This window comes from Geobacter sp. DSM 9736, assembly GCF_900187405.1.
Lineage (GTDB): Bacteria > Desulfobacterota > Desulfuromonadia > Geobacterales > Geobacteraceae > DSM-9736.
On record NZ_LT896716.1, the window covers coordinates 1,032,835 to 1,148,177 of the forward strand.

Genomic DNA, 115,343 nt, shown 5'->3' on the forward strand with positions numbered 1-115,343 from the left:
AACCGGCGACACCAGGCTGCTAGTGGATGCCGGACTTTCTGCTCGGGAAATCACTAGCCGGCTGGCACAGATCGGTGTCTGCGGAGAGGACCTGGATGCTATTCTCATAAGTCACGAGCACTCCGACCACACCCGTGGAGCCGGCACTCTGGCCAGGAAATACAAGGTGCCGCTATTCATCAGCTATCCCACCTGCAGAGAAAGCGAGCGGGTACTGGGGGGAAAAGCTCCAAGGGTAGAATTCGAATCGGGGTACACATTCGGCCTGAAGGATATTCAGGTCGATCCTTTTCCAATTACGCATGATGCGTGCGACCCGGTTGGCTTTCTCATCGAAAGCTCCGAAGGGAGAATCGGAATCGCAACCGACTTGGGGTGCGTTACCGCCCTCGTGAGAGAGAAACTGAAAAACTCACGGATGCTCGTTATCGAATCGAATCATGACGAAGAAATGCTCATAAAGGGTCCCTACCCGTGGCACCTCAAGCAGAGGATAAAGTCCCGTCATGGTCACCTTTCGAACATTGACTCCGTTACGTTGCTCGATGATCTCATTCATCCAGGGCTTGAAGCGGTATTTCTTGCCCACCTTTCGGAAGTAAACAATGATCCCGCTGTTGCCCTGGGAGTTGCCGAAGCTTTCCTCTCGGGCCAGAGCATATGTTCTCCCCGACTGGTCGTCGGGAATCAGTACCGGGTAAGTCAGGTAGTCACCGCATAGCCACCCCCGGGATGTTGCTTTGGTTGAAGCGATTCCGGCAGGATTATCCTTAACGAATGTATAGCAGGAGGTAATAATTCAGTGATCGAACGTTATAGCCGCGCAGAAATGGCCCGCATCTGGGAACCGGAGAACCGGTTTCGAAAATGGCTGGATATCGAGATTTATGCATGCGAGGCCCATGCAGAACTCGGCAATATCCCAAGCGATGCGGTGGAGCGGATAAAGGGTAAAGCCTCTTTCGACGTTGAGCGGATCGATGAGATAGAAAAGGTCGTAAAGCATGATGTAATCGCTTTTCTAACGTCAGTGTCCGACTACATCGGCGAAGATTCACGTTTCGTTCACCTCGGGCTCACTTCGTCTGATGTGCTCGACACCTCCTTCGCGATGCTGCTTGCCGAAGCGGCCGACATGATCATCGATGACATCAAGCGGCTTATGGAGGTCATCCGGAAGCGGGCCTTCGAACACAAGGTGACCCCTATGATCGGACGTTCCCATGGCATTCATGCCGAGCCGGTCACCTTCGGCCTGAAGATGGCGCTATGGCATGACGAGATGAAACGGAATCTTCGAAGAATGGAAGCAGCCCGTGAAACCATCGCCTACGGCAAGATCTCAGGTGCGGTCGGCACTTTCGCCAATATCGAGCCGTTTGTGGAAGAGTATGTCTGTAAAAAGGCCGGCCTGAAGCCGGCTCCCTGCTCTACTCAGGTAATTCAGCGCGACCGGCATGCCGAATTTTTTTCGACACTCGCTATTGTCGCATCTTCCATCGAAAAGTTTGCAGTGGAGATACGCCACCTGCAACGGACTGAAGTGCTGGAAGCCGAGGAGTTCTTCAGCAAGGGGCAGAAGGGATCGTCGGCAATGCCCCACAAGCGGAACCCGGTCCTTTCGGAGAACCTTACCGGTTTGGCGAGGCTTATCCGCGGCTATGCCGTATCGGCCATGGAAAATGTGGCTCTCTGGCACGAGAGGGATATCTCCCATTCCTCGGTCGAGCGGGTGATAGGACCGGATGCAACTATACTCATGGACTTCATGCTGAACAGGACCATCGGCCTGATCGAGAACCTGGTGGTTTATCCGGAGAACATGCTGAAGAACCTGAACTTGATGGGTGGATTGTTCAACTCCCAGCGGGTATTGCTCAAGCTGGCCACGGCAGGAGCTTCCCGAGAGCGTGCATATGAACTGGTCCAGCGTAACGCGATGAAGGTGTGGGAGCAGAAGAAGGATCTGATGGAAGAGCTGCTGGCCGATGCAGACGTACGTGCATTCCTCTCCGAACAGGATATCCGCGAGGCATTCGACCTCAACTACCATCTGAAGCACGTGGATACAATATTCACGAGGGTATTTGGTGGATAGCTTCATCGAGCTTTACCGGGTACAGCCCGGGGACAACCTCTACCTTTTCTGGCTCAAGGAGCTGCTGGTTGCGACACTCATCCTCTCGGCGTTCTGGATTGCCGCGCGAGTGTTGCGCAGGGTTGCTGCCACCTGGGGGGGAAGACTTACATCCTTCACTTCGACGGATCTGGACGACAGGATTCTGCAACGTGTCATCCCCCCGGCTTCGCTGCTCGTCATTCTTGCCGGGCTGCACTACTCACTAAGGTCTCTTCCGCTCCCAGTCGGGCTGTTGAAAATAGCTTCTGGAACTATTTTCGTCGCAGCCATGGTCATCCTGACCAATGTGGCTTATCGGGCTGCGGACGAGACCCTCAAATGGTATTCCGGGCGTCTTTCAGAAGCCGAGAGCGGTGATGTTACCCGCCAGGTGATCCCGCTGGTCGAGAAGCTGATAAGTATATTTCTTGTCGGCACAGCGCTGATCATCACTCTCAAGCATTTCAATTACGACATCCTTTCCCTGGTTACCGCTCTCGGCATCGGCTCCCTTGCAATAGGCATGGCTGCCAAGGACACTCTTGCCAACATGATTTCAGGGTTCACGATCATGCTGGACCGTCCTTTCCGTATCGGTGACCGGATCAAGCCGGGAAGCGACCTGATAGGGGACGTCGTGGATATCGGCCTGCGCAGCACGAAGCTCAAAACCCTTGACAACACTTACCTCATCATTCCCAACTCCACACTTTGCAACAGCAACGTTTTGAATCTCTCGCTCCCCAACGTGAGAGGGACGGGGAGGGTGAATGTCGGAGTCGCTTACGGAACCGATGTGGAGAAAGTGAAGAGCTTGCTCGTTGAAGCGGCCATGGAGTTGCCGGAGGTGCTGCATGACCCTGCCCCCGCAGCCTTTCTGACGGCCTTTGGGGATAATGCCCTCCAGATGGCGCTGACCTTCTGGGCGGAGGACCAGACCAAGGTATTTTCGATCACTGACATGATCAACACAAAAATCCTGAACCGTTTCCGCGACGAGGGAATTGTCATTCCCTATCCGACCAGAACGGTCATTATAGAAAAGGAACTATGATGGTTCGCCGAATAGAAGTAGCATTGCGCGAAGATGTTCTGGACCCACGTGGTGAACGTATCAAGCGCGAGATCGAACATTTTCTCCATTACCCGGTGGCCGGTGTCCGTACTGTTGAGGTGTACACGGTTGACGCGGAACTTACGGATGCCGAACTGGCACAGGCTGCTTCAGGTCCGTTTTCAGATCCGGTTATCCAGACATGGTCAATAGATGCTCCTGCCGCTTCTGATTTCGACTTTCTCGTGGAGGTCGGATTCCGTCCCGGGGTAACCGACAATGTCGGCCGTACCGCGCGGGAAGCAATCGAATACATTACCGGCAGGCCGTTTCAGCCAGGGGAGGGGGTCTACACCTCCGTCCAATATCTCTTGAAGGGAGCTCTCCTCCGCGAGGACGCGGATGCCATCGCGCGGAAACTCCTCTGCAACACCCTCATCCAGCGTTTCACCGTGATATCTGCGGCCGAATTCAAGGCTCAGGGAGGTATCCCTGCTTTCGTGCCGAAGGTGGTTGCGGGGACGGTTGAAGCGGCGACGGTCCGGGAGATCGACCTGGAGGTTTCAGATGACGAACTGATGAGGATCAGCAGGGAAGGCGTTCTAGCCCTGACCATCGACGAGATGAGGATCATCCAGGCTCACTACCGCGACCCCAAGGTCAGGGAAGAGCGGGCACGCCACGGGCTTGGGGGGAAACCTACGGACGTAGAACTCGAATGCCTCGCCCAAACGTGGTCGGAACACTGCAAGCACAAGATATTCGCCGGCACTGTCCACTACGAGGACGAGCAGGGCAACCGCCAGGAGATCCACTCCCTCTTCAAATCGTTCATTCAGCGGACCACAAAGGATGTTCGGGAGAAGCTGGGAGCCCGGGATTTCTGCCTTTCCGTTTTTAAAGACAACGCCGGCGTCATTAGGTTCAACGACAACTGGTCCCTCGTCTTCAAGGTTGAAACCCATAACTCCCCATCCGCCCTAGATCCCTATGGCGGCGCGCTCACCGGCATCGTGGGGGTCAACAGGGATCCTTTCGGAACCGGGAAAGGCGCGAAACTCATATTCAACACAGATGTCTTCTGCTTCGCCGATCCTTTTTACGACAAGCCGCTACCCAGCCGCCTTCTCCATCCACGCCGCATTTATGAGGGGGTCGTGGAAGGGGTGGAACATGGCGGCAACAAGAGCGGCATCCCTACCGTTAACGGGTCGATTGTCTTCGATGATCGCTTCGCGGGTAAACCTCTTGTTTTCTGCGGTACTGCCGGATTAATGCCTGCCGAGATCAATGGCGAACCCGGATTCGAAAAATCGATAGAGCCGGGGGATCTAATCGTGATGACCGGCGGGCGGATCGGGAAGGACGGCATCCATGGCGCTACTTTCTCATCGGAGGAATTGAACGAAAATTCTCCAGTCACCGCAGTCCAGATTGGTGATCCCATAACCCAGAAACGCATGTTCGACTTTCTCATCCGCGCCAGAGACAAAGGGCTGTACCGATTCATCACCGACAACGGCGCTGGGGGGCTCTCTTCTTCGGTGGGGGAGATGGCTGGGGAATGCGGCGGATGCCGGATGGACCTGGCGAAGGCTCCCCTGAAATATCCGGGGCTCGCTCCGTGGGAAATACTCATTTCGGAAGCTCAGGAGCGGATGAGCCTCGCGGTTCCGCCCGAGAAGATCGAAGAATTTCTCGCCATGGCACGCAACTTCGGCGTCGAGGCTACTGTCCTGGGGGAGTTCAGTGACAGCGGCATTTTTCATATCGTGTATGGCGACCGCACCGTAGCATATCTTCCGATGGAATTCATGCACGAGGGGCTTCCACCGATGCAGTTGCCGGCAAAATGGCAGCCGCCCCTGCATGAAGAGCCTGAAATAGAGGTGAAAAAGGATTATACGGCTGAACTGCTGGAACTTCTTTCATCCCTCAATATCTGTTCCAAGGAGTCGGTCGTCCGTCGTTACGACCACGAAGTCCAGGGTGGTTCCGTCGTGAAGCCGTTCACCGGAGTCGCCAATGATGGCCCTTCCGATGCCGCGGTGGTGCGCCCGATCCTTGATTCCTTTGAAGGAGTCGTTGTTGCCCATGGCATCTGTCCCCGCTATTCCGACATCGACACCTATCATATGACTGCCAATGCTGTTGACGAAGCGCTTCGAAATTATGTGGCGGTGGGCGGTTCTCTTGACATGGTGGCCGGTCTCGACAACTTCTGCTGGTGCGATCCGGTCCTTTCCGAAAAGACTCCTGACGGGGCATATAAGATGGCCCAACTGGTGCGTTCAAATCAAGCCCTCTACGATCTCTGCCTTGCGTACAACCTGCCACTCATCTCAGGCAAGGACTCGATGAAGAACGACTTTTACGACGGCTCAGTCAAGATATCGATTCCTCCGACCCTCCTGTTTTCCGTGATCGGAAAGATCGAGGATGCAAGGCGCGCCGTCACCATGGACGTCAAGCGTCCGGGTGATATTGTCTACATGCTCGGTACAACCGCAGCGGAACTCGGGGGCTCGGAATACCTGGCAAAATCAGGATTCGTTGGTAACAGAGTTCCTCTCGTCGATCCGGCATCTGCATACCGTCGCTACACCGCATATCATAGGGCGGTAATGGCAGGGGCAGTTGCCTCCTGCCACGACCTTTCCGACGGCGGGCTTGCGGTGGCTGCCGCGGAAAGCGCATTCGCCGGTGGGTTAGGGATGAAGATTGACCTCCGGCAGATCCCGTGGCGGGGGGACCGCCAGGAAATGGGGGACGCCCAGCTCCTTTTCAGCGAATCCGCCTCGCGGCTTCTTGTGACCGTCCATCCCGATTTCCGTAATGTTTTCGAAACATTCATGGCAGGCACTGATTTCGCGGCTATCGGCGAAGTTACGACGGAGCCTGTACTGGAAATACTCGGGATGTCCGGGGGCTCGGTTGTGAAGACAGAGCTTGCGCATCTTAAGGAGGCATGGCAGGATCCGCTTCGGGACTTATAGTGTTCGCACAATGGGGATTGCCAAGGATGTGCCGCAAAAAAAGGTGTCATCTTAAACCCAATCCTGACACAATAGGATGTCGCTTCGGTAACTGAGTCTTTGACGGATGTACTTTCCATCACACGTATTCCAACTAACAAGTACCTTTTGGAGCATAAAGAATGTCAAAACTACGAGCAATCGTGATCACCGGCAACGGCACGAACTGCGAGACCGAGGCGGCGCATGCCTGCCGGCTCGGCGGCTTCGATGAAGCGGTTATTGCACACATTGCCGAGCTACTTTCCGGTGACATCCGTCTCGACGATTTTCATTTTTTGAACCTTACCGGCGGATTTCTCGACGGGGATGATCTCGGTAGCGCCAAAGCGCAGGCCAACCGGCTCAAGCATGCCAGCGTAGCCAGCAATGCGGAGCCTCTGGTCGAGCAGTTCCTCCGGTTTATAAGGGATGGTAAGCCTATTCTCGGCGTATGCAACGGCTTTCAGCTGATGGTCAAGATGGGGCTTTTGCCGGCTTTCGACGGTAACCATCTCACACAGGTGGCAACTCTGACGTTCAATGACTGTGGCAGGTTTCAGGACCGCTGGACCTACCTCAAGAATGACCCGGCTTCCCCTTCGATTTTCACCCAAGGAATCGAACGCGGGATTTACCTCCCCGTTCGGCACGGCGAAGGGAAGTTCGTCGCAGGTCCTGAAGTCCTCGAGCGGATCGAGCGGGAAAACCTGGCGCCTCTTAAGTACGCCGATTCCGACTACCGCGAGACCATGGAATTCCCTCTCAACCCCAATGGTTCTGCCAATGCTATCGCCGGAATCTGTGACAAGAGCGGTCTCCTCATGGGACTTATGCCGCATCCGGAGGCCTTCGTCCACCGGATCAACCATCCGCGCTGGACAAGGGAAGAGTTGCCGGAGGAGGGGGATGGCCTTCTGCTGTTCAAGAACGCCGCCCGCTACGCTAGAGCAAACCTTCTGTAAAACATTCAGTGCCGGCCCAATGGGCCGCACAAGGAGTCTTTTCAAGAAATGAATCTATACAGGCCTGAAGAAGAGTGCGGTATTTTCGGAATATATAACCATCAAGAGGCAGCCAACCTGACCTATCTCGGGCTCTATGCTCTACAGCACCGAGGCCAGGAAAGTTGCGGCATAGTCTCTTCCGACGGCTCGCACCTCTACTCGCACAAGAGCATGGGGCTGGTCGCGGACGTATTCGGTAATCAGGAGGTATTCAAGTACCTTCCCGGCAGGTCCGCAATCGGACATGTTCGTTACTCGACCACCGGTGAATCGGTCATCAAGAACGTTCAGCCGATCCTTGTCAATTATTCGCGCGGCTCCATCGCGGTGGCGCACAACGGGAACATCGTCAACGCACAGATGATCAAGGATGAGCTGGAAGCATGGGGGTCGATCTTTCAGACCACCATGGATACCGAGATCATCGTACACCTTCTCGCAGCATCCAAAAGCAGCTCGCTGATCGAAGGGATCGTCGAGTCGCTTCAGCGGATAAAGGGGGCATATTGCCTTCTATTCCTCACCGAAAAGATGATGGTGGCTGCCCGCGATCCCTACGGCTTCCGTCCCTTGTGTCTGGGTAAACTGGGCGGCTCCTACGTGGTGGCATCGGAGACGTGCGCCCTGGATCTCATCGAGGCGGAGTATATTCGTGACGTGGAACCCGGGGAGGTCATCGTCATAGACGAGAAGGGAGTTACATCGTATTTCCCTTTGCGCAAGGTGCAGCCGTCGCCATGTATCTTCGAGTTCGTATACTTCGCCCGTCCCGACTCCTACGTCTTCGGCAAAAATGTCTACATGGTACGAAAGGAACTGGGACGCCAGCTTGCCAGGGAGCACAAGATAGATGCGGATATCGTCATACCGGTGCCCGATTCGGGCGTTCCGGCGGCACTCGGTTACGCGGAGGAGTCGGGACTTCGCTTTGAACTCGGCCTGATACGCAACCACTATGTAGGGAGGACCTTCATCGAGCCGCAGCAGTCCATCCGCCACTTCGGGGTCAAGATCAAGCTCAACCCAGTGCACGAGGCCCTCAACGGTAAGCGTGTGGTCGTTATCGATGACTCCATTGTCCGGGGCACCACTTCCCGAAAAATCGTAAAAATGGTCCGTAATGCCGGTGCCAGCGAGGTTCACGTCCGCATTTCCTCCCCACCAACCAGCTACCCCTGTTACTACGGCATCGACACTCCGAACCGGAAGGAGCTGATTTCCTCCTCCCATACGGTCGACGAGATCAGACGCTACATTACCGCCGATTCCCTCGGCTACCTTTCTGAGGAGGGGCTCCTGAACGCCGTAGGCGCCCCGTGCGACAACTATTGCCGTGCCTGTTTTTCCGGTGGTTACCCGGTTACATTCCCGAAGCTCGGCCCCGAGCCGCAGCTCGGACTTTTCGAAAAGGAGTGAACGATTAATGACGGAACGGGAAAGGCTGAAGGAAATCATCAAGGAGTTGTCGTACGAGAAGCGTAAGGTAACACTGGCATCCGGCAGGGAAAGCGATTTTTATTTCGACGGAAAGCAGACGACCCTCCACCCGGAAGGATCTTACCTGACCGGGAAGCTTTTTTTTGAGGCGGTTAAGGATGTAGAGGGACTGGAAGGTGTTGGTGGACTGACCCTCGGCGCCGACCCCATTGCCACAGCAACCTCGCTCGTAAGTTTCCTGGAAGGAAAGCCGGTTCCTGCCTTCATTATTCGAAAGGAGCCGAAAGGGCACGGCACGGGAGCCTGGCTTGAGGGGAGAAAAAATTTCAAGCCTGGGTCAAGGGTGGTCATCGTGGAGGATGTCGTCACTACCGGCGGTTCATCCATGAAGGCTATAAAGCGGGCGGAGGAAGAAGGGCTCAAGGTGCTGGGAGTGGTAACTCTCGTCGACCGGGAAGAAGGTGGTCGGGAGAATATCGAGCAGGAGGGTTACTGGCTCAAGGCCATATTCACTAAGTCAGATGTGCTTGCCTGAGTTTAAATCCAGAACGACAGCCTGATACACCAAGGGCGGCGACCGGTTTCGCCGCCTTTTCTTTTGGAGGGCGCGGAGCGGATGGATCTTTCATCTCTTGCCACCATAATAAACGCATATCAAGATCTCCTAGCTTCCGTGGATAAGTGGTTTGCAGTATGCACGGAGGCGGCGGCGGACGAGATCTCGTGCCGCAAGGGGTGCAGTGAGTGCTGTCGCGGCCTCTTCGACATAACGCTTCTCGATGCAGTCCTGCTGAAACAGGGCTTCGACCTGCTTCCCGACGAGGTGAGAAGAGTAGTGCTTGCGCGTTCGCAAGACCGGCTCAGGCATCTGCGATTCCTTTGGCCGGAGTTCTCACATCCCTATATCCTCAACTTGCGCCCCGAGGCGGATTGGGAGACCTTGATGCCCGATGATGATGAGACTCCCTGTCCCCTCCTCGGGGAGAACGGCTCGTGCCTGGTCTACAGCCATCGCCCAATGACCTGCCGGCTTCATGGCCTGCCTCTGGTGGATCTTTCCGGCGAGGTATTGCACGAAGAATGGTGCACCCTCAATTTTACCGGGTCCACCCCACTTTTGCGCCCGGAGCTAAGGGGCGACTTCAATCGCTTCTTTCAGAAGGAAGTCTCGCTGCTCCAGGTATTTGCCCAACAACTCATAAAGAAAAAGTTGAGCGAGCTGGACACCTTCATACCTACGGCGCTGATGATCGATTATGCAACCTTCGACTGGGAAGTGTGGGGCGCAAGCGCTCCCATAGTACCGAACGACCCCTGCTGAGGGGACAACCATGCACAGCTGCAAATTCTGGTATCATTGGTAAACAATGAATTCTTACCTTTTTCGTGGCGCTACTGTTGTCGATGGCTCCGGGAGTCCACCACAGGCACTTGACGTGGCCGTCCGGAGCGGTCGCATTACCGCAGTCGGTCCTTGTCTGAGGGAACCCGAAGCTGAGCGCATAGATGTCTCGGGTCTTGTCCTCGCTCCTGGATTTATTGATATTCACGGCCATTCTGATATTTCTGTTTTCCGCCACCATGGGGCGGAGAGCAAGCTTTTTCAGGGAGTGACGACGGAGGTAACGGGCAACTGCGGCTTGAGCGCTTTCCCGGTGGCTTCCACCCACGGGAAGGAATTGGCGGAATACCTGAAGGTACATGAATACATCCTCCCCGAAGAACCACTCCCTTTCTGCAGCTTCGATAATTATGCGAGATCAGTGGAAGGGGTGAAGCCGGGGATCAACCATGCTCCACTCGTGGGTCATGCGGCTCTGCGAATTGCAGTCATGGGGATGGAAGACCGGGCTCCCACAACAGGCGAACTAGCGGCTATGAGCGAATTGCTGCGTGTTGCCTTGGAGCAGGGGGCCTGGGGACTTTCAACAGGGCTCATTTACCCCCCGGGTAGCTACGCCGCAACTGAGGAGCTAATAGCGCTGGCGCGCATGGTGGCCAACTACGGAGGCCTCTGCACTAGCCATATCCGAAGTGAGGGAGATGGGCTGATGGCGGCGTTGGAGGAAGCAGCAGCCATTGCAGCCGAAAGTGGTGTTCGGATGCAGGTTTCCCATCTGAAGGCGCTCGGAAGGAACAACCGGGGCAGGGGACCGGAAGTTCTCTCCTTCCTTGCCTCAGCTCGGCAGCGGGGCATCGATATCGCCGCGGATCAGTATCCATATGATGCCTCCGCTACATCTCTCACTGCCGTGCTTCCAGCGTGGGCGCTTGCAGGAGGAGTCACCATGCTCCTGCAGCGGCTTGCGGACCAGCATCTGAGAGAACGACTACGGTCAGATATAGGGTTTGCAATTGCACAGCGGGAAGGTGCCGAAGGAATAGTCGTTACATGCAGGACGGAAATGAACAGACAACTCTCGGGCCTGTCTCTCGCTAGCATTGCACATTGCTGGCGCTGCTCTCCCGAAGATGCGGTGATGAGACTTCTCCTTGAGGAACAGGGGGAAGTGGGCGCCATCTTTTTCTGTATGGCTTCCGAGGATGTGGCTACGATTCTTTCCGACCCGCTGGTTGCGGTCGGTTCCGACGGACATGGCCTCACCGCCTCCGCTGCCGGTGACGCCACGCACCCCCGATCGTACGGCTGTTTTCCGAGGGTTATCGGCCGCTACGTTCGTGAAAAGAAACTGCTTGATCTTGCGACAGCAATCCGCAAAATGACGGCTCTTCCTGCCGGACGTATTGGATTACCCGACCGAGGGCTGATCAGGCCTGGCTACGTGGCCGACCTTACGATATTCGATCCTGAACGGATCACCGACGTTGCCGATTATGTCGATCCACACCGTTATTCTACGGGCATAGTTCATGTCTACATGGAAGGACGCCCGGTGATCGAGAATGGGAACCTGACCGGACCTCGGATTGGGCGGGTGCTGCGCCGCCAGCCTCAGGCAAAGGAGGAGACGGGATGATTTTTGAGGCCGGAAGTGGTGTCTGGTGGGGGCTGCTTGGACTTGCACCACTCCTCGTGTACCTGGTGCTGGTGTTCCGGGATGTGGATATCCTTGCTGCGACCGCTATCTGTGTGATACTCGGCGCGCTCCTCAGCCATCAGACGCTCATTTCGTTCGGCGAAACCCTTGCGAAGAGTATGGGGTCGTTTCTTGCCCTCGTGGGGCTGATCATTATGCTCGGCAGAGGCCTCGGAGAGGTCCTCGCGGCAACCGGGGTTTCGCACACCATAGTCCACCGCATAATCCATACTATTGGGGTCGATTCGGAAAAAAAGGCTATCCTGGGGATTATGGCCGCCTGCCTGGTCATGGTGGGCCTGCTGGGAACCATGGCAGGCGGAAACGCGATCATAGCTCCCATCGTCGTGCCTGTAGCGGCAGCGGTAGGTCTTTCCCGCAGCACCGTCGGGGTGATATTTCAGGCAGTGGGGGAAGAAGCCCTCATCCTCGGGCCCTTCACGCCTCCCGTAGTCACACTGCTCGGTCTGACTGGAATCGGCTACGGCGAAATGCTCCTCTACGTATGCGGCCCCGTTGCCCTTATAACGCTGCTGGTTACCTGGTTCATGGTCCTGCGGATACAGCGCAGGACGCGGTGTTCATCCCCCTATCAAACCGAAGAAGCTGTGCAGGTATTCGAGCCGACCCCTCAGAGCCGAAGGGCGACGGTTGTCTTCATAACCGCCTTTGCTCTGGCAGTTGTGTACGGCATTGCGGTTAAAGCGCCGACTGCATTCGTCGTGGTGATCATGCTCGGCCTTTCGCTGTCGACCGGTCTGACGGGGGGACTCAGTCTCACCTCCACCCTTGGCCATGTAGTCAGAGGTATGGCGGGCAATGTAGGGCTTTTTCTCCTCTTTCTTCTCCTCGACCCCTTCATAGTTTTCATCGAGAAATCGGGTGGGTTTGCCGCCCTTGCCGCACTGCTCAAGCCTTTCATGGAGATGGGGGGAAAGCCTGCCATCGTCATCACCGGAGGGTTTCTCGGGGCCTTCGGCATAAGCGGAGCCACCGTGGCAACCCTCAAGCTCCTCCATGAGATGTTCCTCCCGCTTCTATCCGGCCACGGCGTCTCGATGCTTGCCTGGTCCCTTGCGCTGGTCGTTGCCACGAGAGTCCACAACTTCGTCTTCCCCGGCGCAAACATGGCAAGTTCCCTCGGCTTCGCCCAATCCACGGACATGAAGGCCATGCTTCGAAACGGCTGGGTCGTCGGCTTCTGTCAGCTTTTGTTCCTCGTCATCTTCAGCTTTGTCGCGGCGTGACGGCATGAACCGCAGTCACGACCTTCTCAACGATCCGATACCGCAACTGCTCAAGACCCTTGCCATCCCCACCAGCATCGGACTCTTTTTCAACACCATGTTCAACGTGGTGGACACCTTTTTCGCAGGCTTTGTGTCAACCCAGGCCCTTGCCGCCCTTTCTCTCTCGTTTCCGATCTTTTTCCTGATTATTGCAGTGGGTGCTGGTATCTCCAGCGGCGCCACAGCTCTAATTGGTCATGCCGTGGGCGCAGGCGACGACACAGATGCCAGGAAGATGGCGGTCCAGGCTTTGTCATTCGGTCTGCTCCACGGGATACTCCTCACCCTTGTTGGCCGTCTGGTTTCGCCCGCACTTCTATCTCTACTCGGAGCGGCCGATTCATACATGGAGATGGCCCTGTCTTACATGGACATCATCTTTGCAGGGTCACTCTTTTTCATTGTCAACTACGTCCTCAACGCAATTCTCAATGCTACCGGCGATACCAGGAGCTTCCGGAACTTCCTCGTTGCCGGTTTTTTCCTTAATCTGGTCCTCGACCCATGGTTCCTTTTCGGCGGGATGGGGCTTCCTCCCCTCGGTTTGAGCGGGATCGCATGGGCAACGGTTATCGTTCAGTTGTGCGGAAACATCTATCTCTTCTCACGCGCCCGTCGTACCGGACTTCTGGATGACCTTGCTTGGCGGGCGATCTTCCCGGAGCGGCGCCCGTACATGTCGCTGGCGCGTCTCGGGTTTCCGGCAAGCCTGAACATGCTTACGGTGGCTATCGGGTTTTTCGTCATAACATGGTTCATCAGCCGGTTCGGAAAGGATGCCGTGGCGGCCTACGGCATAGGCACCCGCATAGAGCAGGTCGTTCTTCTGCCAGTCATGGGAATGAATATAGCGACGCTTGCTCTGGTTGCGCAGAACAGCGGCGCGCGACGAATGGATCGGGTAAGGGAGGCAGTGTTCACGGCCCTCAAGGTCGGAGTGGGACTGATGCTTGTCGGAACAGCGGCCGTTTATGTTGCCGCTGAACCGCTGGTCGGGCTCTTCACGCGTGACGAAGCGGTGGTGCGCAGGGGGATTGAACTGCTCCGAGTCGAATCGCTTGTATTCCCGGCATACGTCATCCTTTACACGAGCGTTTATGCTCTCCAAGGGCTTAAAAGGCCGGCATTCGCAGTGGGCATAGGATTTTACAGGCAGTTCTTCGGGCTGCTGCCCTTCTTTTATCTCTTCGCGAACCATTTCGGGTGGGGGCTGAAAGGGGTATGGTGGGGGATTTTCGTCGTGACCTGGAGCGCTGCCGGGATAGCTGTGTGGTACATCCGCCGAGTGCTTCGCGAAATCGGATCGGAAGATGTGTAACCTGGACGTGGGTCAGCGCACTGCTATCCCGTCGAAAACGGCCGTGCCGGCAGCGACGGTTGCAGACCCTGAAAACGTTGTGAATCCTGTACGGACGACGAAGGATGCGTCGTACCCTCCTTGTATTGTTACGGTGATGGTGCGTCCGAAGGAGATGTTTTCTGCCAGTTCCCCTTCCCGCACGAGAACGGTTTCACCGTCGCCGGCGGCAGCATATGCTTCTGAAAAGGTGGCATAGCAATTAAATCCTACGCGGTACGTGCAGGACGGGACGGAGACGGACCAGGAATGAACGGCTGCGGCTCCGGAGTTGGTGGCGGAATCGACCGCATATACAGCGAAAGTGTGGCTACCAGTTTCCAGGCCCGAATAGTGTAAGGGGCTCGTGCAGGCTTGCCACGGGCTGCCATCGAGAGAGCAGAAGAACTGTGCGGCTTCGGAGGCATTGAAGATGAAGTCGGCGTCGGGAGAAGATGAGACTGGCAGTGGTGCCCCGGTGATTGCAGTTACTGGCGCTACCGTATCGATAGTCCAAGAAGTCACCGGTGGATTTGCCTCCCGGTTCGCTAGCCCGTCAATGGCCTCCACGGCGAATGTGTGAGTGCCGTCGCTGAGCCCGGAAAAGGTGAATGGCGAGGTGCACGGTATCGTAGTAAGGCCGTCGAGCCTGCAGCTGAAGGATGCGCTTTCATTGGCGATGAAGGTGATAATGCCCGAAGTTTGATTGGATAATGCAGGAGGGGACGCGGTGATAGTCGTAATCGGAGGAACCGTATCGATGAGGATGTCGACGGACATGGACGTCGCTGTATCGCTGATGGCGGAAAGCTTGAATCCAGCTGAAGCTTCGTTATACAGCACGCTTGCGGGAGATGTCTCAGGGGTGACTGTCCGAATGAAGAGGGACCCGGGGAAGGGATCTGCTGCATCCCCCCGGTTTTGCTTCTTTTCCAGATTGTAGCTGTTATCAGCCTGAACCAAAGCTACACGGTAGTGGGAGGTGCAGCTGCTGCACCCCGGATACCACTCGCTCCGGTTGTTGGCTCTCGTCTCATCGATATGCCAGAGGAGCAGCCCTGAGCCGGGGAGTGCCTCATCGAATCCGATTTTCTGTCGGTTTTCCAGCAGGAAGTATTCGCCACTCCCTCCCTGGGCCGGAGTCCTGCCGAACTGCACGACCTCCCCGCCGGTTTCTACAGCTGTGAAAACTTTGTCAGTCTGTCCCTCGGGCAACCTTACCGGCGACGCCCAGCCAAGAACCATTTTGCTCCATGGATCAAGGTGACTGGGCCTGTCTCCGAGCCGTTCGACGCCTCCCCACGACCCGCTTCCCATGACGCTCCAGTTCCCGACTCCTTCCGATGAGCTGTCGGAATCATACAGGTCCATGAGACCGAGAGAGTGCCCGTACTCGTGGACGAACACTCCTATTGTGGTAATGGTTCCATCGAACATTTCGGGCATCATGATGTACTTGTCGACTATGACGAACCGGGCCGGGTCCGCAGCGCACCGGTCGTTGGTGGCGTAGGGACCGTTGCGTCCCAGTCCGTAGGACCTGGTTACCGAAAGGGACCAGCTGTGGGACCAGATATCATTGGGGTTTCCCGTCGCCTCCTGGGCAGGACCCTGATGGACTATTGCCACCACATCCACATAACAGTCACCGTTCTGATCATAAGAGGAGTAATCTATTGCCGTGTCCGACTGCTGCACCGCTTCGAAAACCAGATCGCCTGGAAGGGCATCGGGCGGGCCCCAACCGCTGGGCCTGCCGTAGTAATCGTGCGGATTTGCGGCGGTCGTCCACCCGGTAATCCCGACCGGGCCTGCCGAGACAGAAAGAGCACCGCCTGATGTTTCCTCATAATAATCCTTCATGCTCCATGTGCTGGTTCCGAACAGGAGGCTGGTAAAATCAGCTGGGGAATAGGTGGGGATGGTGTCGTTGAAATTGATGAGAATGACGGGGATGTTCTTCACGGAAGCTGCGCCTCCGGAAGTTTTGTCGACCTGCAATGCAGATGCTTGCTCTCCCGTCGGAGCAGGAGCCGGAGAAGTTTCCTCCATCAGTATCCTGCGTTTTGCGGGTCGGAGCCCTTTTCTGAGGTGCCCGGGAGGAGGCTCTTTTCCGACCTTGCGGCGTGAGCTCGTGAGATTCCCGTCTCTGTCGAGATCCGCGTAGGTCCAGCTTTCCAGGTCAGAATCGGAAACGATGGTGTATCCGTCTTCCGTCTCCCATCCTGCCATGGATTCGTCTCCCCACTGGCGCGCAAGAAAGGAAGTGGCATCGGACTGTCTGAGCCGATGGGTGAGCGGCGCAGCCGGTACGGCCAAGGCAGTGTCCGGCGCCATTACTGCCAGCGTCAGAAATAACGGAAGGAGTGACCGGTAGCGCTTCATCACTGTTCTCCGGAAAATTTTTCCGTACGATAATGAAGGGGAGGGGAAAAGGCAAGAAGTTTACATGAGAGGGAGTTGATTGTATTTTCTAGTCACATACCGCCTGGACCGAAGCAGAAATGCCGTCAATCAGGAGGTCTATCTCGCTCAGGCTGATCGAGAGTGGAGGGAAGACGACAATGACGTTGCCTAGCGGCCTCAGGAACAGACCGTGTTTACGCGCTTCGAGGCATACCTTGACGCCGATTCGCTCTTCCCATCCGAAGCCTTCCCGTGTTTCCTTGCTCCGCACGAGTTCAATGCCGGCGATCATCCCGTCTTGCCGTACGTCCCCCACATGCCGCAGCCGGTGCAGTTCGGCCAGGCGTGCTGATAGATAACTTATCTTCTCCGGGAGGCTTTCTAGGAGACGCTCTTTTTCAAAGATCACGAGGCTGGCAAGAGCGGCAGCGCATGCTATGGGGTTTCCAGTAAAGGTGTGGCCGTGGAAGAAAGTCTTCAGCTCACGGTACTCGCCGAGAAAGGCGTCATATACATCCTGAGTCGTGAGAGTGGCTGCCAGCGGCAGGTAACCGGCGGTGATTCCTTTGGAGAGCGCCATGATATCGGGAGTGACCTCCTCCTGCTGACAGGCGAACATGGTCCCCATGCGTCCAAACCCGACGGCAACTTCATCCGCGATCATAAGGATGTTGTACCGATCGCACAGCTCCCGGACCTTTCGCACGAACCCCCTCGGTTGAACGATCATTCCGCCGGCACCCTGGACTCTCGGCTCGATGATGAGTCCCGCAGTTTCTCCGGCATGGGCCGCCATAAGATCTTCCAGGCGCTGGAGGCATAGAAGCCCGCAGGAGGAGCTATCCCGGCACTCGGCGAGTTCGCAGCGATAGCAGTAGGGTGAGGGAGCCTGAATAGTAGTGAACAGGAGGGGACGGAACACTTCATGGAAAATGTCAATTCCGCCGACGCTGACTGCGCCGATGGTGTCGCCGTGGTAGGCGTTCCTGAATGAGATGAACCTGGTCTTTTCCTTTCGTCCCCGCTGCTGCCAGTACTGGAACGCCATCTTGATGCCGATCTCCACGGCAGTCGATCCGTTGTCGGAGTAGAAGACCTTTGCCAGACCTGACGGTGCAATGTCTATAAGCGCTTTTGCGAGAAGAGCGGCCTTGTCGTTCCCGAGCCCAAGGAGAGTGGAGTGTTCGATCCGGTCCACCTGGTTCTTGATGGCGTCGTTGATCTCACGCTTGCAGTGGCCGTGGACATTGGTCCAGATTGCGCCGACCCCGTCCAGGTAGCGGTTGCCGTCGCTGTCGATAAGAAACGAGCCTTCGCCGTGGGTGATTATGACAGGACTGGATTCCTCCCATTCACGCATCTGGGTGAATGGATGCCAGACAAACTTCCGGTCGTACTCCTGGAGCGTTGCGGTATCGATTTCCCGGCTCATTTTCATGCCCCTATCTGCCGAAGCAGTTGCCGTGCGGCAGGCTCCCGCTCGACCGACTGCACCACCGCCTCTACGAGTGCGTACGGATCGGGCTGGTCAACATGAGGAAATATTCCAAGCAGTGGCGCGCCGCAAAGAGAGGCCAGCAGATGGGGGGCGTACTCCTCCGCGACATCCGGGTGCTCCGGATAATTGTTGATAACAATTCCGCGGACATCTATTCCCAGCTGTCCGGCGGCAAAGGTGGTGAGAAAGGTATGGTTGATGGTGCCGAGGTTGGGGCGGGCGACAACGAGAAGAGGAAGGTCCAGCTGTTTCACAAGGTCTGCGATGAGAAGCCCGCCGGCCAGCGGCACCATGAGCCCCCCAGCACCTTCCACAATGATGAAGTCAAACCGCTCCGAGAGGCGGTTGAAGCAGTTGACGATGGTGGAAAGGTCGATGCGAGCACCTTCATGTTCGGCAGCAACGGAAGGCGCTATGGGAGCTTTGAACAAATAGGGGTAGGCGTCGGTGCACGATTCGTCGACCCCGGCACCCCAGAGAAGAAGCCGTGCGTCTTCAGAGACGAGCTTTCCCTCCACTTCAATACAGCCGCTCGTAACCGGCTTCATTACACCGACGCGGCAACCGCGGGAGCGCAGCATCCGAGCTATTGCAGCCGCCACTACTGTCTTGCCCACCCCCGTATCCGTTCCAGTGATGAAGATCCCCTTGGCGCTCATGTTTCCTCCCGTTATCCGGCTTATTCAGCCGCAGCACTCCGAAATAGTGAGTTCCAGGTCCTTCAACATCTGCCAGTCTTCATCCGCCGGTCGGCCGGTGGTGGTCAGGTAGTTTCCAATCATGGTGCCGTTAGCACCCGCAAAGAATATCCACGACTGCAGATCCCGCAGGTTCTTCTCCCTGCCGCCGCAAACGGTGATCCTCTTTGTCGGCAGAATGAGGCGGAACAGGGCGATCGTCTTGAGGCACTCCAGCGGAGCCAGGTTGGAAGCTCCGGCTAGTCTCGTTCCTTCTATGGGGTTGAGGAAATTTATCGGCACCGAATCGACACCAAGTTCAGCCAAAGTCATTGCAAGCTCCACGCGTTGAGCCGGAGACTCACCGAGGCCTATTATTCCTCCGCAACAGACCTTCATGCCTGCCCGTTTCGCGAGGACCACAGTATCCACATCTTCTTCATAATCATGGGTGGTGCACACCTGGGGGAAGAAGCTGCGGGCGGTTTCAAGGTTATGGTGATAGGTTTCTACACCTGCCCCCCTAAGAGCTACCGCCGTTTGCAAGTCGATGATACCGAGAGAACAGGATGGAGTGATGGCCGTTTCTGTCTTGATCCTGCGGACGGCCCGGCAGATCCTGTCCAGTTCCTCCCCCTTTTTGATGCCGCTGCCGCTGGTGATAATGCCGTAACAGGAGGAACCATTTCTCTGTGCCTCCACTGCGCATTTCACCATCTGCTCTTCATCAACCAGGGGATACACCGGGGCGTCAGTCGCATGGTGCGCCGATTGCGCACAGAAAGAGCAGTTTTCGGAACAGCGCCCGGACTTGGCGTTGATGATTGAACAGAGATGAATCTGGTCACCGACGAAATGCTGCTTTACCCGGCTTGCCGCCAGAAAAAGAGCAAAAACTTCGTTTCCGGAAGCGTTAACGAGAGTCAGCGCCTCCTCCTCCGTAATTTTTCCGCCGGCAATGATCCGGGTGGCGATTGTGTCTATTGTTGCAGTCATGATTTCCTCCGAACCTGGAAATATCATACGGCTGGGATGATTGTCAACCGAAGCGATCAGATTGGTTGACAATGGGTGCGAAAAACTGGAAGGGATGGGGTCTTCAGGGAGTATCAGCTGATGACGACGCGGCGACCCTCTACATGCAGACGGCCTTCAGCGAAAAGCCTGACGGATTCCGGGTAGATCCGGTGCTCCTCGACGAGAATCCGTGTGGAGAGTGACTCTTCCGTATCTTCCGGGAGGACGGGAACCGTTGCCTGCAGGATGATCGGGCCGGTATCGGTGCCTGCATCTACGAAGTGGGTGGTACATCCGGCCACCTTTACTCCGTAGTCCAAGGCTTGCCGCTGGGCGTGTATGCCGGGAAAGGCGGGGAGAAGCGCGGGGTGTATGTTCATAACTGCATGCTGAAAGGCGTCGAGAAAAACGGGTGTGAGTATACGCATGAAGCCGGCCAGCACGACGAGTTGGACGTCGTGCTCCCGAAGCGCCTCTACGAGAGCTGCATCGTATGATTCTCGCCCGGAATGGATACGGTGGTCCATGTGAAGTGCGGTAATGTTGTGTCGCCGCGCCCGCTCCAGGGCAAATGCACTCACGTTGTTGCTGATCACGCATGATATGCGTGCCGGCAGTACACCTTCCTCAATCCGGTCTATGATAGCCTGAAGGTTCGAACCATTCCCGGAGGCGAGGACTCCTATGGAGAGAGTTTTCCCCATGATCACACCAGTTCCACCGATTCCTTGCCCGCAGCACATTTGGCGATCTCCCCGATAACGAATGCCTGCTCGTTTAATCCGGAGAGTCGGATGAGGATCTCGTCAGCTTCACTTTCGGGAACCGAGAGCACCATGCCTATGCCGCAGTTGAAGGTGCGGAACATTTCCGGTTCAGCGACGTTACCGGCTTCCTGGAGGAGCCTGAAGATAGGGGGAATGTCCCAGCTTTTCCTGTGAATGACAGCCTTGCAGCCCTTGGGCAGCACACGCGGTACGTTTTCCAGCAATCCGCCGCCGGTGATGTGAGCCACGCCGTTAATGCGGAAGTCTCGACGCAGGTTGAGGATGCTTTTAACGTAGATCCTGGTGGGAGTCAGGAGTTCCTCGGCGACCGTCTTGCCGAGTTCTGGAATCTGAGCGTCGATGGCGAGCCCCATCTTCTCGAAAATGATCTTCCGGGCAAGTGAGTAGCCGTTGCTATGGAGCCCGCTCGACGCGATACCGATCAGCTTGTTTCCGACGGTGATGGTAGAACCGTCGATAATGTTGTCCCGCTCTACGACACCCACAGTGAAACCGGCAAGGTCATATTCTCCCTCGCCATAAAAACCGGGCATTTCTGCGGTTTCCCCGCCGATGAGTGCACATCCGGCCAGGACGCATCCTTCAGATATACCCTTCACCACGAGCGCCGCTTTCTCAGGGTGCAGCTTTCCGGTGGCGAGGTAATCAAGAAAGAAGAGGGGCTCAGCACCCTGGACGACGATATCGTTGACACACATCGCCACCAGGTCGATCCCGACCGTTTCGTGCCTGTCCGCCATGAAAGCGATCTTGAGCTTCGTGCCGACGCCATCGGTGCCGGAAACGAGCACGGGGTTTTTGTACTTGTTGGTATTGAGGGAAAAGAGGCCTCCGAATCCACCGATGTCGGCTATGACTTCCGGCCGAGATGTGGCCTTCACGAGAGGCTTGATCAGTTTTACGAATTTGTTGCCGGCGCTGATGTCTACACCGGCTTCTTTGTATGTGGTTCCGGATTTTATCAAGGTTTATCCTCCTGTACAGAACTGATGTTTTTAAACCATAGGCTCGCAAAAGTCAAACCCATTATCCCTAGGAAAAAAGAGTTTACAAGGGCTGAGCCTTTGCATATGATACCGGCGGAATGAAGGGGATGCTCTCGCAGATAACCATCTGTCCTATGTCCGAGGAAGATCTGAATGATGTCCTCCTCATAGAAGCGGCTTCATTCCCCCACCCGTGGAACAGAACACATTTCCTGGATGAACTTAAATCACCCCATAGCTTCCCTCTGGTCGCTTTTGACGCCGGCGGACGGGTCGCCGGTTACATCTGCGCCATGCAGGTGCTCGATGAGGGGCACATACTTGATGTTGCTGTTCGCCCCGACCTGCGGGGCTGCGGAATAGGACGGCTTTTGGTGGAAAAGGTTCTCGGCATGTGCCGCCAGTCAGGAGCGGATTACGTCTCTCTTGAAGTGCGTCCTTCCAATCTTGCAGCTGTCGAACTTTACCGGCGGATGGGCTTCATCGTCACGGGGCGGCGGCCGCGTTACTACCATGACGGTGAGGATGCCCTGTTGATGGAGTTCATCTTTGGAGATAATGAGGAAGAAGGCGATGCAGTTTAAATCGATGGTCATCTCAAACCATGAAGTTTCACCGGGATACTACCGTATGCGCCTCACTGCACCGCGGGAGATGCGGGAAGCCAGTCCCGGGCAGTTCGTGATGGTAAAGGTGCATGACGCCATCGATCCGCTGCTGAGGCGACCGTTCGGAATTTTCGATGTCGGAGTCATTCCCGCGGAATACGACGGGTGTGAACCTCAAACCTACCTTGAGATGCTCTACCGGGTTGTGGGGAAGGGTACCGCCATGATGTCGTCGCTTCATCACGGGGACCGCCTCGACCTGCTGGCTCCTTTGGGAGCTGGTTTTGTACAGGGAGATCCTGCAGAGGAAAAGGTCCTTGTCGGTGGAGGCATTGGTCTTGCCCCGCTCTACTATCTGGCAAAGGAGATGGTGCAGCATTCGCGGGTTCGTCTTTTTATAGGCGGACGGACACGGGAAGACATCCTCTGCGTCACCGAATTCGAACGCCTCGGCATAGAGACCTACGTTTCGACCGACGACGGCACTCTCGGTGCCAGCGGACTCGTCACTGATGTGATGGAGCGCCATCTGACGGAGAATCCCGGACCGAAGACCATCTTTGCGTGCGGTCCGATGCCGATGCTTAAGGCTGTCGCCCAAATCGCTGGTCGGCGCGGAATAGCGTGTCAGGTCTCCCTGGAAGCGTATATGGCGTGCGGCATGGGAGCCTGTCTCGGCTGTGTGGTAAAGGGGCGCGAACACGCGGAAGGGCATCCTGATTACCGGTGTGTCTGCAAGGATGGCCCGGTATTTGATTTTGAACAGCTCCTCTGGATCTGACCGGATAAAAAACAATAGCGGAGAAAGACATGACCAGACCGGACATGTCGGTGGAGATAGCCGGCATCAAGCTGCGTAACCCCGTACTGACCGCATCCGGAACATTCGGATACGGCGAGGAATTTGCGGAATACCTCGATCTTGAAGCAATCGGCGCGATCATCACGAAGGGGCTCTCCCTGAAGCCTCGCGCGGGCAACCCTACTCCGCGTATCGTAGAGACGCCAGGAGGCATGCTTAACGCCATAGGGCTGCAGAATGTGGGGCTTGATGCTTTCATCGAGAAGAAGACTCCATTTCTGCGCACTGTATCGACGCCAGTTATTGTGAACATGTTTGGCAACACCGTGGAGGAGTATGCGGAGCTTGCGGGGAAGCTGGACCGGGTACCGGAGGTCGCGGGGATCGAGGTGAATATCTCCTGCCCCAACGTGAAGCAGGGAGGGATCGTTTTCGGCACTGATCCGAAGGCTGCTGCAACTGTGGTGACTGCTGTCCGCAAGGAATCGACCAAACCGGTGATAGTGAAACTCTCCCCAAATGTGACGGATGTGGTGGAAATGGCCAACGCCTGCGCTGAAGCCGGGGCGGATGCGCTATCTCTCATCAATACCCTTACCGGTATGGCGATAGATCTTCGCAGCCGCCGGCCTGTTCTTGCCAATGTCACCGGTGGGCTCTCCGGTCCCGCCATCAAGCCCGTCGCTCTGCGAATGGTATGGCAGGTGGCGAAGGCTGTAAAGGTGCCTGTTATCGGGATAGGCGGGATCATGACTGCCGATGATGCTCTTGAATTCATCCTTGCAGGAGCTACTGCCGTCCAGGTCGGAACGGCTAACTTTCTAGATCCCTCAGCCGCGGCAACTATTGCATGCGGAATGGAGCACTATCTGACTGAGAACGGAATCGGGACAGTTAAAGAACTGATCGGGGCACTCCAGCTTTAAAGCAACGACTGAGCATATATACTGAAAAGGCGGGTTTCCCCCGCCTTTATTCATTTAGAGCGGGAATCTAATGGAACAGTGGCAGGAAGCGGTAAAGGAAAGTATTGTCGACGTGGAACGCCTTGCCGCGCGTTTCTCCGTCGATCCTGAACCGCTTCGCACTGTTGCCGCCACCTACCCGCTACGGATCACTCCTCACTATCTGAGCCTCATCGAGCAGGCGGGAGACCCGATCTGGCGCCAGTGTATCCCTGACGTGCAGGAGTTGGCCGACGATGGCCTGTTGGCGGACCCTCTCGACGAAGAGAATCTGAGTCCGGTGCCAGGCCTCATTCACAGGTACCCTGACCGTGTAGTGCTCCTTGCTTCGTTGAACTGCGCGGTCTACTGCCGCTTTTGCATGCGAAAGCGCCGTGTGGGGCTGGATGTCGAATGCGCCCGCTCGGTCGATGAGGCCATCACTTACATCGCAGAATGCGGACGTATCAGGGATGTGCTCATTTCAGGAGGGGACCCGCTTCTTCTGGACGATGAGCGGCTAGAGCAGATTCTTGCGCGGTTGCACGGGATTCCGCACGTCGAGATGATACGTATTGGAACGAGAGTGCCTGTTACCTTGCCGGAGAGAATAACAGAGGGGCTATGCCGGATGCTGAAGCGCTATCATCCGGTGTACATAAATACCCATTTCAATCACCCGCTGGAAATTACTCCGGTATCCGCTAAAGCCTGCGCAATGCTTGTCGATGCAGGCGTGCCCTTGGGAAACCAGACGGTACTGCTAAGGGGGGTTAACGACGATTGTCAGACAATGGTCCGGCTCATGCGCCGGCTTCTCGAGATCCGAGTTCGACCCTACTACCTGCATCAGATGGATCTAGTGAGGGGGACGGGGCATTTCCGCACCAGCGTCCGCAGGGGTCTGCAGATCATGGAGTCGATGCGTGGGCACATTTCGGGCCTAGCAATTCCTCACTACGTGATCGATTTGCCTGGAGGGAAAGGGAAGGTACCGCTGTTGCCGGGACAGGTAGACATGCGAGGAAACCTGCTCCAGCTGCGGACGTACCGTGGGGAGGTAGTCACTTATTCCGACCTCTCGGACCAGGAGTTATAGTTCTTCCGGTGTAAAGGCAACCACCTCGTCGATTGTTTGTTTATCGAGAAGCACCATTACGAGCCGATCAAGGCCGAGAGCGATCCCGGCGCTTGGAGGCATGAGATCCAATTCCTCCAGAAACCGCTCCGGCATAGGGGAGGGGGGTGCCCCACGGGATTCCTTTTCCGATGCTGCCTGTAGAAATCGTGCACGCTGTTCCTGGGCGTCTGTTAATTCCGAAAAACCGTTGGCAAGCTCGATTCCCGCTATGTACAGTTCAAACCGCTCCGCCAGTGTCGAGTCATCTGATTTCAGCCGAGCCAACGCTCCCCGCTCCGCAGGATAATCCAGAAGAAAAACAGGCTTATCGATTCCCAGTTGTGGCTCTATATGGGATATCATCAGCTCGTCGAACCGGTCTTCATCGAGAGCCTGTTCCATCGAAATATTAGTATGCCTCAGGAACGCCTCGCGCACTGACAACCGCTCCCAAGGCGAAGTGAGCGACACTAGCGTTTCTCCGATGTTGATGGTGTCGCCCGTCTTCAAGGATCCGGCGACTCTCCGTATAAGACCTTCGCAATCCTTCATCAAGTCCCGGTAGTCGCCCATCCCCCGGTACCACTCCAACATGGTAAATTCTGGCAGATGCCTGATTCCCCGTTCTCCGCCACGCCAGCAGCGGCAGACCTGGAATATCTTCTGATACCCGGCTGCCAGCAATCGCTTCATACAGAGTTCCGGTGAAGTGTGGAGGTACCATCCTTCACTGGTGACTGGGTCGATGTGAGATTCAGGCGCAGGTGCAGGAATGCGAAGGGGGGTCTCCACTTCGAGAAACCCCCCTTCTATGAAAAATCGCCGTATTTCCTGAATTACTTGCGCCCGCGCCGCAAGTGCCGGTGCCCGGCGGCGGAGGTGCCAGTTTTTCATCATCTATCCTTTGACGCGCGTCGAGTACTCGCCGGTGCGGGTATCGATGGTGATCAGTTCACCTTCCTCGATGAACGGGGGTACGCGGAGCACGTATCCTGTTTCAACCGTAGCCGGCTTGGAGTCGCTCCCTGAAGTGTCACCCTTGACCCAGGGGTCGGTCTGAACTACTCTCAGATTCACAAAATTCGGAAGGTTGATGCCGATAGCCTTCTCCTTGAACAGGAGCACATCTGCAGAAATATTGTCGACCAGGTAGTTTTTTGCATCTCCCATAGCATCTTCGCCGATGGAGATCTGCTCGTAATTCTGGTTGTCCATGAAGCAGTACATATTGTCCTCTTTATAGAGGAACTGCATGGTTCTTTCTTCCAGATGGGCAGGTTCGAAGGTCTCGCCGGATCGGTAGGTCCTGTCGAGTATGGTGCCGTTGATCATGTTACGCATCTTCGTGCGGTATAGAGCCTGACCCTTTCCGGGTTTTGCAAAATCGAAGGCGATAACGACGTAGGGGTCGCCGTCGAGAGTTATTTTCAATCCTTTTCTGAGATCCGCAACAGTGTACATGTGCTAACGTTCCTTTTTCTAGTTGATGGTGATAGACCTGCAGAGGCACTTACGATGCCACTGCCGGACTGCCCATGAGGCAATTTCAATGGTCAGAAAATTCCTGCATTCGATGGTAGTGAAAGAGCTGAAAGTCCTGGGCAGGCTTCCTATTTTACACGGTAGGTAATACGGCCCCTGGTGAGGTCATACGGAGAGAGTTCTACGGTCACTTTGTCTCCAGGAAGTATTTTGATGAAATACTTTCTCATTTTCCCGGAGATATGGGCAAGGACGACATGATCGTTTTCCAGCTTAACCCGGAACATTGCATTGGGCAACGGCTCTATCACCGTGCCTTCGACTTCAATTGCTTCTTCCTTACTCATGACGACCCCGACAGATATTTATATATTATTTTCCTCTAAAACTGGGTAACTTTACCGGGGTTTGTATAAAAATGCAAGCACGATTTGACTACCAATCACACTGTAGTCGCTATTCAAAAGGAGTTGAGCGCCAATCGGCAAGGGGAAGGGTGGGTGGATGGCTTTAGAATTACCTTTACAAGTACATGATATCCGTATTATTTTCAGCGAGGCAGCAATTGCGAGGACACAGAATCACATGGAAATCGTTAAAGCACTCTCCCTTAAAAATGGCCTGAATCTTCGCTTTATTAACCGGAGTCGGCGCTATTACGACGATTATTATAATGTACGCATCGAGGTGGAGTGCGATGTTCCGGTTTTCCTCGCCGAAGCTGCAGATGTGAAGCCAAGCACACTATCCGGCCCGAACCTCACCTACCGGCGGAATATCGAGAAGATGGGTGTACCCTCGGCCGAAGTCTCTTCGGTCATTTGCCTGCTGATTGACCAGTTTGAACAAAATGCTCTCTCCTATCTTGCGGCACCTTCCTTTCCAGTCAAATTCATACGCACAGAACTGGCGAAAATGGAAAAACATCTCGGTCGCAAAGGCAGTACCTGCCCGTTCTGATGACTCCCAAATCACTCCAGATAGAAAAAATGGCCTTTGGCGGTGCCGGATTTGGCCGCTACGATGGAAAGGCGTGCTTCATCCCCTATACAGCGCGTGGGGATGTCATTGAGTTTGACGTAGTCGCGGACAAAAAATCTTACCTGTCCGGAAAGTTGCGGGACATCGTTCTACCTTCCCCGCTGCGAGTCACGCCCCCTTGCCCGGTCTTTGGCGCATGTGGCGGTTGTCAGTGGCAGCACCTCCCATATTCGGAACAGCTGAATAGCAAGCAGGAGATATTCACGGAACTTCTTACCCGAATTGCGCGGTTGGAGCCTGAGGTGATAGAACCGATAGTCGGTTCTACGGAGCAGTTCGGATACCGGACAAGGATTCAGTTGAAGGTGCGTTATATTTCGGGGGTGCTTCACCTGGGCTTCTATCGTGCTGGCTCCCATTTTGTTGTCGATATACCTGAACACTGCCCGATAACCCGGCTACCAATCAACCGGCTCATCCCTCGATTGTATGGGCTTCTATCCACCCTTCCGGAGCCTGATAAAGTTCCTCAGGTGGATGCTGCTGCAGGAGAAGACGGCCGTGTCCTCCTCACCTTCCATTACATCGGCGGCCGTCTCGATGAAACAATTTCATTTCTGGAAAAGAATTCTCACGCGCTTCCGGAAGTAGAAGGAATTTGGCTCCAGAGTGGCAGAAAGGCTTCGCTGGTTCATGTTACGGGAGGAACTGCCCTTTCTTACTGTGTGCCAGATTCAGCGGGGCGTATTTTGCGTCTTATTTTCAGCCGTGGAGGTTTTTCCCAGGTAAACCTTCAGCAGAATGTAAAGCTGGTCGAGACTGTGCTCGAGTGGCTTCAGGACCGCCGTCTCGGACGCGTCCTCGATATATTCTGTGGGAACGGCAATTTTTCTCTCCCCCTTGCTTCAGCTGCGGATGCCATTCTAGGTATAGAAGGTTATCAACCGTCCATTGATGATGCCCGTGAGAACAGCCTAAAAAACGGAATTCAGAATGCGGAGTATGTCTGTGCAGATGCGGCAGAGGGGATAGGCAAGGTTATCGAGCGCGGAGAGTACTTCCACACAGTGATCCTTGATCCTCCCCGTGACGGAGCGAGGGATATCGTAGCAAAGCTTATAACGCTCAAGCCGCAGGTGATAATTTATGTATCCTGTGACCCCGCCACTCTTGCCAGAGACCTTTCACTGTTGCGAAAAGGCGGGTATGCGGTCGTGAAAAGCCGGCCGTTCGACATGTTTCCACAGACCTACCACATCGAAAGTATTTCCATGCTCACTGCTGTTTCCGACGAGGAGAAGGACTATGTTTAAATCTTTTTTCGGCAAAAATTTTAAGCATTACCTGGAAAAGGGCGATAAGTACCGGGAAGCTGAGCGGTACGCCGATGCAAGACACGCTTATCTGGATGCACTGGAGAAACTGGACGGCTGCGAGGATCGCGCTGCCGCCGAGGCGCAGATAAGGGTACGACTTTCCGAAACTGGAGACTTGCTGGGCCGCCTCAACCTTCAAGAAGCAGAATTCGCCTTGAAGCAGGGGGATCTTCATCGGGCCGGCGAGTCATTGTCTTTGGTCCTGGAGCTGGCGGAGGACAAGGAATTGCGTGACAAAGCCGCTGTGCTTATGATGCGAGTCGAACGGGTTCCTGCACGACAGGAGAGGCCAGAGAAGAATCATGTTCATCATGCCGGCTGTGCAGGGTGCGCGCCTGCCCCTGGACAAGCTGAATCCCAGGGCGGCGAAAATGAAGGTCTTGCTGCTGACGACAGGTTTCTGTTTCTTATCCAGACTCTTCCCGATCCGCTTCCGGGTCGTTATGCATCAATGGGCGAGAAATTTGCACGCGCGTATCTCGCTGCTCACGAAGGAAATACGGAACTCGGTATGCAGCTATACCGTGAACAGCTCGCAGAACAGGAAAACGACATCCTCCTCTATGAGATGGCGATCCTCGATTATCGCAACGGGCACCTGGACCAGGCCGAGCGGTTTCTGCTAAGAGCCTTGGACCTCAATGCACAGAATGAACTCTGCCACCTCGGGATCGTCCAACTGCTCATAGAGAAGGGACGTGCTGCCGAAGCTGTACCTCGCCTTCGACACATGATAGATCATGGGCTGTTCAGTGAACAGGCCATCATAATGCTGGGAGATGTTTATCAGTTGCTAGGAGATGAAGCGAAGGCAATGGAGACCCTGTCGACGGCTCTTGCTGTAAAGGGAATCGCAAAAGCCGCGGCGGAACGGCTAATTCCGCTGCTTGAGGGTCAGAATCGAAGGGAAGAAGCGGCATACTTAGCAAAGAACTTTTTGAAAGGGTGTTGCTGACACCAAGGTTAGGTAGATCGGCCACTAGAAAAAGGGGGTACGAATGAACAAATCCGAACTGATTGAAGCACTGGCAGCGAAGAAGGGGCTGTCGTTCAAGAAAGCCGAAGAGATTATCAATACCATCTTCGATACTATGAGCGATGCTTTGGTTGCCGGAAATCGCATCGAGATCAGGGGGTTCGGAAGTTTCGTCGTGAACGAGTATAAATCATACACCGGCAGGAACCCTAAGACAGGTGAATCCATAGAGGTCAAACCGAAAAAACTCCCTTTCTTCAAGGTAGGAAAGGAGTTGAAGGAGCGGGTTGCAAAGGAGTGACCGACCCCCCGCGCCCGTCATAGGGGGGAGACGCACCTATTAAAGTTATTTTATTGTGTTGATTACCGGTTTTGGTTATCATGCTGGCTGCACGAAGACGAAACGTCCATGAAACATCTTTTCACGATCATCACGTTATTTATTCTCATGGTGCAGGCAGTCTTCTCCCATGCCAATCCCACAGAGACCGGCAGCACCGGTCTAATAACTGTTCCGAGTGCAGATACCCTTTCTTCGGGAAATGTGTGCATAGGAGTCTGGGGAGATGTTAGCACCACAGACGGAAACCGTATCGGGACCGTTCCGGTTGGACTGACTTTAGGGCTCGGTACGTTCTGGGAATTGTATGGCAGTTATCCGAACCTGCTCTTGAATGGGGAGGAAACCGCCTCAGCAAAGGGCAGTGCCGGACTCGGGACCAAGCTACGCTTCTACGGCAAAAGTAATTCCCCTCTAAAAATCGCCGCGGATTTGTTTGGAGAGCGGACGGTATCCGATATCCCTCAACAGGACGGCCTCACAACTCTCGGTGCGAGGCTCATAGCCTCCCTGCGAGCTGATGTTTTGGGACTCCATTTATATGGAGGGTATCGCTTCCCAGACGCCCCCCCCGGGATGTCATACGATGACGAGATCCTTTACGGCGCCGGGCTTGAATACGCCATAACCTCACGCTCGAAGCTGGTTCTGGAGATTATCGGCAATACCAACCGTGATCCCTCCCGCGACAACCTCCTGGAAGGGACGGCGGGACTCCAATACTACCTTTCTCCACACCTTACGCTCAACCTCGCAGGAGGATACGGTTTCACCTCTTCAAGTCCGGAGTGGCGCGCCATTATCGGTTTAACTACCTGCCAGGGGATCGGGACTTATATCAGGCCTATACCTCAATTAACAAAGGGACCTGGCAGTAAGAAAGAACCGGAAGTAGTGAAGCCGGTTAAAATAATTCTTCTAACTCCACTCCTCATGAATGCTGCTACTCCTGCTGCCCCCGTGAGCAAACTTGAAGTACCCGTCGATGCAGATCAGGAAGAAATATATATCCGACCGACGGCCCAGGTTGTAATTCCTCCACTACCAGGAGCCACTCTTCCAGTTCAACCCCTTCATGCACCGTCTCCGCCGTCTCAGGAACCATCGCGAAAGGAAGCGCAGCCAACGGCTCCTGAGGAAAAGGGTGCAGATCAGGAAGCGGACGCTCCTCCCGGAGAGGGCGAGTCTCCCCTCTATAGCGTTGATGTGAAGGGGGACAAGCTGGATATTGCGATCGTCAAATCGCCCGCTCCAGCAGAGAAAATGAAGGTGTACCGTAAGTTTCGATTTCCTGATATTACCTCCGAACCAAATCAGCTGGAACTATCGGCGGAGGTGAAGAAATCTCTCTCTGAAGTGGCTGAGCTCCTGCGAAGCGATAAGCAATGGGCTGTAATCCGGGTCGACGCACATACAGACGGTGTAGGATCTGCCGCGTACAACATGGATCTGTCGATGAAGCGCGCCATCGCAATCGCGAGTTATCTCACCATTAACGAAGGACTTGATCACACCAAGATTTTCATCAAGGGGATGGGCAAAACCCGGTTGATCTCCGACAATGCCACCAGCACCGGGAGGAAGGCGAATCGCAGGTTCGAGATTCTGCTGCTTGCGCCACGTAAGGCATCATAGAATCCATCTGCTCCGCCCAAGATCCAATGAATGTCAGGTCTTTTATGGTATATGTTCACGATGAGGAGGACTTACTCTAATGAAACCAATGATACTGCTTCTTCTCCTCCTGTTAAATATCGGGTGTGCACGCTTGCAGGTCATTCCGGAGCCGGGGGATGGCGCCGTACTGAACCAGGCTGAAAATTCGCAGTCCATCACGAGGGACGGGATAACGATGACGGCGAAAAATGCCGACATAAACATGTTTTCCTACAACCTGGAGGGTACCGTATCCGCGTTCTCAGTGGTGATTGATAACGGTACTGAGGCCGAAGTCGCCTTTTCCGCAGACTCCTTCCTGCTGTTGGATAACGATAATCGCCAGTACTACCCGCTCACTCCCGAAAAGGTTAAGGAGATCCTTTCTCGTGATTCCTACTACCTCATTCCCTATCCATATGTTGGATTCTATTACCTCGAAGATTACGAGAGATCTTCCTTCTACAACAGGTTCAACAGCAGTCAGCCCTATTTCTACGAAATATACCCCCAGGATATCTATACGAGGGCGCTTCCTTCCGGTACAATCATACCGAAGGCGAAGGTGTCCGGTTTACTTTATTTCAGGATCGACCTTAACGAGAAAAAGTCGGTGAAGCTTCTTGCCTACAAGCCGGGGACACCCAAATCCGCACCCCCCGACTTTGTCTTTCCCTTCAGAGTCACCAAGTAAAGCAACCCCACAGCAGGAGTATCGGTGGCGCGGGATATAGCAAGATCCCATGCTCCGATGTCAGGAGATAACATGCATCATTCCTTCCCCTGGGAGGCGCTCGGGGGACTGGGACTGTTTATCCTCGGCATGAAGTTCATGTCTGAAGGGCTCCAGAAAATTGCCGGTGAGCGTATAAGGTGGTTACTGGAGAAGATTGCCGGCAACCGTCTCAGCGCAGCTCTCGTCGGAGGATGTCTCTCCTCGTTGCTCCAGTCCAGCAGTGCCGCTTCCATAATTGTGATAGGTTTCGTGAATGCCGGCCTGATATCTCTCTATCAGGCACTGGGCGTACTCCTTGGCACCGGGATCGGCGCCACCGTCGCAGTTCAGTTCATAGCCTTTAAAGTCTCCATCTACTCCCTGCCCGTTATTTTCGTCGGGGTGCTGCTTAAATTCTTCTGTCGGCGCCGGAGGTGGGTATACCTCGGCGACATGCTGCTTGGTGCCGGACTCGTGTTTCTAGGCCTCCAGACGATGGAAAGCGGTTTTGCACCACTTAGCCACAGCACGATGGTACATGCCCTGCACAACCACCTCTTTTCCTGGCGAGTCACCGCCGTAGCTCTGGGCGCGGCACTTACCTTCCTTACGCAGTCGAGCAGCGCCGCCATCGGGGTTATTATTGCCATGGCCGGAAGCGGCATGTTGAGCTTCACTGCCGGGGCCGCCATGGTCCTCGGCGACGTCATCGGCACATCTCTCATTGCCGCAATTGCCAGCATCAGCGGAAGTCTTGCCTCAAAGCGGACTGCTCTTGTTTTCTTCCTCATCAACCTTACGGCTGTTCTGCTGGTACTTCTCTTCTTCCCGGCGTTTCTCAAACTCGTCCATATCATTTCACCAGGAACCGCCGACCTGGCTGTTCCTGGTCAATTTTCGGATACCTCGCTCGTGCGGCCCAATATTGCACGTCATCTCGCAAATGTGCATACCGTCTTCAGCTGCATCTGTCTCCTGATCTTTCTCCCTCTGGTTGGATTCCTCGCCAGGTCGGCGAGGAGCATTCTTCCTGGAAGAGAGGGGGACATGGACATCGAGCCTCGTGCCAAGTACATCGACAGCCGTGTCATCAATACTCCCACAATAGCGCTTCTGCAGGTCAGAAACGAGCTGAAGCGGATGGGGGAGATAGCCCGGTCGATGTTCGGCGAGGTGGCCGAACAGTTCTTCAGGTACGACGCCAGGAGGACAACCCGACTGAGACAGAAGGAGGAACTCCTTGATATTCTGCAGCGGGAGATTGCGGGTTTCCTCGTGCTCCTGTCGCGCCAGCCTCTCAATTCGGCGACTTCGATGCAGATCCCGGTCATGCTCCAGATGGTCACGAGCCTCGAACACATCGGTGATCAGAACGAGACCATCGTCAGGTGCCTCATGAGGAAAAAGGAGGATCGGATCATCTTTTCGGGGGCCGCAATGTCAGAACTTCGCAATCTGTCGGCGCGAGTCTCGGAGATGGTCGACTTGGCCGTGGAATCCCTCGCAGGCAACCGGCGGGTCGACGAGGGGGCTGTTCAACAGCTCAAGGATTCCCTGACGGAACAGCATGAGAATATGAAAAGAAATCATCTGTCGCGGCTCACTGCCGGCAAATGCACCGTGCTCGCCGGAGTCCTTTACAGTGACATTGCAACGGCTTTCATGAAAATTGCAGAGTATGCAGACAGCATAATGGAGATCGACAGGAGGTTTATGGATGAGTCGTCCGCTGGCGGCAATTGATCTCGGCACCAATACTGCGCGTCTCCTTATCGGCAGGTGGACTGGAAGCGAGGTGGAGCAACTTGTACTGAAACGCAGGATTACAAGGCTTGGTGGCGGGTTCAGCAAAGAGAGGGGTATCTCGCCGGAAGCCCAGATGCGAACTGTCGCGGCCATGCGTGAGTTCGCATACGATATTGCAAATCAGGGAATCCGGCAAATACGGGCAGTAGCCACGAGCGCCGTGCGCGACGCCGCTAACAGAGATGCATTCTGCAACGCCGTGCTTAAAGAAACCGGAATAAATCTGGAGGTTATCGACGGTGAAGAAGAGGGGCTTCTCACCTTGCATGGGGTCTGTTCCGGACTGGACGACCAATCGGGTAGTCTTCTGGTGTTTGATGTGGGCGGAGGAAGTACCGAGTATACGGTGTCACGTGAGCAAAGGCCGCTCTTCTCGGCGAGCCTCCCGCTCGGCGTCGTCAGGCTAACGGAAGGAAAATCCACAGCCTCTGCAATGGAGGATAAGATCGAGCGGGAACTCTCGACGCTTTCACTCAGACTCTCCGACCATGGCCTGTCCCCTCTGCCGTCAGGAACCACCCTTGTCGGAACGGCAGGCACCGCCACTACACTGGCGGCCATCAGTCTCGGTATGACCGAGTACGATTACCGGCGGGTGAATAACCACATTCTTCCCATGGAAGAGGTGCGGCGGATACTTGCCATGCTCATGCCTTTGACTCCCGCCGAAAGACTCCGGGTGCCCGGGCTCGAACCGGGAAGGGAAGACCTCATCATTGCGGGCACATTGATCGCCCTAAAGACGATGGAGCTTTTTCGGTTCGACCGTCTAAAAATCAGTGATTTCGGTCTTCTGGAAGGGGTCATGAGGAGCATGCTGCGATAGCTACATCTAACCCCGGCCCTATGCCCGCTATTCTCGAAGGGCCTCGACCATTCCTCACCTGCGACGCCGGAAGCACCTGCTGCCCCCTTTTCGCCAGCTTTAGCACCTAAACTCCCGTTTTAAAGCAGTTGACTTGATATCCCCTTTTTTGTATATTCTCGGGGCCGCTCCAAGGGGGATTTCCCCTTATTTTTTTACCTGCGAAACCCTAACCATCAAGAAACCACAAGCCACAGGAATAACAATGAAAGAAATTCTTTCCGGCAACGAAGCCATAGCCCGCGGTGCATTCGAAGCGGGTGTGAGGGTTGCCAGTGCCTATCCGGGCACACCCTCCACTGAAATACTAGAGAATATCGTCAAGTATCGTGAGATAGACGCTTCTTGGGCGCCCAACGAAAAGGTCGCGCTGGAGGTTGCTATCGGAGCCTCCTTCGGCGGCGGTCGCGCCATCGCCTGCATGAAGCATGTAGGGGTCAACGTTGCTGCGGACCCGCTCTTCACCCTGTCCTATACCGGGGTTGGTGGCGGATTCGTTCTTGTTGTTGCCGACGACCCTGAAATGCATTCCTCCCAGGATGAACAGGACAGCCGCAACTACGCCAAGTTCGTAAAGATTCCCATGCTGGAACCGTCCAATTCCCAGGAGTGCAAGGATTTTACTAAGCTTGCCTTCGAGCTCTCAGAGCAGTTCGATACTCCTGTGATGGTTCGCAGTTGCACCAGGATTTCACATGGAAAGTCGATAGTCGAACTTGCTGAGCCGGTGACAGGACTTCCTGTTCCGAAGCTTGTAAAGAATCCCTCCAAACTCGTCATGCTCCCCGGAAATGCCAGGGTTCGGCATCCTCTTGTGGAAGAGCGGGTCATTCGGCTAGGTGAATATGGGTCTAGCGCCGAATTCAACAAAACCGAAATGAGAGATACTTCCGTGGGAGTGATTACCTCTGGTGCTTCCTACAACTACGTGCGGGAAGTTCTTCCCGATGCGTCCGTCCTCAAGCTGGGTATGGTCTATCCGCTTCCCATGGACCTGATCCGGAAGTTCGCATCGGCTGTTGATAAGCTGTATGTAGTTGAGGAGCTTGATCCGTTTATAGAGGAGCAGGTTCTTGCGGCAGGCATCCCGGTGACGGGCAAGGAGATCATTCCGATCTGCGGCGAACTGACCCCCGGCCGGCTTCGGAAATCTTTCGGTATCGCCGAGGCATCCCAGCCTGCAACCGATAAGCTGCCGGGACGTCCGCCCAACATGTGCCCCGGATGCCCCCATCGCGGCGTCTTCTACACCCTCAACCAACTCAAGGCATATGTTACCGGTGACATCGGCTGCTATACCCTCGGATTCATGCCACCCCTCAATGCAATGGACACATGCGTATGCATGGGAGCGAGCATCAGCAATGCCAGCGGCATTGTTCGGGTTCTCGACGACGAGGAGAAGAAGAAGGTCGTGGCAGTTATAGGGGACTCCACCTTCCTCCATACCGGGGTAAACAGCTTGATGGAGATGGCATACAACCGTTCTCCCGCCACCGTTGTAATTCTCGATAACCGCATCACCGCTATGACAGGCCGCCAGGACAACCCAGCTTCGGGATGGACGCTTATGGATCAGCCCGCAGACGTGGTGGATCTGGAGCAGCTTTGCCGCGCCCTCGGCATCAGGCACGTCAGAGTGGTGGACCCGTTCGATCTGGAACAGACGAAGGATGTCCTTCGCGAGGAGATGAATCGCCCGGAGCCCTCGGTAGTGATAACAAATCGTCCCTGCGTTCTCGTGAAGCGGGAAGGGGTTTACACGAAGGGGATACCTCTTTCCGTCGACGAGGAGATATGCTCCGGGTGCAAGGCTTGTCTTAGGATCGGATGTCCGGCCATTGAATGGCAACCGGGAGCCGAGGGGGCCAAAGGGAAGGCGCTAATAGATCCGCTCTTGTGCAACGGCTGTGACGTGTGCCGCCAGTTGTGCAAATTCGACGCTATCGGGAGGAAGAAATGAGCGGGACAGTGACCAACGTACTTCTTGTCGGGGTAGGGGGGCAGGGAATCCTGCTCGCTTCGGAAGTCCTATCCGAAGCCTGCATGCTTGCCGGGCATGACGTTAAGAAGAGTGAGATCCACGGCATGTCGCAGCGGGGAGGGAGCGTCGTTTCCCATGTCCGTTTCGGCAAGGAGGTATTTTCCCCCATCGTTCCCGAGGGTGAAGGAGACATTCTCTTCGGATTCGAACTGTTGGAGACCTACCGTTACCTGCCGCTTCTCAAGGCAGGGGGGACCGTCGTCGCCAACGATCTGCGCATTCTCCCCCCGTCGGTCCTACTGGGGCAGGAGCAGTATCCCGACGATCTGCCGGAAAGGATAAGGGACCGGTTCCCTGACTTCCTCCTGGTGGACGGCCAGCAGCTGGCGATGGAAGCGGGGAATGTCCGCGCAGCAAACACTGTCCTCCTCGGTGCGGTGTCCAAACGGCTCGACATAGAGGAAAAACATTGGCTCGCGGCTCTGGAGAAGATGGTTCCTGCGAAGGCGCTGTCGGTGAACCTCGCTGCTTTCAATGCAGGAAGGGCTCTCTAGTTCCTGCCGATCCGTTCCACCCTGTAATGAGCTGAAGCCGTAATAACTGGAGGATATGATGTTTTTCAACGAGGAGTTCGAGACCCTTCCACGCCAGGCTCTCGAAGCGCTGCAGCTCAAGCGACTTAAGTCTCTGGTGGAACGACTTTACGCGAATGTTCCCTTCTACCGCACCTCCCTCGACCGCGCGGGGGTCACCGCCGACTCCATCACATCTCTTCAGGATTTGCAGCGTCTACCCTTCACTACAAAGCAGGATATGCGCGACTCCTACCCCTATGCCCTTTTTGCAGCTCCCATGGAGGATATAGTCAGGATACATGCATCAAGCGGCACCACCGGAAAGCCCACCGTCGTCGGTTATACCCAGAGAGACATAGAAACTTGGACTGAGTTGATGGCGCGCTCCTTTGTGGCTGCCGGAGTTCACAAAGGAGACATAATCCACAACGCCTATGGGTACGGCCTCTTCACCGGCGGGCTCGGCGCCCACTATGGGGCAGAGCGGCTCGGAGCCTCAGTGATACCCATATCAGGCGGAAACACGAAGCGCCAGATCATGATCATGCAGGACTTCGGCTCGACGGTCCTCACCTGCACACCCTCCTACTCCCTCTTCATGGCCGAGGAAGCAAACGCCGAAGGGGTCGACTTCCGCGATCTAAAGCTGCGTGTCGGGATATTCGGGGCGGAACCATGGTCAGAGGCTATGCGGGGAGAGATCGAGTCAAAGCTGAACCTGGACGCCATCGACATCTACGGCCTATCAGAAATAATGGGCCCGGGTGTTGCCATCGAATGCATCGAGGCAAAACAGGGCCTGCACATCTGGGAAGATCACTTCATCCCGGAGATAATCGATCCGCAGACAGGGGTGCTGCTTCCCGAAGGGGAGAAGGGTGAGCTGGTCATCACGACCATAACGAAGCAGGGAATACCGCTGCTCCGTTACCGGACACGGGACATTACAAGCATCACCTACGAGCCCTGCGCATGCGGCCGTACTCATGCGCGGATAGCCAGAATGAGCGGCCGCTCCGATGACATGCTTATCGTTCGGGGAGTCAACGTTTTCCCATCCCAAATCGAATCTATCCTTGTCGGAATAGAGGGGGTGGAGCCCCACTACCTGCTGATAGTGGACCGGAAGGATAACCTCGACACCCTGGAAGTTCAGGTGGAGGTAGACGAGCGGCTCTTTTCCGACGAAGTAAAGGTACTTCAGGCACTGGCAAAGCAGATCGAGAAAGAGATAAAGGATATGCTTGGGGTGACCAGCAATGTGAAACTGGTTGAACCCAAAACAATACAACGGAGCGAAGGAAAGGCGAAACGAGTAATCGATAACCGCAGAATCTAGGAGTGGTTAGTACCATAGTCTCGCTGACGTCTTTTGAACCGCCATTTCCCGCGAGCTTCTGCCGCTCCCACGTCCCGCAGTCTGCAGGTGCGACGAACTTACTGTTTCTGAACAAACGATTTTTCCAACAACCGCTAAGGGGGCTACCCATGAAAGTCGAACAGATATCGATCTTCATCGAGAACAAGTCGGGAAGGCTTGCTGAGATTACTCGAATTCTTGGCAATGCCGACATCAATATCCGCGCCCTGTCTTTGGCAGATACCAGTGACTTCGGGATACTGCGGATGATAGTGAATGACGTGGAGAAAGCCAAGGCAGTTCTCAAGGAAAAAGGTTTTACCGTCAGCAAAACCGAGGTGGTTGCCGTGGAAGTGTCAGACCGCCCCGGTGGTTTGTCAGAGATTCTCCAGGCGCTCGACCAGAAAGAGATCAATGTGGAATACATGTATGCATTCGTCGAGCGTTGCGGAGGCAATGCCGTAATGATCTTCCGATTCGATGAAACCGACAAGGCCATTGCGGTTCTCAGGGAACAGAACTTCAACGTGCTCGAAGGGGAGCGGCTTTACAGCCTGTAACTAATCCGTATGGGAGGGGAGCAGTTATGATGAAAAGGGTTGCTGTAACACTTTTGCTGGCTCTGATGCCTTTCGTAGCAGGTATTAATCTTTCGGAAGCCGCAGGTGGAACCGTCAGAATCGGCGGTCTATTCGCTGTAACCGGCCCTGCCTCCTTCCTGGGGGAGCCGGAAAAGAAGACACTGGAGATGCTCGTGGCTGAAGCCAATGCCAAGGGGGGCATCAATGGCATGAAGATAGAGGCGGTAATCTATGACACCCAGGGAGATGCCACGAAAGCCGTACAGCTTGCCACTAAATTGATCAAGAACGACAAGGTTTCGGTAATCGTCGGCCCCAGCACCACCGGTGAATCAATGGCAGTCATTCCCGTTGCCGAAAAGGAGCGGGTTCCCCTGATCTCCTGCGCAGCTGGTATCAAGATTACTGAACCGGTCAAGAAATGGGTATTCAAGACACCCGCCAATGACCATGTTGCAGCCGAAAAGATACTGAACCACGCAGCGAAAGCGAATATCAGGAATATCGCACTACTCACCGTTACCGATGGATTCGGATCATCCGGCCGGGAGCAGATCAAGGCACTGGCCGCCCAGAAGGGATTCAAGATTGTCGCTGACGAAGTGTACGGCCCGAAGGACACCGACATGACGGCGCAGCTCACCAAGATCCGGGGTATCAGGCCAGACGCCATCATCTGCTGGGGGACCAACCCCGGTCCTGCCGTCGTTACCAAAAACGTGAAGCAACTCGGCATCAGGATCCCACTGTACATGAGCCATGGTGTCGCTTCCAAAAAATACATCGAGCTTGCCGGTGCCGATGCCGCCGAGGGAGTGATGCTTCCAGCGGGTAAACTGGCCATATTCGACGTTCTTCCCAAGACTGATCCTCAGGTCAAACTTTTGAAGGAGTACAACGCATCATACAAAAAGAACTACGGGGTCGAAGCTTCTACCTTCGGCGGTTACGCCTATGACGCCTTCCTTCTCATCGCCAATGCCGTCAGGAAAACCGGCGGCTCCACCCCGGAGCAAATCCGTAACGGGATCGAGCAGGCCCAGCGACTCGTGAGTGTATCGGGGATCTTCAGCATGACCCCTAGAGACCACAATGGTCTCGACCTCTCCGCATTCGAGATGGTCAGGGTAACGAAGGGTGACTGGCAACCGATCAAATAACATGTCATGGGGATTTCCCTGAGGAGGTCGTATGAAATTCAATCGGATTGCTGTCGCCACGGCAGCTTTCACGCTCTTCGCATCAACCGCATTTGCAGCCGGCACAGTCAAAATCGGCGGGCTTTTCGCCGTGACCGGTCCGGCCTCGTTCCTTGGCGAGCCTGAGCGTAATACCGCGCAGATGGTGGTGGATCAGATCAACAGGGCAGGTGGTGTAAAGGGGCGCAAACTGGAGCTGGTCGCCTATGACACGGCCGGCGATGCCACCAAGGCTGTACAGCTGGCAAACAAGCTGATCAAGAATGACAAGGTCTCCGCCATAATCGGGCCGAGCACAACTGGTGAATCGATGGCAGTCATTCCTGTTGTCGAAAAGGAGCAGGTACCTCTCATATCATGCGCTGCCGGTATCAAGATTACCGAGCCGGTTAAAAAATGGGTATTCAAGACAGCCCAGAATGATACTCTTGCGGTTTCACAGATTTACGAGTATCTGCAGAAACACAGAGTCAACAAGATCGCCATCCTTACGGTTTCAGACGGCTTCGGTTCCTCCGGGCGCGAACAGCTCAAGGCCCAGGCGGCCAGATATGGAATGCAGATCCTCGTCGATGATACCTTCGGACCGAAGGATACGGACATGACGTCTCAACTTACAAAGATCCGGGGTTCTCATGCCCAGGCGATCATCTGCTGGGGCACCAATCCGGGACCCGCAATCGTAGCCAAAAATGCGAAACAGCTCGGCATCAAGATCCCTCTCTACATGAGTCACGGCGTCTCCTCAAAGAAGTTCATTGATCTTGCAGGGGACGCGGCCGAAGGGGTACGTCTTCCTTCCGGTAAAGTCATCGTTGCCGATCTGCTGCCAAACACCGACGCCCAGAAGAAATCACTTATGAGCTACGTCAAGGCTTACCAGAAGCAGTACAGGGCCGAAGGTGATCACTTCGGTGGACACGCATGGGACGCGGTTATGCTGATAAAGGGGGCAATCGAGCGCGGGGCACAAACGCCTGCGGCGATCCGGGACCAGTTGGAGAAGACCCGACAGTTCCACGGGATCGGCGGAACCTTTACCTATAGCGCTGCCGACCATGCCGGCCTCACCAAGGATGCATTCGTACTGGTCGAAGTGAAGAACAAGGATTGGATGCTTGTAAAATAGCGAGGATATTCCTTCGCGCAACAACCCGAGAGGCACGGGACGCCGTGTCTCTCGCTTTTTTCCCAGAGGCATGATGCAGGTCGACCAACTTCTTCAGTATTCGCTTTCAGGACTTTCCACCGGGGCCATCTATGCATTGATCGGCGTAGGGTTCTCGATCATTTACAACTCGACAGGGATCATCAACTTCGCTCAGGGCGAGTTCGTCATGCTGGGTGGTATGCTGACTCTCTTCTTTCTGAGCGTCCTGAAGTTACCCCTGTGGGCTGCGATACCCTGTGCCATAGCAGTGGCGACCGTTGCAGGAGTCCTTTTCGAAAGACTCGCCATTCGCCCTCTCCGCCAGGCCACCCCTATCAACCTCGTGATCATCACCATCGGCGGCAGCATTCTCATCAGGGGGCTTGCAATGCTCCTTTGGGGAAAGGACACTCATGCCGTTCCCCCTTTTTCGGGGGAGGAGCCTATCTCTGTCGCCGGCGCCACAATTCTGCCCCAGCATCTGTGGATTCTGGCTATCACAGTTGTCATAATTTTCGTAAACAAGTTCTACTTCTACCACACCATAAGCGGTAAAGCGATGCGAGCCTGCTCATACAATCCCCGCGCTGCGGGGCTCGTAGGTATCGATGTACGGCGGATGGTACTCTTTTCCTTCATGATAAGCTCCGCGATGGGTTCTCTTGCCGGTATAATCGTCGCTCCGCTCACCATGACCTCCTACGACGTAGGCATCATGCTCGGTCTCAAGGGGTTCTGCGCCGCCATCATCGGGGGCATGTCGAGCGGAATGGCAACCGTTATAGGCGGGCTCATTCTCGGCATCCTGGAATCCCTGGGAGCGGGTCTGGTTTCTTCCGGATACAAGGACGCCATCGCATTCATCATCCTCCTGCTCATTCTTTTCATACGTCCGCAGGGTCTTTTTGGTAAAGCAGAAACGGAGCGGGTCTAACCATGAAAAAAGACCTGATCAAGTTCTTTATCTTTTCAGCAGCTGTTCTTCTGGCACCCTATGCACTGAAGGGAGGGTATCTGCTTAATGTTACCGTTTTCGTGGGGATTCACACCATTCTTGCCATCGCATTGAACCTGCTTCTCGGATACGCGGGGCAGATATCCCTCGGGCATGCCGGTTTCTTCGGACTCGGAGCCTACATCTCCGGCGTCCTGACGGCCACCTACGGATGGAACCCATGGATCGTCATGGTCGTCGCAGCAGCAGCCATAGGCCTTCTCGCATTCGCCATCGGGTTTCCGATTCTGAAGCTCAAGGGGCACTACCTGGCGATGGCGACTCTCGGCCTCGGAATCATCCTCTACATCATTTTCAACGAAACCGTAAATCTTACCGGAGGGCCCTCCGGGCTGCCGGGCATCCCGAACCTGACCATCGGAAATATCACGTTCGACAACGATTTCAAGAATTACTATCTCGTTTGGGCCTTTACTCTCGCAGTGACGCTGCTCGCGGTGAACCTTACAAACTCCCGCGTCGGCCGCGCTTTGCGGGCCATTCACGACTCGGAGGTGGCTGCGCGGGTCATGGGGGTCAACGCCCGACTTCTCAAGGTCCAGATCTTCGCGCTTTCTGCCCTCATTTCATCGATAGCAGGCAGTCTCTATGCCCATACCATGACTTTCATCTCTCCTGCTTCTTTCGGGTTCAACTTCTCTGTGGAGCTGCTGACCATGGTGGTCATAGGAGGGCTTGGCAGCGTGTACGGGTCCTTCCTCGGAGCGGCGCTACTGACCCTCCTTCCGGAATTTCTCCGGTTCATGCATGACTACGACATCGTTTTCTACGGCCTCCTTCTCATGCTGATGATCATGTTCATGCCGGGGGGGCTCGTCCGCGGTATCCCGGATCTGATCAGAAAGGCGGCAGGGAAGAGGGGAGGGGCGTAATCCATGCTTCAGGTTGCCGGTATTACGCAGATCTTCGGTGGCGTCACCGCCCTCAGTGACGTCTCTTTCTCCATCCGTAGCAATGACATAACCGGGGTCATCGGCCCAAACGGTGCGGGCAAGACAACTCTCTTCAACATTATCACCGGAATATACCGTCAGACTTCCGGGCAGGTAATTCTTGAGGAGAAGGATGTTTCAAGATTCCCTGCTGAACGGCTTGCCCGGCTCGGCCTGGTGCGAACCTTCCAGAACATCGAGCTGTTCGGGAAAATGAGCGTGCGTGAAAATGTCATGGTGGGTCTGCATACCAGAAGCTCCTGCGGCCTCATCTCCTGCGCCCTAAAAATGCCGTGGGCAATCGCAGAAGAGCGCCGGATACGTGAACAGGCAATGCATTGGCTGGATTTCGCAGGAATCACTGATCTGGCCGATATGGAGGCTGGAAATCTTCCGTTCGGGAAGGGGCGTCTTCTGGAGATCGCCCGGGCCATGGCGCTGGAGCCGAAGATCATCCTCATGGACGAGCCGGCAGCAGGACTAAACAGCCAGGAGACACTCGGCCTGGCGGAGCTGATCCAGAAGATCAGGAACAAAGGAATCACCGTAGTGCTCGTGGAACACGATATGGAGCTGGTGATGGATATCTGCGACCGGATTATCGTTCTGAATCTGGGGAGTAAGCTCGCTGAGGGCACCCCCCGTGAAATCCAGGAGAACCAGGAAGTTGTAACGGCCTACCTGGGAGAGGATCGATAGAGTGCTGCGCCTCAAGAACGTCAATACCTACTACGGCAAGGTCCACGCGCTGAAAAATGTTTCCCTGCATCTTTCTGAAGGGGAAATAGTAACTCTCATCGGCGCCAACGGAGCCGGAAAGACGACCATCCTCAACACTATTTCGGGCGTCATTCCTGCGGCCAACGGCGATATTCTCTTTCTCAAGGAGCCGATCCGGACCTTTTCCGCCGATCGAATCGTAAAGCTGGGAATTTCACAGGTTCCTGAGGGGAGACAGGTCTTCAAGCCGCTTTCCGTCGAGGACAACCTGGAGCTCGGCGCCTACCTGCGTTATCGGGGGAGGGAAGGTAAAGAGGAGATCGGCAGGAGCAAGGAAGAAGTCTTCAGGCTCTTCCCCCGCCTTGAGGAGCGTCGACAGCAGATGGCTGGAACGCTTTCCGGAGGGGAGCAGCAAATGCTTGCCATCGGGCGCGCCCTTATGGCGAAGCCTAAGCTACTGCTCCTGGACGAACCGTCGATGGGTCTGGCGCCTCTGGTGGTGCAGGAAATCTTCAGGGTGGTATTGAAACTTCGGGACGAACAGGGAACTACGGTGCTCCTTGTTGAGCAGAATGCGAAGGCGGCGCTTAAGCTCGCCGACCGGGGATATGTACTGGAGACAGGTAAAGTTATACTTGAAGGTGTTGCATCGGAATTACTGAAAAACAAGGAAGTTGAACGGGCATATCTGGGCAAAGACAAGAAAGAAATCTGGGAACGGTGAGGAGATGGAAATGCAGCAACAGATCTGGGAGCCGACCTACGAGTGCATGCCGCGTGAAGAGCTGGAGCAGTTGCAGCTGGAGCGACTCCAGGCGACCCTCAACCGTGTCTACAAGAACGTAACCTGCTACAGGAACAAATTCAACCAGCACGGAATCGTTCCGGAAGACATAACTTCGTTGGCGGATCTTGCCAAGCTCCCCTTTACCACAAAGGAGGACCTTCGGCTCAACTACCCCTACGGCATGTTCGCAGTGCCATTGCGGGAGGTGATCAGGATTCATTCCTCTTCGGGCACGACCGGGAAGCCCACGGTGGTCGGCTATACTGCCAACGATCTCAAAGCATGGGCTAACCTGGTGGCTCGTTTCATGACCGCAGCGGGCGTCACCCATGATGATGTGGTGCAGATCGCCTTCGGATATGGCATGTTCACAGGTGCGTTCGGCCTTCACTACGGATCTGAGGCTATCGGGGCATCGGTTATCCCCATGGGATCGGGCAACACCGAGAAGCAGATCATGATAATGCAGGACTACCGTACCACCACTCTCGTCGGTACTCCCAGCTATGCCATCACCATAGCTGAACGGATGGAGCAGATGGGGGTGGACCCAAAAACACTTTCGCTGAAGGTGGGGCTGTTCGGCGGCGAGCCTTGGTCCGAAGCGATGCGCCGCGAGATCGAGACAAGACTGGGGATCATTGCTACGGATAACTACGGCTTGTCCGAGATCATAGGCCCCGGAGTGGCCGGAGAGTGTCTACACAAATGCGGGATGCATCTTTTCGAGGATGCTTTCCTTCCCGAAATAATTGATCCCGACACGGGTGAAATCCTCCCGCAGGGCAGCGTGGGTGAACTGGTGCTCACGACGCTTACTAAAGAGGCTTTTCCGATGGTTCGGTATCGCACCCGGGACATAACCTGCCTCGACTATTCGCCGTGCACCTGCGGCAGAACCCTGGTCAGGATGAAAAAGACGATGGGGCGTTCAGACGACATGCTCATCATCAAGGGGGTCAACGTCTACCCATCCCAGATCGAGGAGGTCCTTGTGGCGGTTGAGGGGTGCCAGCCGCACTATCAGCTGGTAGTCGACCGGAAAGGAAACATCGACACCCTTGAGGTCCAGATCGAGGTGACGGAAAACATTTTCTTCGACGAGATGAAGATGCAGAAGGCATTCCTGGAGCGGCTCGAGAAGCGAATCGATTCGACGCTCGGGGTGGGGGTTTCCGTCAAACTTGTCGAGCCGAATACGCTATCGCGGCACGAAGGGAAAGCCGCACGAGTCATCGACAAGCGAAAGATGTAATCCAGTGTGAGTTATATCCTGCATATAGCCTCTCTCCCTGTCGATGGAAGAGAGGCTTTGTTTTGACTTTAAAGCCGTTCCGGGCAATTCAAGACTTGACCCGCGGCTAGTTATTTTAAGGATACATTGGTGCGAAAACAGTCACTACACTATGGCTGGATCATAGTTATCACCGGATTTTTCGTTCTGTTTTCATGCCTGGGGCTGGCGAGGTACGCATATACGATGCTGCTTCCCGCAATGCAGGAAGGGCTCGGACTTTCGTACGACCGAATGGGATTCATCGGCACCGCAAATTTCGTCGGCTACCTGTTAGCAGTGATCCTTTCTCCCCACCTTATTCGGCGATTACGCCCCCGCGCACTTGTGGGCGCCGGTCTTTTCATCATTGCGGTTGCCATGGGGGGAATTGCGGCATCTCAGGGCTTCGCATCCATCGTTGTTCTTTATACTCTTGCTGGAATGGGCGGGGGATTTGCCAACATCCCAATGATGGCGCTGGTTACCTACTGGTTTCACAGTGAGAAACGGGGGAGGGCGGCCGGCCTCGTCATTGCCGGAAACGGGGCTGCAATTATCTTCGCCGGTTTCGTCGTGCCGCGCCTGACTGCACTCTTCGGCCTTGAAGGATGGCGCTACGGATGGTCTCTCCTCGCTCTGATTACGCTGTGCATTACTGGATTCGCCGCCGCTCTTCTGCGTAACGACCCGGCGGAGAAAGGACTCGAGCCGCTGGGACACCCACCTCGGGTATCGCCGTCAGAGCTGATCCCCCACGACCGCCGTCAAAACGCCCGCATGATGCTCCGTCTGGGAATACTCTATCTGATATTCGGCGCCACATTCATGGTCTTCGGGACCTTTATCGTGGCGACGATGGTGAGGGAGTTCGGGTTCTCCCAGGAGAAAGCAGGACTCTACTGGTCGTGGGTCGGGTTCTTCAGTGTATTCTCAGGGGTCGGGTTCGGGGCGCTTTCGGACCGGATCGGCAGAAAGCGCGGGCTGGCACTTGTGTTTATTGTGCAGACAGTTGCGTATGTTATGGCCGGGCTCAAGCTCGGTGGCATTGTCCTGGCCGTCTCTGTCGTCCTGTACGGCCTTGCTGTCTTTGCAATCCCTGCAATCATGGCCGCTGCTGTAGGAGATTATCTTGGACTTGCACGAGCGGCTTCCGCCTTCGCCACCGTCACGCTCTTCTTCGCCTTTGGGCAGACAATCGGCCCAGCCACAGCTGGTATCATAGCCCGCATAACAGGCACCTTCACTACGGCCTATCTTATTGCTGCCGCTCTCACTGCCACGGGGGCAGTCCTTGCCCTGACCCTTCCATCCACAAACAAGACCTGACCCCGCTTTCATCTGTGGGTGTGTTCCCTTCCTTGCCAGACTGTTGGCAAGCCAGCCGGATTAACTAAAGATATTGTCATTATTACTGCAATACCAGGTTTTCCACAGTCGCCGTACCCTTGCTGACAGTAAAAATTCCCTTGAACACAGTAACGCCGGTTACAGCCTGATAGGCATAATCGTAGCCGCCAGCTATCGTGACCGCTATACTTCGATTCAGGTTGGGGCTCTCGTTAAGGACCCCTGACCTCAGCCGTATCAGTGCACCATCGGCGGCGGCGTTATAGATCGGCTGAATAGGCGACGGACCTGGATTGGCAGCATTGATATATCCACCCCTGCTTATCGTACTGGAGCCTGCAAGATTATCGACCTTTAGAGAAACCGCATAGCTACCGGGATAGGAGTAGGTGTGAGTGGGGTTACGGTCTGTACTCGTTGAAGAATCTCCGAAATCCCATAGCCATGACACGGGCATTCCGGTAGAGAGATCGGTGAATTTTACGGTTAGTGGAGCGTTTCCTGAGGTGATGGAAGCGGAGAAGTCCGCAGCAGGAGGGAGGTCAAGGAGGGCCGTGATGACAACGTCGTCATCCAGCGTGACGGTGCATACGGAAGTTCCGCTGCATCCGCCGCCTGTCCATCCTCCGAACGTCGAGCCTGCTGCAGGCGTTGCCGTCAGCACTGCCGTGGTGCCGGATGGCAATCTTCTGGTGCAGTATGCCGTGCAGCTGTCCCCTGTGGAGAAGCTGACTGTGCCGTTGCCTGCTCCCTGGAAAACCACCGAAAGCGAATGAGCAGTGATGTTATATGATTCGCTTCTGACAGCCTCGCTGTTTCCTGCGGTGTCTCGGGCAAAATACTTCAAAATCGTGGTCGATGCGGAGACGGTTATGGGGCCGTTGTAAACCGGGGAACCGGTAGTAGGGGTTGATCCGTCAAGCGTGTAATATATGGTCGAAGTTTCGTTAGTGCTTAGCACCACTTGCTGAACAGAATCATAGGTCCCTCCCCCAGGCGATGCTGTCGTCGTCGGTGCTATTGTGTCAAATAGTATTGGTACAGGGCTGTATCTGTCGTCGGTCGTTCCATCGCCAAGCTGTCCGCTACCGTTTTCTCCCCAAGCCCATAAAGTGTCATCTCCGATAGAGGCGAAGGAAGATCGTGTTCCTGCGGCGATTGAGACTACCCTCGAAAGACCTGGCACCTGGACAGGGCTTCTGCGGGAAGCCGTCGTCCCGTCACCGAGCTGACCGCTCCCATTGTATCCCCACGCCCAGACTGTGCCGTCCCCCTTCAGAGCAACCGCATGGTTATAGCCGGCACTGATTGCGACAACCCCCGAGAGGCCCTGTACCTGGACAGGGCTGCGGCGCTCCGTGGTGGTCCCGTCACCCAACTGTCCATACCAGTTGTTCCCCCATGACCAGATACTTCCATCAGACTTTAAAGCAAGTGTGTAATAACCTCCACCGGCGATGGCAACGATTTCCTCTAGCCCCGGCACCTGAACCGGGGTGCTTCGCTGTGTAGCTGTACCGTCACCGAGCTGACCGAAATAATTTGCTCCCCAGGTCCAGACGGTGCCGTCGGACTTGAGTGCTACGGAATGGTATCCTCCCCCTGAGGCGGCAGTTATGTTAGTCAAGCCTGCTACCTTGAACGCCTCGTTGCGAGAAGCTGTAGTGTCGTCTCCCAACTGTCCGTCACTGTTTTCTCCCCAGCTCCAGAGATCCCCAGCGGCGGTGACTGTCATGGTATGGTTAGATCCTGCGGCAACAGCAGCCATAATGGGGAGTCCGGGTACCTGCTGCGGAATCGGATTGAATGAGGCGGGATAGCCTAACTGTTTGTTGCCTCCACGTCCCCATGTCCACACGCTGCTATCTGCCAGCAGAGCTGCCGAATGATCCGCTGATGTGCCGGTCGTGACAACAACTGCTCCTGCCAGCGCGGGGGAGCGGACCGGGGTGGTCTGCGGTGTGTATGTCTTCATTCCGTTGCCCAGTTGCCCCGATGAGTTTTCCCCCCAAGACCAGAGCACCCCGTTTCCCGTCATTGCGACGGTGTGCGACGCTCCTGCCGATATGGCGGGGACCCGGCTGCCCGTCGGCAGAAACTGGGCTGCCACTACTTTATCTGCATCCATCGTAAGGGTGCAGCTTCCCGCTCCTGCACAGGCGCCGCGCCAGCCAGCGAAGACGGACCCGGCATCGGGTGTTGCTGTAAGGGCTACGCTTGTGCCTGCAGCGTAGTAAGGAGAGCAATTGTCACCGCAGGTTTCTCCCGGTGAAAAGGTAACTGTCCCGCTGCCCGAACCCAGCCTGCTGTACTCGATGGTCGGCTTTCGCGTAAATGTCGCAGTTACCTGCTGATCCCCGTTCATGGTCACCGTGCAGTTTCCGGTTCCCGTACAGGCCCCGTGCCAGCCGGTGAAGAGGGAGGATGGGTCGGGAGTGGCTGTCAGGGTTACCTCTGTTCCCTGGTAGAAATACCCCCTGCACTCGGCACCGCACACGATGCCGGCAGGGGTGCTTGTGACGGTCCCTCTGCCTGTTCCGGCGATTGTGACCGCCAGTTCATTGTCGCTCGGATTCACAGGACCACAAACCCCACCTTCGTCGTAATAACCGTTGCCGTCAACATCGGAGCAGAGCTGGATTGTCTTGCCCAGTATATCTAACCCAGTTCCGGTCATGTAGCCATCGATGTAGTTACGCCAGTCGTCCCAGGTGAGGGCATACCTGTTCCCGGCCAAGGGGACGAGATGCGGATACATCTGGTCACCAGGCGCACTCTGCACCCATAAACCGTCTGTACCCCACTGTGGCACCCCCGCAGCAGTCACATGCTGCATCGAAATGTCATACTGTCCGGAGCGCCCGTCTGTCCAGATAAAAATCCCACCCCCTGCGCCGTCGGGAGTAACACTCGGTGCGATCTGGTTGTCCAGCGCGTCTGATACGGGCACACCATTTGCGGGCCATACCGGTTCTCCGCTGGAATTTATCCGCTGAGCATAAATGTTCCACCCCTTGTCCCACCAATTCGGGTCGCGTGCATCGTGCCAGACTGCAATGATTCCTCCCGCCCCATCGGCCACCATGCTGACCTCGTCTGGGCCCCAACCCGGCACCCATCTTTTAGGTGCGGCCGTCAGCCCAGTGACTACAGGGACTCCGCCCGGCTGCCAGAGATATTGTCCTTCACCACTCATCTTGACCGCATAGATGTCACTGCGATCCAAGACGGTGGCTCCCGAAGGACTCAGGGGGAAATTCCGAAAATCATGCCACGCGAATATTGCACCACCAGCACCATCGGGTACTACCTTTGGCCCGGCAACGCTTTTTTCTTCTGTACTTAGGAGTAAACCCTCAACTGCCCACACGGGTCTACCTGCACCGTTCAGATGCTGGGCATAAATATCCCAGTAATTGTTCCTTCGCATGTCCATCCAAGTAACGAAGATGCCGCCGCTGCCGTCGGTGGCCATTGATAAGTTGATTTGATTACCGCTACTGACCGCGGCGCGGACACCATCAGCCTCCCACAGAAGCTGTCCGCTGCCGCTTACCCGCTGCGTGTAAACGGCAGGAGAACCGTGGCGATAGTCAATCCAGGAAACAACAACCCCGCCTGAGCCGTCAGGAGCTACCCGTGGCTCCTCCTGCCCGCCTGCTGCTTGAGAGACGTATATTCCCTCCGGTCCCCAGAGATAATCCCCAGCAGGACTCACCCGTTGTCCCCTGAGATGCTTGTTGGCTTTTTCTTCAGGGCTCATGTTATTGTCGTTAATGCCTTCCATCCATACGATGATCGCCCCGCCTGCGCCATCCGGGGCGATTGCCGGCCTTATAGAAGCAGCTGGCGGGGGAGCCGAAGTGAGGGGCTTCCCGTTGACCTGCCACATCGGCCTGCCGTTGCTGTCGATTCGCTGGACCGCAAGGTTGGGGTTGTTTACTGCGCTTCCCCAGACATAAATGGCACCTCCCTGGCCGTCGGAAACTCCGGGAACATTTACGTTCCACAAGGGTGCCCACTCCTGTTTGCCTTCGGACTGCGAAAGGATCGTGCTGCACTGATCGATTCTAACGTCTGGATATACCGTCGCCGCAACCGTGATATCCTGACGGCCGTTGCTTGCCTCAACGGAGTCAATGGCAAGTATGCCCTGTTGGCTAGAAGTGGTAGAAGTGGTCGCCTTTACAGAGGCACGGGCCTTGCCAGTCGTGGGAACTACTGAAAGCCATGAAGGCGGAACTGCAGACCAGTTGAGTGTGCCGCCGCCGATGTTGTAAATGTCGAGAGGAAGGGCCCGAGATTCCCCACATTGGGAGTAGGGGAGGTTGTAGCTTAACTGGGAAGCAGGTATATCTAGGATTGCGGGATCGGAAGGGGGAGTGGAAGCCATGGAAAGGGCGCGGGCTGCATTGAGCCTCCCCCATCCGTACACCGGGTCGAATCCAGGCAAATCAAGATCCGCTTTTCCGACCATGTCATCGGATGAATGGCGAAGAATGGAAACGATCTCGTTGCGGGTAAGTGCAGGATTTGCGGCGAGGAGTAGGGCTGCAACGCCGGAAACATGAGGTGTCGCCATGGAAGTGCCGGCCATACGAGTATAGACATCACCGACTGCATAATCGGGGCTGCCGGTACCGCTTGCCCGCAGAGAGAGTATATTATAAAGACTGTCAGGTATCAGAGGGTTGTCCTGCGGTCCTCCTCCCGGTGCAACTACATCAACCATGCGGCCCCAATTGGAGAAAGATGAGAGGGAATCATCAACCCCAGTAGAACCTACAGTGACAACCTCCTGTATATTGGCAGGATAGGAATATTTTGCGTCACTGCTGTCATTGCCTGACGCAAACACGACAATCGAGCCTAGGCTGTGAGCGGTGGTTATCGCATCCTCGATGGCAGGGTCTGCAGAGCATCCCCAGCACCCCCAGCTGTTGTTTATGATATCGGCACCATTGATAGCCGCATAGACGATGGCATTTGCCAGATCGTCCAGTCCGCCGTTGCCGCTGTCGCCCAGTCCTTTGACCGGCATCACACGCGCCTGGTAGGCAACTCCAATTAAGCCGATAGAGTTATCTCCAACTGCTGCAATGGTCCCCGCCACATGTGTACCATGGCCATACCTGTCAGCGGGGTTATTGTTTCCGGCCGAAAAATTCCATCCTCTGACGTCGTCAATAAACCCGTTGTTGTCATCATCTACAGTCGGATTGCCATTCGCTTCGGCTGTGTTCAGCCACACATTGCCGACGATGTCCGGGTGGTTATAATCAAGCCCTGTGTCGACAACGGCGACAACTATCCCCTGACCTCCAGTGGTGTCCCATGCCGTTTCGGCTCCAATTTTCTTTAGTCCCCACAGGTCATTAAAAAGGTTGCCCCATGAACCTGAAGAGGAGTAGTAGGGATCATTGGGCACAAGCTGGGCTGAGGCGACCTGAACCGGAACTGCATAAATTACATTTGGATTTGAAGCGTATTCCCTGCAGATTGCGGGAACATCGACATCTTCAGATGTTTCATAAACATAGATACTGGTGAGGTCAGGAATTGCCTCTCTCTGCGCCGCTCTTGCAGTTCTTCTTTGATATTTGGCCTTTGCTATGCCGATGCGCTCAGAAAGTAGCTGCTTCCGGTGACCAAGGGGTTGCTTCACCTGTGAAGCCTTTGCTGGCTCTTCGAGGATATGAGAGAAGAGGGGCTTGACTGATTTTATTTTATACTTCTGGTGTAAACGATCGAGTTCTTCCCCGTTGGCAGGAGTTGCGGCTGAAAAAGAACGATGCCTGTCATGAATAGTGTCGGCAGGCTCAGACAGAGTTTCGGCGAATTTGACAATGAAACGCCCCGGAATATGGCGCTGTTTTGAATCCGACTCCACCTTCCCAGGCACCTGCACCGGCATGCGAGGGAAGCGTTGGATACGTGGAGTTGTTTCTGTAGACTGTATGGCTGAGGCGGGAAAAGCAAACAGAATCATGGTGGTTATGCCCATAAAGCAAGCTGCCAGAGACCGGAAACTGTTGCGTTCAGACACTTAGCTCCCCCTGTTTATCACATTCATTTCAAGTCAACTTAAAGATGACTTCAACCATTACCTAAAGAGTTAGCGCACTATAATACGTACCTACAGGAGTATCAACGGAATTTAGGAGATAAGCAGTGGATGATGGATAGAACGAGACGTCGGAAGAAAAAGCGTATCCACTTCGTCCATCCATTTTTGAGATCGAGATTCAAGCTTGCTCGTTGTCAAACAGCGTCTAAACTTCTTGTAGACCATCAGCGACTTTATCAGGTTAGCAGCTCGAAACTAGAGGCTGGAAAGACAGATGCAGGCATAGCATTGCCGGGAGTATCTGAATGTATGAGACCCCAGAGCAGTACTTGGAAATAGTGAAGCGCGAAGTCCGGAAACTCGAGGATATTTGCCACTGTCGAATATTCGATGGGGAAAATAATTTCTGCCCGCGTTGTGGAGAATACGGCACGTGGGATATCGAAACAAAAGGTTTCGTGGACGAGTACGGCAACTCCATATACTACAGCACGGTCTACTACGAATGGCGCTGCAGGATATGCGACATCAGGAGATGCAACTAACGGTCAAATGGTGAGGATGAGAGGATCGCGGCTTAAGAGGTTTTGTGTTGCTGCTGCGCCGCCGCATGCTGCTGCTGCACGTAGAACTGGTCTCTAGTTTTTGCGTCCCATAAGATATATTATGTCAAGTTGATACCGTGGAGGTATTCTCCATTTAAAGTGCAAGAGCAGCCCCTTTATCACAACCACATGATTCTTCTGCATGAGGATATGATGTTCGCGCGCTGGTTCGAACCCAGAAGACCGTCCAGCGGCAAAAGAACCCATACCAACCCCTTCGCCGGGCGGGCAAAACGTCTTACAGGGCAAATCTGGAGGCCTGTGCTGCAACAGCTTATTTATTGGATTTTACCGAGGGAGTCCTGATCGTATCGATTGTGGACGTGACCGGTCTGCGTCAGCTTTTTTTCGGCTCCCGCAATTTCAGTAACCAACGCGACAATCCTCCTGACAACCAACTCCTCCAACAATCGCCCCTTCTCAGCTGTCCCCTTTGTTGGATCACCCCAGACTCCACCCGGCCAATACTTTCGCTTATCCCGGACAAGGATGCCCATTGGGAACTGTGGATATTCCTCCTTCCCATCCCCTTTCACAAGGTGAGGGTGGGAGTGCAGAATTCGGGAGGTCTCGATCTCCCCGGCGTGGGAGTCGTTAGATGTTTCCACAAGGTGCCTTCCTTCGCAGGCAGCGAGATCGTATTCGGTCACCACCGCTATTGTGATGTCCGGGATCTCGTGCAGCAGCTCCTCGCCGGCGTCCTGAAGCGCCATCCGATGAGCACCTCCGGCGTGGCCAGTAAGTACGATCACGTTCCGCATCCCCTGCGTATATAGGGAGCGTGTGATATCTTTCATTATAGATTTGAGCGTGGATGTCGAGATGGAGATGGTGCCGGGATGGCATGATGTGGAACGGCATGAACCGTAGTGGATGGGGGGAGCGACAAAGAGAGGTATCAGCTTCGCCGCCCCCTTCCCCACTTCGTAGGCCTGGATCGTATCGGTGGAAAGCGGCAGATGGTCTCCGTGCTCCTCCACCGACCCGAAAGGTATTAGAACCGTCTGGGTTATTTTCAGTCCGGCATCGAATTCGCTCATCGTCATTTCTTCGATGATCATACTTCTACTCCAGACTCTGAATTGAGACATAGTTTGGGACTGCTAGAGCTGCCCCATGAACTTGTGCGTCTGCGGTATAACCCGCACATCCGTGAGGCACCTTCCTGCCATCTCCTGCATCTCCAGCGCCCGAATCGGCGCGATGCCAGGGGTTCCATCGGCCCTTGTCACCGGCTGAAGGATGCAGGTTATGCGAGGATTGACTTCGGCGATCATTTCCGCCGTCCGCAGTATCTCCCAGTCCTCGGTTTCTGCGCTCACCACAGCCTTCACAAAAACCGTCGTGCGTGCAGCGATTTTCAGGAACCGACGATGCTCTTCCCAGAGGCCGGTACACCCGGAACTCGACGGCAGCTTGATATCCATGCTGATGTAATCGAGATGCGGAATAACTTCACTGAGCGCATGGTGCAGAATCCCGTTCGTCTCAAGGTAAACAGGAAGAATAGCCCGCAGTTCGGGAAGCCACTCCTGCAGACAGCGGTGGTTGATGAGCGGTTCTCCTCCGGTTATGCTGAGGGAATGATGAATTCCTGGGAGTGCCGATTCCCAGAGCTGCAGCAGCCGCGCAACCCGCTCCAACGGAACCGGGTTTCTCTCCCGCAGAAAATCCTGCCGCCCCGGTGTCTCCTCTAGTAGCGCCTCCTCGGGTGGCTCGTCGCTACGCGTATCACAGTACTCGCAGGCGAGATTGCAGCCGTGAAACCTGAGAAAAGCCTGGCGCAGCCCCACCAGCACTCCCTCCCCCTGAATTGAGGAAAAAAGTTCAACGATTGAGGCAGACCCATTATTCATAGTAGCTGGCGTTGGCGTAGTCCGACTCCCACACCGTCACCATATGAACGTTGACGTTCTGGGTATTGAGCTTCTCAGACAGCTCCCGGTAGAGGTAGCGGGCGATGTTTTCGGACGAAGGCGACAGGTCGGCAAACGGAGGAAGCTCGTTGAGATACTTGTGGTCCAGGGTCTTCAGGAGCTGGTTCGTTTCCGACTTCAGTATCTTGAAGTCTATGCCGAGTCCTGCCTGATCCAGCTCCCGGGCGGTTACGGCGACCTCTACCTTCCAGTTGTGTCCATGGAGGTTCTCGCAATCTCCCTGGTAGTGGGTGAGACAATGGGCGGCGGCAAAATAGGTATGGATCTTCAGCAGGAACATGAAATGGCCTCTCCAGAAATTTTCGGGAATAATAGCATAAAAATAGGAGGATGCGAGCAGGATTACCCGCCTTCCACTGCAGTCTCCCCTGGACGCCGCCGTATTCCAAGCCTCATGCGCGCCCACATCTGGACCCTGTCCATGTAATAGTAAACTACAGGGGTTATATAGAGGGTGAGTAGCTGGGAGACAAGCAGCCCGCCGACGACCGCAAGGCCGAGAGATCGCCGAGCATCTGCCCCTGCCCCGAAGCCGATCGCAATGGGGAGCGTTCCCATAAGTGCGGCCATGGTAGTCATCATGATCGGACGGAAGCGGACGAGACACCCCTGGTAGATTGCGTCCATTGGAGCCTTTTGTTCTGTGCGTTGGGCTTCCAGGGCAAAGTCAATCATCATGATTGCGTTCTTCTTGACGATGCCTACGAGCATGATGATTCCCACAAAGGAATAGAGGTTCAGATCCTTCCCGAAGAGTAGAAGCGTCAGCAGTGCTCCGAAGCCGGCCGAGGGGAGTCCGGACAGGATCGTTAAGGGGTGGATGTAGCTCTCATAGAGGATTCCCAGGACGATGTAGATAACGAGAATAGCCATCACGAGGAGGAGCGCAAGCCCCTTTGTCGATGCCTGGTAAACCTGTGCTGTTCCCTGAAAACCCGTAGTAATGCCGGCAGGGAGCGATCTCGCTTCACGCTCTACAGCGGTCACAGCAGTGCCGAGGGGGACGTTTGGTTTCAGGTTGAAGGAGATGGTTACGGAGGTTATCTGGCCAAGATGGTTTACCGTCAGGGGGCCCACCCCTTGGTTCAGGGTGGCGAGGGCCGACAGGGGAACGAGCTGTCCGGCGTTGCTACGGATGTATAGCTGTCCAAGTGCCGAGGGATCTTGCTGGTAGCGGGGCTCGACCTCCATTATCACTCGATACTGGTTGACGGGAGAATAAATAGTTGACACCTGCCGGGCGCCGAAGGCTGAAAAGAGGGTATCCTCCAGTTGCTCGGCGGTGATTCCGAGGGCAGCGCTACGATCACGGTCGATCTCCAGATTCACCTGAGGGTTCTTGATTTGCAGGTCGCTCGTGACATCCTGGATCATCGGGAGCGCGCGAAGCTTCTGTTCGAAAGCCGCCGCATTGTGATAAAGCTCGTCGGTGTCAGGGCTCTGGAGCACAAACTGGTACTGGGCCTTGGATGAGGTCGCTTCGAGGCGTATGGGGGGCGGATTCTGCATGAACATCAGAATTCCCGGCACCCCTGAAACCTTCGGGCGAAGTTTCTGAATAACCTGGTCGGCATTCAGCTTCCGCTCGTGGCGGGACTTGAGCTTTATGAACATGGAGCCGCTGTTGGATCCTACCCTGCTTCCCGTAGCGCCTACGGAGGACATAAAGGCCTCGATGTTGGGCTCTTGGAGCACGATCTCGGCCAGCTTCATTTGATTACGCTTCATCTCTTCAAAGGACGCCCCCTGAGCTCCCTCGGTGGTAGCGAAGATGGCACCAATGTCGTCCGAAGGGAGAAGCCCCATCGGCATGATCTTGAAAAGCCACACCGTGGCGAGGGTCATAAGAAGGGTCACCGCAATAGTGGCACGACGGTACTCGAGCACCTTTGTCAGGGTACGCTCGTAGAGTCGTAGCATCCCCTCGAAGAATAGCTCCATTATATTGTAAAGCTTGCCGTGCACTTTTGATTCGGGTGGCTTGAGGAAACGGCTGCAGAGCATGGGGGTAAGGGTCAGGGAGACGACTCCGGAGATGAGGATTGCTATGGAAATGGTTACTGCAAATTCGTGCAGCATCCGGCCCAGCATCCCCCCCATGAAGAGAATCGGGATAAATACGGCCACTAGAGAGATGGTCATCGAGATGATAGTGAAGCCGATCTCCCGGGAGCCCTTGTAGGCGGCTTCCATCGGTTTCTCCCCATGCTCCATGTGTCGCACGATATTCTCCAGCATGACGATGGCATCGTCCACTACGAATCCGACGGAGAGGGTGAGAGCCAGGAGGGTGATATTGTTGACGGAGAAGCCCAGAAGATACATGGCGGCAAAAGTGCCGATGATGGAGAGTGGGAGCGCCAGGCTTGGTATCACGGTAGCCGAGAGGTTTCGCAGGAAGAGAAAGATGACCATGATGACGAGGGCCATGGTGAGGACAAGCGTGAACTTCACATCGGCCACCGACTCACGGATCGTTTCAGTACGGTCGAAGAGGACATTCAGTTGGACCGATCCTGGAAGCTGGTTCCGGAAGCTGGGAATCTCCTTCTTGATGCTGTCCACAACCTGAATCGTGTTGGTCCCCGGCTGTCGCTGGATGGCCAGAACGATGGCCCTGGTCATGATCCCTTTGGTGTTGTACCAGGCGGCAACCTTGTCGTTCTCGACGCTGTCCGTGACGGTTGCGATGTCGGCGAGTCGAACCGGCGCTCCTCCCCGATAGGCTACCACTAGCGGCTTGTAGGCATCCGCGTTGTAGAGCTGGCCTGTTGCCTGGATGGTGAAGGCCTGACGCACGCCCTGAAGTCCGCCGGTGGGAAGATTTACATTCCATCTGCCGAGTGCCGTAGCCACCTCATCGATGCCGATCTTACGCGAGGCCAGCGCCAGCGGGTCGAGCTGCACCCGGACGGCGTATTTCTGGGAGCCGTAGACGAGGACCTGGGCCACGCCGCTGATCATGGAGATGCGGGGAGAGATGACGGTGTCCGCGTATTCGTTCACACGCGGCAGGGGTAGAGTCGGCGAGCTGAGTGCCAGGTAGAGAACCGGCTGGTCCGCCGGGTTCACCTTCTGGAAAGAAGGGGGGGTAGGCATGTCAGAGGGGAGCTGCCGGGCTGCCTTGGAGATGGCCGCCTGGACATCGAGAGCGGCTGCATCGATATCCCGCTTGAGATTGAATTTCAGGACGATGATCGAGACTCCCTGCCCGTTGGTGGAAGTCATGGAATCAAGTCCGGAAATGGTAGAAAATTGCCGTTCGAGAGGTGTGGCGACGGCGCTCGCCATTGTCTCAGGGCTTGCCCCGGGAAGGTTGGAGGTGACCTGGATGGTTGGATAGTCGATCGCCGGCAGGTCGTTCACCGGCAGTATCTTGTAGGCGAAGAGCCCGAAAACCATTACCGCCAGCATGACGAGGCTCGTCATGATAGGTCTGCGGATAAAGAGGGACGCGATGTTCATTGCTTATGTCCAGGCAAGCCCCCCGATGGCTGAGCTTGTGACTCTCCTCCCCTTTTCTCATGCCTGACAGCGACTTTTGCTCCCGGCATGACCCGCATCTGCCCCTCTGTTACGATGCTTTCACCAGGCTGAATCCCCTGGAGGATGACCACCTGTCCCCCCTGGGAAATTCCAGGTACCACCGAGCGTTGCTCGACTGTATTGTCCCTCTTGACCACAAACACAAATGGACCCTTCTGCCCGGCCTGCACTGCATGCTGGGGCACTACTGTCGCGTTCGCAAGTATGGAGAGCGTCATCGTGATCTTGACGAACTGTCCGGGCCACAACCGGCCCTTCCCGTTCTGAAATGTCCCTTTGAGCTTTATCATTCCGGTAGTGGGGTCCACGAAATTATCGATGAAGGTCAGATTCCCCCGTTCCGGCTCCCCGGTATCGTTCGGCAGGCGTGCTTCGACGGTAAGTGCTCCGCTTGCCAGCCGCCGCTTAATCTCCGGAAGTTCCTTTTCAGGAATGCTGAAGGTTGTGTAGATGGGAGTTATCTGGTTGATTGTCACAAGAACCGGATTGTCGTTCGCCTTCACGAGGTTACCGGCGTGTACGGCCAGGTTGCCTGTCCGCCCGCTCAAAGGGGAGCGTATGGTGCAGTAGCCGAGCTGGATCCTTGCATTCTCCACCGCTGCCCGGTCCGCTGCCACAGTGGCGCCCAGCGCCTCGGCTGCAGTGCGGTATGTATCGTACTGCTCCCGAGTCACTATACCCTCCTGCACGAGGGTCGCATATCGCTTTGCCTGCTCTTCGGCATTCTTAGCCTGGGCGATATCCTTCGCAAGTAGGGCTTCCGCATGGCGAAGGGCAGCCACGAAGGGGGCGGGGTCGATAGTGAAAAGGACCTGCCCCTTTCTGACATCCTCCCCCTCCCGAAAATGCACGCGCACTATGGTCCCGCTGATTTGCGACTTTACGCCTACGGTGCTGTAAGCCTCAACGTTGCCGATGGCAGCCAACTGAACCGGAACATTTCTCTGTTCAGCCACGACCACCCCAACAGGCACGGGAGGCTTGGGACGAGGCGGCTCTTTCTTCTTTACGCACGACACGAGGACCAGACAGAGGATGGGCATGATGGACAAAGGCACCATCACCCGTCGACAGCGGCACGACATGCTACTTGCTCCTCTCGTACAGCGTGTCGGCTTCATCAACAGACACTTTTACCCCCTGGCGGGACAGGAGGTCTCCGGTTACGCGCCATAGCTGATATATTGAGCTGTTATAGGCTGCGAGAGCCTTCACCTCTTCCCCTTTGGCGGTCACGAGATCGTTCTCCACATCCAGCACGTCCCTCATAGTAGCAAGCCCGACCTGGCTTCTCTTGATGAAAGCGTTGAGACGCTCCTCGGCGTAGGCCCTTCCACGTTTGGTGACCTCCAGCTGCTTGTAGTTAACGTCAATTGCCCGGACGGCCGCGCGGACTTCGTTTGCGACAGTTTCTTGCTGACTCTTTATCAGCATCCTGTTCTGCTCGATCCTCAATTTCGTCTTGATATAATCGTTTTCAGCTGTCCGGTTACCAAGGGGATAGCTGAACTGCAGCCCTACGCCCCAGACAGGGTAGTCGCCGGAACCGAGGCGCTCGAGGTCGCGGCTGTAGGTACTCCCAAGACCTGTCGGAGCAACCGATGCAGTAACGAGGAGGTTCGGGAGGGTCTGCTTTCTCGCCACACGATTCTGCAATTCGCTTGTTTTAAGGGCCGCGTCCAGCTGCTTCAGTTCCGGGCGCACTGCCATGGCCCGTTTCATTTCGGCGGCTTCATCGGTCGGATAAGGGTCCGTCCTGAAAGCATCCACCGGAACGATCTCCATGTCAGGCGGAAGCTGAAGAAGAAGCCTCAATGCGTCGTTCTGATCCTTCACCGCCCGCTCCGCATCCAGCAGTTCCCGCTGGCGCGAGGCTACTCCGAACTCCGCATTGATGATCTCCATAGCCGGAAGAACCCCAGCCTTGACCCTTGCCTGGGTGTCGCTCAGTATCCTTTCGGAGAGAGCCAGTGAAGCCTTTCTGATATCGACGTCCTGACGGGAGGAGACAAGCTGGAAATACTGTGCAGTCACCTGGTTAACCGTGTTGAGGAGCCTGGTCTGGAACTGCTCGAATGAACCTTCTTTATTGAGCCTGGAAATCGAGATGTTGAGCTCTGTCACTTCCTGGCCGAAGTTCTGGAGAAGCGGCTGTGCAACATTGAGGGTCAGGTCCGACTCATAGAAATCCCGAATCGATCCGAAGTTGGCCTTCGTCCAGTTATTGTTGAATGTAAGACCGACGGTACCGCCCGTGGGGAGCAACTGGGTCGCTCCGGCGTTGTAGCTGACCGATTTCTGCTCGATGGTGGGAGAACCACCGGTAATTACATTATTTGTCGCAAGGGTTGTCGAGTCCCGGTAGTCGAGAAGCGCGGAAAGAAGGAGATCGTATATCCCGCGAAATCTATGAATATCCGCTTCGAACAGCGCGGTATTATAAAGTTCAGCGCGGACATCCAGGTTACGTTCTGCCGCCATCCTGATCGCTTCCTGCAGCGTCAGTCTGCGCACAGCATCCTCCCCTGCGGCTCCGCCCGCACATAAAAAGACCAACGAAAAACCTGCCAGATATTTCTTCACCCGTCATTCCTCCGTAACAGTCCGTTGAGCAGGAGACTGCAGCAATCCTCAACCGAAAAAAGAGCTTCCTCGTCGATTACCATTGAGACTATGTACCCACGCAGCATGTTGAATATCACCTTCGCAGCCTCCTCGGGATTGCAGTCGCAAAAAGCCCCTCTCTCGACTCCATCTGCAATGAGCTGTGTCAGAAAAAGGCGGCGCTCCCGAAAAAACTGCCGTTTCATGTCAAGGCCGAAGGAGAAGCAGAATTCCTTCCCCTGAAGCATGAGGATTTCCTTGTGTCCTGTGGTAAAGGCGATCGTCGTTGAAATAAAGGCCTTCACCGCTTCCCTGGGATCCTTGATATGGGCGAGAACCTCCCGCGTCTCCCCGTCGAGTCTCCTGATCCATTGCTGCATCAGTGTAAGGTAGAGATCATCCTTGTTCTTGAAGTAGAGGTAGAGGCAACCAACGCTAATGCCCGCAGCGCTGGCGATGAGCCGCATACTGGCTTCAGAATGCCCTCTTTCTGCAAATACACGGTGGGCAGCGTCGAGTATCTTCTGTTTGGTCGCCTCTGCTGAACGCTTGTTCATAGGACCATATGGTTTAAAACAGGGAAGGTTGTCAAGGAAATAGTAAGTATTCACAGCATGAGAGGAAATTATGACTCAAGCTCTTTCCCGCGGTTACCGATGAAACTTTTGGGCCCTTGCAGCTGCCCGTAAAACATCATAGGAGAATCCACTATGGAGAATTCGAACAACGCCGTATTACTTGAAAGCGACACAAACGAACTCGAGATAGTCGAATTCAGGATAGATGAATATGATGATTCGGGCCAGCTGGTGCCGTGCCATTACGGTGTGAACGTGGCGAAAGTGAGAGAAATCATCCGCCTTCCCCAGCTGTGGAAAGCATTCAACAGCCAACCTGCTGTCGCGGGAATGATAAAACTGCGAGACAAGGTGATCACGGTCATCAACCTGGCGGAGCGTCTCAATAAACGCATTGAGGGAATGGAGCCTGATCGGGTGATCGTCCTCGAATTCAACAGGCTGGTGGTGGGGGTGCTAGTACATTCGGTCTCCCGCATCTACCGCATCTCCTGGGAGCAGGTGGAGCCTCCCGTGAAGGTGGCGAATTCGGAGCAGGTGACGGGCCTCGTAAAGATGGATGACAGGATCATCCTCGTTCTCGACTTCGAGAAGATCGTTGGTGAACTCTGCGGGCAGTATGTGACGGCTTACGAGATGCTCCCGGACCCCGATACCGCCCGCAGCAGACGCATACTTGTCGCCGACGATTCCCCGTTCATCCGCAACACGATGTGCTCCTCCTTGCGCGCTGCAGGACACCTGGTGGAAGAAGCGGAAAATGGCGAAGAGGCCTGGAACATTATAAACGAGAAACTGCAGCGATGCCGCGAACGCCAAGTGCCCATAAAAGAGGAACTCGACCTGCTGATAACGGACGTTGAAATGCCGCGAATGGACGGTCTGCACCTGACGTCTCGGGTACGGAAAGAGGCAGCCCTCAAGGACCTCCCCGTAGTAATTTTCTCCTCCCTGGCGAGCGAAGATAACATCAGGAAGTGGAGCGCCCTCGGAGCAAACCAGATCCTCACGAAACCCGATCTGCCTAATCTTGTCTGCCTCGCCGAGCAGCTCACTGGATAGAAATAGCTCCTAATACGAAAAAAGGCGCCGTATTGGCGCCTTTTTTCGTCCTGCCACAAGCTTCTTTACTTCAATCTGTGAGCATAAAGCGGGAAACGCTTCATCAGCTGATTAACCCGCCCTTTGATTTCTGCCAGTTTCGCTTCATTCTCTACGTTGCCGAGAACCTCTGCGATGAAACCTGCGACGTCCTTCATTTCGGGCTCCTTGAGACCATGTGAGGTGGCAGCAGGAGTACCAATGCGGAACCCGGATGTCACAAACGGAGAGCGGGTTTCGAAGGGGACGGTGTTTTTGTTGACGGTGATGCCGGCCCTGTCTAGGGCCTCCTCGGCCACCTTGCCGGTTAGTTCCGTTCCGGAAAGATCAACAAGCATGAGGTGATTGTCTGTGCCTCCGGAGACAAGCTTGAAGCCGCGCTCCATCAGGCCCTGTGCCAGCGTACGCGCATTTTTAACAATCTGCTCCTGATAGGCCTTGAACTGCGGGGTGAGCGCCTCTTTAAAGGCTACGGCCTTGGCAGCAATTACATGCATGAGAGGCCCACCCTGGATTCCCGGGAAGATATTGGAATTGAGGGTTTTAGCATACTCTTCCCTGCAGAGGATCATTCCTCCCCGTGGGCCGCGAAGTGTCTTGTGGGTCGTGGTGGTAACGAACTCGGCATGGGGAACGGGGCTCGGGTGGAGGCCGGCCGCGACCAGTCCTGCGATGTGAGCCATATCCACCATCACCACGGCGCCAACCTTATCAGCTATGGTGCGAAAAGCAGCGAAGTCAATAATACGGGGGTATGCGCTGGCACCAACAACGATCATCTTGGGCTTGTGTTCCTGTGCAAGGCGTTCAACTTCCTCGTAATCGATGGTCTGGACCTCCTTAGAGACCCCATATGGAATAACATTGAAGAAGCGCCCGGAAAAATTGACGGGGCTTCCGTGGGTGAGGTGTCCGCCGTGGGAAAGGTTCATGCCCAGGATAGTATCGCCCGGCTTGAGCACCGAGAAGTAGACGGCCATATTTGCCTGGGAGCCGGAGTGGGGCTGGACGTTGACGTGATCAGCACCAAAAAGCTCCTTTGCCCGTGAAATGGCAAGGTTTTCTACCTCATCTACATGATGACAGCCGCCGTAGTAGCGCTTTCCGGGATATCCTTCGGCGTATTTGTTAGTAAGCACCGACCCCTGGGCTTCAAGGACCGCTTCAGAAACGAAGTTCTCGGAAGCAATCAACTCCAGGTTAAATTCCTGCCGCTCGGTTTCCAGTCTCACAGCGCGTGCTATTTCCGGATCGAACTGTTCGAGAATCGACATAAGTATCTCCTTCGCCTTATTGGAAAAAGAAACGGGACCTGTACAGTCCCGTCGTGCGTCTTATGCAAAAAAACAATTACCTGCTCTGCGCAAGCTCCCGCTCCAGAGCCGCGATCTTGTCGAGGCGGCCTTGGTGACGTCCTCCCTCAAAAGAGGCATCGAGCCATGCAGCGACGATCTCACGTGCATCCTTTTCGGTAAGTACGCGGCCACCAAGGACTAGGATGTTGGCGTTGTTGTGCTCTTTGGCCATTCGTGCCATGAATGGATCGGTTACCAATGCGGCACGAACTCCGGGAAACTTATTTGCCACAATGGACATTCCGATCCCGGTTCCGCAGAATAGTATACCTTTTTCAGCAGCACCCTCCGAAACCATCCTAGCAACCCGTTCCCCAAAGTCGGGGTAATCGACGGAGTCACCGTTATCGGTTCCGCAATCCTCAAAGACAATGCCCCGCGAACCAAGGAAGGCCTTGATCCCTTCCTTGAGGTCGAGTCCGCCATGATCGCTGCCCACCACCATAATTGCCATCTCCTATACCTTCCTGAACAGAAGAGTGGCATTGGTCCCGCCGAACCCGAAGGAGTTGCTTAATGCGTACTCTATCTTGGCTTCGCGGGCGGTATTTGGAACGTAATCAAGATCGCATTCAGGATCAGGCTCTTCATAATTAATGGTAGGAGGAACGATCCCTTTATCCATCGCCATCAGCGTCAGCGCAGCCTCAACCCCTCCGGCGGCACCCAGAAGGTGACCCGTCATCGACTTGGTCGAGGAGACCATCAGCTTCTTGGCGTGGTCGCCGAACACTGCCTTGATAGCAAGTGTTTCGTTGAGGTCGTTGAAGGGTGTAGACGTGCCGTGCGCATTGATGTAAGTCACCTGCTCCGGGTTGATGCCGGCACCATTGAGAGCCATCTTGATGCAGCGGGCCGCACCCTCCCCTCCGGGAGCTGGCGCGGTGAGGTGATAGGCATCTCCTGTCATCCCATAACCTACGACTTCACCATAGATCTTGGCGCCTCGTTTTTTTGCCGATTCATATTCCTCAAGAACTATTATCCCGGCACCTTCGGCTAGAATGAAGCCATCGCGGTTCTTTTCAAATGGTCGCGAAGCAGCGGTCGGATCGTCATTGCGGGTAGACAACGCCTTCATGACGGCGAATCCGCCAATTCCGAGCGGCGTCACCGTCGATTCGGTGCCTCCTGCGATCATCGCGTCTGCGTCGCCGCGCTTGATAATGTGGTAGGCATCGCCGATGGAGTGGGTGCCGGTAGCGCAGGCGGAAACTGAAGAAACGTTCGGCCCTTTGGCACCGTACTTCATGGATATGTGCCCGGGGGCCAGATTGATGATGAGCATCGGGATAAAGAAGGGAGAAATCTTCTTGTAGCCACCCTCCTGGAGGGCGGAATGATATTTCTCAATGGTGGTCAATCCGCCGAGTCCGGCCCCTACCAGAACCCCTACCCGCTCAGCGTTCTCCTCGGTAACCTGGAGGCCCGAATCTTCCATGGCGAAATGCGCGGCAGCCATAGAGTACTGGATGAACAGATCCATCTTCTTTACTTCTTTTTTGTCGATGAAATCTTCGGCGATAAAGTCCCTGACCTCACCGGCGATCTTGACAGGCATTTCCGAAGCATCGAAACGGGTTATTGGGCCGATTCCCGACTTTCCCGCAATAACGGCATTCCAGTTCTTCTGGTTTCCGGTGCCCAGCGGCGAAACAACGCCGACGCCCGTCACCACAACTCTTCTCATAAATCTGGTCTCCTCGAACTGATCTTCTGGGGGAAAAGTGCAGCGATAAAGAGAGGGGAAGCGGACTTCCCCTGTTTTCTAGGTGTGCTCGGTGATGTAGTCGATTGCATCCTGGACGGATGTGATTTTCTCAGCGCTTTCGTCGGAGATCTCGATATCGAACTCCTCTTCAAGGGCCATCACAAGCTCTACGGTGTCGAGAGAATCTGCGCCCAGATCGTCCATAAAGGATGCTTCATTGGTAACCTGTGCCTCATCAACCCCAAGCTGCTCTGCTACTATCTCTTTGACCCTTTTTTCTATCGACGACGACATGCTCTACCTCCATTGTTTAATGAACCTGTACAGGTTTCTGGTGTTGACTACCTTGCCTTCATAGCATGAAAAGAACGATTTGCAAAAGATATTTTTTCCGGTTTTAAAGCCCCTGCTACATGTACATCCCACCGTTAACGGCAAGTACCTGGCCCGTTATATAGGCCGAGTTTTCCATGGCTAGAAACAATACTGCGTTCGCAATGTCGTCGGCAGTCCCAAGACGCTCCAAGGGGATCTGTGCCAGGAGTTCCTGCTTAACCTTCTCAGGAAGAGCATCGGTCATATCGGTGGCTATGAATCCCGGTGCTACCGCGTTCACTGTAACATTGCGGCGAGCAAGTTCCCGGGCGTTGGAACGGGTGAGCCCCATGAGCCCGGCTTTGCTGGCGCAATAGTTGGCCTGGCCGATGTTACCCATCTGACCGACAACCGAGGCAATGTTTATGATCCGCCCGTAGCGCTGCTTGGTCATTACTTTCGCAGCAGCACGAGTGCAAAGGAAGGCACCTTTCAGATTGACGTCTATAACCGCATCCCACTCGTCTTCCTTCATGCGGAGCAGCAGAGCATCCCTCGTAATCCCGGCATTATTCACAAGGATATCGACACGGCCGAACGCTGCGACAGCCTCATCCATCATCCGGTCAGCATCGGCGGCGACAGTAACGTTACCCTGTACTCCGACAGCTTCCCCACCGGCGGCTTTGATCTCGTCGGCCAGCGCTTTTGTTCCTTCCAAATTGACATCAACGGCTACAATCTTTGCTCCCGCAGCCGCCAGAGACAGTGCAATGCTGCGACCGATTCCCCGGGAAGCCCCGGTAATTACGGCAACTTTTCCTTGTGGCATGAAACAGCCTCCTTGAACTCGTTATTGCAGGGATTTCAGCGAAGCTACATCCTCTACATTGGAGGTAACAGCCTCCTTGGCAATCCGTTTTACCAGCCCCGACAGAACCTTTCCGGGCCCAATTTCGAGGAAGTTCGTTACATCGAGATCCACCATCCGCCGCACCGACTCCTCCCAGCGGACCGGGGCGCTTACCTGCCTGACGAGAAGATCCGTAATCATTTTTTCGTCGCTGTTTTCCCGTGCTTCTACGTTTGTTACAACGGGAGTCCGCATCGTGGAAATGCTTACCCCCTCCAGAACCGCAGCCAGGCGCTCCCCGGCAGGGACCATAAGACTGCAGTGGAAGGGCGCGCTTACGGGAAGCAGCATGGCCTTCCGGAAACCTCTTCCCTTGGCTATTTCAATGGCACGATTTACCGCTGTAGAATGCCCGGCTATCACGATCTGGCCTGGGGAATTGAAGTTCGCAGCAGATACCACTTCCCCCTGTGCCGCTTCAGCACAAATTTCAGCAAGAACGTCAGGCTCCACACCAAGAATAGCCGCCATAGCCCCTACGCCTACCGGGACGGCTTCCTGCATAAAAGTGCCACGGGCGCGAACGGTGCGGACTGCATCGGCAAAAGCAAGGGATCCCGAGGCTACCAGCGCCGAGTATTCGCCGAGGGAGTGGCCAGCAAGAAATTTAGGAGATAGACCCGTTTCGGCTTGAACAACTCGCAATGCGGCAATACTTACAGTCAGTATTGCCGGCTGTGTATTGGCCGTCAACTTGAGATCCTGCTCCGGTCCTTCGAAACAGAGGCGGGACAGCTTGAAGCTGAGGGCGTCATCGGCCTCGGCAAACACATCCCGTGCAACAGTAAAATTCTCTGCCAGTTCCTTTCCCATGCCGGGAAACTGGGAGCCCTGCCCGGGGAAAATAAATGCATGAGCAGCCATAAGCACATCCTTTGCTTGAAAATGAACTACCAGCGAACGATCGTGGAGGCCCATGTAAGTCCTCCTCCGAAGGCTGCAAGGAGAATCAAGTCACCTGTATTGACTCGTCCGGTGCGATTAGCCTCATCCAGGGCAATAGGGATGGACGCGGACGAAGTGTTTCCGTAGCGTTCGACGTTATTGAATATCTTCTTCTCCGGAACACCGAGCCGCTTGGCAATCGCATCGATAATCCGCCGGTTCGCCTGATGGGGAATAAAAAGGTCTATGTCGTCGGCAGTGAGATCATGGACTGCTAGAGCTTCGCAGGCAATCTCGCCCATGGCACGGACGGCATGCTTGAAGACCTCATTACCCTGCATCGATATGAAGGGAAGTCGTTCGCTTATGGCTTTCGGGGAGACGGGGTTCCTGCTGCCGCATCCGGGCTGATAGAGAAGCTCCCAGAAGGAACCGTCGCTCTTCATATGGCTTGAAAGGATTCCATGCTCCGATTCTGAAGCCTCGACAACCACGGCGCCGGCGCCGTCCCCAAAAAGGCAGCAAGTGTTGCGGTCGCTCCAGTCCACAATCCTGGAAAGAACCTCCGCCCCTACAACCAGAATTTTTCGGGCGGACCCGGTCCGGATATATTTGTCGGCTATTGAGAGACCATAGAGAAAGCCGGAACAGGCGGCGGAAATATCAAGAGCAACGGCATTGGCAGCTTTAAGATTGCTCTGTACGAGACAAGCAGTGGAAGGAAAAGGGAAGTCAGGCGTTACCGTGGCAACGAGAATCATGTCAAGCTGGTCAGGGGTCAGCCCTGCTTTGTCGAGCGCATTTCGTGCCGCCATAGAGGCGAAGGTTGAAGTATATTCACCTTCCTGCGCTATATGGCGTTGCCTGATGCCGGTTCTGGTGACAATCCACTCGTCACTGGTGTCGACCATCTTTTCGATATCGAAATTGGTTAGTATCTTGTCCGGGAGAGCCGAGCCTGTACCTGTTATCCGTGTGTGGATCATTACTCCGCCTTCCCTACCCTGCCACTACTTCTTGAACAGGCTCGTGCTGCTGCATGGTTACGACGAAATGCTCACGAAGCTTGTCCGCCATCCTGTGCGTAACGCCTTTCTCGGCGTATTCGTGCGCAAAACGGATGGCATTCTTGATGGCTTTCTCGTTGGACCCGCCATGACAGATCATTCCGACACCGTTGATGCCGAGAAGCGGAGCTCCGCCATATTCAGCGTAATCCACCTTTTTTTTGAAGTTCTTGAAAGCGGTGCGGGCGAAGAGATATCCAAGAACTGACATGTAGCTCTTCTTGATCTCTTCCTTAAGCATCGTTACGGCTGCCTCTGCAAGCCCCTCCGAGAGCTTCAGCACGACATTTCCAACAAACCCGTCGCAGACGACCACGTCAACCTTGCCGTTGAAGATGTCACGCCCCTCAACATAGCCGACGTATTCAAGGGGGGTCTTCTTAAGAAGAAGATGGGTTTCCCGGGTCAGATCATTCCCCTTGCTTTCCTCCTCACCATTGGAAAGGACACCGATACGCGGGGAGTTCGTGTTCATCGCATAACGACAGTATACCTCCCCCATGATGGCGAACTGGGCAAGATGAATTGGCTTGCAGTCAACGTTTCCGCCCACATCGAGTACGAGTGTCTTTCCCTTGAGTGTCGGAAAAATCTGTGCTATGGCCGGACGGTCGATTCCATCGATCCGCTTGAGAACGAACATCCCCGCGGCCATGGTAGCACCGGAGTTACCCGCGCTTACAACTGCTTCGGCCTCACCCCTTTTAACAAGATCGAACGCGACGCGGATTGATGAGTCCTTCTTTTTCCGTATGGCATCGGAAGCTGAATCGTGCATCCCGACCACTTCGCTTGCGTGCTGCAGGGTTATGTCAAGCCCCTGGCACTGGTGGCGGGTCAGCTCATCGCGTAGCCTATCCGTGTCGCCAACGAGGGTAACGGCGATACCATACTCGCGCGCGGCCGCAACAGCTCCTGCCACCTCGACGACCGGAGCGTTGTCCCCACCCATTGCATCAACAGCAACTCTCATAAACCCTCTGGGCAGTATATGGTCGGACCTGGATTACAGTTCCTCGGCCTTCAGTACCTCTTTTCCTTTGTAGGTACCGCAGGAGGCGCAGGCACGATGGGGAAGCTTGGGTGCTTTGCACTGGGGGCAGGTTGAAACAGTGGGGGCGGTGAGGAAATCATGAGCCCTGCGGGAGTTCTTCCGCGCTTTGGATGTTTTTTTCTTAGGTACTGCCATCTTGATTCTCCTTTATTTGTTTACCTTGAAACTCTTGAGCACGCTCATCTTGAAGTTAAGGTCCGATCTGTCACAGCCACACTCAACCTTGTTGAGATCGGCACCGCATTTGTTGCATAACCCCTGGCATTCTTCATTGCATAGCGGTTTGAGCGGAATTTCCATCATCACCTGTTCCGCTATTTCAGGATTGAGATCGATGACATCTCCTCGATACGTCGCCGAGACCAGATCGGCCTCCGCGAGCTCAACCTCTTCGTCCTGGGGGACATCGGCTTCACGGGAGTAGAAAACTGTGAAATTGGAAACAACAGGGGCTTCAAAACCCGCAAGACAGCGGGAGCAATCGAGAAGAACCCGAGTTTCCACCCTCCCGTTCACCCTTATGTGATCAAACTCGCGCGTTACTGTAAGCCATAGCTTCAGCGGTTCGACAAATCGGCATTCTCCTGCATCTTGGGACGACAAGAGAATCGGATAATCCTCTACCGGTTCTTCGACCGAGAAAACCTTCGGTTTATCCTTTATCTCTTCAACGTGCACCTTCATGGCATCACCAGTCCCCGCATTAAAGCCCCCAAGTATATATAACGAGGGTGCTTTGTCAAGGAAAAATCCCGTCATTGCTTGTGCCGGGAGGAGCAACGGCCTTTAATACCCCATCCGCTGCAGTATTGCAAGAAGAAACGCTGCAACGACCGGCTCGGGCAACCGGTTCAGATCAAGATCGTATCGCCGGGGCGCAGCCGGGGTTTCTGGGGCTCATCGAAAGAAGAGAAGAGAAGAACAAAAAAAAGCACTACAACTGCAGCAAGAACGACCATCGCCGGAACAATCCGAACATGTTTCTGCTCCTCTCCACCGCGGAAAATTCCCGCAACCGCCACGACGATGCCGACGCAACCAATCGTTCCTCCCCAGAAAAGTCCGAGATATACGAAACGTGCCTCAATCAACGGGGCAAGCCCTAGCAGAGATGTAACCTCCTCGTGAAAAAAGGTAGCAAGAGTTACAAGAGCAACTCCTCCGGATATGAGATTTATACCGCAGCGTATTGTACTACTGCTCATTTCAGCTGCACCAACTCACATCGCCCAGGCCCTTGCGGAGGACCACAGGGCTGTCACCTATAAGGCTAACCACCGAACTGACGTCAGGAGGAAGAATGCCGCCATCTACTACAAGATCTAGCTGCTTCCCCATCTCCTGCTCGACTAGAAACGGATCACCGATCGGTTCTTCACCGGAAAGATTTGCGCTTGTTGTTATGATGGGGTGCCCGAGCGCGCGGGTAATCGCCATACAGATCGGGTTGTCCGGAATGCGGATACCAACAGTTTTCTGGCGGGTCACCAGCAGGTCCGGCACTATCGAGGTAGCGTCGAGGACAAAGGTATACGGACCGGGAAGGTGCCGCTTCAATATCCTGAAGGCGTAGTTGCTCACCTTTGCATATCGGGCAACTTCAGAAAGGTCGGTACAGATGAAGGAAAAAGGTTTTTTCTTCTCGCGCTGCTTCAGCAGATAAATCCGGTCGATTCCCTTTTTGTTGAAAATGCTGCAACCAATTCCGTACGTAGTATCCGTGGGATAGGCGATTACTCCCCCCTTCTGGAGTGACTCGACAACCCTTGCAATGAGGCGCGACTGAGGATTTTCGGCATTTATCTCTATTACCATGGTTATACCTGGGGGTTCAGATCGCAGAGATTGTCGTGAACGAAAAGTCCATCCTTCTGGATGAGGATGTCGTCAAACCATATCTCCCCGTCTCCTCGAAGCAGCTTTACCATATCCCAGTGAACGGCCGATCGATTGCCGTTGTCGCACTCGTCGTAACACTGTCCTGGAGTGAAATGGATCGAACCGAAAATCTTCTCGTCAAAGAGTATGTTTCGCATCGGTTCCCGTATTCCCGGATTGACGCCGATTGCGAACTCTCCAATGTAACGCGCCCCTTCGTCCGTATCCAAAATCGTGTTGAGGGCATTATCCATCCCGGGAGCAGATGCGGCGACAATTCTCCCCCGTTCGAACTCCAGCCTGATGTTGTTGAACTCTTTTCCCTGGTAGATTGTCGGGCAGTTATAGGTAATGTAGCCGGAGACAGAATCTCGAACGGGGGCGGTGAAGACTTCCCCATCAGGTATGTTGAACCTCCCGTCGCACTTGATCCCGGGAAGCCCTTTGATGCTGAAGGAAAGGTCCGTGTCAGACGCTTTTATCCGCACATGCTCGGCCGTGTCCATTAACCTCTTCAGTTTTTCCTGTTTGATCGATTCCTGCCGCCAATCAATGCAGCAGGCGGAAAAGAGGTAGTCCTCGTATTCATCCAGGCTCATCTTCGCCTCCTGAGCCGCCCCCTGGGTAGGGTATCTTGTTATGACCCATCGGGTATGCTTGACGCGCCAGTCAGCTATCGGACGCATCAGTTTCGCATAGGTAATCATGCTCTGCTGATTCGCTTGAGCCATCACCATCGAATTCTCACCAGCTGATATTGCGATGAAAACATTTACGCGCTGCATGAAATCGAGTTTGTGCTGAGGGAAGTATGAGAGCTGTTCGGGAGAAGCGTTGTTGTAGAAGTGACGGTTTACGTCGGGGTGGGAAAACTCGTACTCGACATACTGGGCGCCTCTTTTAAGGCAGAGAACATAGAGTTCCTTTACTAGAGGAAGACATTCGAAGCCTGAGGCGTTGATGATTACGACATCACCCTTGCCCACTTGTGTAGAGTAATCCACGAGAACTTCGGCCAGTCGGGCGACTCTCGGATCTTTCATAACCTGCCTCCTCACTGATAAAGTACGACTTTAAGTGGGCGGTTATCTGCCCGTGTGTCCGAACCCTCCGGATCCCCGCTCCGAGCCGTCAAGCTCTGCCACTTCCTGAATTTTCGCACGTACGAATGGAGCTATCACCAGCTGTGCAATCCGTTCACCTGGTCGGATTGTGAACGACTCCTCGCCAAGATTGATGAGAATGACACCAATTTCGCCGCGATAATCTGGATCTATGGTTCCGGGTGAGTTTACAAGTGCCAGACCATGCCTGAGCGCCAGACCGCTTCGCGGTCTGACCTGCGCTTCATACCCCTCCGGAAGCTCTATGGCAACGCCGGTAGGAACGAGGGCACGAGCACCGGGACATAGCACTATATCTTCTCGTATTTCGGCGTACAGGTCCATCCCGGCCGCGTGGGGAGTCATGTATTGAGGAAGCGGGTTTCCGCTGTCGGTGGTGGTTCTTTTAATCTTGAGGAGCATCGAGTTCATGGAGCGGCCGTGGAAGATCTGTTCAGAGAGTCAGGTCACGGGCAGAGATGGAACCGGAGGAAACCTTTCCCATGAGTACCATGGTGAAATACCGGTCATCGAGAAGTTCTCCGCACAGGTCGAGCAGAGATGTGGAAGTAACACGGTCGAAACCCTTGATGATCTCCGGAAGCGGTTGGTAGTCGCCGAAGTAGATTTCATTCTTCGCGAGCTTTGACATCCTGTTGTCGCTACTTTCGAGGGACAACAGGATATTTCCCTTGATCTGTTCCTTGGCGGATTCAAGCTCGGTCGCCGTAAGGGCTTCAGTCTTCAGTCGCTTCAGTTCTTTCAAAGCGATCTCTATGACCTGCCCCACCTGATCAGGGCTAGATCCGGCGTAGATCACGAGCGAACCGGAATCGGAATGGGAGATCATGTAGGAGTATACCGAGTATGCGAGCCCATGCCGCTCCCGTATTTCCTGAAAAAGGCGGGAACTCATGCTGCCGCCGAGCACGGTATTGAGGATGTAGGCTTCATAACGCAGCGGGTGATCCTGGGGGAGTGCCGTCGTGCCGAGACACAGATGCGCCTGCTCCAGGTCCTTTTCATACGTCTCGATTCTCTTGCAGATGTTCCGCTCTTCCTCGGGTGAAGAGCTGCTTCCGGAAGGATGGTTTGAAAAGACCCCCTCTACAAGCTTAAGGAGGTCCTGATGAGCAATGTTTCCCGCAGCAGCGATGATGATATTCCCACCCAGGTAGGTACGGTCCCGGTAGGATATGATGGCTTCACGGGAGAGGCCGCCGACACTCTCTTCATTGCCGATGATAGGCATGCCGAGCGAGTGCCCTTTCCAGAAGTTACGGGAGAAAAGATCGTGGACGTAATCATCGGGGTTGTCTTCCAGCATGCTGATTTCCTGAAGAACAACCTTGCGCTCCTTCTCTATCTCTTCCGGGTCGAAAAGCGAATTGAGGAAGATGTCGGAAAGCAGGTCTACTGCCTGAGGGAGGAACTTGTCGAGAACTTTGGCATAGTAGCAGACGTATTCTCGGCTGGTAAAGGCATTGAGGATACCGCCCATGGAATCCATTTCACGGGCGATATCCAATGCCGTACGCCTGGGAGTACCCTTGAACAAAAGGTGCTCGATGAAGTGGGCAATTCCGTTTGCTTCAGACGTTTCGTGACGGGAGCCGCTTGCAACCCAGAATCCGATCGAAACCGAATACGCTGAAGGTATATGTTCGGAGATGACCCGTATGCCATTATGTAGAACTGTTTTACTGACCATGTATAGAAAGGTGTATCCAAAAAAAGCCGAAAAGCAAGAAGAGCTTCTAATTAATCCTCTAAGGTCGCCCCGAGGGCCTCTTTACGGGACAGCTTTATCTTGCCCTGCTTGTCGATGCCGATGCACTTCACGAGCACCTTGTCCCCTTCCTTCAGAATGTCCGATACATTCTTTACCCGCTCAGTGTCCAGCTCAGAAATGTGAACCAATCCGTCGGTGCCAGGGAATATTTCCACAAAAGCACCGAACTCCATGATCTTCTTGACGGTGCCCATGTAAAGTTTTCCTTCTTCGGCTTCCGCAGTAAGATCCCTGATCATCTTGATCGCTTTTTCACACGCAGCCTTGTCGTTGCTCGCTATATTGATCCTGCCGGTGTCCTCGATGTCGATTGTGACGCCGGTTGCTTCCGTTATGCCCCTGACGTTTTTCCCGCCGGACCCGATGACGTCCCTGATCTTGTCGGTCTTGACGAATATTGTGGTGATGCGCGGAGCGAATGGAGAGAGGTCGGTGCGAGAAGAGTTGATCGTTTCCGCCATTTTCCCAAGAATGTGGAGCCGCCCTGCCCGCGCCTGCTCCAGAGCATTCTTCATGATCTCCTTGGAAACTCCGCCTATCTTGATGTCCATCTGTAGAGCGGTGACCCCTTCGGCAGTGCCTGCGACTTTGAAGTCCATGTCGCCGAGGTGGTCCTCATCCCCAAGAATGTCGGAAAGAATGGCTACATCGTTTCCTTCCTTGATAAGCCCCATGGCGATACCGGCAACTGGTGCCTTTATCGGAATGCCTGCATCCATCATCGACATGGTACCGCCGCAGACCGTAGCCATGGAAGAAGATCCATTGCTTTCAAGGGTGTCGGAAACAATGCGGATAGTATATGGAAAATCCTCGTGCTTCGGAACGACCCGCTCCAATGCGCGTTCGGCAAGGGCACCATGGCCGATCTCCCTGCGACCCGGAGCAAGGCGAAAACTTGTTTCACCTACGGAGAACGGGGGGAAATTATAGTGGAGAAGGAAGCGCTTTTTGCTTTCGCCATAGAGGGAATCTATCCGCTGCTCGTCGATGGATGTCCCAAGCGTGGCTGCCACGAGGGCCTGCGTTTCTCCGCGGGTAAAAAGCGCGGATCCATGAACGCGTGGCAGCAGACCCACCTCGGTAGAGATAGGTCTGATGGTCGTCGTGTCGCGGCCATCGATTCGCATGCCGTCCTTCAGGATGTGCTCCCTCACCAGCTCGTACTCCAGATCCCCAAGGAACCCTTTTATTACCTTCTCCTGGCCTTCGTGCTCGGCAACAAGAGCGGAGAGAACTTCTGCAGCAATGATGTCTATAGCGTTATGGCGCTCCACCTTTGATTTAATGCGTACTGCTTCTTTCATGCGGTCATAGGCGAGCTTGTTAACCTTTCCCTTGAGCGCTTCATCGACCATTTGAACTACCACTTCCCGCTTGGCAACGCCGGCCTTCTTGCGCAGTTCCGCCTGTGCATCTATGATCGGCTGTACTACCGCATGACCGAAGAATATGGCTTCAAGCATGTCTTCTTCCGGAACAATGGCAGCGCCCCCTTCAACCATGATGATCGCATCACGGCTTGCTGCAACTACAATATCGATGTCGCTCGCTTCCATCTGCTCGGCGGTCGGGTTGGCTATGAACTCCCCGCTCACGCGGCCGACCCTGACACCCGCAATGGGACCTTGGAAGGGGATATCGGAAACCTCCAGCGCCGCGGAAGCTCCGATCATGGAGAGAATGCCAGGATCATTGTCCTTGTCCGCGGAAATCACGGTAGCCATGATCTGGGTGTCATTGAGAAACGTGTCCGGAAAGAGCGGCCTGATGGGCCGGTCGATGAGCCGGCAGGTGAGTGTCTCATTGTCGGAAGGGCGCCCTTCGCGCTTGAAAAAACCGCCTGGAATTTTACCGCCCGCATAGGCTTTTTCCTGGTAGTTTACTGTGAGGGGGAAGAAATCCTGTCCCTCCTTAGCCGACTTTGCCGCTACTGCCGTTACGAGCACCATTGTGTCGCCGCAACTAACGACAACCGAGCCGTTGGCCTGTTTTGCCATCTTACCGGTCTCGATGGAGATGGTCCTGCCGCCGAAATCTACTTGTACTGTGTGAGTCATGGTTTGTACGTCTCCTAGCCATAGTGGTTGGCGTTGGGGCCGTCGATAAAGAAGCCGAATCCGGTTCCGCTTCTCTATCCACGCCCCCAACAAAAGAAATGGGCTTGAACGCCCATGTAAAAACAAGAAAGGCAATATACCTCTTCGGAGAGGTATACTGCCTTCTGCTACCTTCTGATTCCGAGTTTTTCGATGATTGCCTTGTACCGATCGACGTCCTTCTTCTTCACGTAATCGAGCAGCCTTCTTCTTTGGCCGACGATTTTCAACAGTCCCCGGCGACTGTGGTGGTCCTTCTTGTGCATTTTGAAGTGCTCTGTCAGATAGGTGATCCGCTCTGTCAGGATCGCTATCTGGACTTCAGGAGAACCTGTATCATTATCATGCAGCTTGTTTGCCTTGATAATTTCCTGTTTTTTTTCAGTGACGAGCATTGTTGCGACACCTCCTTTCATGTTTCAGATTACTGGGCATTTGCCTCACAATTTAGCAGAACATATCTGGGCTTTGTACCATAAAGGTCATGGCCTGTAAAGACAAAGGTCGTTAAAAACGCGCAAAAACCGCATAGAAAGAGGAGCTTCTGCTCGTTGATCTTGCTCCAGGTCTGTGACTTCGGCGACTGCGAGAATTTGATGGGCACCTGCAAGCACGAGACGATCTCCCGGAGCAGGCGAAACGGATGATACTGCGACCTCAGCCCGGTCAGGTATGATCCCATGGCGAACCTGTACGACTCCACGCTCCGAGAGCGTAAGAAAAGTTAGATGGTTCAGGGCACTCCGAACCGTTACGGATTGCTGCGAAAGCTTCCCCTCCCTGGCAAGTGATGCAACCGTCTCAAGTGAAAGAGCATCTTCGATCCGGAATGGGCCACTTGCGGTACGACGGAGTTGAAGAAGGTGAGCGCCGCATCCTGCCGACATCCCCAGATCATGAGCCAGTGTGCGCACATATGTGCCTCGCGAGCAGCGGACAGTGAAGGAAACTTCGGGAAGCGTTATTGCCTCGATCGAAAGAGCATGAATCTCTACCTCACGACTGGGGCGCTCTATCTCGATTCCCCGCCGCGCTAGCTTGTACAATGGCGTACCCTGATGCTTGAGGGCAGAAAACATGGGTGGGCATTGCTGCTGCTTTCCAAGAAACTTAACTGCTAGCCGCTGGACTGCTTCAGAATCCAGAGTCGTCCAATCCCCTTCCAGAACTGGTGCTCCGGTATAATCCTGCGTATCGGTGGCACGACCGAACAGTAGGGTGGCCCGGTACTCCTTGATGGATTCATCTAGAAAAGGGATGGCTTTTGTTGCCTCCCCCAACGCAACAGGGAGAACTCCGGTGGCGAAGGGATCAAGCGTACCCGTATGACCGGCCTTCTTCTGTCCTGTAATCCGGCGTATCCGGTTCACAACATCATGGGAGGTCATCCCCTCCGGTTTGTCGATAACGATGAAACCGTTCATTTCAAAGAGCTTTTTCGAGATGCGAGAACACCTGCCGCTTTACTTCCTCAAGGGTTCCGGAGACATTGCAACCCGCGGCATTGTGATGCCCACCGCCTCCGAACGCCGTAGCGAGAGCGGAGACATCCACTTTGCCTTTAGAGCGGAAGCCAACCTTGAAAAAGCCGGGTTTAATTTCACGGAAGAAGACAGCCACCTCAACCCCCCGAATAGACCGGGGATAATTCACGAAGCCATCGGTAAGCTCTGCAGTGGCTCCGGTCTTTTCGTACATGTCCAGAGACACAGAAAGAGAAGCGAAGTCGCCGCGAGGAGAAATAGAAAGGGTAGCGAGAGCAAGGGACAAAAGCTCAAGGCGCTCACGGGGCTGACTTTCATAGAGCTTCTCGGAAAGGTCCCACGCATTGACACCTTTTCCCACCATTTCACCAGCAATAGCAAAGGCTTCGGGGTTGGCGTTTGAGTAACGGAAGGAGCCGGTATCGGTAATTACGGCCGTGTATATGCAATTAGCGATATCTAGGTCTATGTCATGCCCAGCCGCCTTGATGATCCGGTAAACAAGCGCTCCGGTTGCGCATGCCTCATAATCAACGTAATTGAGTGCATCGGTGTTCTCGCAATTGAGATGGTGATCCACATTAATATAGAGGCCGACATCACGAAAAGAATTGAACAGGGTGCCGGCGCGCCTGAATTCTCCAACATCGAGGACAAAACAGACGTCATAGCAAGAATAGGGAATATCATGACGAATAGTTTCCGCCAGGGGGAGAAAGGCATAGACGTCGGGGACCTGATCGCAGAGATGAACTGTAACTTCCTTCCCGAGTTTTTTCAGGAAGTTAGCAAGCGCCAAGCTGGAACCGATGGCATCGCCGTCTGGATTTTCATGGGTGGTAATCAGAAAGGTGCGGTTTCGTTCGATTTCTTCGACGATCCTATTCAGCATCATTCCCTTCCGTTGTCTTGATTTCTCGCAGAAGCGTGTCTATACGATTTCCGTAATCGAGAGAGGAGTCATACTTGAAAATGAGGTCAGGTACGTATCGCATATGCAGGCTCTTGCCGAGCTCCTTCCGTATAAAACCTCTGGCGCTGTTCAGACCGGCCTCGGTCCCCTTCTTCTCCTCATCGCTTCCTACGACGGTAAAATATATGGTAGCAAGGTGAAGGTCGTCGGTAACCTTGACACCTGTTATGGTAACAAAGCCGATGCGCGGGTCCTTCAGCCCCTTGATAAGAAGCTGGGATACGGTTTCGTGAATCGCCTCGGAGACTTTTTCAGCTCGCTTGAACATGAGAGATCCTGGTTAGCGATAGAGATAGTACACCAAAGTCTCTATCTCTTTCTCTACCTCTTGCGTAGTTACAGAGTTGCAGCAATCTTCTCGATCTCGAACGCCTCGATGATATCACCGACTTTAATGTCGTTATAGTTTTCGAGGGACATACCGCACTCGTAGTTTGTGGCAACTTCTTTCACATCATCTTTGAAGCGGCGGAGGCTAGCAAGCTTCCCTTCATACACTACCACATTATCCCGAAGCAGGCGCACCTGGGCGTTTCGGACGATCTTCCCATCCTGCACGTAACATCCAGCGACGTTACCAATCTTGGGTACAGAGAAGACTTCCCTGATCTCGGCGCGACCAAGGTACTTCTCCTTGAAGACAGGTTCCAGCAGCCCTTCCATCGCCTTTTTCACATCCTCCACTGCATCGTAGATGATGTTGTAGAGCCGGATATCGACACCTTCCTTCTCGGCCAGTCCCTGTGCCTTGACTTCAGGACGCACGTTGAAGCCGATTATGATCGCATTGGAAGCTGTCGCCAAATTGACGTCGGTCTCGGTGACGGCACCGACCGCGGAGTGAATTACGTTGAGACGGACAGCTTCGGTAGAGAGCTTGCGCAATGCCTCTCCTACGGCTTCGACGGAACCTTGAACATCCCCTTTGACGATGACGTTGAGGTCCTTCACCTCACCGCTCTGGATCCGTTTATAGAGGTCTTCCAGTGAAAGCTTGCTGTGCTTGGCAAGCTCGGCCTCACGCTGTTTGATCTGGCGCAGGGTTGCGATTTCCTTGGCCTGCTTCTCATCCTTCATGGCAACGAAGACATCTCCTGCATCGGGGACACCTGAAAGCCCGATGACCTCAACTGGCATGGAAGGGCCGGCTTCACTGACCTTTTCGCCACGGTCGTTCTGCATCGCGCGAACGCGACCGGAATGAACACCGACTACGCAGTAGTCTCCCATCTTGAGGGTGCCTTCCTGTACTAGAACCGTAGCAACCGGCCCGCGCCCCTTGTCGAGTTTTGCCTCGACGATTGTGCCTTTCGCTTGCTTGTTGGGATTTGCCTTCAACTCCATGAGGTCTGCCTGCAACAGAACCATCTCCAGAAGTTCTTCGAGGTTGAGCCGCTTTTTCGCTGAAACCTCGACCATAGTAGTGTCGCCCCCCCAGTCGGAGGAGACAAGACCATGCTCGGTGAGCTCCTGCTTGACCCGCTCGGGCTTAGCATCCGGCTTGTCGATCTTGTTGATTGCAACGATGATCGGCACTCCTGCGGCCTTTGAGTGGTTGATAGCCTCGCGGGTCTGTGGCATGACACCGTCATCGGCTGCAACGACCAGAATGACGATATCGGTTACCTTGGCACCTCGGGCTCGCATTGCGGTAAAGGCTTCATGGCCCGGCGTGTCTAGGAAGGTGATTTTACGTCCATCGAGTTCTACGTCGTAAGCACCGATGTGCTGAGTAATTCCGCCTGCCTCACCAGCGATGACGTTTGCTTCTCGTATGGCATCGAGTAGCGAGGTTTTGCCATGGTCGACGTGTCCCATGATGGTTACAACCGGCGGGCGTTTCTCAAGGGTCTCGGGAGCGTCAGGAGTCGACTCTAGCATCTCGTCAAGATCCACCGCCACGTTTTCGATTTCATACCCGAAATCCGCAGCAAGAATCACGGCGGTATCGTAATCGAGGGGATGATTGATGGTGACCATCATTCCCATCTTCATCAGGTTCCTGATCAGATCAGTGGCTTTGATACCCATCCTCTTGGCGAGCTCACCGACTGTGATTGTTTCCGTAATCTTGATAATACGCTTGATTGCTTTAGGGACTGTGATTTCAGTTTTTCTACCTTCAGGCATGCGAAGAGACTTGTCCTTGCGCTTTCCTTTCGCTCGGGGTCCGGGTTCGAATATGCGCTCACGCTTTTCCAGAAGTTCCGCTTTTTTGAATGCCTCCTTTTTCTTGGAGGTACTGGCTCCCTTCTTGGCACCCTTGGCGGTATCCGATACGACAGGGACCTCTTTCCCTTTTCGTGCTCCTTTTTTACGATCATCCGACGGCATCTCCTGGGGAGGCGTCATTACACGCTCCTGACGTCCGGGAGCCGGTCGATCTCCTTGAGGACGAGGCGCACCAGGTCGCTCGGGAGCACGTGAAGGCGCAGGCCGATCGGTTACCCGGGCAGCGGGACGAGGCGTATCGCGGCGCTCGGGCTGCCGCTCAGGTTTTGGTTGCAGACCGGGGATTTCGACTCTTCCGAGAATGACTGCCCTGTTGGCAGTGGCACGCTGAGGTTCTTCGGCCTTGGGCGGCGCAGCAGGTATTGCGGGCGGCGCAGCAGGTTGAGGTTCAACCACTGGTGGTGCGGGTGCCTCCTCAGGAGCGGCTGCTACAGGTTCAGGTTTTTCTTCTTTGACCTCTTCGACAAGGGGAGCGGGTTCTTCCGGCTTCGGAGGTTCCGCCTCTACTGCCTTCGGACGCCGGCGGATAATAGTGCTGGTAACCCTTACCTCTTCCTTCGCGACCTCTTTAACCGGAGCAGCAGCTTTAGGCGGGGCTTCCGTCAGCTTTTTCGCATCCGCTTCATCAATAACGGCCATGTGATTCTTCACCTCGACGCCGACAGCCTGCAGCTTGGCCATAAGCTCCTTATTATCGATACCCATCTTTTGGGCTAGTTCGTATACGCGGATTTTACTCATCTTCCCTGCGCCCCTCCCTCGAAGAAGTTCCTGTATTTTTGCATTTCCCTGTTTACCGTTTGAGCGATGCCGCCTTTGTCGATCGCCGCGACGCTTCTCAATTCCTTGCCGAGCAAATCTCCGAGATGCTCCTTGTCGAGCAGACGATAACATTCCGCGCCGGACCGCCGTGCTGCGTTCGCCAGCTTTTCTCCGATGTCTGGTGAAATATCGCAGGCGAGGACCACGACACCGGCGCGCTGTTTTCTTAGGGTGTCTGTCACCATGTCTCCACCGGAGGTTACCTGCCCGGCTTTTTTTGCGAGAGCAAGGTACGACGCGATCCGTTTTTCGAGCAAAGCCCTGATGCGGCCAATAACCTCACCGGGGGTCCCACAGACGACCTCACCCTTAAAAGCACGATTGAATTGCCGCCGTTCAACCGCAGTGCCCAAGCATTTCGTGTCCCTGCATGTGTAGGCACCACGACCCGGCAGCTTCCCCTGAAGATCTGGCACCAGTTCCCGATCAGGGGAGAGCACGAACCTGAGAAGGTCCTTCTTGTCCCGAACGACACGGCATCCGAGACAGCTCCTTTGAGGTTCCTGTTTAGGCATTTCTTACTCTTCCACGCCCTCCTCGGACGCAGCAACCACCGGCTCTACCTGTCCAGCTTCCTCTTCTGACTGCTCCTCATCAGCAGAACCGTCGAAGGAAGCATACTGCATGAGCTCGGTTTCGGCAGCCTTCGTTTCACTCTTGATATCTATTTTCCAGCCCGTCAATTTAGCAGCGAGACGAACGTTCTGCCCGCGTTTTCCGATAGCGAGAGAAAGCTGATCATCAGCCACTATGATTTCCATCGCTCGATTCTCCTCGTCCACATACACCTTCGAAACCACTGCGGGCGCCAGGGCATTGCAGGCAAAGCGCGCGATGTCTTCGGACCAGGGGATGATATCTATTTTCTCGCCGCGAAGCTCAGACACAACATTCTGGACACGACTGCCTCGCATACCGACGCATGCGCCCACCGGATCAACGTCTGATTCATGCGAATAAACAGCGATCTTCGCTCGGCTTCCCGGCTCCCTGACCACTCCCATAATCTCGACTATACCTTCCGCTATCTCCGGCACCTCAGCTTCGAACAGCTTTTCGAGAAGACCTGGATTAACCCGTGAGAGAATGATCTGCGGTCCCTTGGTTGTAAGACGGATGTCAAGTATGAGAGCCTTTACGCGGTCTCCCTGCCGGTACACTTCGCGAGGAGCCTGCTCCTTATGGGGAAGGAGCGCTTCGGCTCTGCCAAGGTCAATAACCAGATCACCCTTTTCGAAACGCCGGACTATCCCGTTGATCAACTCGCCAACACGGTCTTTATACTCATTGAAGATCGTCTCGCGCTCCGCTTCACGAACTCTCTGTATGATTACCTGCTTTGCCGTCTGTGCAGCTATTCGGGAAAAATCGCTCGCATCTATCTTCATGCCTATTGAATCACCGATTTCGACTTCAGGGTCTTCTTCGCGCGCTTCCTCCAGGCTGATTTCCTTATAAGAGTCATTAACTTCTTCCACGACAGTGACGAACTCGAAAACCTCTACCTCACCGATCTCCTCGTTGAAGTGCGCTTCCAGATCCCGTGTATTGCGGTATTTTTTGTTGGCAGCGGTTAGGACCGCCTGTTCCAGCGCTTCCAGAACGATCGTCTTGTCGATGGACTTCTCCTTGACGATCTGATCGATGGTGTGCTTGAGATTGAAGTTCGTTTCCACGTCCCGTCTCCTTCGGCAACAATATGAATAGATTTATCTAGAATTCGAATTCAAGATTCGCCTTAGCGATCTTAGCGAGAGGAATGGCTGCGCCCTGCCCTTCCGTTAGCTTCACATGAACAATGCCGCCGCCGCAGCTGACAAGCTCTCCGAGGAAAGTCTTGCGCGGGTTCCCGGCATCATCAGGCAGCAGATCGAATGTCTTTATCCGAACAAGCTTACCTTTATAACGAAGAAAATCCTGCTCCTTACGGAGTGGACGGTTCAGTCCAGGGGACGAGACCTCAAGACTGTAATGCCCTTGTATAAGGTCTTCCACATCAAGTATTTCTGATAACTCCCTGCTGACTGCAGCACAGTCGTCAAGGGTTATACCCCCTTCCCTATCAAGAAAGAGGCGAAGCACCATTGAACGGCCTTCTCTTTTGTACTCGACATCGACCAGTTCAAGGCCGAGATCGGCAACGAGCGGCTCTGCCAGTGCTCTAACCTGCTCAGCAACATCTTTCTGTGGCATGGATAGACCCATAAAAAAAAGTGAGCTGAGGAGCTCACTTTTTAGGTGAACATTAACTTGTAGAGGTACTATTACCACGGGGGTGGTGCAATGGCAAGATTTTTTTTATATTTTAGCAGCAGAAATGGAGCTGTCACATCAATTGCCTGAGCGGTATGAGTCAAGGTGGATATACCAGTAGGAGAAACCGACGAAAACCACCCCTCCAACTACATTTCCGATGGTTACCGGGAGAAGGTTCCCGACGAAAAAATTGTACCAGGTAAGAGCGTGAGCCTCTTGTCCCATCTCCCCGGCAAGAAGCAAGCCGGCCGGAATGAAATACATGTTGGCGACGGAGTGTTCGAACCCGCTGGCAACAAATGCGGTGATTGGTACATAGCACGCAAGAATCTTTCCGGCGACATCCCGTGCAGCCGTCGCCATGAACACTGCAAGACAGACAAGCCAGTTGCACAGGATGCCCCGAACGAAGGCTACCGTGAAGGGAAGCTCGCATTTGGCAGTAGCGATGGCAATTGCATGCTCCGCTACCGCACCGTTAGCCCATAAGCGGGAACTGAACATCAGCCATGCAAAAACAAGGGATCCTGCAAAATTTCCGATTATTACTAATAGCCAGTTCTCCAGCAGCTTCCTACATGTTATTTCTCCATGAAGGACCGAGTTTGCCAGGAGGCTGTTTCCTGTAAAAAGCTCAGCGCCGCAGATCACCACTAGCATAAGTCCAACGGAAAAGACACTACCCCCCAGCAGAGCGGAAAGCCCGCGCCCAACGACAGTGACCGTATCTTGTGTGACTACTGTGGCCAACTGTGCGCCGCAGGCGATATAAAAGCCGGCAAGAATACTAAGGAGCAAAGTCCTTGAACGGGACTGGGTGATCACGCGCCGGCCGTTTTCGACAATAGCCCGGACTGTCTCTACCGGGGTGAGAAACCTCCTATCCATGCGTTACTCCCATGCAATTGCTTGCCTCAGACTGCAGAAACGGGAGCATATCAACTCCTGCCGGTAAAGATGCCGGAGATTATCCCAGCACCATTCGGAAGATCGATCGGGAGCCGTTTTACATCGACCAAACCAGCAGCTTCAAGCATTCTGAAAAGCTGGCCCTGGGAATAGGCCTGACCAGAAGGTGTATTGAGTAGCATATTGAGGGAGAAGAGCGCCGGAAATAGTGGCCCATCCATGGCATCATCAAGGATAAACTCCTGGATCAGCACCAATGCTCCAGGCTCAAGCACCCCTATGGTTTTGCCAAGCAGAACCGCGCATCCCTCAGGCCCTTCACTGTGCAGCACGTGAGAGAGCCATACAACGTCATAGCTTCCCGTAATTTCATCCTCTATAAAATCTCCTTGCTGAAAAGTGATCCGATTGGAAAGGCCGAACCGGCTTACAGTACCCTCGGCAAATTTACGGGTTGTGGGCAGATCGAATATTACAGCTTCCAGTGTCGGGTTGTGAAGACAGAACTGGATGGCATATGTCCCCGGACCACCTCCCATATCGAGAAGCTTTCTTCGTCCAGAAAGATCGACAGCTGAGACGATACGGGGCGCAAGCTGCATCGCAAGATTGAACATTCCCATCAGGAAGCTCTCCCGGGCAATGTCGTCATCGTTGTGCGAAACCCTGTCACGGACAGGCCCACCTTGCCTTATTCCCTCGTCGAGCCGCGACCAGCTCTCCATGAGATGATGATGATGAAGGATGATGTGACCGAGATACTCGTCCGACAAACGGGACAAAAAGCGATCGGCAAAAGCGGATGCGGAGTAACTCCCTTCCTCTTTCTCAGTCAGCTTCATGGCAGTCAAGGCATCAAGCAGCATTGCAGTGCCGCGCGGGTCGCATGCAAGCAAGATCGCAAGCTCATTGGCAGTCTGCCGTTTCCCCGCCAGCTTGGTAAATACGTCGAGCTTTACCCCGGCATGAAGGGCACAAGCACTCCAATAGCTGCCGGAAAGCTGGAGCAGGTCAGCAGGTGTCCACTGTTTCTGTTCCATTGTCACCTCCGATGCGTATTATGAATGTAATGGGATTTTATGTAACAAGCAGGAGGGTAAGCACCAGAGAAACTGCCGCAAATACCCCCGAAATTACCTGGAACGTTCGGACCCTCCCCTGAAGTGCTTGATTCGTTTCCGCAAGAAGTGCGAGTTGCTCATCCTGTTCGCGGATGCGCGATTCACGCTGCCGTACGGCTTCTTCAAGCTCACGGATACGCACATTTACTTCATCAGCGAACCGTTCAAGCTCTTGCTCTCCCGGTGCCGCACACATCTGCTCTTTCACTTTTTTCAGAAGCTCCGGCCCGTAATTCATGGCAAGAGAACCCCAGGGAACCCTCTTCAGGCCAGCCAGAACAATGCTCCCAATCCCCATCAGTAAAACCTCCTCAGGAATGAACTGCCGAAACAGATTCCGCTGCGGCTACCATTACTTCATCAATCGTCGCCAGGAGCTCGGTGGGTTTGAGAGGCTTCGCAAGAAACCTTTCTATTTCCCCTCCGTTCAGGGCGTGATACTCGTTAGGATAGCCGCTCATGAAGATCACTGGCAATCCTTTCTTTATGTTTAAAATTTCACGGTACAAGTCAAGCCCCCCCATTTTCGGCATAACCACATCCGATAGAAGCAGATCGATTGGATCGACTGCTCCTCTAAAAATGGAAAGAGCCGATTCACCGTCCTCAGCCTCGATCACACGATAGCCGAACTTCTCAAGCAGTTCGCGAGTCACCAGCCGCAATGCCTCTTCATCCTCCACGAGCAGAACGGTCTCGCAACCTTGTCGTGCCGGCCGAGCAGTTTCGCGTTCGGTTTTAGGCTTGATCAGCGGCAAGAAGATCCTGAATGTCGTTCCGCTGCCGGGATCGCTTGAGAGAGTGATGTAGCCGTTATGCTTTCGTATGATACCATATGCAGTGGATAACCCTAGTCCGGTCCCTTTACCTACATCTTTAGTAGAGAAGAAAGGTTCGAAAGCCCTTTCTCGGGTGTGTTTATCCATGCCGACACCTTCGTCAGCAATAGTGATCAGAGCGTACGGTCCAGGCACTCCAACTCCTAAGGGTCCTGCCTGCGCAGCGGCAATGTCGATCCTGTCGGTCGTGATGCTCAGCTTCCCTCCCGACGGCATGGCGTCCCTTGAGTTCGATGTCAGGTTTATCAGCACCTGCTCCAGTTGACCGGCATCACCCTCAACCGGCAGGCTCTCGGAGCAGAGTAGAAGAGTAAAAACGACATCTTCACCAATGAAGCGACCGATGGTCCGATAAAATCCGCCGAGTATTTCATTCAGGTCTATCGGCTTCATGTCTGCAGGCTGCTTGCTGCTAAAGGCTTGCAAACTTTTCGTCAGATTGGCTGCGCGATTCCCCGCTTGAATTATCGATTCAGCGAGCCCTGTGATTCGCTCATCTTCACGCGCGTGGAGCTGTATCAATCCGGCGTAATTCATTATCGCCATCATTATATTGTTGAAATCGTGAGCGACACCTTTGGCTAGCGCCCCCACCGCCTCCATCTTTTGCGACTGACGAAGCTGCTCCTCAAGTAGTCTCTGCCCGCTTATGTCCATTCCCATGCCGATAAGCCAGCGCTCTCCCTCGTTTTGCACTGCGCGGCCCGTCAGAAAGCAGGGGGTTCGCCTGCCGTTCTTGGCTACAAGTTCAACTTCCGCGTGAGCTTCCCCCTCGGCCAGAGCCTTGTCGATGCTCAGCCTCATCAACTCGCGGTCACTGGCGACAAAGAGGTCGAGAAGAGAGAGCCTTTGAATCTCTTCGCCACTGTAGCCGCAGAGCCTCTCGAAGCTGGTGTTCCATCTAAAGAAAGTGCCTGCTCCGTCCAACATGAAAAATAAGGCCGGAAGTGCATTCAAAGCAGACATGAAAAAATGGCAGAGGCTTTCGTTTTCCCGCCTCAATCTCTCTTCCATTTGATTAACCATCAACCGTCTCCTAAATCACTCCACCAGTAGAGCGTATGTCATTCGCTAGTGAAGATAAGTTGACGCTCAAAATCAGTGGAAGGGGTGATGCGCTTCGCAGCTTCCACGGTAATAAGATCCTGCCTGCATAGCTGCAGCAAGTGCTGATCGAGTGTCTGCATCTGATACTGCGACCTGCCATTTTCAATGTGCTTTTCGATCTCATCGAGACGGCCGTCTCGGATGCAGGCCTGAATGGTCGTCGTGGTGCGCATCACCTCCACGACCGGAAGAATGCTTTCTCCGGTCTTATCCTTTATGAGACGCAGCGAGACAGTTGCAACAAGGATATCGGCAAGGCGATGGCGTATGATTTCCTGCCCTTCGGGGGGGAAATGGCCTATGATCCGGTTTATGGTCGATACAGCGCCCTGCGTGTGCAGTGAAGAGAACACCAGATGTCCGGTTTCGGCTGCCTTTATGCACGCATCTATGGTCTCGCGATCCCGCATTTCTCCTACAAGTATCACGTCCGGATCCATCCGTAACGCTGCTCTCAGCGCCGAATTGAAGCTATCGGTATCATTCCCTACTTCTCGCTGGATTATGCAGCTTTTTTGGGAAGGAAAAAGAAATTCGATCGGGTCTTCAATGGTGATAAGGTTATAGCTGAAGTTTTCGTTGATAAATCTTACCATGGACGCGAGCGTTGTCGATTTGCCATTTCCTGTCGGCCCGGTCACCAGAATGAGCCCATTTGGAGCCTGAACTATCTCCCCGAGAACTGGAGGGAGGTTCAACTCGTCAAATGTTCCGATGTGTGGAGGGATGAGACGCATGACAATCCCGAAGCACCCTTTTTGCCGGAAGATGCTCACACGGAATCGTGCACCGCTGGGCAATGAGAATGACGTATCGAATTCCTTGAGATCTTCGCCCAGTGACTTGCCGTTGTGGGCCAGGATTTGACGGGTTATGAATTCGGTGTCACCGGGACTGAGCTTGGGGAGCTTCGAACGGAGAAACTGCCCTCTAGCCCGGAAGAAGGGGGGGTTATCTACTTCGAAGTGTATATCGGAGACCTTCTTCTGGAAAGCGATGTCGAGAATCTGCGTAAGGATCTTGTCGTCCATAGGCACTACTCCATTTCTCTCACGGTTTCTTCATCACCCTGGTTCGCATGAACGCGTTGTCAAGCACGAGACGAGCATGACTCATTGCGATATTGAACGGTTCAGCAGGCGGATAATTTCCCCGGTTATCTCCGTAATCAGCGTATATCAGAGCTATCGTCCGCTCCCAGGCGAGAAGGGGCATGAGGAGCACTGTCCCTGCTGCCGGGGCCGTGATCTCATTAAAAAGAACCTTATGCAGCATCTCATCCCGGCTCTCACCCAGAAAGAGCCTACCGCTCCGAACCGTGTCCGCGAACAGGGAGGGCTGGGACAGGGGAAGCGAAAAACGAAGTGTTCCCTCACCGATAATGCCGACACTTCTTTCGGGAATCAACTCTGCACCTTTTACCACAAGCACAAGACAACGCCCGAACATACCTGTTGTCATTCTCAACAGACCATGTGCGACTTCCCGCGCAGTTGAGGCATCGCGAACATTATCAACGAAATCACCCAGCAGTGCCAGTGGCGGGCGCTCCTCCCGCTCCAGGGGCTTTAAACACTGTTCGCTACTTTCCTCCCCTGAAGAATTGTCGCGCAGTCCTGTGAAAACACCTGGTATCTTTCGTTCGAGTCGATCGATCTCATCAAGGCCCAGATCAGCAGCTGAAACCGAAGACCGGGCCTCTGGAAGACCTGGTCCATCTCCTGAAAAGAAACTTCTGTCATCGAGCCATTCTTCGTCCCATGTCTCGCCGTCTCTATTGCGTTCATCATAGATGCGCAACGCATCCATCAGAGCACCCTGAGCGTCGAGCGCCAGCTCCTGGTTTAGGTTTGAGGGGAAATACCGGTACTCGTCGCATATTTCTCCGGTATCAGCGTTGAAAGAAAACGCCCCCTCATTCCAGGAGAGCACCTCCACAATGGTCAGCTGAATAAGGGTTTCCAACCCTTTATATGCCGCCTCCTTGTTCACCACGCCGCTTTCGATCAGCACCGCCACAAGGGGCTTCCCTAGAGCCCGTGCCTGCTCTCCTAGAACCCTGCGCAGGTCCTCCTCGTCGAGAGCCCCCATTTCAACGAGGATACGCCCGATTTTAACATGAATGTTATGGTGGTTCGCGCTGACGATATAGCCATCCCTGAAAACGAGCTGGCTTTCCCCCCTGCTCCCCGAAAGATTGAGTGTTCCTGTCTTCCGGGTAGAGTGGAGAAGTTGAACGATATCTACAACTGGGAAATGTCCTAGATCGCCGCTGAACGACATGCTTTAGCTCCGGTTTTACTGGATGGAGGAGGCTTGGGATGGACGAGCACAGAGAACCGGTCCTGAAGCCGCATCAGGTTACCTTTTCGGTACCGAAGGTGAAATCTTCAAGAGAGCGAAAAAATTTCCCTGCTTACTCACCTGCCCGGCGGCAGCTAAAATTGAAAAACCGGCTACCGCATTGCAAAGAATCAGGGGGAGATGTTCAACAACAACGGGTGATTCAGTCCGTATTCCTCTGCAGTTTCGAGAATCGCATCGAGCTCCGTTGCCCCTTTTCGTGACCTGTGCTCATTCACCAAGAAGACCGACACCGGAAAGTGACCGTAGACGGAGCGGCCGAATATATCCGCCATTTTGCGCAATGCAGCTTTCTCCATGTCTGAACCCATCTCCTTAAGTGCTGCTACATAATGGCTCGGGAAATCGACCACGCGAACGTCGAGCCTCTCAATGAACTTCTGTTTTTCGCTCTTAGCCACTGCCGCGAAATCGACAGAGCACCAGTAGCTATCGGTTGTAGAGATCAGTCCTCGACAGGGAAGCGGGCGCCGCGAATAAATTATGCAGGAGCCTTCGGTATCGAGGAAAGGACATGTGCCCATCTCCCGCCTGTACATGGTGAACAGATCTTTCATATTACCAATGCAATGGAGCCGCTTACTCAGACGATCCACAAATTCAGCAACGCGAGTAACCACCTCGGGGGTGAGAGACAGGGCAACTGCAACTGCCTCAGTAAATGTAGCATAGACGGGAAGGGTGCAGCAGCCGCTGCACCCTTTGCGGCAAAATGTCACTCCACCCGATGCTGCATACTCAGAAATCCACCTTTGGGTGAACATATCAAAAAAAGAATGCTGCTGCCGTGTTTCCTCTATGAGAGATTCCCACCGGTGCATTCTCAACCCTCCATGCATTGCCATTCCTTCAGACACGACCAGTGCCAGAAAGACCCCACTTTCATTTTTTAAAAAGAAGGTAGCAGGAAGCGCAGCTGATTCGTAGCGATCACTTCTTTGTGCTACAACAGCTGAATCTCACTCACTCTGACGATCAGCATGTCCTGGCGGAAACGGGCTGACAGCTTCAGCCGGTACGCGTGCCACCATGGCCTGTCCAATCGCTCGGTCATTACTTCATAAATGACTATGTCGTCCCTGACGGTAAGCGAAGGGGTTTCTCTCCAGACACCTTCCGCAGGCGACCGGAGAAATGAGGTCACTCCGCCGAATTGCTCGGTAAGCTCGTCCCTAACGCGGTGATATTCTGAATGAGGAAACGAATGTCCCGCATTGTCGTAGAGAGGAAGCAAAATCTGTACAAGGTGCATGAACTTGCTCCGCAACTTTTCTACAGCGTGCAACTCTAGCCGATTTGCAGGTAGGCTGCTACACCTTTCTTGACTGGAATTGCTCGGGGGGCTGAAAGCTAAACCTCGACAGGAAGACCCGACTGTCGCCAACCCGCAATATGCCCTTCCAGAAGATGGTGATTCCCGAACCCGACCATTCCCAACCCCCTACGGGCAAATTCTGCCGGCGGCCCACCGCAAGTCAACACGAGCCGCGCTTCTTTGTCGGAAGGAACTGCCTTGTCCACCTTGGCGGATACTATATTTCCAACCTGTGCGCCAGACGATGGACTGTCTGCTCAGCTGTATCGTTGATGTTCTGGAAGATGGGGAGATAGAGCCGCATGAACTCCAGAAACTCCGGGAAACTCCGGCACGCGACATACTGGCTGTACAAGTGGTTACTTATCGTAACAAGGAATTCGTACTCGTTATTGCCTATGTTCTTGTAAACACTTATCCAATAGACATAATCCGGGGAGTAGAGTTTCAGGTCCTGGTTTCTATACCCGAGTCGTTCGAAAGCTGCATCGTTCTGTTCCCCTTCGCCACCCTCACCTTCACTCCACACAAAGTTGAGGATTTCCAGAAGCCCGTCCTTGCAGTTGAATTCGTACAGGGTCATAATGCCTCCCCCACAGCCGCTGTCTCACTACATCTACCAGAATAGTATCAGCAATCGGGACAGACGCACGTCCTGGTGAGAGATGAAGAGCAGCGTTGCAGAAGATGCAGGAGGAAACAGGTTAGTGCCCCAATTCCTCACCCCGCCTGCTGATGATGAGTTGCACCAGGATATCCCCGAGAAGCAACAGCGAAATCAGTGCGAGGTAGCCGGGATTGGCAAATGAATGGGCATAACAGGTAAGGATAACGTAGAAGGCAACCAGAAAAGGAAGAAGCGATCTCAATGTTTTCACCCACGACTCACGCCCTTCCGAATCCGGATTGAGCGCCGCCACAATTCTGGGGGCTCTAATATAAGCAACAGCGGCGTCGACAATAGATAGGATGATGTTCAATCCGAAAAGAAGAGAGAGCAGTAGGTCCATTAAGCTTCCCTTTACCACCGTAGTAATTGCTGAAAAGCAGCAATGTCAGCGCCGGTTGCTTTTTCGGTCGCGTCCCCCGTCCCCAGACCGGCGCCGCGTGCCTGCAGCCTTGGGTTGCTGTTTCTGCGGGGTCGCGATGCTCACTGTGATGAGCCGACCCTCCACCAGCGCTCCATCAAGCGACTCTATTGCATCCTTCAATTCATCTACGCTCGACATGCGTACATACGCGCAACCCTTCGATTTACCGCTGACCGGATCGGTAATAATGTGGACAGATGTCACAGTTCCGGCAACAGAAAAAAGACGGCGAAGATCCTGCTCCGATATCTCGTACGGCAGATGCCCTACATAAAGTTCTTTAGCCATGATAACTCATCCTTTCCATTAACAAATTGCTATACCCAGTTGCGGCAAGACTGTATGCGTTTAGTTGGTGCCTTCAGAGCTTGTTTACTGTGCGCTGGAGCCGATCAAAAGGGGCATTGAAAACTCGGTATCTTTGCTGCGCGCGCTAAGGTAAGCTGATTTTTACACAAAACCGGGTCATACCTCCTATCGTCGAGGCGAGTGAATTCCCGCCTCAGCTCTGTATCAACACTCCGGATTGCTTCCACTCATCGTCGGCTCTCCTGACAACTACTTCTCTCTTCCTCCACAGTCCGCATCAGGAATGCCTGAACTGTCTTCCTCGACACGCTCGCCAGCTTCATCATCAGCTGAAACGGCACTTCACCCAGGCCATACTTCAGTTTCAGATCTTCAGTCATACCGGACCATAGATGCGCAGTCATTTCGGCGTCAGCAAGAGCCCGATGAAAGACGCCTCCATTTTCTATTCGGCAGAACCTGACAAGATCGCCGAGCTTATGACTCGGAGCATCCGGATAAACCCTTCGTGACACTAGCATCGAGCAGGCCATTTCCTGCCGTCGGCTGCAGCCGATGCGCTTCAGTTCGCAATCGAGAAACCTGCGGTCGAAGCTGGCATTGTGGGCAATAAGATAGTGATCGCCCAAGAACTCGGCAAGACGCACAATCACCTCCACGCTATCCGGAGCATCAGCAAGCATTGCATTCGTGATCCCTGTATATTCCTCTATGAACCTGCTGACCTTTCTGCCAGGATTCACGAGGCTTTGGAAGCTGTCGGTCACACGGTTGTCGCGAAGCAGCACGGCTCCTACCTCAATAACCCTATCGCCATACTCTGGGGAAAGGCCGGTGGTTTCAAAGTCGATGACGACAGCAGTGTAGTTTCCCATCAATTCCTTTCATATGCCTGCGATTGCGCGTTTCGTCCGCTGCATTATAATGATATTGATCGGAGAGACAAGATAAAGAACCAAAGGAGGGACAATGATCAGGTATATCACAATTGCTGCCGCCATCATCATAACACTCACCCCCTTGTCCGTATTTGCCGCCGATGCCGACGGAAAAGAATCCCGTCAAAAGGAAACGCGGGACGAACAACTCGAACGGAAAGTCGATGAAGTTGGGAAGCAGCTGGATAGGCTCGAGCAGGAACTTAGTAAGGCGCGGCAACGCACCCAGGATGACCTGAAAAAAAGGCTTCCAGAACTGCGCCAGCGGCAGCAGGAGTTGAAGGCGCAATTTGCGGAACTTCAGAAATCTGGAGGAAAAGCTTGGAAAGAGGTCGCAGAAGGGGCGCAGCGTGCCATCGAAGAACTTAACAAGGCACTTGAGCGGGCTCAGACCAGGATCCAGGAAGAGTCAAAATAGTTGACTCACCGTTAGGACCGTGATTTATAACAGGCAAGAACCAGCTTGTTCTGCCTTGTGAAAGGTGAGGCATAATCCTTTGATATGACAAGATCCTTTTCCTCAAGTACTTTGAATAATTGCCTTCTGGTGAAGATCTGCTTGTGGCGGAAGGGCTGCGGCGAATAGAGGGATTCAAGCAAACTTGTGCCTCCCCCGCCCCCTGCACGGTATGCCCACTCTGCAAGCCGATAGAAGAGAGAATCACGGCAAGGAGTGTCGAGAAAGAGCCATCCTCCCGGCTTTAAAAGTTTTGCTGCACATCTGAGAGTCTCTGCGGGAAAATTTACGTGCTCAAGAACGTCCCACAAGGTTATGACATCAAAATATCCGGCGAAGCCATCCTGCCACTGGGGATGTTCGAGGGTAGAACCACTGAGGGTCAAGCCGAATCTCATAAGGGCGAACTCCCGAAAAACCTGTTGCGGTTCGATCCCATGCACCTCAGCGCATTCAGGTGCGAGAAGAGCGGAGAAAACTCCAGCTCCCGCCCCGATATCCAGGCAGCAAGCATCCGACAGTCGACAGTGCCGTTTCACTAAGGCTAGGTTCTTGCGGTGCTGCCTCTGGTTTGGAGGAAGGTTTCTCTCAATGTAGCACAACGACTTATCATCAAGGACAGAGTCTGCGGAGGCATCAGCGGGCATGATATCGAGATGATCGATGAAATGAAAATCGCAGGCAGCGCAGGCATAGACAGTAGTTTTGCTGAGCCGGTAAACAGGTGCTGCTTCGTGAAGGCCACAGAGCTTGCAACGGCTGAAGTCGTACATGAACAATCTCCTTCCATTTATCTCTTGGTAGCGTTTTGGGGGGCAGGACGTCAACCTCTTTCTCAATTTCTTCTTGAATACGGAGGAGTCTAAGGTGAAAAAAGCATTAAAAATTGCAGGAATCATCGCCGCTGTGGCTGTAGCGCTTCTTCTAGTGCTGATCGTCGCAGTCAAGATCGTCGTTACGCCGGAACGTGTGAAGCGGACGGTGCTCCCGCTGGTGGAGAAAAAACTTCATCGGAAGGTCCTCCTGCAGGAGGTTGATGTGAGCATCTTTTCCGGAATCGTTCTCAAAGGGCTTACAGTCAAGGAGCGTGAGGAGGAAGAAGTTTTCGTGAAGGCGGATCGGGTAAAGCTCCGCTACCAGTTCTGGCCTCTCCTGCGAAAACGTGTGGTGATAGATGAAGTTATGCTTGATGCACCTCAAATTCGGGTCGTGCGCCTTTCGGACGGCACGTTCAACTACTCCGATATAATGAAAAAAGAACCGAAAGCAGAGCCAAAGCCTGAAGAAAAAGAGCCGGTCGATCTGCTTGTCTCCAGCATTTCACTGACCGGAGGAGAGGTGCGATTCGAGGACAGGGCCGTAAAGTCAGGTTCTGCAGCGATCTACAACATCAGCGGCATCAAATTCTCCTCACGAAATATAGCCCTGGACTCCTCCTTCCCTTTTACTGCAGAAGCCACAATTTTCGGTGCCACCATCGAGGTAGAGGGAAAGGCAGCAAATCTGGGAGCAAAGCCCTCTATCGATGCAACAATCAATGTAAAGAATGCGGATCTTGCGAAAATCGCTGCTTCGCTGCCTCCAAACTACGCCGCAAAAGCGAAACCTTTTGCGCCCTCCGGGAAAATTACTGCACGACTTCACCTTGCAGGAATATTGGCTACTCCGAAGCAGCTTCTGAAGGAAGGAAGCGTAAAACTGGAACAGGTACAGGTGAATGCCTCAGGACAGCGTCCCTCACTCTCCGGTGAAATAGCGTTACAAGGCGACAATCTCTCCTCAAAAGATCTGACCCTTACCTCGGGAAAGAATTCCCTTCTCATTCAAATGGCTGCTTCCGGCCTGTTGGGCAAGCAACTTTCGATCAAAAGCACTGTCACCTCGGAGAACTTCGATCTCGACCCCTTTCTGGCAAAGGGGGAGAAAACGTCTGGCGGAGTCCGCACAGCGGCTGCCAAACCTGAGCCGGGACCGCTCAAGCTACCGGTTAATGCTGCAGGGACATTCCAGATAGGACGCACCAAATACAAGGGTTTGCCGCTGACGCGGCTCCTCCTCAAGTATCGCCTTTCGGACAACATTCTCACAATCGAGCAGCTAAGCGGTAACGTTGCCGATGGCTCCTTTGCAGGCTCGGCAAGAGTAGATTTATCTCAAAAAGGGTTCGCCTACTCGAGCAGCCTGAAACTGCAGGAAATACAGGCCAACCCACTTGTATCCGCATTCGCACCCAAGGCTGCAGGAACAGTCTACGGCGCCCTCTCCCTCAACGCAGCACTGGGCGGAAAAGGCACACAGCCGAACAGTCTGAAGAAGAACCTCTCCGGGAATGGTGATTTCACAATCTCGAACGGAAAACTGACTGGAGCAGGACTTGTTCAGGCCCTGGCAACCTTTATAAACGTTGAGCAGTTGCGCGTCTTGCAATTCACTAAATTCGCGGGTACGTACAGGATAGCAAACGAAAAGGTTTTCCTCGACAGCGGTATAAGCGGCAGAGACGCCCAAATTACTCCAAAGGGGAGCGCCGGCTTCGATAAGAGCCTCGACATGTCGCTCATGACACGGCTGTCTCCCGAATTGACAGGAAGAATAGCGAAGGGGGGAGTGACTCGATTTATTACGGACGACAAAGGGTGGGGAACGCTTCCGTTGAAGGTGACCGGAACATTTTCATCACCGAACTTCAGGCTGGATTCCGCCGCTGTCCGTGAACAGTTCAAGTTAAAGACAAGGGAAACATTGCAGAAAACAATCGAGGAGAGATTGAAGCGGAAGGAAGGCGAACCGCAGCGCCCTGAGCGGGAGCTGCTGGAAAAGGGACTGCGAGGGATATTAGGTAACTAAATCTGCCTACTGCTCCTTACGCCAGCGGGTAACCAGGCGCGTAAGCTCAGCGCCGTCGCTCACCCGGACAAGCTGGTGAAGAAATGTAGCTCCGGTATCGTCAGACAATCTGCTGGTGCGGGCACAAACCGAATCGCCGTAAAATACCTCTGCGCGATATGCGATCTCTATATCTGTCGCTAGATATTCTTCAACAACCTCCTGGGGTACCGTTTCCAGTGCCCATCCGACGTACGCCACGTTATTTGCGTGGCGATTCACGTCAAGGTCTCCCCTGCTCACTCGAAATACAAGTTCGGTATCCGCATCGGAAAGCCGGGGAAGGGATGGAAAATCATCGACAATGGCACGGCGAGGATTGAGAGGATATTCCGGGAGATGATCGGAAATAGTGACGGGTTTTCGTGTAGCTAGATCGAGCGCTGCAAAAGAACATGTGGCAACGGCGATGAGACGACCACCGGCAGTGCTGATCTCGAATTCGCGACACGAGAAACGCCCTTCCCTGGAGGAGGGCCATGTGCGGACAGTGAGCTCGTCACGGGAATGGGCTGTACCGAAGCAGGAAACATGCGTGCGGGAGAGGACCCATGTGAGGCCGCGATGCATCAGATCTCGCACCGATACGCCAAGGAGTCGCGCATGATCGCCGGCTGCCTCCTGGAGGTAATTAAGAATCGCAGTAGGTCGTAGCCTACCCGTCAGGTCTACCTCGTAAGAACGGACGGAGTATGTTTTTTCAAAAGTATGTTCCATCTTCCTGAAACCTCTTGCTGTGCCTGCAGAAACAAAAACATTGTAAGGAACTCAATGAAGAGGGTCAGGTCTTTACGGTCCCCATTCACCAGCCTCCCATCGCTCCAGAGCCACACTTGCCCTGAATCCGAGGAGATCATGCTTCTCGGACAACCGGCGCAATATCGCCACCGAGTTTTCGGTATGGGAACGGATGAAGCAGACCGCCGCCATGCCGGCGACTGCGTCCTCGTCGCACGCCAAGAGCGCCATTACAGCTCCATGACCAGCATCTCCCAACTGGCGCAAGGAACAGGCCAGACCCTCAATAAGCCTGGCATGCGAAACCGCACGCACCTCATCCATTGACTCAATCGCATCATGATGAGCTTTCGCTGCGGCAGTGAAACGGATTTGAAGGCGACTGACTTTTTCATCGCTCATGGTCGGCTCTCCATACTTCCAGGATCGTCTCATCCCTCAGTTCCATTTTCCGCTTTTCCGGCCAGAGATTCCAGGTACTTCTTTGCCCGCGATGAACCTTGCTTAGCCGCCTTTCCAAGCCATTTCATTGCTTCGTAGCGGTCCTTCGAAACACCGTCGCCTTTTGCATACATGACTCCAAGGTATACTTGAGCCTCTACGACACCCTGCTCCGCAGCCATCCTGAACCAGCGTGCAGCTTCCCGACGGTCCTTCTCGACCCCTTCTCCTTTTGCATACATCCCGCCCAGATATATCTGGGCCTTTGCGTAACCATTATCGGCAGCCATTCGGAACCAGCGTGCAGCCTCCCTTCGGTCATTCGGCACACCGTCACCACGGGCAGCCATTAGTCCCATGTTCATCTGAGCGCGGATGTCTCCTTGTTCGGCAGCTTTTCGAAACCAACGGGACGCCTCCCGGGAATCCTTAGCAACACCCTCCCCTTTAAGGAAAAGCAGTCCCAGGTTGTACTGCGCACCAGAATGTCCTTTTTCTGCAGCCATGTGGAACCAGTGCGATGCTTCCGTTGCGTCAGCCAAAACTCCTTCTCCCTTGTAGTGCATCACTCCCAGGGCAAACTCGGCTTCAGGCCCTTTACTTGCCTCAAACGCGCGGAGAGCCATGCTGTAGTCCCCCCTCTTATAGGCGGAGAGGCCGGGGTCACGGACACAGCCCGCAAAAAGGAGAACACCTATTCCAGCAAGTGGGACAAGGCGGCGTATCCTCGTGGATTTTTCGCGCATACTTACTCCTGTTTCGACTCAGCTCATGGAAACGTGGCACACGAAAAGTATAGGCTGAAAGGGGGAAAGATCCTGCATGCTGGAAGCCTGAAATAAAAAAAGGTGCCGAGTTCCGGCACCTTTCTCAATAGTGGTTGCAATGGCAACTAGAACTTGCCGCGGATCAGCTCTGCTGTAATCACGACCGGATTCTTACCACGAACGCTGTCATCGGGAAAGTCCGGCATTATGGTCGGCAGTGCAAACTTCACTTTTCCATCTTCTACTTCTGCAAGAGCCCGTGTAGATTTCACCACACCGTAGGCCACTCCACCGATGGCCCCCACAGCTCCGCCCACAGCAATGTAATCCAGATGTTTTCCCGGTTTATGTGTAAAGGCCAGGGCAGCGGCACCGAGGAGGGCACCGGTCAACGCACCATATATACCATCCTCGAACATCTCCTTGAGAGCACTATCGGCCGCCCGGCAAGGGGTTATCGTAACAGAAATGAGCGCTACTGCTATAAAAAGAGTGGTTATGCTTTTAAACAACTTCATGAAGGAGCTCCTTTGCCGAAGTGGATGTTTCACGTACACTAGCAAAAAGCAAACCACAGGAGTACATAAATATACTTGTTTAAAAAAAGGTGGTTAAAACAAGAAGTTAGGAGTCAATGTAAATGAGAAAGGGCTCACTTGCCCCCGATGCAGGTCAGGCTGGTGACAGTTTTTGTTATTTCGCTGTTACTTCTGTTGCAATTTCACCACACCAGGGTACGCCCGTACGAGCCGAATTTCATCCTCCCGAGTCGACGCCTCCCCGTTAAGCCGCGCGGCCAGCAGCATATCGAGCAGCTCACGATAAAGCGGCCCCTCCGGCACTCCCAGCTTCTTGAGGTCATCACCGGTCGTGAGACAACTGATGTTTTTCAGCTGCGTCATATAGAGGGAAAGATACTTCTTTACCTGATCGCTCGAACTCTTCGCCATCATATACAGCAGAATTTCGGGTGCAAGCTCCCGCAGCGAAAAATAGAGTTCACTGCGTCGCACCATGCGTTGCCGTGCAGCCGCTTTCTGAAGCATATCCAGAACCTGCACGCCTCGCTTCCGCATCTCGAAAAGTCTCACCTTGTAACGCTCATTCACCGATAGTCGCGTACACGTTCCCCAGAACTGATCATGGTTAAGCTGGTCCGTGAGAACCAGCAGAAAGAGCGTCCACTGTTCTGATTTCTCATCAAGATATAGGAGGTCGAACCAATCCATGGTCTTTCGCGCCTCTTCGAAAAGATGACGTATCGTCATGTTGTAACGCAGATCGGGATGTATGAAACGCAACAGCCCCAGCCCTGCCATGCGCTCTACACCACGCAGCGGCTCTTTTTCCCGCAATATTAGGATAAGCTCGTTCAACAGCCTCTTCCCTCCGAGCCTGTCCAAAAAATTCATCTTCACGGCATTCTTGATCAGATTCTCCGTGTGCTTCGCTATGTGGAACTCCAGGCGCTGCTCGAATCGTATCGCACGGAACACGCGCGTCGGGTCCTCAACGAAGGAAAGGTTGTGCAGAACACGTATCACCCGCTCCTGAAGATCCCGCTGTGCGCCGAAGTAGTCGATGAGCGTCCCGAAACTGTCTGTATTGAGGCATATGGCGAGGGTATTTATTGTGAAGTCGCGGCGGTAAAGATCCATCTTCAGTGAAGACCGCTCCACCGTAGGCAGCGCCCCCGGTGATGCATAATACTCGAGCCTGGTGCTTGCCACATCGAGTTTGAAACCGTCGGGGAAAATGAGGACCGCGGTGCCGAACTTCTGATGGCTTTTGCACCGGCAACCGAACTGGCGGGCGAAGTTTTCGGCGAAAAGTATTCCATCCCCTTCCACGGTGACGTCGATGTCGTAGTTGCCTATGTCGAGCAGCAGATCCCGAACAAATCCACCCACGGCATAAACAGAAAGATTGAGTTCATCCCCCGCTTTTCCGAGGTCGCGGAGAATGCTTACAACTCTTTCCGACAGGTGCTTGTGCATCTTCCGTTCAAGTGATTTGCTGCTGAGAGGCTCGACGTGCCTCGCAAGGTCATACAGCTCTTCTTTCTCGTGCATCGTCCGCATGATATCGGTGCGGGTGACCGCCCCAACCAATTTCCCCTTGTCGAAGATAGGAACGAAACGGCGGTTGCGTCCCACGAAATAGTCCCTTATATGGGAAACGGGGGTTTCTGGAGTGGCGCGCATGAACTCGGTATGCATATATTCACTCACCGGAAGATCACCGAGATCGTGATACAGCGCCTTTTCCACTATCCTCCGAGAGATGATACCAGCCATCTCTCCTCGGTCCATTACCGCCAGAGCGTTCACATTGTAACGGGTAAGAAGACGCCGCGCCTTTGCTATGGAGGTGGACGCCGCTATCGTCTTAACGGGCGAAGACATGATTGTAGCGGCAGTGCGCCGAGGATTGACCCGCAGACGAAGGATTTCTTCCAGCCTGGCCAGCACCTGTATCGCCGTCAGCTCCTTAATGGTAGCCGATGCTGCGGTGGCATGTCCTCCGCCACCCATTTCCCGAAGGATCTCTCCTACATCGACTTCCGCCACTCGGCTTCGCGCAACTATATAGACACGATTGGCCATCGCCACGACCATGAACAGTGCCTCAAGGTTTTCCATGTCCATAAGCATGTGAGCAAGTGCAGCCACGTCGCCGACGTAGTAATCCACGAAGGCATGGGTAATGGACACATCAACACCATTGAGGACCGTAGTCTTAAGTGATTTGATCAGATCGTTGAGGAGCGATACCTGCTCCGCTGTGAGCTCCCGCGTCATCAGGTCGGCAACCGTGTTGAGGCTGGCACCCTGCTGCAGAAGCCATGCGGCAGCATGGAAGTCGTCAGGTGTGGTGGAAGGAAACATGAGGCTCCCGGTATCTTCGTAAATACCGAGCATCATGAGGGTGGCTTCGGTGGGATCAACCGTAATGCCCTTTTCGCGAAGGATCTGAGCAAGAATCGCGGTCGATGAACCACAATCCCTGATAAGACCATCGGTTTTAGCGATGTCTCCCGAGGCCTCGGGATGATGGTCGTATATATGCACCTCCACTCCCGGCTTGCCCACAAGATCGGCGAAACGGCCGATCCTAGACGAATGCTGGCAATCCACAAGAATAAGCCGCGTAACCTTTGTCAAATCCACATCTTTAAGTCGTGTAAAATTCAGGACATAGATCGTGGATTTGAGAAAGAAGTCCCGCATGCTTTTTTCCTGGGAGCCGGGAAAAACCATGAGCGCGTCGGAGTACAGTTTTTTCGCTGCGACCATGGCACCGAGGCAGTCGAAATCCGCATTGAGATGTGTTGTTATTACGTCCATGGGTTATGTGATCCGAGGGGTGGATTGGGATGATAATATGACCGCAGGTTATAGACGAGGACGCAAGTGGATCAGCCTCTGTCGTGCCAGGATGTATCAATTGACCGTAAGTGCAGCATATGCCACGACCTGCTTCTTATCGCCTGTCACGTCGCCGCTCGTGGCGTAGCGCTCCAGGGAGGCTCCGACAGCCCCAAGTTCAAGAGCCGCCACCAGCATGACAGTAGCGGGAATGACGCCGCACATGGTGACACCTCTCGTGCGGCAAACATTCAACAGTCCCTCAGGATTAAGGGCAAGCACCTCGTTCAGTGCCAGTTCGTCCTTGGCCCGTGCAATGTCCGCTGATTCGTAGTGGGTCATATCAGAGCTGGCGACGATAAGCACCTCCTCGCGGTACTCCTCGATCGCCCTGGCAAGGCCGGTGCCAAGCTGACGGCAACTGGCGTAGTCGGAAAATCCGAGACAAAGGGGAAGAATGGAAACATCGGGCCGCACGTACTGAAGGAATGGCACCTGAACCTCCAGCGAGTGCTCGTAATGATGGGCTGCCGGATCTTCCTCGACGAGGGGGGCGTGACGCTTCAGTATCTGACTAAGGCGTTCGGCTATCGGTACGTTCCCCAAAGGAGTCGCCCATTCACCTTCAGGAAATGATGCAGCGCGAGCCCCGACACCGTGGTGATTCGGCCCGAGGATTACCACCGTCCGCGGCACCTCGATCAACCCGTACAGGGATCCTGCGACGGCACCAGAGTACATGTACCCGGCGTGCGGGGAGATGATTCCTATTGCTCTTTTGAGCAGGTCCGCGGTGACAATCAGACGGGAGAGATCCTCCCGCAGCACGTTTCCGTTCCTTGGATAGAATTGCCCTGCAACAGCAGGCTGGCGGATCATGGCACTCCTCCCCCGATATACTTTCGCACCGAGTGCTAATGGTGGAGAAAAAGCAGTCCGATGTAGATAGTTACAAGTATAGCAGGCATATGCGCAGCGTCCGGGGAGCGAGGTGAATCAAGCTTCGTCAAGAGGCAGGGGGCACTGAAGATCATCTTCCCCCGTCAGCTCCTGTATCTCCTTGAGGGTAGGCAAGCTCGCCAGATCCTTCAAATTGAAGACTTCGAGAAAATCCCTCGTCGTGCCGTATATCAGAGGCTTCCCAGGTATATCCTTCTTGCCGAGAATCCGAATGAGCTTCTTGTCGAGGAGATTCTTGACGACCCCTCCGGAATCGACCCCCCTTAGGTACTCGATCTCGGCTCGGGTAATCGGCTGCCGATATGCGATGATGGCAAGGGTTTCAAGTGAAGACTGGCTGAATTTTGCGATTTTCCCGCGAGTGAGGCGCCGCAGGTAGTCGGCATTTTCCGGTCGGGTCCGGAACTGGTACCCTCCTGCCACCTCCGCAAGGAAAACACCCCGCCCCGCCCCGTTGTATTCATCCTGAAGGTCTTCGACCGCCTTCCGGATATCACTCCGTTCGTGCTCTTCAAGAATAGCGGAAAGACGATCGATGGTGAGCGGCGCTTCAGAAACGAAAAGAAGGCTCTCCACGACTGACTTGAGAGAAGCGGCAGTCATTGCTCGATCTCCTGCGGATCAAGGACGGCCCGCAGTATCCATATAGTGCCGAAACTGGTGGCCTGGACTACCTTGATCATCCGCAGTTTGCAGAGCTCCAGAATGGCAAGGAATGTAGCTATAAAAAACTCGCGGCTCAAAGGAGCAGCAAAGAGTTCCTCGAACATGAGAGACTCCCGGTCCTGCAGCCTGTCAAGGATATCAGTTATACGGTCTGCAATGCTGATGTTCTCCGCTCCCACCTCATGGAAGGTCTCGACAGGTACCTTGGCCAGAACCCGCTGGAAAGCCTCGATCAGCTCGAACAGCTCAACCTCGACCGGTTCCTCTTCAGGGCGCAGTTCCTCGAGCTCCGGAGCCTGGACGCTGCGGGCGAACACTTCCCGGCCCAACAGCTCCCGTGCCCCGAGAACAAGACCTGCCTCCTTATATTTCTGATACTCAAGGAGCCTGCGAACCAGTTCGGCACGAGGATCCTGTTCCTCTTCTTCTCCGCTGTCGGGGTCCTCCGCCGGAGGTAGAAGCATCTTCGATTTTATCTGTACGAGAGTGGACGCCATTACGAGGAACTCACCCGCCACATCCAGGTTGAGCTCCTTCATCAGGTCCACATAATCCAGGTATTGGCGGGTGATATTGGCGATGGGGATATTGTAGATATCGACTTCGTTCTTCTTGATGAGGTGGAGCAGCAGGTCGAGGGGCCCTTCGAACGCCTCGATGCTTACCCGGTAGCCATCGTGGTCCGCATCCCCGAAAAGGCTCTCGGTAGTACCGGAAATCATGGTCGTCTCCTGCTTCGATCGGTGTCCCGTCCAAAAGGGTCAACTGCAACGCCGGAATGTATGTGCGGGTCTACATCTTGATTGCGCGTCTGACTTCCTCCATCGTCGCCGCAGCGCTCTCGGTAGCTCTTCGGCTCCCCTCCAGAAGCACATCATCCACAAGCCCTTCCTGAGCAGCAAGTTCGGCACGCTTGGCGCGCAACGGGGCGAGGAAAGAGACGAGGGCTTCCGCCTGTTTACGTTTGCACTCCACGCACCCGATCTGAGCGTTGCGGCATGACTCCTCGATCTCGGCGCGATCTTCAGCGCCGAGGTACATGCGGTTGAGGGAATAGGCGACACAACGGTCGGGTTCGCCCGGGTCCGAGCGACGAGGCCGCTGTACGTCGGTCACCATGGACATCACCTTCTTGCGCGTCTCCTCTTCACCTTCGGAGAGGAAAATGGCATTGCCATATGACTTGCTCATCTTGCGTCCATCGAGACCGAGGACCTTCGGGGTCTCGGTGAGAAGCGCCTCCGGCTCCGGGAAGACGTTCCCATAAAGGTAGTTGAACCGCCGGGCAATCTCCCGGGTTATCTCAAGATGCGGAAGCTGGTCGTGCCCGACCGGAACCCGTGCCGCCTTGTAAACTATTATGTCCGCAGCCATGAGAACGGGATAGCCAAGGAACCCGAAGGTAGAGAGATCCTTCGTCGTCAGGTTTTCCTGCATCTCCTTGTATGTAGGATTTCGCTCAAGCCACGACACCGGGGTTATCATCGACAGAATCAGGTTGAGTTCTGCATGCTGCGGTACCTTGCTCTGACAGAAGATGACGCTCTTGCGGTGGTCGATACCGAAGGCGAGCCAGTCCAGAACCATCTCTCTGATACTGTCGCCTATCCCCGATGTGTCGGCGTATTCAGTGGTGAGGGAGTGCCAGTCGGCAGCGAAGAAGAAGCATTCATAGGCTTTCTGCAGTTCAAGCCAGTTCGAAAGAACCCCATGAAAATGACCGAGGTGAAGCTTTCCAGTAGGCCTCATGCCGCTGACGATTCGATTGTTCATGTCGTACCAGTCCTTTTGCTGAAGTGGAGAAACTTTATATCTACCCTACCTCATTAGGAAGCGTGTCACGGTGTAGACGAGATTGCTCTGGGGGCCTGCCAGCAGGTGGATCCCCACCTCCAGGATAGGAGAAATGACTTTCCCGAAAATATTTGTGAAAAAAACCAGAAGAATTATGATGATCATTCCGAAGGGTTCGATCCGGGAGTAGGCTTCCGCCTGACGGTACGGGAGAAGCCCTGTCATGACACGCCCCCCGTCGAGAGGAGGGACAGGGATCAGGTTGAAAATAGCAAGCAGCAGATTTATGTATACTGAAAAGGCCAGCATCAGAAGGATCGGCTCCAGCAATGCATTGGCGCCTCCCCCCGCAAGTCCGCTGCCAATGCTGTATACTCCCCGCATCGCTATGGCCGAGATAGCCGCGAGACTGAAATTGGTCACCGGCCCCGCCGCAGCGACCCACATCATGTCCCGCTTCGGGTGGCGCAGATTGTTGTAATTCACAGGAACCGGCTTGGCCCACCCGATACCTACAATGAAGATCATCAACGTACCGAAAATGTCCAGGTGCTTGAGAGGGTTGAGAGTAAGCCGCCCCAGGGAGCGTGCGGTACTGTCACCCAGCCTGTTGGCTACGTAACCGTGGCTTACCTCATGGCAGGTGATGGCCATAAGTGCAGGCACCAGCATGACTGAAAGCTTCAGAAAAAAATTTTCCATGGGGATCTCTTGGTAGCGGTGCTCGCAGATGTTGTCAGCAACCTGTCGGGCTTTGGAATCCGGTACCTTTAACAGATACCGGTTCGAAAGTCAACGGAAGGGGGGGCGGGAAAGGAGCCGGCAGGGGTACCTAACGGAATGGAATTCGCCGCTACCATGTCAGTGGGGGAACTTTTCCGCGAGGACACGGTCGACCGCAGTGTAGGGATCAGTGCGGCGTTCTGCGAGATCATCCATGATTCGGCGAAAGGTACCGTCTATATGGAGATGGCCGTACACCTCGGTGAATAACCGCTCTTTAAGCATTTCGATAAACATCCGCGAATACTTCTCCTCAAGCAGGTGCTTCATGCTTCCCGAACCGAAGAGATGAGCACGATGACTCTCCATCTCCTCCACCAGTTCGTGAATACCGACATTGCGAGCAGCTTCGGTTTTGAGAACTTTGGGACGCCAATCCCCCTGTCTCGCCTGGTTCATCTCCAGCATCACAGCAAGCTCGCGTACCGTGCGGTCAGTGTCGGGCCGGTCTGCCTTGTTTACGACAAAGACATCACCGATCTCGAGAATTCCCGCCTTAATGGCCTGTATGTCATCCCCAAGCCCTGGGACCATGACGACCACGGTAGTGTGAGCCATCCTCACGATATCAATTTCGTCCTGCCCCACTCCCACCGTTTCGATGATGACGACGTCCATCCCCATTGCGTCCATGACATTTACCACATCCCCGGTAGAGCGGGATATTCCTCCCAAATGCCCTCGGGTAGCAAGACTTCGGATGAAAACTCCGTCATCGTCGGCGTGGCGGTTCATTCTGATCCTGTCGCCGAGAATGGCTCCGCCGGTGAAGGGGCTCGTGGGATCCACAGCTACGATGCCGATCCTCTTCCCCCTTCTCCGGTACTCTGCAGTGATCTGGTCGACCAGGGTAGATTTACCGGCACCGGGAGGCCCGGTGATGCCGATTACGAAGGCGTTGCCGGTCCGCGGAAAGAGGACCTTAAGCTCTTCCATCGCGCTTTTTGCTCCATCGTCGATATCACGCATTAGACGGGCGGCAGCACGAATATTTCCCTGCAAAATCTGTTCGGCTAGAGACATCTCAGATACCCTTCTACAAACTGCTCGACGGCATGCAGGCCCGCACTAAGCCCGCGGTATGACATTCTCTTTAACCCAGGCTACGATTGCCTCGGTGGATGTCCCAGGGGTGAATATTTCTTTTATGCCGGCTGCCTTTAGCCCGGGAATGTCGTCATCCGGGATCACACCGCCGCCGAACACCACGATATCCTCCGCTTGCTTCTCCCGCAGTACTTCGCAAACACGCGGAAGGAGGGTATTATGCGCGCCGGAGAGGATGGAAAGGCCGACGCAGTCCACATCTTCCTGAATGGCCGCACTAACTATCTGCTCTGGAGTCTGGTGTAGACCCGTGTAAATAACCTCGAACCCGGCGTCGCGGAACGCCCTCGCTATTATCTTCGCACCACGGTCGTGGCCATCCAGACCTGGTTTTCCAACGAGTACGCGCATTCTTCTTTCAGTCATCTTTTCTCCCTTCCTCACGTTTAATAAACAAAAAATCGTTATTTTTCTATCCCGATCCTTGCAGGCATTCCGGCTTTGTAGTAATGCTTGACCTCCCGCATCTCGGTAACCAGGTCGGCCGCGGAGACGATACGTTCGTCAGCGTTGCGGCCCGTCAGTACGAGTTCTACTCCAGGAAGCTTCGCAGCGATGACTCCGAGCACTTCGTCAACATCGAGCAGCCCGAAGGAGATAGCTCCGTTGACCTCATCGAGTATCACCAGGTCGTAAAGCCCCGACGTCACGGCGTCCCGTGCCGTCTGAAGCGCCTCCCTGGCAAGCCGTTTATCTTCAGGATCGGGATTGTGCCTGTCGACCCACCCTTCCCTGCCGGTTTGAACGATGGTGAGGAACGGAGCGAGCTTCTGAGCGGCGAAGTGCTCCCCGTATGGTCCGCCCCCCTTGATGAATTGGACCATACAGACCATCATCTCCCGCCCGACCGCGCGTAGAGCCAGCCCCAAAGCCGCAGTAGTTTTTCCTTTGCCGTTCCCGGTGTAGACCTGTATCTGCCCTTTATTGAGCTTCATCCTGACCGTTGTTCCTTCTAGGGCTACCGCCCCTGAAATCTGGGGGCCCGTTTTTCAAGGAAGGCACCCATTCCTTCATCCTGATCATTGGTGGAAAAGCAGAGCGCAAATGCATCCAGCTCCATCCGACAAGCGTTGTTAAGGTCGACGTCGAAGCCGGCGTCGATGATGCTTTTCACTAGACGGACCGAAAAGGGGCCGTTTCGGCATATCTCCTTGAGGATAATCATTGCGCCATCCAGCAGATCTGCATCAGGCATAACACTATTAACAAGTCCAATAGCAAGGGCTTCGGACGCCCGTACCCTGTTGCCTCTGAATATCATCTCCTTGGCCCTGGATTTCCCCACAAGCCGTGGCAGACGCTGAGTTCCTCCGAAACCGGGAATGATCCCAAGCCGGACCCGGAGCGGCGAACTGAGCCGATTCGGCTGCCACAATGAAATCACAGGCAAGTGCTAATTCAAGCCCCCCGCCCAGTGCATACCCATTAACGGCGGCAATGACAGGTTTTCCCACGTTTTCAATAGCGGACATGACCCTCTGCCCCAGATCGGCAAAGGCAGCCGCATCCTTAGTCGTCATCGGCTGCATCGCCGAGATGTCGGCCCCTGCACAAAAACTCTTCCCTTCGCCAGTGAGAAGAATGCCTAACACTGTTTCATCCTCACTAAACCGAGCGAAGATCCCCAGCAATTCCCGGAGCACCTCCACCGACAGGGAATTGTGCGCCTCAGGTCGGTTCAGAGTTACCGTCGCGAGACCCGCATCGACATGAACCTTCAAGAATGTATTCGACACGCTTATCTCCGAGTTTTAGCCGCACTAAAGCCAGGCGAGGGAGGAACTATATCAAGCGCCCCGTTTAAGTGTCAAGGTGAATTAGGGAAGGATATATAACTGCTTTTTATATGGTAGAAGAACGCCGTGAGAGGGCTTCCCGCTGGGCAGATTGCCAGAAACTTGCTTGACATGCCACAGAGCATCTGATATTTCAGTTTTCACACTCAGGGCGATTAACTCAGCGGGAGAGTGCTACCTTCACACGGTAGAAGCCACTGGTTCGATCCCAGTATCGCCCACCACTTTCACTTGAAAGACGCTCTAACTGTTCTTGGTTAGGGCGTTTTCTTTTATACCGCCCCACTCTCAAGCTTCTGCCTTTCTGGGTGTCCCTTGATGTTGCCACAAGGGAAAACTCCATGCCCCAGAATACCCCGTCATGTTCACTTGCCCACCTACGAAGAAACAGCCTAACAACAGAAGCTAGTAATAGCTGCCTAAACCACAACCCGCGGGCATCCGCAACCGTTTCAGGACGTTTACTCCGCCACCTAAGAGAAAACGACCCACCGCGCCGATTGTCTACCACACACCTCTATGAGTTCCGAGGGGTCTACTACTGGCGGACAAGAATCCCAAGAGACCTAATGTCCTACTTCGGGGGAAAGGAGGATTTTAAGCGGTCACTACACACGAAGAACCTGAAGCAAGCTAAGAGGCTCCTGAGGATATGGAGCGGGAGAACTGAGGAGGTGTTTACCACAATAAGGAGCGGCGTATTGACCCAAGATCAGATGTTTCAGCTTGCACAGTCGTACATGCACGACACCTTGAGGGACGCTGAAGAGAACAGAGCAAACGGAATAGGCATACCCCAAGGGCCGGGGGAACTGAGGTATCGCCTGAAGGAGAATGAAGAGGCAAGAGGGATGCTTCAGACTGCCCTCACATATAACCATATCGGCATAGTTGCTGCCGAGGTGGCGGCGTATCTCTCAGAACGACACGGAATACAGGCAGACACCGAGTCACCCGAGTTCCGGCAGCTGACAAGGGAAATACTGAAGACCAAGATTGATGTGCTTCAGATAGAGGGTGAGCGGATGCAGGGCAACTATAGGCACCATCAGGTCTTACCACTCGAATCCCCTCATGTCCGTGGTTCTCAAGCATTCCCCCCGGCAGTCCCTCCCCGGCGTGTTCTCCCCCTATCCAAGGTCGTGGATGAGTATATCAAGGTTGAGTACACCAGAACAGGTAAGGCCTCAAACCACAGCGTGAGGGAATACGAATACCATTGCCGTTTATTTCAGGAAGGGTTGAACAACAAGGACATTCAGGACGTTACAAGAGAAAACATAAGGGAATACCTTGAGCTTCTGAAGAAATACCCCTCGAATGCCCGAAAGCTGAAACCTTACCGGGACAAAACAGTTGCCGAGATAGCAGCAATGAACGTTCCCGCCGAGCACAGAATGAGCGATACGACCATAGATAAATACTTGGCAAGGGTTCATGCGCTTCTCAAGTGGGCAACCAACGAGGGGTATATTGAGAAGAACCCAGGGGCGGGAATCCAACACGTGAAGAAGAAACAAACGGCTTGTAAACAGGAGCATTACCTACCTTTCGACAGAGAAGACATAAACGGGATGGTGCAGGGTCTTCTGGCGGTCGCAGAGAAGGGGGAGCTTGAGGGGAAACCTGAGCGGCTATGGCTTCCTTTGATTGGCCTCTTCACAGGTGCTAGGGCAAATGAGCTTGCACAACTCCACATTGAGGACGTTCAACAGGATCAGAAAAGCGGGGTGTGGTTCTTCAAGATCGAGTCGGATGAAGAGAAGTCTAAGAGGGTGAAGAACGCTTCTTCAAACCGGGAGGTTCCTATCCACCCCACTCTGCTTGAACTTGGCTTCCTTGAGTATTACCAGAAGGTCAAGAAAAGTGGTGCTCCGCGTCTGTGGATGAACCTCACGCACACCAACAAAGGATATTACCGGAACTTCTCAAACTGGTTCCTGAAGTCACCCCTAGGGGATGGCTTCAAGAATCTGTACATGACCACGCACAGAAAGAAGGTCTTTCACTCTTTCCGGGGTACCCTCATCAATGAGCTGAAACACAGACTTGTCCCGGAATCGGTAATACAAGACATCGTAGGTCATACCCACAAGACTGTTACCTTTGATACCTACGCCCTTCCTCACCGCTTGGAAACCATGCTTGGGGCAATGCTGAAGATTGATTATGGCGTTGACCTCAATGCGCTCAAAGCCCTTACCCGTCCCGAGTGAAAAAATACAGATGATCAGAAAGGAGGACCGTCAACCACAAAGCCGGACATGGTTAACGAAAAAAAGGACCGATAGCATTACGCTACCGGCCCTAGTGTTGGACTGCTGTATATTGATCAGGAGTAACTGAGGAGATAGGCCCCCCTCTGTTCTAGTCCCTGGAATTGATCAGAAGTAAGGGGGATACTTTAGTGCAACCTAAAGGAGCACTTTAGGTACCACCTCAGGTAATACCTTAGGTATTATACCTTAGGTATGTCTCTTGAGCTATTTATACCTTGGCCCTCTTGCTCTCTTCTCAAGTGGGCGTGTATTCGCACAATTTCTACCTATTCCCGAATAATCCTCAATACCTAACCCCATTTTAAAAGCTGAAATAAGCAGCCTACCGTATCAACAGCAATTCCGACATATGACACCCGGTGAAGAGCAACAAGAGAAACCACGTTCAGCAACGTAGGAGGACTATGGAGACGTTTTCTTGCTTCCCCCCTACCCTTCCTATTCCCTTAGGTCTTAAACACTGCCGAACACGCTTTAAATGAAACAACACAAGGAGAACACCACATGTACAAAGAGCTTGTAACCATGATCCGCGAAGAGTTCATTGACAAAGCCCTCCAAGAGAAGACCAATTGGGGCAGAGTCCAGTTAACAGAGGCTTTCGATAAGGCCGTACAGATCGCTCAGGCCCGCTTGCTTGATTCCGTCCCGTGCCTCAACAGGAGCGG

108 protein-coding genes, 1 tRNA gene and 1 pseudogene (2 of these 110 only partly in view) are annotated in these 115,343 nt (G+C 54.4%); 42 read left to right on the forward strand and 68 right to left on the reverse strand.

Features of this window, described 5'->3' with window-relative positions; genetic code table 11:
• From CFB04_RS04900 to CFB04_RS04950, 11 genes are all read left to right on the forward strand, one after another.
• A protein-coding gene (locus tag CFB04_RS04900; protein WP_088534225.1) for an MBL fold metallo-hydrolase crosses the window boundary here: on the forward strand, positions 1-721 show its 3' portion. Its footprint begins 53 nt before the window's first position; the window shows 721 of its 774 coding nt (coding positions 54-774); its start codon lies off the left edge, out of view; the stop codon is at positions 719-721.
• An 81-nt stretch (positions 722-802) separates the two neighbouring features.
• Positions 803-2,098: an adenylosuccinate lyase gene (gene purB, locus CFB04_RS04905; RefSeq protein ID WP_088534226.1), complete on the forward strand. Its 1,296-nt coding sequence runs from the start codon at positions 803-805 to the stop codon at positions 2,096-2,098.
• The gene (locus tag CFB04_RS04910) at positions 2,091-3,173 is read left to right on the forward strand and encodes a mechanosensitive ion channel family protein (protein WP_088534227.1); all 1,083 of its coding nucleotides are present in this window, start codon (positions 2,091-2,093) and stop codon (positions 3,171-3,173) included. Before purB ends, CFB04_RS04910 begins: the two co-directional genes overlap by 8 nt.
• Positions 3,173-6,169 (forward strand): phosphoribosylformylglycinamidine synthase subunit PurS, encoded by a 2,997-nt coding sequence (locus tag CFB04_RS04915; RefSeq protein WP_088534228.1) that lies wholly within the window; start codon positions 3,173-3,175, stop codon positions 6,167-6,169. The genes CFB04_RS04910 and CFB04_RS04915 overlap by 1 nt, the downstream gene beginning before the upstream one ends.
• A 161-nt stretch (positions 6,170-6,330) precedes the next feature.
• Positions 6,331-7,152: a phosphoribosylformylglycinamidine synthase subunit PurQ gene (locus tag CFB04_RS04920; protein ID WP_088534229.1), complete on the forward strand. Its 822-nt coding sequence runs from the start codon at positions 6,331-6,333 to the stop codon at positions 7,150-7,152.
• A 48-nt stretch (positions 7,153-7,200) separates the two neighbouring features.
• A complete protein-coding gene (gene purF, locus CFB04_RS04925; protein WP_088534230.1) occupies positions 7,201-8,610 on the forward strand; it encodes an amidophosphoribosyltransferase in 1,410 nt (469 codons plus the stop codon).
• Between the two features lie 7 nt (positions 8,611-8,617).
• Positions 8,618-9,166 (forward strand): orotate phosphoribosyltransferase, encoded by a 549-nt coding sequence (gene pyrE / locus CFB04_RS04930; protein ID WP_088534231.1) that lies wholly within the window; start codon positions 8,618-8,620, stop codon positions 9,164-9,166.
• Positions 9,167-9,247: 81 nt separating this feature from the next.
• On the forward strand, positions 9,248-9,952 hold the full coding sequence (locus CFB04_RS04935; RefSeq protein ID WP_088534232.1) for a YkgJ family cysteine cluster protein: 705 nt from the start codon (positions 9,248-9,250) through the stop codon (positions 9,950-9,952).
• Positions 9,953-9,998: 46 nt separating this feature from the next.
• Positions 9,999-11,609 (forward strand): amidohydrolase family protein, encoded by a 1,611-nt coding sequence (locus tag CFB04_RS04940; RefSeq protein ID WP_088534233.1) that lies wholly within the window; start codon positions 9,999-10,001, stop codon positions 11,607-11,609.
• Positions 11,606-12,916 carry a permease gene (locus CFB04_RS04945; RefSeq protein ID WP_088534234.1) on the forward strand — a complete coding sequence of 437 codons (1,311 nt, stop codon included), beginning with the start codon at positions 11,606-11,608 and terminating at the stop codon, positions 12,914-12,916. The genes CFB04_RS04940 and CFB04_RS04945 overlap by 4 nt, the downstream gene beginning before the upstream one ends.
• 4 nt (positions 12,917-12,920) lie before the next feature.
• Entirely contained in the window at positions 12,921-14,276 is a 1,356-nt protein-coding gene (locus tag CFB04_RS04950; RefSeq protein WP_088534235.1) for an MATE family efflux transporter, read from the forward strand.
• Between the two features lie 12 nt (positions 14,277-14,288).
• Here CFB04_RS04950 and CFB04_RS04955 read toward each other — a convergent pair whose 3' ends face one another.
• The 6 genes from CFB04_RS04955 to purM form a co-directional block, all read right to left on the reverse strand.
• On the reverse strand, positions 14,289-16,679 hold the full coding sequence (locus CFB04_RS04955) for a M6 family metalloprotease domain-containing protein (RefSeq protein ID WP_088534236.1): 2,391 nt from the start codon (positions 16,677-16,679) through the stop codon (positions 14,289-14,291).
• 88 nt (positions 16,680-16,767) lie between these two features.
• Complete coding sequence (bioA, locus tag CFB04_RS04960) at positions 16,768-18,132, reverse strand: adenosylmethionine--8-amino-7-oxononanoate transaminase (RefSeq protein ID WP_088534237.1); 1,365 nt, start codon at positions 18,130-18,132, stop codon at positions 16,768-16,770.
• Positions 18,133-18,134: 2 nt separating this feature from the next.
• Positions 18,135-18,857 (reverse strand): dethiobiotin synthase, encoded by a 723-nt coding sequence (gene bioD, locus CFB04_RS04965; RefSeq protein WP_088534238.1) that lies wholly within the window; start codon positions 18,855-18,857, stop codon positions 18,135-18,137.
• 24 nt (positions 18,858-18,881) lie between these two features.
• Positions 18,882-19,871, reverse strand: a complete 990-nt coding sequence (gene bioB / locus CFB04_RS04970) for a biotin synthase BioB (protein WP_088534239.1) — start codon at positions 19,869-19,871, stop codon at positions 18,882-18,884.
• Between the two features lie 113 nt (positions 19,872-19,984).
• Positions 19,985-20,596: a phosphoribosylglycinamide formyltransferase gene (gene purN, locus CFB04_RS04975; protein WP_088534240.1), complete on the reverse strand. Its 612-nt coding sequence runs from the start codon at positions 20,594-20,596 to the stop codon at positions 19,985-19,987.
• Positions 20,597-20,598: 2 nt separating this feature from the next.
• Positions 20,599-21,645 (reverse strand): phosphoribosylformylglycinamidine cyclo-ligase, encoded by a 1,047-nt coding sequence (gene purM / locus CFB04_RS04980; RefSeq protein ID WP_088534241.1) that lies wholly within the window; start codon positions 21,643-21,645, stop codon positions 20,599-20,601.
• A 119-nt stretch (positions 21,646-21,764) separates the two neighbouring features.
• Between purM and rimI the strand changes: the two genes are divergently transcribed.
• The 4 genes from rimI (at position 21,765) to CFB04_RS05000 (ending at position 25,119) form a co-directional block, all read left to right on the forward strand.
• Positions 21,765-22,250 carry a ribosomal protein S18-alanine N-acetyltransferase gene (rimI, locus tag CFB04_RS04985; RefSeq protein ID WP_088534242.1) on the forward strand — a complete coding sequence of 162 codons (486 nt, stop codon included), beginning with the start codon at positions 21,765-21,767 and terminating at the stop codon, positions 22,248-22,250.
• The gene (locus CFB04_RS04990) at positions 22,240-23,055 is read left to right on the forward strand and encodes a dihydroorotate dehydrogenase electron transfer subunit (RefSeq protein WP_088534243.1); all 816 of its coding nucleotides are present in this window, start codon (positions 22,240-22,242) and stop codon (positions 23,053-23,055) included. The genes rimI and CFB04_RS04990 overlap by 11 nt, the downstream gene beginning before the upstream one ends.
• Positions 23,056-23,084: 29 nt before the next feature.
• Entirely contained in the window at positions 23,085-24,002 is a 918-nt protein-coding gene (locus CFB04_RS04995) for a dihydroorotate dehydrogenase (RefSeq protein WP_088534244.1), read from the forward strand.
• Between the two features lie 70 nt (positions 24,003-24,072).
• Positions 24,073-25,119 (forward strand): KamA family radical SAM protein, encoded by a 1,047-nt coding sequence (locus tag CFB04_RS05000; RefSeq protein WP_088534245.1) that lies wholly within the window; start codon positions 24,073-24,075, stop codon positions 25,117-25,119.
• On the opposite strand, the gene epmA is transcribed toward CFB04_RS05000, so the two are convergent.
• From epmA to infA, 3 genes are all read right to left on the reverse strand, one after another.
• The gene (gene epmA / locus CFB04_RS05005; RefSeq protein WP_088534246.1) at positions 25,114-26,037 is read right to left on the reverse strand and encodes an EF-P lysine aminoacylase EpmA; all 924 of its coding nucleotides are present in this window, start codon (positions 26,035-26,037) and stop codon (positions 25,114-25,116) included. The two genes, CFB04_RS05000 and epmA, sit on opposite strands and share 6 nt — an antisense overlap.
• Complete coding sequence (efp, locus tag CFB04_RS05010; protein WP_088534247.1) at positions 26,038-26,601, reverse strand: elongation factor P; 564 nt, start codon at positions 26,599-26,601, stop codon at positions 26,038-26,040.
• Positions 26,602-26,750: 149 nt separating this feature from the next.
• Complete coding sequence (infA, locus tag CFB04_RS05015; protein ID WP_088534248.1) at positions 26,751-26,969, reverse strand: translation initiation factor IF-1; 219 nt, start codon at positions 26,967-26,969, stop codon at positions 26,751-26,753.
• A 157-nt stretch (positions 26,970-27,126) separates the two neighbouring features.
• On the opposite strand from infA, the gene CFB04_RS05020 reads away from it, so the two are divergent.
• From CFB04_RS05020 to CFB04_RS05115, 20 genes are all read left to right on the forward strand, one after another.
• Positions 27,127-27,582 carry a hypothetical protein gene (locus CFB04_RS05020; protein ID WP_157698719.1) on the forward strand — a complete coding sequence of 152 codons (456 nt, stop codon included), beginning with the start codon at positions 27,127-27,129 and terminating at the stop codon, positions 27,580-27,582.
• Entirely contained in the window at positions 27,582-28,916 is a 1,335-nt protein-coding gene (gene rlmD, locus CFB04_RS05025; protein WP_088534250.1) for a 23S rRNA (uracil(1939)-C(5))-methyltransferase RlmD, read from the forward strand. The genes CFB04_RS05020 and rlmD overlap by 1 nt, the downstream gene beginning before the upstream one ends.
• On the forward strand, positions 28,909-29,934 hold the full coding sequence (locus CFB04_RS05030; protein WP_088534251.1) for a hypothetical protein: 1,026 nt from the start codon (positions 28,909-28,911) through the stop codon (positions 29,932-29,934). Before rlmD ends, CFB04_RS05030 begins: the two co-directional genes overlap by 8 nt.
• Before the next feature lie 43 nt (positions 29,935-29,977).
• Positions 29,978-30,256 (forward strand): integration host factor subunit beta, encoded by a 279-nt coding sequence (locus tag CFB04_RS05035; RefSeq protein ID WP_088534252.1) that lies wholly within the window; start codon positions 29,978-29,980, stop codon positions 30,254-30,256.
• Between the two features lie 108 nt (positions 30,257-30,364).
• Positions 30,365-31,930, forward strand: coding sequence for an OmpA family protein (locus CFB04_RS05040; RefSeq protein WP_088534253.1), 1,566 nt, complete (start codon positions 30,365-30,367; stop codon positions 31,928-31,930).
• Between the two features lie 79 nt (positions 31,931-32,009).
• Complete coding sequence (locus CFB04_RS05045; protein WP_088534254.1) at positions 32,010-32,645, forward strand: hypothetical protein; 636 nt, start codon at positions 32,010-32,012, stop codon at positions 32,643-32,645.
• A gap of 72 nt (positions 32,646-32,717) precedes the next feature.
• A complete protein-coding gene (locus CFB04_RS05050) occupies positions 32,718-34,409 on the forward strand; it encodes a Na/Pi cotransporter family protein (protein WP_088534255.1) in 1,692 nt (563 codons plus the stop codon).
• Positions 34,384-35,298, forward strand: coding sequence for an exopolyphosphatase (locus CFB04_RS05055; RefSeq protein ID WP_088534256.1), 915 nt, complete (start codon positions 34,384-34,386; stop codon positions 35,296-35,298). Before CFB04_RS05050 ends, CFB04_RS05055 begins: the two co-directional genes overlap by 26 nt.
• Before the next feature lie 244 nt (positions 35,299-35,542).
• A complete protein-coding gene (gene iorA, locus CFB04_RS05060; protein ID WP_088534257.1) occupies positions 35,543-37,300 on the forward strand; it encodes an indolepyruvate ferredoxin oxidoreductase subunit alpha in 1,758 nt (585 codons plus the stop codon).
• Positions 37,297-37,875 carry an indolepyruvate oxidoreductase subunit beta gene (locus CFB04_RS05065; protein WP_088534258.1) on the forward strand — a complete coding sequence of 193 codons (579 nt, stop codon included), beginning with the start codon at positions 37,297-37,299 and terminating at the stop codon, positions 37,873-37,875. The genes iorA and CFB04_RS05065 overlap by 4 nt, the downstream gene beginning before the upstream one ends.
• 58 nt (positions 37,876-37,933) lie before the next feature.
• Positions 37,934-39,235, forward strand: a complete 1,302-nt coding sequence (locus CFB04_RS05070) for a phenylacetate--CoA ligase family protein (RefSeq protein ID WP_172825544.1) — start codon at positions 37,934-37,936, stop codon at positions 39,233-39,235.
• Between the two features lie 149 nt (positions 39,236-39,384).
• Positions 39,385-39,816 carry an ACT domain-containing protein gene (locus CFB04_RS05075; protein WP_088534260.1) on the forward strand — a complete coding sequence of 144 codons (432 nt, stop codon included), beginning with the start codon at positions 39,385-39,387 and terminating at the stop codon, positions 39,814-39,816.
• Between the two features lie 29 nt (positions 39,817-39,845).
• Positions 39,846-40,997, forward strand: coding sequence for an ABC transporter substrate-binding protein (locus CFB04_RS05080; RefSeq protein ID WP_088536710.1), 1,152 nt, complete (start codon positions 39,846-39,848; stop codon positions 40,995-40,997).
• 31 nt (positions 40,998-41,028) lie between these two features.
• The gene (locus tag CFB04_RS05085) at positions 41,029-42,165 is read left to right on the forward strand and encodes an ABC transporter substrate-binding protein (protein WP_088534261.1); all 1,137 of its coding nucleotides are present in this window, start codon (positions 41,029-41,031) and stop codon (positions 42,163-42,165) included.
• A 73-nt stretch (positions 42,166-42,238) separates the two neighbouring features.
• A complete protein-coding gene (locus CFB04_RS05090; protein WP_369833278.1) occupies positions 42,239-43,120 on the forward strand; it encodes a branched-chain amino acid ABC transporter permease in 882 nt (293 codons plus the stop codon).
• Positions 43,121-43,122: 2 nt separating this feature from the next.
• On the forward strand, positions 43,123-44,073 hold the full coding sequence (locus tag CFB04_RS05095) for a branched-chain amino acid ABC transporter permease (protein ID WP_088534263.1): 951 nt from the start codon (positions 43,123-43,125) through the stop codon (positions 44,071-44,073).
• 3 nt (positions 44,074-44,076) lie between these two features.
• Positions 44,077-44,832, forward strand: coding sequence for an ABC transporter ATP-binding protein (locus CFB04_RS05100; protein WP_088534264.1), 756 nt, complete (start codon positions 44,077-44,079; stop codon positions 44,830-44,832).
• A gap of 1 nt (position 44,833) precedes the next feature.
• Positions 44,834-45,577 (forward strand): ABC transporter ATP-binding protein, encoded by a 744-nt coding sequence (locus tag CFB04_RS05105; RefSeq protein ID WP_088534265.1) that lies wholly within the window; start codon positions 44,834-44,836, stop codon positions 45,575-45,577.
• 10 nt (positions 45,578-45,587) lie between these two features.
• Positions 45,588-46,895 carry a phenylacetate--CoA ligase family protein gene (locus CFB04_RS05110; RefSeq protein WP_088534266.1) on the forward strand — a complete coding sequence of 436 codons (1,308 nt, stop codon included), beginning with the start codon at positions 45,588-45,590 and terminating at the stop codon, positions 46,893-46,895.
• A gap of 129 nt (positions 46,896-47,024) precedes the next feature.
• On the forward strand, positions 47,025-48,242 hold the full coding sequence (locus tag CFB04_RS05115; RefSeq protein ID WP_231934378.1) for a YbfB/YjiJ family MFS transporter: 1,218 nt from the start codon (positions 47,025-47,027) through the stop codon (positions 48,240-48,242).
• 82 nt (positions 48,243-48,324) lie between these two features.
• Here the strand turns inward: CFB04_RS05115 and CFB04_RS05120 are convergent, their stop codons facing one another.
• On the reverse strand, positions 48,325-54,309 hold the full coding sequence (locus CFB04_RS05120; RefSeq protein WP_088534268.1) for a S8 family serine peptidase: 5,985 nt from the start codon (positions 54,307-54,309) through the stop codon (positions 48,325-48,327).
• Positions 54,310-54,635: 326 nt separating this feature from the next.
• On the opposite strand from CFB04_RS05120, the gene CFB04_RS05125 reads away from it, so the two are divergent.
• The gene (locus CFB04_RS05125; protein WP_088534269.1) at positions 54,636-54,875 is read left to right on the forward strand and encodes a hypothetical protein; all 240 of its coding nucleotides are present in this window, start codon (positions 54,636-54,638) and stop codon (positions 54,873-54,875) included.
• A 338-nt stretch (positions 54,876-55,213) separates the two neighbouring features.
• Here the strand turns inward: CFB04_RS05125 and CFB04_RS05130 are convergent, their stop codons facing one another.
• From CFB04_RS05130 to CFB04_RS05160, 7 genes are all read right to left on the reverse strand, one after another.
• A complete protein-coding gene (locus CFB04_RS05130; protein ID WP_088534270.1) occupies positions 55,214-55,996 on the reverse strand; it encodes a creatininase family protein in 783 nt (260 codons plus the stop codon).
• 42 nt (positions 55,997-56,038) lie between these two features.
• Positions 56,039-56,791, reverse strand: coding sequence for a 7-carboxy-7-deazaguanine synthase QueE (locus CFB04_RS05135; RefSeq protein WP_088534271.1), 753 nt, complete (start codon positions 56,789-56,791; stop codon positions 56,039-56,041).
• Positions 56,784-57,152, reverse strand: a complete 369-nt coding sequence (queD, locus tag CFB04_RS05140) for a 6-carboxytetrahydropterin synthase QueD (RefSeq protein WP_088534272.1) — start codon at positions 57,150-57,152, stop codon at positions 56,784-56,786. The genes CFB04_RS05135 and queD overlap by 8 nt, the downstream gene beginning before the upstream one ends.
• A gap of 62 nt (positions 57,153-57,214) precedes the next feature.
• Positions 57,215-60,337: an efflux RND transporter permease subunit gene (locus CFB04_RS05145; RefSeq protein ID WP_088534273.1), complete on the reverse strand. Its 3,123-nt coding sequence runs from the start codon at positions 60,335-60,337 to the stop codon at positions 57,215-57,217.
• Positions 60,334-61,503 (reverse strand): efflux RND transporter periplasmic adaptor subunit, encoded by a 1,170-nt coding sequence (locus CFB04_RS05150; protein ID WP_231934379.1) that lies wholly within the window; start codon positions 61,501-61,503, stop codon positions 60,334-60,336. The genes CFB04_RS05145 and CFB04_RS05150 overlap by 4 nt, the downstream gene beginning before the upstream one ends.
• A gap of 1 nt (position 61,504) precedes the next feature.
• Positions 61,505-62,932, reverse strand: a complete 1,428-nt coding sequence (locus tag CFB04_RS05155) for a TolC family protein (RefSeq protein WP_231934380.1) — start codon at positions 62,930-62,932, stop codon at positions 61,505-61,507.
• Between the two features lie 65 nt (positions 62,933-62,997).
• On the reverse strand, positions 62,998-63,579 hold the full coding sequence (locus CFB04_RS05160) for a TetR/AcrR family transcriptional regulator (RefSeq protein WP_157698720.1): 582 nt from the start codon (positions 63,577-63,579) through the stop codon (positions 62,998-63,000).
• Positions 63,580-63,732: 153 nt separating this feature from the next.
• Here CFB04_RS05160 and CFB04_RS05165 point away from each other — a divergent pair, with 153 nt between their 5' ends.
• On the forward strand, positions 63,733-64,662 hold the full coding sequence (locus CFB04_RS05165; RefSeq protein ID WP_088534276.1) for a chemotaxis protein: 930 nt from the start codon (positions 63,733-63,735) through the stop codon (positions 64,660-64,662).
• 65 nt (positions 64,663-64,727) lie between these two features.
• Here CFB04_RS05165 and glyA read toward each other — a convergent pair whose 3' ends face one another.
• From glyA to CFB04_RS05345, 36 genes are all read right to left on the reverse strand, one after another.
• The gene (gene glyA, locus CFB04_RS05170) at positions 64,728-65,975 is read right to left on the reverse strand and encodes a serine hydroxymethyltransferase (protein WP_088534277.1); all 1,248 of its coding nucleotides are present in this window, start codon (positions 65,973-65,975) and stop codon (positions 64,728-64,730) included.
• A gap of 76 nt (positions 65,976-66,051) precedes the next feature.
• Positions 66,052-66,504 carry a ribose 5-phosphate isomerase B gene (gene rpiB / locus CFB04_RS05175; protein WP_088536712.1) on the reverse strand — a complete coding sequence of 151 codons (453 nt, stop codon included), beginning with the start codon at positions 66,502-66,504 and terminating at the stop codon, positions 66,052-66,054.
• A 9-nt stretch (positions 66,505-66,513) separates the two neighbouring features.
• Positions 66,514-67,746 carry a beta-ketoacyl-ACP synthase II gene (fabF, locus tag CFB04_RS05180; protein ID WP_088534278.1) on the reverse strand — a complete coding sequence of 411 codons (1,233 nt, stop codon included), beginning with the start codon at positions 67,744-67,746 and terminating at the stop codon, positions 66,514-66,516.
• Positions 67,747-67,824: 78 nt separating this feature from the next.
• A complete protein-coding gene (acpP, locus tag CFB04_RS05185; protein ID WP_088534279.1) occupies positions 67,825-68,061 on the reverse strand; it encodes an acyl carrier protein in 237 nt (78 codons plus the stop codon).
• A gap of 115 nt (positions 68,062-68,176) precedes the next feature.
• Positions 68,177-68,914: a 3-oxoacyl-[acyl-carrier-protein] reductase gene (fabG, locus tag CFB04_RS05190; protein WP_088534280.1), complete on the reverse strand. Its 738-nt coding sequence runs from the start codon at positions 68,912-68,914 to the stop codon at positions 68,177-68,179.
• 21 nt (positions 68,915-68,935) lie between these two features.
• Complete coding sequence (fabD, locus tag CFB04_RS05195; protein ID WP_088536713.1) at positions 68,936-69,859, reverse strand: ACP S-malonyltransferase; 924 nt, start codon at positions 69,857-69,859, stop codon at positions 68,936-68,938.
• A 26-nt stretch (positions 69,860-69,885) separates the two neighbouring features.
• Positions 69,886-70,866, reverse strand: a complete 981-nt coding sequence (locus CFB04_RS05200) for a beta-ketoacyl-ACP synthase III (protein WP_088534281.1) — start codon at positions 70,864-70,866, stop codon at positions 69,886-69,888.
• Between the two features lie 13 nt (positions 70,867-70,879).
• Positions 70,880-71,920 carry a phosphate acyltransferase PlsX gene (plsX, locus tag CFB04_RS05205; protein ID WP_088534282.1) on the reverse strand — a complete coding sequence of 347 codons (1,041 nt, stop codon included), beginning with the start codon at positions 71,918-71,920 and terminating at the stop codon, positions 70,880-70,882.
• A 33-nt stretch (positions 71,921-71,953) separates the two neighbouring features.
• Entirely contained in the window at positions 71,954-72,136 is a 183-nt protein-coding gene (gene rpmF, locus CFB04_RS05210; RefSeq protein WP_088534283.1) for a 50S ribosomal protein L32, read from the reverse strand.
• A 12-nt stretch (positions 72,137-72,148) separates the two neighbouring features.
• A complete protein-coding gene (locus tag CFB04_RS05215; RefSeq protein WP_088534284.1) occupies positions 72,149-72,685 on the reverse strand; it encodes a DUF177 domain-containing protein in 537 nt (178 codons plus the stop codon).
• A gap of 167 nt (positions 72,686-72,852) precedes the next feature.
• The gene (locus tag CFB04_RS05220; protein ID WP_088534285.1) at positions 72,853-73,206 is read right to left on the reverse strand and encodes a hypothetical protein; all 354 of its coding nucleotides are present in this window, start codon (positions 73,204-73,206) and stop codon (positions 72,853-72,855) included.
• Between the two features lies 1 nt (position 73,207).
• Positions 73,208-73,816, reverse strand: a complete 609-nt coding sequence (locus tag CFB04_RS05225; protein WP_088534286.1) for an L-threonylcarbamoyladenylate synthase — start codon at positions 73,814-73,816, stop codon at positions 73,208-73,210.
• A 2-nt stretch (positions 73,817-73,818) separates the two neighbouring features.
• Positions 73,819-74,922 carry an aminopeptidase gene (locus CFB04_RS05230; protein WP_088534287.1) on the reverse strand — a complete coding sequence of 368 codons (1,104 nt, stop codon included), beginning with the start codon at positions 74,920-74,922 and terminating at the stop codon, positions 73,819-73,821.
• 42 nt (positions 74,923-74,964) lie between these two features.
• Positions 74,965-75,414, reverse strand: coding sequence for a dUTP diphosphatase (dut, locus tag CFB04_RS05235; RefSeq protein WP_088534288.1), 450 nt, complete (start codon positions 75,412-75,414; stop codon positions 74,965-74,967).
• Between the two features lie 22 nt (positions 75,415-75,436).
• Positions 75,437-76,693 carry a pitrilysin family protein gene (locus CFB04_RS05240; RefSeq protein ID WP_088534289.1) on the reverse strand — a complete coding sequence of 419 codons (1,257 nt, stop codon included), beginning with the start codon at positions 76,691-76,693 and terminating at the stop codon, positions 75,437-75,439.
• A 50-nt stretch (positions 76,694-76,743) separates the two neighbouring features.
• Complete coding sequence (gene pnp / locus CFB04_RS05245) at positions 76,744-78,834, reverse strand: polyribonucleotide nucleotidyltransferase (RefSeq protein ID WP_088534290.1); 2,091 nt, start codon at positions 78,832-78,834, stop codon at positions 76,744-76,746.
• Positions 78,835-79,001: 167 nt separating this feature from the next.
• Complete coding sequence (rpsO, locus tag CFB04_RS05250; protein ID WP_088534291.1) at positions 79,002-79,268, reverse strand: 30S ribosomal protein S15; 267 nt, start codon at positions 79,266-79,268, stop codon at positions 79,002-79,004.
• A gap of 87 nt (positions 79,269-79,355) precedes the next feature.
• Complete coding sequence (gene truB / locus CFB04_RS05255; RefSeq protein WP_088534292.1) at positions 79,356-80,297, reverse strand: tRNA pseudouridine(55) synthase TruB; 942 nt, start codon at positions 80,295-80,297, stop codon at positions 79,356-79,358.
• Between the two features lies 1 nt (position 80,298).
• Positions 80,299-81,249: a bifunctional oligoribonuclease/PAP phosphatase NrnA gene (locus CFB04_RS05260; protein WP_088534293.1), complete on the reverse strand. Its 951-nt coding sequence runs from the start codon at positions 81,247-81,249 to the stop codon at positions 80,299-80,301.
• Positions 81,239-81,598 (reverse strand): ribosome-binding factor A, encoded by a 360-nt coding sequence (locus tag CFB04_RS05265; protein WP_088534294.1) that lies wholly within the window; start codon positions 81,596-81,598, stop codon positions 81,239-81,241. Before CFB04_RS05265 ends, CFB04_RS05260 begins: the two co-directional genes overlap by 11 nt.
• 68 nt (positions 81,599-81,666) lie before the next feature.
• A complete protein-coding gene (gene infB / locus CFB04_RS05270) occupies positions 81,667-84,303 on the reverse strand; it encodes a translation initiation factor IF-2 (protein WP_088534295.1) in 2,637 nt (878 codons plus the stop codon).
• Positions 84,300-84,899, reverse strand: coding sequence for a DUF448 domain-containing protein (locus CFB04_RS05275; RefSeq protein ID WP_157698721.1), 600 nt, complete (start codon positions 84,897-84,899; stop codon positions 84,300-84,302). Before CFB04_RS05275 ends, infB begins: the two co-directional genes overlap by 4 nt.
• A 3-nt stretch (positions 84,900-84,902) precedes the next feature.
• Entirely contained in the window at positions 84,903-86,060 is a 1,158-nt protein-coding gene (nusA, locus tag CFB04_RS05280) for a transcription termination factor NusA (RefSeq protein WP_088534296.1), read from the reverse strand.
• Positions 86,061-86,097: 37 nt separating this feature from the next.
• A complete protein-coding gene (gene rimP, locus CFB04_RS05285; protein ID WP_088534297.1) occupies positions 86,098-86,577 on the reverse strand; it encodes a ribosome maturation factor RimP in 480 nt (159 codons plus the stop codon).
• A gap of 138 nt (positions 86,578-86,715) precedes the next feature.
• The gene (locus CFB04_RS05290) at positions 86,716-87,528 is read right to left on the reverse strand and encodes a formate/nitrite transporter family protein (RefSeq protein WP_088534298.1); all 813 of its coding nucleotides are present in this window, start codon (positions 87,526-87,528) and stop codon (positions 86,716-86,718) included.
• 50 nt (positions 87,529-87,578) lie between these two features.
• Complete coding sequence (locus CFB04_RS05295; protein ID WP_088534299.1) at positions 87,579-88,589, reverse strand: methyltransferase; 1,011 nt, start codon at positions 88,587-88,589, stop codon at positions 87,579-87,581.
• 37 nt (positions 88,590-88,626) lie between these two features.
• On the reverse strand, positions 88,627-88,968 hold the full coding sequence (locus CFB04_RS05300) for a hypothetical protein (RefSeq protein WP_088534300.1): 342 nt from the start codon (positions 88,966-88,968) through the stop codon (positions 88,627-88,629).
• A 13-nt stretch (positions 88,969-88,981) separates the two neighbouring features.
• A complete protein-coding gene (locus CFB04_RS05305) occupies positions 88,982-90,535 on the reverse strand; it encodes an ATP-binding protein (RefSeq protein ID WP_088534301.1) in 1,554 nt (517 codons plus the stop codon).
• A gap of 38 nt (positions 90,536-90,573) precedes the next feature.
• Entirely contained in the window at positions 90,574-91,647 is a 1,074-nt protein-coding gene (locus CFB04_RS05310; RefSeq protein ID WP_088534302.1) for a type IV pilus twitching motility protein PilT, read from the reverse strand.
• 19 nt (positions 91,648-91,666) lie between these two features.
• Positions 91,667-92,899 (reverse strand): DUF4388 domain-containing protein, encoded by a 1,233-nt coding sequence (locus CFB04_RS05315; protein ID WP_088534303.1) that lies wholly within the window; start codon positions 92,897-92,899, stop codon positions 91,667-91,669.
• Positions 92,900-93,090: 191 nt separating this feature from the next.
• Positions 93,091-93,801 (reverse strand): YkgJ family cysteine cluster protein, encoded by a 711-nt coding sequence (locus tag CFB04_RS05320; RefSeq protein WP_157698722.1) that lies wholly within the window; start codon positions 93,799-93,801, stop codon positions 93,091-93,093.
• 122 nt (positions 93,802-93,923) lie between these two features.
• Positions 93,924-94,232 (reverse strand): hypothetical protein, encoded by a 309-nt coding sequence (locus CFB04_RS05325; protein WP_088534305.1) that lies wholly within the window; start codon positions 94,230-94,232, stop codon positions 93,924-93,926.
• A gap of 280 nt (positions 94,233-94,512) precedes the next feature.
• Complete coding sequence (locus CFB04_RS05330) at positions 94,513-94,878, reverse strand: hypothetical protein (protein ID WP_088534306.1); 366 nt, start codon at positions 94,876-94,878, stop codon at positions 94,513-94,515.
• A 121-nt stretch (positions 94,879-94,999) separates the two neighbouring features.
• Entirely contained in the window at positions 95,000-95,305 is a 306-nt protein-coding gene (locus CFB04_RS05335) for a hypothetical protein (protein WP_088534307.1), read from the reverse strand.
• Between the two features lie 45 nt (positions 95,306-95,350).
• The gene (locus CFB04_RS05340; RefSeq protein WP_088534308.1) at positions 95,351-95,674 is read right to left on the reverse strand and encodes an RNA-binding protein; all 324 of its coding nucleotides are present in this window, start codon (positions 95,672-95,674) and stop codon (positions 95,351-95,353) included.
• Positions 95,675-95,922: 248 nt separating this feature from the next.
• A complete protein-coding gene (locus tag CFB04_RS05345) occupies positions 95,923-96,570 on the reverse strand; it encodes a PolC-type DNA polymerase III (RefSeq protein ID WP_088534309.1) in 648 nt (215 codons plus the stop codon).
• A 94-nt stretch (positions 96,571-96,664) separates the two neighbouring features.
• On the opposite strand from CFB04_RS05345, the gene CFB04_RS05350 reads away from it, so the two are divergent.
• On the forward strand, positions 96,665-97,051 hold the full coding sequence (locus tag CFB04_RS05350; RefSeq protein ID WP_088534310.1) for a hypothetical protein: 387 nt from the start codon (positions 96,665-96,667) through the stop codon (positions 97,049-97,051).
• A gap of 11 nt (positions 97,052-97,062) precedes the next feature.
• On the opposite strand, the gene CFB04_RS05355 is transcribed toward CFB04_RS05350, so the two are convergent.
• Entirely contained in the window at positions 97,063-97,863 is an 801-nt protein-coding gene (locus CFB04_RS05355; RefSeq protein ID WP_157698723.1) for a bifunctional 2-polyprenyl-6-hydroxyphenol methylase/3-demethylubiquinol 3-O-methyltransferase UbiG, read from the reverse strand.
• A 94-nt stretch (positions 97,864-97,957) separates the two neighbouring features.
• Between CFB04_RS05355 and CFB04_RS05360 the strand changes: the two genes are divergently transcribed.
• Positions 97,958-99,937 carry an AsmA family protein gene (locus CFB04_RS05360; RefSeq protein WP_172825439.1) on the forward strand — a complete coding sequence of 660 codons (1,980 nt, stop codon included), beginning with the start codon at positions 97,958-97,960 and terminating at the stop codon, positions 99,935-99,937.
• Between the two features lie 6 nt (positions 99,938-99,943).
• Here CFB04_RS05360 and CFB04_RS05365 read toward each other — a convergent pair whose 3' ends face one another.
• The 14 genes and pseudogenes from CFB04_RS05365 to CFB04_RS05430 all read right to left on the reverse strand — a co-directional run bounded on the left by CFB04_RS05365 (position 99,944) and on the right by CFB04_RS05430 (position 112,336).
• Positions 99,944-100,693, reverse strand: coding sequence for an acyl-[acyl-carrier-protein] thioesterase (locus CFB04_RS05365; RefSeq protein WP_088534312.1), 750 nt, complete (start codon positions 100,691-100,693; stop codon positions 99,944-99,946).
• A gap of 72 nt (positions 100,694-100,765) precedes the next feature.
• The gene (locus CFB04_RS05370; RefSeq protein WP_231934382.1) at positions 100,766-101,149 is read right to left on the reverse strand and encodes a hypothetical protein; all 384 of its coding nucleotides are present in this window, start codon (positions 101,147-101,149) and stop codon (positions 100,766-100,768) included.
• On the reverse strand, positions 101,146-101,901 hold the full coding sequence (locus CFB04_RS05375) for a tetratricopeptide repeat protein (protein ID WP_088534314.1): 756 nt from the start codon (positions 101,899-101,901) through the stop codon (positions 101,146-101,148). The genes CFB04_RS05370 and CFB04_RS05375 overlap by 4 nt, the downstream gene beginning before the upstream one ends.
• A 146-nt stretch (positions 101,902-102,047) precedes the next feature.
• Complete coding sequence (locus tag CFB04_RS05380) at positions 102,048-102,440, reverse strand: hypothetical protein (protein ID WP_088534315.1); 393 nt, start codon at positions 102,438-102,440, stop codon at positions 102,048-102,050.
• Positions 102,441-102,626: 186 nt separating this feature from the next.
• A complete protein-coding gene (locus CFB04_RS05385; RefSeq protein ID WP_088534316.1) occupies positions 102,627-105,269 on the reverse strand; it encodes an A-adding tRNA nucleotidyltransferase in 2,643 nt (880 codons plus the stop codon).
• Between the two features lie 96 nt (positions 105,270-105,365).
• On the reverse strand, positions 105,366-106,169 hold the full coding sequence (amrB, locus tag CFB04_RS05390) for an AmmeMemoRadiSam system protein B (protein ID WP_088534317.1): 804 nt from the start codon (positions 106,167-106,169) through the stop codon (positions 105,366-105,368).
• A gap of 117 nt (positions 106,170-106,286) precedes the next feature.
• Positions 106,287-106,853 carry an SMC-Scp complex subunit ScpB gene (gene scpB, locus CFB04_RS05395; RefSeq protein ID WP_088534318.1) on the reverse strand — a complete coding sequence of 189 codons (567 nt, stop codon included), beginning with the start codon at positions 106,851-106,853 and terminating at the stop codon, positions 106,287-106,289.
• On the reverse strand, positions 106,850-107,638 hold the full coding sequence (locus CFB04_RS05400; RefSeq protein WP_088534319.1) for a ScpA family protein: 789 nt from the start codon (positions 107,636-107,638) through the stop codon (positions 106,850-106,852). The genes scpB and CFB04_RS05400 overlap by 4 nt, the downstream gene beginning before the upstream one ends.
• Before the next feature lie 70 nt (positions 107,639-107,708).
• Positions 107,709-108,689, reverse strand: coding sequence for a tryptophan--tRNA ligase (gene trpS, locus CFB04_RS05405; RefSeq protein WP_088534320.1), 981 nt, complete (start codon positions 108,687-108,689; stop codon positions 107,709-107,711).
• Positions 108,690-108,734: 45 nt separating this feature from the next.
• Positions 108,735-109,412: a site-2 protease family protein gene (locus tag CFB04_RS05410; RefSeq protein WP_088534321.1), complete on the reverse strand. Its 678-nt coding sequence runs from the start codon at positions 109,410-109,412 to the stop codon at positions 108,735-108,737.
• Positions 109,413-109,571: 159 nt separating this feature from the next.
• On the reverse strand, positions 109,572-110,516 hold the full coding sequence (gene meaB, locus CFB04_RS05415) for a methylmalonyl Co-A mutase-associated GTPase MeaB (protein ID WP_088534322.1): 945 nt from the start codon (positions 110,514-110,516) through the stop codon (positions 109,572-109,574).
• Positions 110,517-110,561: 45 nt separating this feature from the next.
• Positions 110,562-110,966, reverse strand: coding sequence for a cobalamin B12-binding domain-containing protein (locus CFB04_RS05420; protein WP_088534323.1), 405 nt, complete (start codon positions 110,964-110,966; stop codon positions 110,562-110,564).
• Between the two features lie 38 nt (positions 110,967-111,004).
• On the reverse strand, positions 111,005-111,574 hold the full coding sequence (cobO, locus tag CFB04_RS05425; RefSeq protein ID WP_255396967.1) for a cob(I)yrinic acid a,c-diamide adenosyltransferase: 570 nt from the start codon (positions 111,572-111,574) through the stop codon (positions 111,005-111,007).
• Positions 111,559-112,336 (reverse strand): annotated as a pseudogene (locus CFB04_RS05430) (enoyl-CoA hydratase/isomerase family protein). The gene cobO and the pseudogene CFB04_RS05430 overlap by 16 nt, the downstream one beginning before the upstream one ends.
• Positions 112,337-112,545: 209 nt before the next feature.
• Between CFB04_RS05430 and CFB04_RS05435 the strand changes: the two are divergent.
• From CFB04_RS05435 to CFB04_RS17825, 3 genes are all read left to right on the forward strand, one after another.
• Positions 112,546-112,620, forward strand: a tRNA-Val gene (locus CFB04_RS05435).
• A gap of 117 nt (positions 112,621-112,737) precedes the next feature.
• The gene (locus CFB04_RS05440; protein WP_088534325.1) at positions 112,738-114,612 is read left to right on the forward strand and encodes a DUF6538 domain-containing protein; all 1,875 of its coding nucleotides are present in this window, start codon (positions 112,738-112,740) and stop codon (positions 114,610-114,612) included.
• 567 nt (positions 114,613-115,179) lie between these two features.
• Positions 115,180-115,343, forward strand: partial view of a hypothetical protein gene (locus CFB04_RS17825; protein WP_157698725.1) — the 5' portion only. 7 nt of this gene lie beyond the right edge of the window; the window shows 164 of its 171 coding nt (coding positions 1-164); it begins with the start codon at positions 115,180-115,182; its stop codon lies beyond the right edge, outside the window.

Excerpts from the sequence above, each read along its gene's own strand:
- CFB04_RS05440 (WP_088534325.1), top strand. The coding sequence starts at position 112,738 with ATGCCCCAGAATACCCCGTCATGTTCACTTGCCCACCTACGAAGAAAC.
- CFB04_RS05380 (WP_088534315.1), bottom strand. The coding sequence starts at position 102,440 with ATGAAGTTGTTTAAAAGCATAACCACTCTTTTTATAGCAGTAGCGCTC.
- purN (WP_088534240.1), bottom strand. The coding sequence starts at position 20,596 with ATGGGGAAAACTCTCTCCATAGGAGTCCTCGCCTCCGGGAATGGTTCG.
- scpB (WP_088534318.1), bottom strand. The coding sequence starts at position 106,853 with ATGACTGCCGCTTCTCTCAAGTCAGTCGTGGAGAGCCTTCTTTTCGTT.
- CFB04_RS05075 (WP_088534260.1), top strand. The coding sequence starts at position 39,385 with ATGAAAGTCGAACAGATATCGATCTTCATCGAGAACAAGTCGGGAAGG.
- infA (WP_088534248.1), bottom strand. The coding sequence starts at position 26,969 with ATGAGTAAGGAAGAAGCAATTGAAGTCGAAGGCACGGTGATAGAGCCG.
- queD (WP_088534272.1), bottom strand. The coding sequence starts at position 57,152 with ATGTTCCTGCTGAAGATCCATACCTATTTTGCCGCCGCCCATTGTCTC.
- CFB04_RS05110 (WP_088534266.1), top strand. The coding sequence starts at position 45,588 with ATGCAGCAACAGATCTGGGAGCCGACCTACGAGTGCATGCCGCGTGAA.
- fabF (WP_088534278.1), bottom strand. The coding sequence starts at position 67,746 with ATGAGAAGAGTTGTGGTGACGGGCGTCGGCGTTGTTTCGCCGCTGGGC.
- CFB04_RS05130 (WP_088534270.1), bottom strand. The coding sequence starts at position 55,996 with ATGATCATCGAAGAAATGACGATGAGCGAATTCGATGCCGGACTGAAA.
- acpP (WP_088534279.1), bottom strand. The coding sequence starts at position 68,061 with ATGTCGTCGTCGATAGAAAAAAGGGTCAAAGAGATAGTAGCAGAGCAG.
- plsX (WP_088534282.1), bottom strand. The coding sequence starts at position 71,920 with ATGAGAGTTGCTGTTGATGCAATGGGTGGGGACAACGCTCCGGTCGTC.
- CFB04_RS05030 (WP_088534251.1), top strand. The coding sequence starts at position 28,909 with ATGTTTAAATCTTTTTTCGGCAAAAATTTTAAGCATTACCTGGAAAAG.
- amrB (WP_088534317.1), bottom strand. The coding sequence starts at position 106,169 with ATGATCCGCCAGCCTGCTGTTGCAGGGCAATTCTATCCAAGGAACGGA.
- CFB04_RS05240 (WP_088534289.1), bottom strand. The coding sequence starts at position 76,693 with ATGGTCAGTAAAACAGTTCTACATAATGGCATACGGGTCATCTCCGAA.
- CFB04_RS05295 (WP_088534299.1), bottom strand. The coding sequence starts at position 88,589 with ATGGAACAGAAACAGTGGACACCTGCTGACCTGCTCCAGCTTTCCGGC.
- CFB04_RS05145 (WP_088534273.1), bottom strand. The coding sequence starts at position 60,337 with ATGAACATCGCGTCCCTCTTTATCCGCAGACCTATCATGACGAGCCTC.
- CFB04_RS04990 (WP_088534243.1), top strand. The coding sequence starts at position 22,240 with ATGCAGTTTAAATCGATGGTCATCTCAAACCATGAAGTTTCACCGGGA.
- CFB04_RS05055 (WP_088534256.1), top strand. The coding sequence starts at position 34,384 with ATGAGTCGTCCGCTGGCGGCAATTGATCTCGGCACCAATACTGCGCGT.
- CFB04_RS04950 (WP_088534235.1), top strand. The coding sequence starts at position 12,921 with ATGAACCGCAGTCACGACCTTCTCAACGATCCGATACCGCAACTGCTC.
- CFB04_RS05100 (WP_088534264.1), top strand. The coding sequence starts at position 44,077 with ATGCTTCAGGTTGCCGGTATTACGCAGATCTTCGGTGGCGTCACCGCC.
- CFB04_RS05125 (WP_088534269.1), top strand. The coding sequence starts at position 54,636 with ATGTATGAGACCCCAGAGCAGTACTTGGAAATAGTGAAGCGCGAAGTC.
- CFB04_RS05325 (WP_088534305.1), bottom strand. The coding sequence starts at position 94,232 with ATGCACCTTGTACAGATTTTGCTTCCTCTCTACGACAATGCGGGACAT.
- CFB04_RS05065 (WP_088534258.1), top strand. The coding sequence starts at position 37,297 with ATGAGCGGGACAGTGACCAACGTACTTCTTGTCGGGGTAGGGGGGCAG.
- CFB04_RS05315 (WP_088534303.1), bottom strand. The coding sequence starts at position 92,899 with ATGTCGTTCAGCGGCGATCTAGGACATTTCCCAGTTGTAGATATCGTT.
- bioD (WP_088534238.1), bottom strand. The coding sequence starts at position 18,857 with ATGAGCGCCAAGGGGATCTTCATCACTGGAACGGATACGGGGGTGGGC.
- CFB04_RS04945 (WP_088534234.1), top strand. The coding sequence starts at position 11,606 with ATGATTTTTGAGGCCGGAAGTGGTGTCTGGTGGGGGCTGCTTGGACTT.
- rpmF (WP_088534283.1), bottom strand. The coding sequence starts at position 72,136 with ATGGCAGTACCTAAGAAAAAAACATCCAAAGCGCGGAAGAACTCCCGC.
- iorA (WP_088534257.1), top strand. The coding sequence starts at position 35,543 with ATGAAAGAAATTCTTTCCGGCAACGAAGCCATAGCCCGCGGTGCATTC.
- CFB04_RS05085 (WP_088534261.1), top strand. The coding sequence starts at position 41,029 with ATGAAATTCAATCGGATTGCTGTCGCCACGGCAGCTTTCACGCTCTTC.
- CFB04_RS05345 (WP_088534309.1), bottom strand. The coding sequence starts at position 96,570 with ATGGGAAACTACACTGCTGTCGTCATCGACTTTGAAACCACCGGCCTT.
- CFB04_RS05410 (WP_088534321.1), bottom strand. The coding sequence starts at position 109,412 with ATGGAAAATTTTTTTCTGAAGCTTTCAGTCATGCTGGTGCCTGCACTT.
- CFB04_RS05020 (WP_157698719.1), top strand. The coding sequence starts at position 27,127 with ATGGCTTTAGAATTACCTTTACAAGTACATGATATCCGTATTATTTTC.
- CFB04_RS05160 (WP_157698720.1), bottom strand. The coding sequence starts at position 63,579 with ATGAACAAGCGTTCAGCAGAGGCGACCAAACAGAAGATACTCGACGCT.
- epmA (WP_088534246.1), bottom strand. The coding sequence starts at position 26,037 with ATGATGAAAAACTGGCACCTCCGCCGCCGGGCACCGGCACTTGCGGCG.
- CFB04_RS05330 (WP_088534306.1), bottom strand. The coding sequence starts at position 94,878 with ATGACCCTGTACGAATTCAACTGCAAGGACGGGCTTCTGGAAATCCTC.
- CFB04_RS05275 (WP_157698721.1), bottom strand. The coding sequence starts at position 84,899 with ATGCCTAAACAGGAACCTCAAAGGAGCTGTCTCGGATGCCGTGTCGTT.
- CFB04_RS05350 (WP_088534310.1), top strand. The coding sequence starts at position 96,665 with ATGATCAGGTATATCACAATTGCTGCCGCCATCATCATAACACTCACC.
- CFB04_RS05050 (WP_088534255.1), top strand. The coding sequence starts at position 32,718 with ATGCATCATTCCTTCCCCTGGGAGGCGCTCGGGGGACTGGGACTGTTT.
- CFB04_RS05165 (WP_088534276.1), top strand. The coding sequence starts at position 63,733 with ATGGAGAATTCGAACAACGCCGTATTACTTGAAAGCGACACAAACGAA.
- CFB04_RS04940 (WP_088534233.1), top strand. The coding sequence starts at position 9,999 with ATGAATTCTTACCTTTTTCGTGGCGCTACTGTTGTCGATGGCTCCGGG.
- CFB04_RS05320 (WP_157698722.1), bottom strand. The coding sequence starts at position 93,801 with ATGCACCGGTGGGAATCTCTCATAGAGGAAACACGGCAGCAGCATTCT.
- pyrE (WP_088534231.1), top strand. The coding sequence starts at position 8,618 with ATGACGGAACGGGAAAGGCTGAAGGAAATCATCAAGGAGTTGTCGTAC.
- CFB04_RS04920 (WP_088534229.1), top strand. The coding sequence starts at position 6,331 with ATGTCAAAACTACGAGCAATCGTGATCACCGGCAACGGCACGAACTGC.
- infB (WP_088534295.1), bottom strand. The coding sequence starts at position 84,303 with ATGAGTAAAATCCGCGTATACGAACTAGCCCAAAAGATGGGTATCGAT.
- CFB04_RS05290 (WP_088534298.1), bottom strand. The coding sequence starts at position 87,528 with ATGGATAGGAGGTTTCTCACCCCGGTAGAGACAGTCCGGGCTATTGTC.
- CFB04_RS05095 (WP_088534263.1), top strand. The coding sequence starts at position 43,123 with ATGAAAAAAGACCTGATCAAGTTCTTTATCTTTTCAGCAGCTGTTCTT.
- CFB04_RS05400 (WP_088534319.1), bottom strand. The coding sequence starts at position 107,638 with ATGATTTCCGGTACTACCGAGAGCCTTTTCGGGGATGCGGACCACGAT.
- efp (WP_088534247.1), bottom strand. The coding sequence starts at position 26,601 with ATGTACACTGTTGCGGATCTCAGAAAAGGATTGAAAATAACTCTCGAC.
- meaB (WP_088534322.1), bottom strand. The coding sequence starts at position 110,516 with ATGTCTCTAGCCGAACAGATTTTGCAGGGAAATATTCGTGCTGCCGCC.
- CFB04_RS04935 (WP_088534232.1), top strand. The coding sequence starts at position 9,248 with ATGGATCTTTCATCTCTTGCCACCATAATAAACGCATATCAAGATCTC.
- CFB04_RS05035 (WP_088534252.1), top strand. The coding sequence starts at position 29,978 with ATGAACAAATCCGAACTGATTGAAGCACTGGCAGCGAAGAAGGGGCTG.
- CFB04_RS05080 (WP_088536710.1), top strand. The coding sequence starts at position 39,846 with ATGAAAAGGGTTGCTGTAACACTTTTGCTGGCTCTGATGCCTTTCGTA.
- CFB04_RS05265 (WP_088534294.1), bottom strand. The coding sequence starts at position 81,598 with ATGTTCAAGCGAGCTGAAAAAGTCTCCGAGGCGATTCACGAAACCGTA.
- CFB04_RS05340 (WP_088534308.1), bottom strand. The coding sequence starts at position 95,674 with ATGGCTAAAGAACTTTATGTAGGGCATCTGCCGTACGAGATATCGGAG.
- CFB04_RS05000 (WP_088534245.1), top strand. The coding sequence starts at position 24,073 with ATGGAACAGTGGCAGGAAGCGGTAAAGGAAAGTATTGTCGACGTGGAA.
- dut (WP_088534288.1), bottom strand. The coding sequence starts at position 75,414 with ATGAACTCGATGCTCCTCAAGATTAAAAGAACCACCACCGACAGCGGA.
- rpsO (WP_088534291.1), bottom strand. The coding sequence starts at position 79,268 with ATGCTCGTCACTGAAAAAAAACAGGAAATTATCAAGGCAAACAAGCTG.
- CFB04_RS05375 (WP_088534314.1), bottom strand. The coding sequence starts at position 101,901 with ATGCGCGAAAAATCCACGAGGATACGCCGCCTTGTCCCACTTGCTGGA.
- CFB04_RS05370 (WP_231934382.1), bottom strand. The coding sequence starts at position 101,149 with ATGAGACGATCCTGGAAGTATGGAGAGCCGACCATGAGCGATGAAAAA.
- CFB04_RS04915 (WP_088534228.1), top strand. The coding sequence starts at position 3,173 with ATGGTTCGCCGAATAGAAGTAGCATTGCGCGAAGATGTTCTGGACCCA.
- CFB04_RS05260 (WP_088534293.1), bottom strand. The coding sequence starts at position 81,249 with ATGCTGAATAGGATCGTCGAAGAAATCGAACGAAACCGCACCTTTCTG.
- CFB04_RS05300 (WP_088534300.1), bottom strand. The coding sequence starts at position 88,968 with ATGGGGATTGGGAGCATTGTTCTGGCTGGCCTGAAGAGGGTTCCCTGG.
- CFB04_RS05200 (WP_088534281.1), bottom strand. The coding sequence starts at position 70,866 with ATGATCCACACACGGATAACAGGTACAGGCTCGGCTCTCCCGGACAAG.
- CFB04_RS04955 (WP_088534236.1), bottom strand. The coding sequence starts at position 16,679 with ATGAAGCGCTACCGGTCACTCCTTCCGTTATTTCTGACGCTGGCAGTA.
- CFB04_RS05220 (WP_088534285.1), bottom strand. The coding sequence starts at position 73,206 with ATGAGCAGTAGTACAATACGCTGCGGTATAAATCTCATATCCGGAGGA.
- CFB04_RS05310 (WP_088534302.1), bottom strand. The coding sequence starts at position 91,647 with ATGGACGACAAGATCCTTACGCAGATTCTCGACATCGCTTTCCAGAAG.
- CFB04_RS05040 (WP_088534253.1), top strand. The coding sequence starts at position 30,365 with ATGAAACATCTTTTCACGATCATCACGTTATTTATTCTCATGGTGCAG.
- CFB04_RS05365 (WP_088534312.1), bottom strand. The coding sequence starts at position 100,693 with ATGGAACATACTTTTGAAAAAACATACTCCGTCCGTTCTTACGAGGTA.
- trpS (WP_088534320.1), bottom strand. The coding sequence starts at position 108,689 with ATGAACAATCGAATCGTCAGCGGCATGAGGCCTACTGGAAAGCTTCAC.
- purF (WP_088534230.1), top strand. The coding sequence starts at position 7,201 with ATGAATCTATACAGGCCTGAAGAAGAGTGCGGTATTTTCGGAATATAT.
- bioA (WP_088534237.1), bottom strand. The coding sequence starts at position 18,132 with ATGAGCCGGGAAATCGATACCGCAACGCTCCAGGAGTACGACCGGAAG.
- CFB04_RS04995 (WP_088534244.1), top strand. The coding sequence starts at position 23,085 with ATGACCAGACCGGACATGTCGGTGGAGATAGCCGGCATCAAGCTGCGT.
- rlmD (WP_088534250.1), top strand. The coding sequence starts at position 27,582 with ATGACTCCCAAATCACTCCAGATAGAAAAAATGGCCTTTGGCGGTGCC.
- CFB04_RS05135 (WP_088534271.1), bottom strand. The coding sequence starts at position 56,791 with ATGAATAATGGGTCTGCCTCAATCGTTGAACTTTTTTCCTCAATTCAG.
- fabG (WP_088534280.1), bottom strand. The coding sequence starts at position 68,914 with ATGCCACAAGGAAAAGTTGCCGTAATTACCGGGGCTTCCCGGGGAATC.
- CFB04_RS05385 (WP_088534316.1), bottom strand. The coding sequence starts at position 105,269 with ATGGACGTAATAACAACACATCTCAATGCGGATTTCGACTGCCTCGGT.
- CFB04_RS05045 (WP_088534254.1), top strand. The coding sequence starts at position 32,010 with ATGAAACCAATGATACTGCTTCTTCTCCTCCTGTTAAATATCGGGTGT.
- CFB04_RS05230 (WP_088534287.1), bottom strand. The coding sequence starts at position 74,922 with ATGAAAGATCCGAGAGTCGCCCGACTGGCCGAAGTTCTCGTGGATTAC.
- pnp (WP_088534290.1), bottom strand. The coding sequence starts at position 78,834 with ATGACTCACACAGTACAAGTAGATTTCGGCGGCAGGACCATCTCCATC.
- CFB04_RS05355 (WP_157698723.1), bottom strand. The coding sequence starts at position 97,863 with ATGTACGACTTCAGCCGTTGCAAGCTCTGTGGCCTTCACGAAGCAGCA.
- CFB04_RS05150 (WP_231934379.1), bottom strand. The coding sequence starts at position 61,503 with ATGTCGTGCCGCTGTCGACGGGTGATGGTGCCTTTGTCCATCATGCCC.
- rimP (WP_088534297.1), bottom strand. The coding sequence starts at position 86,577 with ATGCCACAGAAAGATGTTGCTGAGCAGGTTAGAGCACTGGCAGAGCCG.
- truB (WP_088534292.1), bottom strand. The coding sequence starts at position 80,297 with ATGAACGGTTTCATCGTTATCGACAAACCGGAGGGGATGACCTCCCAT.
- CFB04_RS05225 (WP_088534286.1), bottom strand. The coding sequence starts at position 73,816 with ATGGTAATAGAGATAAATGCCGAAAATCCTCAGTCGCGCCTCATTGCA.
- CFB04_RS05070 (WP_172825544.1), top strand. The coding sequence starts at position 37,934 with ATGTTTTTCAACGAGGAGTTCGAGACCCTTCCACGCCAGGCTCTCGAA.
- CFB04_RS05090 (WP_369833278.1), top strand. The coding sequence starts at position 42,239 with ATGCAGGTCGACCAACTTCTTCAGTATTCGCTTTCAGGACTTTCCACC.
- bioB (WP_088534239.1), bottom strand. The coding sequence starts at position 19,871 with ATGACTGCAACAATAGACACAATCGCCACCCGGATCATTGCCGGCGGA.
- CFB04_RS05335 (WP_088534307.1), bottom strand. The coding sequence starts at position 95,305 with ATGGACCTACTGCTCTCTCTTCTTTTCGGATTGAACATCATCCTATCT.
- glyA (WP_088534277.1), bottom strand. The coding sequence starts at position 65,975 with ATGTCGATTCTCGAACAGTTCGATCCGGAAATAGCACGCGCTGTGAGA.
- fabD (WP_088536713.1), bottom strand. The coding sequence starts at position 69,859 with ATGGCTGCTCATGCATTTATTTTCCCCGGGCAGGGCTCCCAGTTTCCC.
- rimI (WP_088534242.1), top strand. The coding sequence starts at position 21,765 with ATGAAGGGGATGCTCTCGCAGATAACCATCTGTCCTATGTCCGAGGAA.
- CFB04_RS05420 (WP_088534323.1), bottom strand. The coding sequence starts at position 110,966 with ATGACTGAAAGAAGAATGCGCGTACTCGTTGGAAAACCAGGTCTGGAT.
- CFB04_RS05215 (WP_088534284.1), bottom strand. The coding sequence starts at position 72,685 with ATGAAGGTGCACGTTGAAGAGATAAAGGATAAACCGAAGGTTTTCTCG.
- CFB04_RS05305 (WP_088534301.1), bottom strand. The coding sequence starts at position 90,535 with ATGGTTAATCAAATGGAAGAGAGATTGAGGCGGGAAAACGAAAGCCTC.